The 113,730-nt window shown below is 70.4% G+C and carries 102 protein-coding genes (2 of these 102 running past the window's edge); 42 read left to right on the forward strand and 60 right to left on the reverse strand.

Features of this window, described 5'->3' with window-relative positions; all coding sequences use genetic code 11:
• The 3 genes from uraD to DAERI_RS11885 form a co-directional block, all read right to left on the reverse strand.
• Positions 1–28 carry the start of a 2-oxo-4-hydroxy-4-carboxy-5-ureidoimidazoline decarboxylase gene (gene uraD, locus DAERI_RS11875; RefSeq protein ID WP_103129642.1) on the reverse strand. It extends 512 nt beyond the left edge of the window, so the window shows 28 of its 540 coding nt (coding positions 1–28); its start codon is at positions 26–28; its stop codon lies beyond the left edge, outside the window.
• On the reverse strand, positions 25–1,401 hold the full coding sequence (locus DAERI_RS11880) for a nucleobase:cation symporter-2 family protein (RefSeq protein WP_103129643.1): 1,377 nt from the start codon (positions 1,399–1,401) through the stop codon (positions 25–27). The genes uraD and DAERI_RS11880 overlap by 4 nt, the downstream gene beginning before the upstream one ends.
• A gap of 256 nt (positions 1,402–1,657) precedes the next feature.
• The gene (locus DAERI_RS11885; RefSeq protein ID WP_103129644.1) at positions 1,658–2,260 is read right to left on the reverse strand and encodes a TMEM175 family protein; all 603 of its coding nucleotides are present in this window, start codon (positions 2,258–2,260) and stop codon (positions 1,658–1,660) included.
• A 163-nt stretch (positions 2,261–2,423) separates the two neighbouring features.
• Here DAERI_RS11885 and DAERI_RS11890 point away from each other — a divergent pair, with 163 nt between their 5' ends.
• A complete protein-coding gene (locus DAERI_RS11890; RefSeq protein ID WP_103129645.1) occupies positions 2,424–2,963 on the forward strand; it encodes a MarR family winged helix-turn-helix transcriptional regulator in 540 nt (179 codons plus the stop codon).
• Here DAERI_RS11890 and DAERI_RS11895 read toward each other — a convergent pair.
• The 7 genes from DAERI_RS11895 to gcl all read right to left on the reverse strand — a co-directional run bounded on the left by DAERI_RS11895 (position 2,949) and on the right by gcl (position 11,836).
• On the reverse strand, positions 2,949–4,154 hold the full coding sequence (locus DAERI_RS11895; RefSeq protein ID WP_235610357.1) for a CynX/NimT family MFS transporter: 1,206 nt from the start codon (positions 4,152–4,154) through the stop codon (positions 2,949–2,951). The two genes, DAERI_RS11890 and DAERI_RS11895, sit on opposite strands and share 15 nt — an antisense overlap.
• A 76-nt stretch (positions 4,155–4,230) precedes the next feature.
• On the reverse strand, positions 4,231–5,031 hold the full coding sequence (locus tag DAERI_RS11900) for an IclR family transcriptional regulator (protein WP_103129646.1): 801 nt from the start codon (positions 5,029–5,031) through the stop codon (positions 4,231–4,233).
• A gap of 187 nt (positions 5,032–5,218) precedes the next feature.
• Positions 5,219–6,778: a malate synthase A gene (gene aceB / locus DAERI_RS11905; RefSeq protein ID WP_235610370.1), complete on the reverse strand. Its 1,560-nt coding sequence runs from the start codon at positions 6,776–6,778 to the stop codon at positions 5,219–5,221.
• A gap of 133 nt (positions 6,779–6,911) precedes the next feature.
• Positions 6,912–8,189 carry a glycerate kinase type-2 family protein gene (locus DAERI_RS11910; protein ID WP_201262750.1) on the reverse strand — a complete coding sequence of 426 codons (1,278 nt, stop codon included), beginning with the start codon at positions 8,187–8,189 and terminating at the stop codon, positions 6,912–6,914.
• 2 nt (positions 8,190–8,191) lie between these two features.
• Positions 8,192–9,082, reverse strand: a complete 891-nt coding sequence (locus DAERI_RS11915) for a 2-hydroxy-3-oxopropionate reductase (RefSeq protein WP_103129648.1) — start codon at positions 9,080–9,082, stop codon at positions 8,192–8,194.
• Positions 9,079–9,882 (reverse strand): hydroxypyruvate isomerase, encoded by an 804-nt coding sequence (gene hyi / locus DAERI_RS11920; RefSeq protein WP_103129649.1) that lies wholly within the window; start codon positions 9,880–9,882, stop codon positions 9,079–9,081. The genes DAERI_RS11915 and hyi overlap by 4 nt, the downstream gene beginning before the upstream one ends.
• Positions 9,883–10,057: 175 nt before the next feature.
• A complete protein-coding gene (gene gcl / locus DAERI_RS11925; protein WP_103129784.1) occupies positions 10,058–11,836 on the reverse strand; it encodes a glyoxylate carboligase in 1,779 nt (592 codons plus the stop codon).
• 279 nt (positions 11,837–12,115) lie between these two features.
• Here gcl and DAERI_RS11930 point away from each other — a divergent pair, with 279 nt between their 5' ends.
• The 6 genes from DAERI_RS11930 (at position 12,116) to DAERI_RS11955 (ending at position 19,473) form a co-directional block, all read left to right on the forward strand.
• A complete protein-coding gene (locus tag DAERI_RS11930) occupies positions 12,116–13,507 on the forward strand; it encodes an aldolase/citrate lyase/malate synthase family protein (protein ID WP_103129650.1) in 1,392 nt (463 codons plus the stop codon).
• Positions 13,504–14,748 (forward strand): allantoate amidohydrolase, encoded by a 1,245-nt coding sequence (locus DAERI_RS11935; protein ID WP_103129651.1) that lies wholly within the window; start codon positions 13,504–13,506, stop codon positions 14,746–14,748. The genes DAERI_RS11930 and DAERI_RS11935 overlap by 4 nt, the downstream gene beginning before the upstream one ends.
• Positions 14,748–16,130, forward strand: coding sequence for an allantoinase (locus DAERI_RS11940; protein ID WP_103129652.1), 1,383 nt, complete (start codon positions 14,748–14,750; stop codon positions 16,128–16,130). Before DAERI_RS11935 ends, DAERI_RS11940 begins: the two co-directional genes overlap by 1 nt.
• Positions 16,127–16,888, forward strand: a complete 762-nt coding sequence (gene allE / locus DAERI_RS11945; protein WP_103129653.1) for a (S)-ureidoglycine aminohydrolase — start codon at positions 16,127–16,129, stop codon at positions 16,886–16,888. Before DAERI_RS11940 ends, allE begins: the two co-directional genes overlap by 4 nt.
• 144 nt (positions 16,889–17,032) lie before the next feature.
• Positions 17,033–18,793, forward strand: a complete 1,761-nt coding sequence (locus DAERI_RS11950) for an NAD-dependent malic enzyme (RefSeq protein ID WP_201262751.1) — start codon at positions 17,033–17,035, stop codon at positions 18,791–18,793.
• The gene (locus DAERI_RS11955) at positions 18,790–19,473 is read left to right on the forward strand and encodes an MIP/aquaporin family protein (protein WP_201262752.1); all 684 of its coding nucleotides are present in this window, start codon (positions 18,790–18,792) and stop codon (positions 19,471–19,473) included. The genes DAERI_RS11950 and DAERI_RS11955 overlap by 4 nt, the downstream gene beginning before the upstream one ends.
• 88 nt (positions 19,474–19,561) lie before the next feature.
• On the opposite strand, the gene uraH is transcribed toward DAERI_RS11955, so the two are convergent.
• From uraH to DAERI_RS11995, 8 genes are all read right to left on the reverse strand, one after another.
• Positions 19,562–19,951 (reverse strand): hydroxyisourate hydrolase, encoded by a 390-nt coding sequence (uraH, locus tag DAERI_RS11960; RefSeq protein ID WP_103129654.1) that lies wholly within the window; start codon positions 19,949–19,951, stop codon positions 19,562–19,564.
• A gap of 85 nt (positions 19,952–20,036) precedes the next feature.
• On the reverse strand, positions 20,037–21,461 hold the full coding sequence (locus tag DAERI_RS11965; protein WP_103129655.1) for an alkaline phosphatase family protein: 1,425 nt from the start codon (positions 21,459–21,461) through the stop codon (positions 20,037–20,039).
• 1 nt (position 21,462) lies between these two features.
• Complete coding sequence (locus DAERI_RS11970) at positions 21,463–22,332, reverse strand: UbiA family prenyltransferase (protein WP_103129656.1); 870 nt, start codon at positions 22,330–22,332, stop codon at positions 21,463–21,465.
• On the reverse strand, positions 22,322–23,515 hold the full coding sequence (gene eboE, locus DAERI_RS11975) for a metabolite traffic protein EboE (protein WP_103129657.1): 1,194 nt from the start codon (positions 23,513–23,515) through the stop codon (positions 22,322–22,324). The genes DAERI_RS11970 and eboE overlap by 11 nt, the downstream gene beginning before the upstream one ends.
• Positions 23,515–24,348, reverse strand: coding sequence for a TatD family hydrolase (locus tag DAERI_RS11980; RefSeq protein WP_103129658.1), 834 nt, complete (start codon positions 24,346–24,348; stop codon positions 23,515–23,517). Before DAERI_RS11980 ends, eboE begins: the two co-directional genes overlap by 1 nt.
• 133 nt (positions 24,349–24,481) lie before the next feature.
• Entirely contained in the window at positions 24,482–24,811 is a 330-nt protein-coding gene (locus tag DAERI_RS11985) for a hypothetical protein (protein WP_103129659.1), read from the reverse strand.
• A complete protein-coding gene (locus DAERI_RS11990; RefSeq protein WP_103129660.1) occupies positions 24,781–25,995 on the reverse strand; it encodes a 3-dehydroquinate synthase in 1,215 nt (404 codons plus the stop codon). Before DAERI_RS11990 ends, DAERI_RS11985 begins: the two co-directional genes overlap by 31 nt.
• A gap of 149 nt (positions 25,996–26,144) precedes the next feature.
• Positions 26,145–26,675 (reverse strand): DinB family protein, encoded by a 531-nt coding sequence (locus DAERI_RS11995; protein ID WP_103129661.1) that lies wholly within the window; start codon positions 26,673–26,675, stop codon positions 26,145–26,147.
• A 58-nt stretch (positions 26,676–26,733) separates the two neighbouring features.
• On the opposite strand from DAERI_RS11995, the gene DAERI_RS12000 reads away from it, so the two are divergent.
• Positions 26,734–28,308 (forward strand): bifunctional metallophosphatase/5'-nucleotidase, encoded by a 1,575-nt coding sequence (locus DAERI_RS12000; RefSeq protein WP_103129787.1) that lies wholly within the window; start codon positions 26,734–26,736, stop codon positions 28,306–28,308.
• A gap of 296 nt (positions 28,309–28,604) precedes the next feature.
• Here DAERI_RS12000 and DAERI_RS12005 read toward each other — a convergent pair whose 3' ends face one another.
• Complete coding sequence (locus DAERI_RS12005) at positions 28,605–29,138, reverse strand: hypothetical protein (RefSeq protein ID WP_133162025.1); 534 nt, start codon at positions 29,136–29,138, stop codon at positions 28,605–28,607.
• A 10-nt stretch (positions 29,139–29,148) separates the two neighbouring features.
• Positions 29,149–29,634, reverse strand: coding sequence for a hypothetical protein (locus tag DAERI_RS12010; RefSeq protein WP_103129663.1), 486 nt, complete (start codon positions 29,632–29,634; stop codon positions 29,149–29,151).
• 309 nt (positions 29,635–29,943) lie between these two features.
• On the opposite strand from DAERI_RS12010, the gene DAERI_RS12015 reads away from it, so the two are divergent.
• Positions 29,944–30,552 carry a cupin domain-containing protein gene (locus DAERI_RS12015; RefSeq protein WP_165794185.1) on the forward strand — a complete coding sequence of 203 codons (609 nt, stop codon included), beginning with the start codon at positions 29,944–29,946 and terminating at the stop codon, positions 30,550–30,552.
• A gap of 149 nt (positions 30,553–30,701) precedes the next feature.
• Here the strand turns inward: DAERI_RS12015 and DAERI_RS12020 are convergent, their stop codons facing one another.
• Both DAERI_RS12020 and DAERI_RS12025 read right to left on the reverse strand, forming a co-directional pair.
• Positions 30,702–32,711, reverse strand: coding sequence for an ATP-binding protein (locus DAERI_RS12020; protein WP_165794186.1), 2,010 nt, complete (start codon positions 32,709–32,711; stop codon positions 30,702–30,704).
• A gap of 71 nt (positions 32,712–32,782) precedes the next feature.
• Positions 32,783–34,870 (reverse strand): ATP-binding protein, encoded by a 2,088-nt coding sequence (locus tag DAERI_RS12025; protein ID WP_103129666.1) that lies wholly within the window; start codon positions 34,868–34,870, stop codon positions 32,783–32,785.
• A gap of 108 nt (positions 34,871–34,978) precedes the next feature.
• Here DAERI_RS12025 and DAERI_RS12030 point away from each other — a divergent pair, with 108 nt between their 5' ends.
• Positions 34,979–35,188 carry a hypothetical protein gene (locus DAERI_RS12030; RefSeq protein WP_103129667.1) on the forward strand — a complete coding sequence of 70 codons (210 nt, stop codon included), beginning with the start codon at positions 34,979–34,981 and terminating at the stop codon, positions 35,186–35,188.
• Positions 35,189–35,590: 402 nt separating this feature from the next.
• Here the strand turns inward: DAERI_RS12030 and DAERI_RS12035 are convergent, their stop codons facing one another.
• The 6 genes from DAERI_RS12035 to DAERI_RS22020 all read right to left on the reverse strand — a co-directional run bounded on the left by DAERI_RS12035 (position 35,591) and on the right by DAERI_RS22020 (position 42,324).
• The gene (locus DAERI_RS12035) at positions 35,591–36,466 is read right to left on the reverse strand and encodes a hypothetical protein (protein ID WP_103129668.1); all 876 of its coding nucleotides are present in this window, start codon (positions 36,464–36,466) and stop codon (positions 35,591–35,593) included.
• 170 nt (positions 36,467–36,636) lie between these two features.
• Positions 36,637–37,959, reverse strand: a complete 1,323-nt coding sequence (locus DAERI_RS12040; RefSeq protein WP_103129669.1) for a multicopper oxidase family protein — start codon at positions 37,957–37,959, stop codon at positions 36,637–36,639.
• A gap of 397 nt (positions 37,960–38,356) precedes the next feature.
• Positions 38,357–38,866: a hypothetical protein gene (locus DAERI_RS12045; RefSeq protein WP_103129670.1), complete on the reverse strand. Its 510-nt coding sequence runs from the start codon at positions 38,864–38,866 to the stop codon at positions 38,357–38,359.
• A gap of 52 nt (positions 38,867–38,918) precedes the next feature.
• Positions 38,919–39,347, reverse strand: a complete 429-nt coding sequence (locus DAERI_RS12050) for a cupin domain-containing protein (protein ID WP_103129671.1) — start codon at positions 39,345–39,347, stop codon at positions 38,919–38,921.
• Positions 39,348–39,459: 112 nt separating this feature from the next.
• Positions 39,460–41,751 (reverse strand): ATP-binding protein, encoded by a 2,292-nt coding sequence (locus DAERI_RS12055; RefSeq protein WP_103129672.1) that lies wholly within the window; start codon positions 41,749–41,751, stop codon positions 39,460–39,462.
• A gap of 351 nt (positions 41,752–42,102) precedes the next feature.
• Entirely contained in the window at positions 42,103–42,324 is a 222-nt protein-coding gene (locus DAERI_RS22020; RefSeq protein WP_133162026.1) for a hypothetical protein, read from the reverse strand.
• A 136-nt stretch (positions 42,325–42,460) separates the two neighbouring features.
• Here DAERI_RS22020 and DAERI_RS23100 point away from each other — a divergent pair, with 136 nt between their 5' ends.
• Positions 42,461–45,844 (forward strand): ATP-binding protein, encoded by a 3,384-nt coding sequence (locus DAERI_RS23100; protein WP_103129673.1) that lies wholly within the window; start codon positions 42,461–42,463, stop codon positions 45,842–45,844.
• 122 nt (positions 45,845–45,966) lie between these two features.
• Here the strand turns inward: DAERI_RS23100 and DAERI_RS12065 are convergent, their stop codons facing one another.
• From DAERI_RS12065 to DAERI_RS22430, 6 genes are all read right to left on the reverse strand, one after another.
• On the reverse strand, positions 45,967–46,167 hold the full coding sequence (locus DAERI_RS12065) for a hypothetical protein (RefSeq protein ID WP_103129674.1): 201 nt from the start codon (positions 46,165–46,167) through the stop codon (positions 45,967–45,969).
• 489 nt (positions 46,168–46,656) lie between these two features.
• Positions 46,657–47,544, reverse strand: a complete 888-nt coding sequence (locus DAERI_RS22425; protein WP_165794187.1) for a GNAT family N-acetyltransferase — start codon at positions 47,542–47,544, stop codon at positions 46,657–46,659.
• Positions 47,541–48,344 carry a GNAT family N-acetyltransferase gene (locus tag DAERI_RS12080; RefSeq protein ID WP_103129676.1) on the reverse strand — a complete coding sequence of 268 codons (804 nt, stop codon included), beginning with the start codon at positions 48,342–48,344 and terminating at the stop codon, positions 47,541–47,543. Before DAERI_RS12080 ends, DAERI_RS22425 begins: the two co-directional genes overlap by 4 nt.
• 101 nt (positions 48,345–48,445) lie before the next feature.
• Positions 48,446–49,129 carry a TMEM175 family protein gene (locus tag DAERI_RS12085; RefSeq protein ID WP_103129677.1) on the reverse strand — a complete coding sequence of 228 codons (684 nt, stop codon included), beginning with the start codon at positions 49,127–49,129 and terminating at the stop codon, positions 48,446–48,448.
• On the reverse strand, positions 49,126–50,328 hold the full coding sequence (locus DAERI_RS12090; RefSeq protein ID WP_235610358.1) for an oxygenase MpaB family protein: 1,203 nt from the start codon (positions 50,326–50,328) through the stop codon (positions 49,126–49,128). The genes DAERI_RS12085 and DAERI_RS12090 overlap by 4 nt, the downstream gene beginning before the upstream one ends.
• 405 nt (positions 50,329–50,733) lie before the next feature.
• Positions 50,734–50,925, reverse strand: a complete 192-nt coding sequence (locus tag DAERI_RS22430; protein WP_103129679.1) for a hypothetical protein — start codon at positions 50,923–50,925, stop codon at positions 50,734–50,736.
• 106 nt (positions 50,926–51,031) lie between these two features.
• Here DAERI_RS22430 and DAERI_RS23105 point away from each other — a divergent pair, with 106 nt between their 5' ends.
• From DAERI_RS23105 to DAERI_RS12110, 3 genes are all read left to right on the forward strand, one after another.
• Positions 51,032–54,022: an ATP-binding protein gene (locus tag DAERI_RS23105; protein ID WP_165794188.1), complete on the forward strand. Its 2,991-nt coding sequence runs from the start codon at positions 51,032–51,034 to the stop codon at positions 54,020–54,022.
• 128 nt (positions 54,023–54,150) lie between these two features.
• Positions 54,151–55,209 carry a methyltransferase gene (locus tag DAERI_RS12105; protein WP_165794189.1) on the forward strand — a complete coding sequence of 353 codons (1,059 nt, stop codon included), beginning with the start codon at positions 54,151–54,153 and terminating at the stop codon, positions 55,207–55,209.
• A 178-nt stretch (positions 55,210–55,387) separates the two neighbouring features.
• Positions 55,388–56,293 carry a GGDEF domain-containing protein gene (locus tag DAERI_RS12110; protein WP_103129682.1) on the forward strand — a complete coding sequence of 302 codons (906 nt, stop codon included), beginning with the start codon at positions 55,388–55,390 and terminating at the stop codon, positions 56,291–56,293.
• A gap of 132 nt (positions 56,294–56,425) precedes the next feature.
• Here the strand turns inward: DAERI_RS12110 and DAERI_RS12115 are convergent, their stop codons facing one another.
• Together DAERI_RS12115 and DAERI_RS12120 are read right to left on the reverse strand one after the other, a co-directional pair.
• Positions 56,426–56,848 (reverse strand): HU family DNA-binding protein, encoded by a 423-nt coding sequence (locus DAERI_RS12115; RefSeq protein ID WP_103129683.1) that lies wholly within the window; start codon positions 56,846–56,848, stop codon positions 56,426–56,428.
• Between the two features lie 344 nt (positions 56,849–57,192).
• Complete coding sequence (locus tag DAERI_RS12120) at positions 57,193–57,642, reverse strand: ester cyclase (protein ID WP_103129684.1); 450 nt, start codon at positions 57,640–57,642, stop codon at positions 57,193–57,195.
• A 56-nt stretch (positions 57,643–57,698) separates the two neighbouring features.
• Between DAERI_RS12120 and DAERI_RS12125 the strand changes: the two genes are divergently transcribed.
• Together DAERI_RS12125 and DAERI_RS12130 are read left to right on the forward strand one after the other, a co-directional pair.
• Positions 57,699–58,376, forward strand: coding sequence for a TetR/AcrR family transcriptional regulator (locus DAERI_RS12125; protein WP_103129685.1), 678 nt, complete (start codon positions 57,699–57,701; stop codon positions 58,374–58,376).
• Positions 58,377–58,745: 369 nt separating this feature from the next.
• Positions 58,746–59,381 carry a DsbA family protein gene (locus DAERI_RS12130; protein WP_103129686.1) on the forward strand — a complete coding sequence of 212 codons (636 nt, stop codon included), beginning with the start codon at positions 58,746–58,748 and terminating at the stop codon, positions 59,379–59,381.
• Positions 59,382–59,389: 8 nt separating this feature from the next.
• On the opposite strand, the gene DAERI_RS12135 is transcribed toward DAERI_RS12130, so the two are convergent.
• Complete coding sequence (locus DAERI_RS12135; RefSeq protein WP_103129788.1) at positions 59,390–60,799, reverse strand: replication initiator protein A; 1,410 nt, start codon at positions 60,797–60,799, stop codon at positions 59,390–59,392.
• Positions 60,800–61,541: 742 nt separating this feature from the next.
• On the opposite strand from DAERI_RS12135, the gene DAERI_RS12140 reads away from it, so the two are divergent.
• Positions 61,542–62,318 (forward strand): ParA family protein, encoded by a 777-nt coding sequence (locus tag DAERI_RS12140; protein ID WP_103129687.1) that lies wholly within the window; start codon positions 61,542–61,544, stop codon positions 62,316–62,318.
• Entirely contained in the window at positions 62,315–63,190 is an 876-nt protein-coding gene (locus tag DAERI_RS12145) for a ParB/RepB/Spo0J family partition protein (RefSeq protein ID WP_103129688.1), read from the forward strand. Before DAERI_RS12140 ends, DAERI_RS12145 begins: the two co-directional genes overlap by 4 nt.
• Before the next feature lie 2 nt (positions 63,191–63,192).
• On the opposite strand, the gene DAERI_RS12150 is transcribed toward DAERI_RS12145, so the two are convergent.
• The 5 genes from DAERI_RS12150 to DAERI_RS12170 are packed head-to-tail and all read right to left on the reverse strand — an operon-like array spanning position 63,193 to position 68,163.
• Positions 63,193–63,825: an MBL fold metallo-hydrolase gene (locus DAERI_RS12150; RefSeq protein ID WP_235610359.1), complete on the reverse strand. Its 633-nt coding sequence runs from the start codon at positions 63,823–63,825 to the stop codon at positions 63,193–63,195.
• A gap of 44 nt (positions 63,826–63,869) precedes the next feature.
• Positions 63,870–64,577 (reverse strand): HAD family hydrolase, encoded by a 708-nt coding sequence (locus tag DAERI_RS12155; RefSeq protein ID WP_103129690.1) that lies wholly within the window; start codon positions 64,575–64,577, stop codon positions 63,870–63,872.
• A gap of 51 nt (positions 64,578–64,628) precedes the next feature.
• On the reverse strand, positions 64,629–65,345 hold the full coding sequence (locus DAERI_RS12160; RefSeq protein WP_103129691.1) for an ABC transporter ATP-binding protein: 717 nt from the start codon (positions 65,343–65,345) through the stop codon (positions 64,629–64,631).
• On the reverse strand, positions 65,342–67,117 hold the full coding sequence (locus tag DAERI_RS12165) for a branched-chain amino acid ABC transporter ATP-binding protein/permease (protein WP_103129692.1): 1,776 nt from the start codon (positions 67,115–67,117) through the stop codon (positions 65,342–65,344). Before DAERI_RS12165 ends, DAERI_RS12160 begins: the two co-directional genes overlap by 4 nt.
• Positions 67,114–68,163: a branched-chain amino acid ABC transporter permease gene (locus DAERI_RS12170; protein ID WP_103129693.1), complete on the reverse strand. Its 1,050-nt coding sequence runs from the start codon at positions 68,161–68,163 to the stop codon at positions 67,114–67,116. The genes DAERI_RS12165 and DAERI_RS12170 overlap by 4 nt, the downstream gene beginning before the upstream one ends.
• A 213-nt stretch (positions 68,164–68,376) precedes the next feature.
• On the opposite strand from DAERI_RS12170, the gene DAERI_RS12175 reads away from it, so the two are divergent.
• From DAERI_RS12175 to DAERI_RS12195, 5 genes are all read left to right on the forward strand, one after another.
• Positions 68,377–69,291 (forward strand): SPFH domain-containing protein, encoded by a 915-nt coding sequence (locus DAERI_RS12175; RefSeq protein WP_103129694.1) that lies wholly within the window; start codon positions 68,377–68,379, stop codon positions 69,289–69,291.
• Between the two features lie 41 nt (positions 69,292–69,332).
• Positions 69,333–69,530: a type II toxin-antitoxin system antitoxin gene (locus DAERI_RS12180; protein WP_103129695.1), complete on the forward strand. Its 198-nt coding sequence runs from the start codon at positions 69,333–69,335 to the stop codon at positions 69,528–69,530.
• 245 nt (positions 69,531–69,775) lie between these two features.
• Positions 69,776–71,299, forward strand: a complete 1,524-nt coding sequence (locus DAERI_RS12185; protein ID WP_235610360.1) for a DEAD/DEAH box helicase — start codon at positions 69,776–69,778, stop codon at positions 71,297–71,299.
• Between the two features lie 342 nt (positions 71,300–71,641).
• Positions 71,642–73,678, forward strand: coding sequence for an HD domain-containing phosphohydrolase (locus tag DAERI_RS12190; RefSeq protein WP_165794190.1), 2,037 nt, complete (start codon positions 71,642–71,644; stop codon positions 73,676–73,678).
• Positions 73,675–74,499: an alpha/beta fold hydrolase gene (locus DAERI_RS12195; protein WP_133162027.1), complete on the forward strand. Its 825-nt coding sequence runs from the start codon at positions 73,675–73,677 to the stop codon at positions 74,497–74,499. Before DAERI_RS12190 ends, DAERI_RS12195 begins: the two co-directional genes overlap by 4 nt.
• Before the next feature lie 304 nt (positions 74,500–74,803).
• Here DAERI_RS12195 and hpaI read toward each other — a convergent pair whose 3' ends face one another.
• From hpaI to DAERI_RS12230, 7 genes are all read right to left on the reverse strand, one after another.
• On the reverse strand, positions 74,804–75,565 hold the full coding sequence (hpaI, locus tag DAERI_RS12200) for a 4-hydroxy-2-oxoheptanedioate aldolase (protein WP_103129699.1): 762 nt from the start codon (positions 75,563–75,565) through the stop codon (positions 74,804–74,806).
• Positions 75,558–76,400 carry a 2-oxo-hept-4-ene-1,7-dioate hydratase gene (gene hpaH / locus DAERI_RS12205; RefSeq protein WP_103129700.1) on the reverse strand — a complete coding sequence of 281 codons (843 nt, stop codon included), beginning with the start codon at positions 76,398–76,400 and terminating at the stop codon, positions 75,558–75,560. The genes hpaI and hpaH overlap by 8 nt, the downstream gene beginning before the upstream one ends.
• Positions 76,397–77,500, reverse strand: a complete 1,104-nt coding sequence (locus tag DAERI_RS12210) for a sulfite oxidase (RefSeq protein ID WP_103129701.1) — start codon at positions 77,498–77,500, stop codon at positions 76,397–76,399. The genes hpaH and DAERI_RS12210 overlap by 4 nt, the downstream gene beginning before the upstream one ends.
• Before the next feature lie 63 nt (positions 77,501–77,563).
• Entirely contained in the window at positions 77,564–78,538 is a 975-nt protein-coding gene (gene hpaD, locus DAERI_RS12215; protein ID WP_103129702.1) for a 3,4-dihydroxyphenylacetate 2,3-dioxygenase, read from the reverse strand.
• Positions 78,531–80,024 carry a 4-hydroxyphenylacetate 3-monooxygenase, oxygenase component gene (gene hpaB / locus DAERI_RS12220; RefSeq protein WP_103129703.1) on the reverse strand — a complete coding sequence of 498 codons (1,494 nt, stop codon included), beginning with the start codon at positions 80,022–80,024 and terminating at the stop codon, positions 78,531–78,533. Before hpaB ends, hpaD begins: the two co-directional genes overlap by 8 nt.
• Before the next feature lie 13 nt (positions 80,025–80,037).
• Entirely contained in the window at positions 80,038–80,415 is a 378-nt protein-coding gene (locus DAERI_RS12225) for a VOC family protein (protein WP_103129704.1), read from the reverse strand.
• Position 80,416: 1 nt separating this feature from the next.
• Positions 80,417–81,232: an NAD-dependent epimerase/dehydratase family protein gene (locus DAERI_RS12230; RefSeq protein ID WP_103129705.1), complete on the reverse strand. Its 816-nt coding sequence runs from the start codon at positions 81,230–81,232 to the stop codon at positions 80,417–80,419.
• Positions 81,233–81,318: 86 nt separating this feature from the next.
• On the opposite strand from DAERI_RS12230, the gene DAERI_RS12235 reads away from it, so the two are divergent.
• Positions 81,319–81,657 carry an endonuclease domain-containing protein gene (locus tag DAERI_RS12235; RefSeq protein WP_268806487.1) on the forward strand — a complete coding sequence of 113 codons (339 nt, stop codon included), beginning with the start codon at positions 81,319–81,321 and terminating at the stop codon, positions 81,655–81,657.
• Positions 81,658–81,713: 56 nt separating this feature from the next.
• Here DAERI_RS12235 and DAERI_RS22025 read toward each other — a convergent pair whose 3' ends face one another.
• The 5 genes from DAERI_RS22025 to DAERI_RS12255 are packed head-to-tail and all read right to left on the reverse strand — an operon-like array spanning position 81,714 to position 85,948.
• The gene (locus DAERI_RS22025; protein WP_133162028.1) at positions 81,714–82,163 is read right to left on the reverse strand and encodes a hypothetical protein; all 450 of its coding nucleotides are present in this window, start codon (positions 82,161–82,163) and stop codon (positions 81,714–81,716) included.
• Positions 82,160–83,713: a 5-carboxymethyl-2-hydroxymuconate semialdehyde dehydrogenase gene (gene hpaE / locus DAERI_RS12240; RefSeq protein WP_103129707.1), complete on the reverse strand. Its 1,554-nt coding sequence runs from the start codon at positions 83,711–83,713 to the stop codon at positions 82,160–82,162. The genes DAERI_RS22025 and hpaE overlap by 4 nt, the downstream gene beginning before the upstream one ends.
• Positions 83,710–84,357, reverse strand: coding sequence for a VOC family protein (locus tag DAERI_RS12245; RefSeq protein ID WP_235610361.1), 648 nt, complete (start codon positions 84,355–84,357; stop codon positions 83,710–83,712). The genes hpaE and DAERI_RS12245 overlap by 4 nt, the downstream gene beginning before the upstream one ends.
• Entirely contained in the window at positions 84,354–85,094 is a 741-nt protein-coding gene (locus DAERI_RS12250) for a hypothetical protein (RefSeq protein ID WP_103129708.1), read from the reverse strand. Before DAERI_RS12250 ends, DAERI_RS12245 begins: the two co-directional genes overlap by 4 nt.
• A gap of 53 nt (positions 85,095–85,147) precedes the next feature.
• Positions 85,148–85,948 (reverse strand): fumarylacetoacetate hydrolase family protein, encoded by an 801-nt coding sequence (locus DAERI_RS12255; protein ID WP_103129709.1) that lies wholly within the window; start codon positions 85,946–85,948, stop codon positions 85,148–85,150.
• Between the two features lie 135 nt (positions 85,949–86,083).
• Here DAERI_RS12255 and DAERI_RS12260 point away from each other — a divergent pair, with 135 nt between their 5' ends.
• Positions 86,084–87,217, forward strand: coding sequence for a PucR family transcriptional regulator (locus DAERI_RS12260; protein WP_103129710.1), 1,134 nt, complete (start codon positions 86,084–86,086; stop codon positions 87,215–87,217).
• A gap of 255 nt (positions 87,218–87,472) precedes the next feature.
• Here the strand turns inward: DAERI_RS12260 and DAERI_RS12265 are convergent, their stop codons facing one another.
• Genes DAERI_RS12265 through araB form a run of 5 tightly spaced genes read right to left on the reverse strand, consistent with a single transcriptional unit; the run spans position 87,473 to position 93,381 of the window.
• The gene (locus tag DAERI_RS12265) at positions 87,473–88,501 is read right to left on the reverse strand and encodes a zinc-dependent alcohol dehydrogenase (protein ID WP_103129711.1); all 1,029 of its coding nucleotides are present in this window, start codon (positions 88,499–88,501) and stop codon (positions 87,473–87,475) included.
• Positions 88,498–89,505, reverse strand: coding sequence for an arabinan endo-1,5-alpha-L-arabinosidase (locus DAERI_RS12270; protein WP_103129712.1), 1,008 nt, complete (start codon positions 89,503–89,505; stop codon positions 88,498–88,500). The genes DAERI_RS12265 and DAERI_RS12270 overlap by 4 nt, the downstream gene beginning before the upstream one ends.
• 14 nt (positions 89,506–89,519) lie before the next feature.
• A complete protein-coding gene (gene araA, locus DAERI_RS12275; RefSeq protein WP_103129713.1) occupies positions 89,520–91,067 on the reverse strand; it encodes an L-arabinose isomerase in 1,548 nt (515 codons plus the stop codon).
• Complete coding sequence (locus DAERI_RS12280) at positions 91,064–91,735, reverse strand: L-ribulose-5-phosphate 4-epimerase (RefSeq protein ID WP_103129714.1); 672 nt, start codon at positions 91,733–91,735, stop codon at positions 91,064–91,066. The genes araA and DAERI_RS12280 overlap by 4 nt, the downstream gene beginning before the upstream one ends.
• Positions 91,735–93,381: a ribulokinase gene (araB, locus tag DAERI_RS12285; protein ID WP_103129715.1), complete on the reverse strand. Its 1,647-nt coding sequence runs from the start codon at positions 93,379–93,381 to the stop codon at positions 91,735–91,737. The genes DAERI_RS12280 and araB overlap by 1 nt, the downstream gene beginning before the upstream one ends.
• A gap of 249 nt (positions 93,382–93,630) precedes the next feature.
• Between araB and DAERI_RS12290 the strand changes: the two genes are divergently transcribed.
• The 13 genes from DAERI_RS12290 to DAERI_RS12350 all read left to right on the forward strand — a co-directional run bounded on the left by DAERI_RS12290 (position 93,631) and on the right by DAERI_RS12350 (position 108,330).
• Positions 93,631–95,166, forward strand: a complete 1,536-nt coding sequence (locus tag DAERI_RS12290; RefSeq protein ID WP_103129716.1) for an alpha-N-arabinofuranosidase — start codon at positions 93,631–93,633, stop codon at positions 95,164–95,166.
• A gap of 197 nt (positions 95,167–95,363) precedes the next feature.
• A complete protein-coding gene (locus DAERI_RS12295) occupies positions 95,364–96,668 on the forward strand; it encodes a type 2 periplasmic-binding domain-containing protein (protein ID WP_165794191.1) in 1,305 nt (434 codons plus the stop codon).
• A gap of 76 nt (positions 96,669–96,744) precedes the next feature.
• The gene (locus tag DAERI_RS12300; RefSeq protein WP_201262753.1) at positions 96,745–97,653 is read left to right on the forward strand and encodes a carbohydrate ABC transporter permease; all 909 of its coding nucleotides are present in this window, start codon (positions 96,745–96,747) and stop codon (positions 97,651–97,653) included.
• A complete protein-coding gene (locus DAERI_RS12305) occupies positions 97,650–98,522 on the forward strand; it encodes a carbohydrate ABC transporter permease (protein ID WP_103129718.1) in 873 nt (290 codons plus the stop codon). The genes DAERI_RS12300 and DAERI_RS12305 overlap by 4 nt, the downstream gene beginning before the upstream one ends.
• A 170-nt stretch (positions 98,523–98,692) precedes the next feature.
• Positions 98,693–99,715, forward strand: a complete 1,023-nt coding sequence (locus DAERI_RS12310) for a LacI family DNA-binding transcriptional regulator (RefSeq protein ID WP_103129719.1) — start codon at positions 98,693–98,695, stop codon at positions 99,713–99,715.
• A 62-nt stretch (positions 99,716–99,777) separates the two neighbouring features.
• The gene (locus DAERI_RS12315) at positions 99,778–100,737 is read left to right on the forward strand and encodes an NAD-dependent epimerase/dehydratase family protein (protein ID WP_103129720.1); all 960 of its coding nucleotides are present in this window, start codon (positions 99,778–99,780) and stop codon (positions 100,735–100,737) included.
• Complete coding sequence (locus DAERI_RS12320) at positions 100,734–101,585, forward strand: MBL fold metallo-hydrolase (RefSeq protein WP_103129721.1); 852 nt, start codon at positions 100,734–100,736, stop codon at positions 101,583–101,585. Before DAERI_RS12315 ends, DAERI_RS12320 begins: the two co-directional genes overlap by 4 nt.
• On the forward strand, positions 101,578–102,885 hold the full coding sequence (locus tag DAERI_RS12325) for a F390 synthetase-related protein (protein WP_103129722.1): 1,308 nt from the start codon (positions 101,578–101,580) through the stop codon (positions 102,883–102,885). Before DAERI_RS12320 ends, DAERI_RS12325 begins: the two co-directional genes overlap by 8 nt.
• Positions 102,886–102,897: 12 nt before the next feature.
• Positions 102,898–103,887: a 3-oxoacyl-ACP synthase III family protein gene (locus tag DAERI_RS12330; protein WP_103129723.1), complete on the forward strand. Its 990-nt coding sequence runs from the start codon at positions 102,898–102,900 to the stop codon at positions 103,885–103,887.
• A complete protein-coding gene (locus tag DAERI_RS12335) occupies positions 103,884–104,990 on the forward strand; it encodes a glycosyltransferase family 2 protein (protein ID WP_103129724.1) in 1,107 nt (368 codons plus the stop codon). Before DAERI_RS12330 ends, DAERI_RS12335 begins: the two co-directional genes overlap by 4 nt.
• Before the next feature lie 121 nt (positions 104,991–105,111).
• A complete protein-coding gene (locus tag DAERI_RS12340) occupies positions 105,112–106,257 on the forward strand; it encodes an ABC transporter substrate-binding protein (RefSeq protein ID WP_103129725.1) in 1,146 nt (381 codons plus the stop codon).
• A gap of 65 nt (positions 106,258–106,322) precedes the next feature.
• Complete coding sequence (locus tag DAERI_RS12345) at positions 106,323–107,729, forward strand: FAD-binding oxidoreductase (RefSeq protein WP_103129726.1); 1,407 nt, start codon at positions 106,323–106,325, stop codon at positions 107,727–107,729.
• A gap of 28 nt (positions 107,730–107,757) precedes the next feature.
• Positions 107,758–108,330, forward strand: coding sequence for a hypothetical protein (locus tag DAERI_RS12350; RefSeq protein ID WP_103129727.1), 573 nt, complete (start codon positions 107,758–107,760; stop codon positions 108,328–108,330).
• Between the two features lie 163 nt (positions 108,331–108,493).
• Here the strand turns inward: DAERI_RS12350 and DAERI_RS12355 are convergent, their stop codons facing one another.
• Entirely contained in the window at positions 108,494–109,456 is a 963-nt protein-coding gene (locus tag DAERI_RS12355) for an ArsR/SmtB family transcription factor (RefSeq protein ID WP_103129728.1), read from the reverse strand.
• 384 nt (positions 109,457–109,840) lie between these two features.
• On the opposite strand from DAERI_RS12355, the gene DAERI_RS12360 reads away from it, so the two are divergent.
• The 4 genes from DAERI_RS12360 to DAERI_RS12375 all read left to right on the forward strand — a co-directional run.
• Positions 109,841–111,127 (forward strand): extracellular solute-binding protein, encoded by a 1,287-nt coding sequence (locus DAERI_RS12360; protein ID WP_103129729.1) that lies wholly within the window; start codon positions 109,841–109,843, stop codon positions 111,125–111,127.
• Between the two features lie 73 nt (positions 111,128–111,200).
• Positions 111,201–112,109 (forward strand): carbohydrate ABC transporter permease, encoded by a 909-nt coding sequence (locus DAERI_RS12365; protein WP_103129730.1) that lies wholly within the window; start codon positions 111,201–111,203, stop codon positions 112,107–112,109.
• Positions 112,106–112,939: a carbohydrate ABC transporter permease gene (locus tag DAERI_RS12370; protein WP_103129731.1), complete on the forward strand. Its 834-nt coding sequence runs from the start codon at positions 112,106–112,108 to the stop codon at positions 112,937–112,939. Before DAERI_RS12365 ends, DAERI_RS12370 begins: the two co-directional genes overlap by 4 nt.
• 98 nt (positions 112,940–113,037) lie before the next feature.
• Positions 113,038–113,730, forward strand: the start of a protein-coding gene (locus tag DAERI_RS12375) for a glycoside hydrolase family 2 protein (protein ID WP_103129732.1). It continues 1,209 nt past the right edge of the window; only the first 693 of its 1,902 coding nucleotides appear in the window; its start codon is at positions 113,038–113,040; its stop codon lies beyond the right edge, outside the window.

Here is a 113,730-nt window from a genome sequence, read left to right on the forward strand (position 1 = left end):
CGGCGGACAGGGGCAGGGGGGCGTTCAATGCAGACCTCCGGGCTCGGGCGCGTGTTCGGTCACGTCCGCAGTGTAGGAGCGTTGCTCGCGGCCCGTGCCGACGATGTTAAAGAGGATGTTGAGCAGGATGGCCGTCAGCGCCCCGGCGGTGATGCCGCTCTCCAGGAACAGGCTCGCCCAGCCGGGCAGCTTGTCGTACAGGGTGGGGACAGTGGCGGGAATCACGCCCATCGCCACGCTCACCGCGACGATGGTGAGGTTGCGGGTGTCGGCCATGTTGACCCGGCTCAGGGTCTGGATGCCCGCCGCCGCCACCGTGCCGAACAGCACCAGCCCGGCCCCGCCCAGCACGGGCAGGGGGATGGAGGCCACGAGCGCCCCCAGCTTGGGGAAGAAGCCCAACAGCATCAGGATCACGCCCGCCGCCGCGACCACGAAGCGGCTCTTGATGCCGGTGAAACGCACCAGCCCCACGTTCTGGGCGAAGGCCGTGAAGGGGAACACATTGAACACCCCGGCGAGCGCGGTGGAGAGGCCGTCGGCGCGCAGGCCGTTCGCCACCACCCGGCCATCGACCGGTTTTTCGGTGATCTCCCCGATGGCGAGCAGGTCGGCGGTGGTCTCGACCATCACGACGAGCATCACCAGGATCATGGACAGGATGGGCACCAGGGCGAAGGTGGGCGCCCCGAAGAAGAAGGGCGGCGTGAAGCCGAACGCGGCGGCGGTGCCCACCGTGGCGAAGGACGCCTTGCCGAAGAGCGCGGCGACCACCGTGCCGAACACCAGCCCCAGCAGCACCCCGATGCGGCTGAAAAAGCCCCGGGCAAAGCGGGTCACGAGCAGCACGAACACCAGCGTCAGCGCGGCGAGGCCGAGGTTGGCGGGCGAGCCGAAGTCGGGGGCCGCCGGGTTGCCGCCGCCCGCCCAACGGATGGAGACGGGCAGCAGCGCGACCCCGATGATGGTGATGACCGTCCCCGCGACGACGGGCGGGAAGAAGCGCAGCAGCCGCGAGAAGAACGGCGCCACCAGCACGGTGAAGAGCCCCGCCACGATGACTGCGCCGTAGATGCCCGGCAGCCCGAACTCCTTGCCGATCAGGATCATGCTGGCGACCGAGGCGAAGGTGGTCCCCTGGACGATGGGCAGCCGCGCGCCGAAGCCGGGGAAGCCCAGCGTCTGGATCAGCGTGGCGATCCCGCACATGAAGAAGCTGGCGTTCACGATCCGCACGACCTGATCCTGGGGAAGACCAAGTGCGCTCGCCAGCACCAGCGGCACCGCGATGATCCCGGCGTACATGCTCAGCACGTGTTGCAGCCCGAAGGCGACCGTGCGCCCGGGGGGCGGCACTTCGTCCACAGGGTGGACGGACCGGATGGGCGGGGCCTGCGTCATGCGAAACCTCCCTGGGTACGGCGCGCCTCAGACACGCGCCAGAAGAGACGACCGGGCCGGAGCCGCCGGTGAGCCGAACTACTTAGACACCTATGTATCGAGTCACCTTATGGTAAGGGTCACCCCCCACCATGTCAACAGACGGAAGAGTTTTTCAATTTATGGAAAACATTCGGCCGTCGAGTCTCGGAACTCTGCCCTCCAGAGGGTGGGCGAGGACGCCCGGCCGTTTGGGCGTCCTCGCCTCATCCCCAGCTCAGCGCGCCGTCTGCTCCCCTTCCAGCACGCGCTCGATCCGGCGATCCGGCACCAGCCACATCAGGGCGACGCCCAGGAGCATGACGCCGGAGACGATCACCCCCGTTGGCCCGAAAAAGGGCGCGACGATGGCGACGAGGTACGCGGCGACAGACAGTTTTTCCTTCGTGCCGGTTCCCGTCGCGTCGGCCAGGAGGTGGTTGCTGGGATCGGCCCGCATGATCAGGACCGAGAGCAGGGTAAACGCGAGGGCGCACATCAGGGCAACGGCGGCGTAGCAGGTCATCGGAACCGGCGCGTAGTGACTCTCGCCCGCCCAGCCGGTGACGTAGGGAAACAGGGACAGCCAGAACAGCAGGTGCAGGTTGGCCCACAGGATGCTGCCGCTGATCCGGCGGACGGTCAGCAGCAGGTGGTGATGGTTGTTCCAGTAGATGCCCACGTAGACGAAGCTGAGGATGTACCCGAACAGGGTGGGCCAGATGCGCGCAAGTTCCGCCCACTCGTGGCCCTGGGGCCGGGGCAGTTCCAGCACCATGATGGTGATGATGATGGCGATGACGCCGTCCGAGAAGGCTTCCAGGCGAGATTTGGTCATCATGGGCGGCCTCCCCGGTGGGCGTGACTCTCTATGCAGGCATCTTAAAGGGCCGTCAGCTCGACGGTACAGGGGCGCTGCATCTCCCATGCTCCTCCCGGCGAGCGACGCCAGAGAGCAGCTTCGGCCCCGTGCTACGCTCAGGCGGCTTCACCGCCGCGCCACGATGACCTCCTCCCTGACTCCCGACTTCCTCAACCGGCTGCAAGAGGACTGGGCCCGGGTCCGCCCCGGCCTCGACCCCGCGCCGATGCTGACGGTCGTGCTGCTCGGCCGCCTGAACGCCGCGCTGGGCCGCCAGTTGGAGCGCACCTACCTGCCCAGCGGGATCAACGCCGCCGGGTGGGACCTCCTGCTGACGCTGTACCGCTCGGCGCCCCCGGAGGGCCTAACCCCCACCCAACTCAGCGAGTTGGCCGCCATCACCGGCCCCTCCATGACGAACCGGGTGGGGCGCCTGGTTGAGCGGGGGCTGGCCGAGCGCCGGGGCGGCGGGGGGGACCGCCGCTCGGTGCGGATTCGGCTCACCCCGGAGGGCCGCGCCCTGGTGGAACGCCTGCTGCCCCAGCACCTCGCCAACACTGCGCGGATTCTCTCGGCCCTGGGCCCCGGGGAGACCGAGACGCTCCGGCAGCTCGCAGGCCAGTTGCTCGGGGCCCTGGAAGTCCAGGCCGGAGGAGAGCAGGACGAGTCAGCGGCGGGTTGAGGGTTCGGCGCGCGTGGCCCACAATCCGGCCAGGAGCACCAGCCCCGTGCAGCCCACCAGGAACCACAGCGGCGTGGTCCAGGCCGCCGTCCGGTCGTGCAGGGCGCCGAAGAGGAAGGGACCGCTTGCCGCCAGGAGGTAGCCCACCCCCTGCGCCAGCGCGGACAGCCGGGGCACCTGGGCCGGGTTGCTGGCCCGCAGGGCGATGAAGACCAGCGCCAGCGGAAAGGTGCTGCCGGAACCCATCCCGAGGAGCAGGACCCAGGGCAGGGGCGGCGCGGCGGGCAGGAGCAGAAGTCCCAGCAACCCCGCCGCGATCAGACCCGAGATGGCGACGACGAGGGGGCGCGCGCCCCGCAGCCTCGCTGCCAGGACGGGCACGCCCAGGCTGAAGGGGAGCTGGACCAGATTCCCCAGCGCGAGCAGCAGCCCGCTCGCCTCCGGGCTCAGGCCCCGGTCCTGAAGCACCCGGGGCAACCAGGTCAGCCAGGTGAAGAACACCAGCGCCTGAAAGCCCATGAAGAGCGTCACCGGCGGGGCGTAGGGGTTGCGCCAGACGGACGTTCCGGCAGGGGCTCCCCACCCCCCGCGGGTCTGCCGCCCGAACAGCACCGGGAGCCAGGCCAGCATGCCCAGCAGGGCCAGCCCGGCCCAGACCCCCAGCGACGCGCGCCACTCCCCACCGAACGCCCGGCGCAGCGGCACCGCCAGCCCGGAGGCCATCGCCGCCCCGCCGACGACCGCCAGGGTGTACACGCCCGTCATCAGCCCCACCTGGCGCGGGAAGTCGCGCCGCACCAGGCTGGGCAGCAGCACGTTGTTCAGGGCGATCCCCGCCCCGACCAGAACGGTGCCGGGGAGAATCCAGCCCAGGGTCGGGCCCACCCGCAGCAGGGCGCCCACCCCGATCAGGCCGGTGCTCAGCAGCACCACCGTCTCGCTGCTGCGCCATCGGGTCAGGAGGGGAGCGAGGGGGGCCAGCAGCCCCCAGCACAGCAGCGGAATGGTGGTCAGCAGGCTTACCGTCGCCGCGCTCACCCCCAGCTCCGCCTGAATCTGCCCGAGCAGGGGCCCGAACCCCGCGAGGCTGGGGCGCAGGTTCAGCGCCACGAGCACCAGGCCCAGGACCAGAAGAGCGGTCCTGCGACCGGCGAGCGCCGGGGTGGATTCCGTCAGGCCCTCTCCCGACACGGCGACCTCCTCCACCCGGGGTGAACCCGGAGGGGGAGGAGGCGCGGGGGCGTTCACGATTCGGGCCGCCGGGGACTCAGCCCCAGCCCAGCCGGGTGGAGACCTGGGCGGCGGCGAGGGTCATCCGCTCGGCCACCTGCCCGATCTGCTCCCGGGCGAAGCGCGAGGTGGGGGCGGAGACGCTGAGGCCCGCGACGACCTGCCCCGTGGCGTCCCGCACCGGAACGGCCACGCAGCGCACGCCCAGCTCGCGCTCCTCGTCGTCGAGGGCGTAGCCCTGCTCGCGCACCCGGGCGAGTTCCGCGAGGAGCGCCGCCTGGGTGGTGATGGAGTGCGGCGTGTAGGCGGGGTAGGGTCCGTCGCCCAGCTTCTGCCGGACATCCCCCTCGGGGCGCCAGGCGAGGAGCACCTTGCCCACCCCCGAGGCGTGCAGCGGCGCGCTGTCCCCCAGGTGCGCGAACATCCGCACGAGCTGGCGGCCCTCGACCTGATGGACGTACACCGCCTCCGAGCCGTACAGCACGGCGAGGTTCACCGTCTCGTTCAGGTCGCTCACCACGGCCTCCATCGCGGGCTGGGCGGAGCTGATCAGGTTGCTGCGCTCGGTGAAGGCGAGCCCGACCTGATAGGCGCGCAGTCCCACGCTGAAGAGGCCCGTCTGCTCCTCCCACTCGACAAAGCCCTGTTGACGCAGGGTTTCGAGCAGGCGGTAGGTCGTGCTCGCGGAGAGGCCGACGTGCCGGGCGAGCACGCTGAGGGACGCCCGGCGCAGGTCCTTGAGGGCGAGCAGCACGGTCAGCCCCCGCTCCAGGGTGCGGACGCTGCTCGTTTCGCCGCTGCGGGTGCGGCCGGGTTTCTGCCGTGTGGTCGTCGTCATAGGAGTCCTGCCCGAGGGTAGCCCCTGGGCTGCGGCGGGACTGTCATAGGGTTTCCGTACCGTCCGCGGTCGGATGGGGCAAGCGCCAATTCGGTCCCTCCTCTCCGGGCCACGGCCTCTTTCCTTCTCGCGCTGCTCGGGTGGAACCGTCGGTAGACCTGTTCCACCGAAATCCATGCCATGCCCATCAGGCGAGCTGCCCGTAGGCGGGCAGGGTCAGGAACTCCACGAGCGGCGAGCGCGTCGCCACGTCCTTGAAAAGCCGCCCCGCCTGGGCGAAGTTCGGGCCGAGCTTGCCCAGTTCGTCCTCAAAGAGGGTGCCCAGCAGGTCCTGTGTCAGGGTGCGCCCGTCGTCCAGCCGGACCCCGTGGTGCAGCCACTGCCACAGTTGCGCGCGGCTGATCTCGGCGGTGGCGGCGTCCTCCATCAGGTTGTGGATGGGCACGGCGCCCCGGCCCTGGAGCCACGCCGCGAGGTACTGGATGCCCACGCTGATGTTCGTCCGCACGCCGCCCTCGGTGATCGTGCCCCCCGGCGGGGTGAGGAGGTCGCTCGCGGTCACGTTGAGGTCCGCCTGCTTGCCGGAGTCGATCTGGTTGGGGCCAGGCATCAGGCGGTCGAAGACCTCGGTGGCGAGCCCCACCATGCCGGGGTGGGCGACCCAGGTGCCGTCGTGGCCGTTCGTCGCCTCGCGCTCCTTGTCGGCGCGGACCTGCTCGAAGGCGCGCTCGTTGGCCGCCGGGTCATTCTTGACCGGGATAAAGGCGCTCATGCCGCCGATGGCCGGGGCGCCGCGCCTGTGGCAGGTCTGGATGGCGAGCTTGGAGTAGTTCGCCATCATGGGGACCGCCATCGTCACCTGGGCGCGGTCGGGGAGAATCCGGTCGTCCCGGTTCCTGAACTTCTTGATGTAGGAGAAGATGTAGTCCCAGCGCCCCGCGTTCAGCCCCGCCGAGTGCTCGCGCAGTTCGTACAGGATCTCGTCCATCTCGAAGGCGGCGAGGATCGTCTCGATCAGGACGGTGGCCCGGATGGTGCCGCGCGGGGCGCCGAGGGTGTCCTCCGCGAGGGTGAACACGTCGTTCCACCAGCGGGCTTCGAGGTGCGACTCCAGCTTAGGGATGTAGAAGTAGGTGCCGGTGCCCCGGCTGAGCCGCTCGTGCAGGTTGTGGAAGGCGTACAGGCCGAAGTCGAAGAGAGAGCCGCTCATCGTCTCGCCGTCCACCGTGACGTGCTTTTCGGGGAGGTGCAGGCCGCGCGGGCGGACGAGCAGCATCGCCACCTTGTCGTTCAGGCGGTAGCTCTTGCCGCCCTGCTCCAGGCTGATGGTGCCGCGTACCGCGTCGCGCAGGTTGAGCTGGCCCTCGACCATGTTCTCCCAGGTCGGGCTGCTCGCGTCCTCGAAGTCGGCCATGAACATCCGGGCGCCGCTGTTCAGGGCGTTGATGATCATCTTGCGGTCCACCGGCCCGGTGATCTCCACCCGGCGGTCCTGGAGGTCCCGCGGCAGGGGCGCGATCTTCCAGTCCCCGGCCCGGATGTGGGCCGTTTCCGGCAGGAAGTCGGGCAATTCGCCCGCGTCCAGCCGGGCCTGCCGCGCCTCGCGGGCCGCCAGCAACTCGCGGCGCCGGGCGTCGAAGCGGCGGTGCAACTCGGCCACAAAGGAGAGCGCCTCGGGCGTCAGCACCTCGGCGTACCCTTCCTGAAGGGGAGCGGTGATGGACAGGCCAGCGGGCGTCTGCGGGATCGTGGTCACGGGAACCTCCTGGAGGGAACGGGAAACGTGCAAAGAATTTTATCTGGTGAAGATCGTTTCCATTCTATCCATCCAGAAGGCGGGGGCAAGCTCAGTGGGCGTCTCCGAGCCGGTAACGCCGCTTTTATCCCACCCAGATCGCCCGGTAATCGTTGAGGTTATGCCCGCTGGGTCCTGTAATGAGAGCGTCTCCTACTGAGGCGAAGAAGGTGCCGGAGTCGTTGCGGGCGAGGAAGTCTCGGGGGTCCAGGCCCAGCGCACGAGCACGCGCGAGCGAGTCGGGCGTGAGGAAAGCCCCCGCCGCGTCGCTGTTCCCGTCGATGCCGTCCGAACCGGCGGAGAGGGCATACACGCCGCGTTCTCCCAGTTCCTGAAGCAGCCACAGGGCGAATTCCTGGTTGCGCCCGCCGCGCCCGTTGCCCCGCACCGTGACCGTCGCCTCCCCGCCGGAGAGCAGGACCAGCGGCCCCTGGAAAGGCGTGCCGTAGCTGCGAATGCTCCCCACTAAAGAGGCGTGAAATCCGGCCAGGTCACGGGCCTCCCCGGCGAAGGTGTCCCCGAGGATGACCGCGCGGACGCCCTGTCCTTCCAGAAACGCCTGCGCCGCCTCCAGCAGCACACGGTTGGAGCCGATGACGGTGTTCTCGACCTGCGGCAACTCACCGGGCTTCGGGGTCTCGGGGAGGTCGCGCCGGACACCCGCCTCGAAATGGGCGCGGGCTTCGCGCGCCGTAATGCCGTAACGGTCGAGCACGGCCAGTGCGTCCACGAAGGTCGTGGGGTCCGGCACGGTGGGACCACTGGCGATCACGGAGGGGTCATCGCCAATCACGTCCGAGATCAGGAGGGTCCGCACCTGGGCGCGCGTGGCCTGCGCGAGTCGCCCGCCCTTCACGTGCGAGAGGTGCTTGCGAACGGCGTTGATCTCCTCGATGGTGGCCCCGGCGCGCAGCAGGTCACGGGTGAGGGCCTGTTTCTGCTCCAGGGTGACGCCCCAGGGAGCACTCAGCAGCGCACTCCCCCCACCCGAGACGAGGACGAGGAGCCGCGCCCCTTCCGGTAACTCGCGGACCCGGGCCAGGGCCTGTTCGGCGGCCCGCGTGCTGTACTCGTCGGGGACCGGGTGGCTGCCGGGCAGCACCTCCGCCCCTTCCGGTGCGCTGAGGTCGGGGGTTCCCCGGGGCGGCACGGCCAGGCCCGGCACGCCTGGGTAGGCCTCCAGCGCCGCGCGCAGCATGGGCAGCGCCGCCTTGCCGAAGGCGAGCACGAAGTCGGGGCACGGCCCATTCAGGTGCGGGGCGAGCAGGCGGGCCGGGGCGACGGCCTCCAGCGCGGCCCGGTAGCTGGCCTCCAGCAGCGCCCGCAGGTCCGTCCGGGGCACCGTCCGCTCAGGCGCCGTCATGCTCAGTCCAGCCCGGAGAGTTGCGCGTACAGCGCCGCGAGGCCCGAGTGGTCGAGGTCGCCCATCCCCTGCGCGATCATGGCGTTCATCAGCTCGGCGACGCCCGCCGTGGCGGGGAGAGGCACGGCCTGCTCGCGGCCCGCCTCCAGCGCGAGGCGCAGATCCTTGCGGTGCAGATTGATGCGGAAGCCGGGCTTGAAGTTCCCGTCCAGAATCCGCTGCCCGTGCAGGTCGAGAATGCGGCTCTGCGCGAAGCCGCCCAGCAGCGCCTCGCGGACCCGGGCGGCGTCCACCCCGCTCTTGCGGGCGAGGGTCATCGCCTCCGCGACGGCCTGGATGGTCAGGGCCACGACGATCTGGTTGCAGATTTTCGTGACCTGCCCGGCGCCGGGGCCGCCGATGTACACGATGTTCTTTCCGACCGCCTGGAACACCGGGCGGGCCCGCTCGAAGCCCTCCTCGCTGCCGCCCACCATGATGCTCAGGGTCGCCTGCTCGGCGCCGACCTGACCACCGGAGACGGGCGCGTCGAGGGCGTCGGCCCCCTTTACCTTCAGCGCCCCCGCGACCTTGCGGGCGGTGCTGGGGGCCACGCTGCTCATGTCGATATAGAGGCCACCTGACCGGATGCCTTCCGCAACCCCGTTCTCGCCCAGCACGACCTCCTCCACCTGCGGGCTGTCGGGGAGCATAGTGATGACGATGTCGCTCGCCTCGGCGACTTCTCGGGCGGTGCGGGCCACCCGCGCCCCCTCGGCGGCGAGGGCCTGCTCGGCCTCGGGGCCGCGGTTGTTCACGGTGAGGGAGTAGCCCGCCCTGATCAGGTTGCGGGCCATCGGGAGGCCCATGATGCCCAGGCCGATAAAGCCGATGCGTTCCTTACCGTTCGTCATACGCCCACTCCTTCCCTCAGGCCCTGCATCCAGGCCAGCGAACTCACGGTGTCGCCTTCCGGGACGTACTCCAGGCCCACGTACCCACCGTACCCCGCCTCGTCGAGCGCCCGCAGCACGAAGGGATAGTTGATCTCCCCGGTGCCCGGCTGGTGGCGGCCCGGCACGTCCGCGAGCTGGACATGCCCAATCTGCTCTTGCAGGCGGCGGAAGGTGTCGAGCAGTTGCCCCTCGGTCCGCTGCTGATGGTAGAGGTCGTACTGGATGCGGAGGTTGTCCGCCCCCACGTCAGCGATCAATGCGGCGGCTTGATCCGGCGTGCGGAGGAAGAAACCGGGAATGTCGTGGGGATTGATGGGCTCGATCAGGAGGGTGACGCCGACCTGGGCGAGTTCCGAGGCGGCGTACCGCAGGTTCTCGACCAGCACGCGGCGGGCTTCATCGGGGGCCGCCCCTTCCGGCAGCTTGCCGACGAGGCAGTTCACGAGGGGCGGGGCCTCCGCGCTCCGCAGCGCCTCCACGTAGGTCATCGCGCGGGTCACGCCCTGGCGGAACTCCTCCTGGCGATCCGGCAGCACGGCGATTCCCCGCTCCCCGGCCTCCCAGTTCCCGGCGGGCAGGTTGAAGAGGACCTGCTTCAGCCCGTGCTCCTGGAGTTGCGCCCGCAGGTCCTCGGGGGCGTAAGGGTAGGGGAACATGTACTCGACGGCATCGAAGCCCGCCTGGCGGGCGGCGGCGAACCGTTCCAGGAAGGGCCGTTCCTGGAAGAGCATCGTGAGGTTGGCGGCGAATCGGGTCATGGGTGGAGTCCTCCCAGTGGGGGAAGGGGCGGAGCGGTGGGCCGGGCGACTTTTCTCGGATGCCTGGCCCGTTCACCCCCTCCCGGCCTCCCCCCTCAAGGGGGAGGAGTAAAAAAGACGGTCGCAAGTGACTTCCTGGAGGTCAGGAGAAACATGGTCTCCAACCCCTCATCCCTCAGTCCAGCAGTGCCACCGCGGTCGGCGCGTCCTGCCGGGCGTCCTCGGCCAGTTCCTCGAACTCGGTGACGGCGTTGATCTCGGTGCCCATGCTGATGTTCGTCACCCGCTCCAGGATCACCTCGACGACCACGGGGACGCGGTGCTCGCGCATCAGGTCGCGGGCCTTTTCGAGGGCGGGCAGAATCTCGTCGGGTGTGAAGACCCGCAGCGCCTTGCAGCCCAGGCCCTCCACCACTTTGAGGTGGTCCACCCCGTAGCCGTTCACCTCGGGCGAGTTGATGTTCTCGAAGGAGAGCTGCACCTGATAGTCCATGTCGAAGCCGCGCTGCGACTGGCGGATCAGGCCGAGGTAGGAGTTGTTCACGAGCACCTGGAGGAAGGGCAGGTTGAACTGGGCGCCCACCGCCAGTTCCTCGATCATGAACTGGAAGTCGTAGTCGCCGGAGAGGGCGACGACCTCCGCGTCGGGGCGGGCGGCGGCCACCCCCAGCGCGGCGGGCACCGTCCAGCCCAGCGGCCCGGCCTGCCCGGCATTGATCCAGTGGCGCGGCTTATAGACGTGCAGGAACTGCCCACCCGCAATCTGCGAGAGGCCGATGGTCGTGACGTACACACTGTCGCGCCCGAACGCCTTGTTCATCTCCTCGTACACCCGCTGGGGCTTGACCGGCACGTTGTCGTAGTGCGTCTTGCGGAGCATGGTCCGCTTGCGCTCGCGGCAGGACTCGGCCCACTCGCCGCGGTCCTTCAGCTTCCCGGATGCGCGCCACTCGCGGGCGACCTGCACAAACAGTTCCAGCGCGGCCTTCGCGTCACTGACGATGCCGTAGTCGGGGCCGAAGACGCGCCCGATCTGGGTGGGCTCGATGTCCACGTGGACGAACTGGCGGCCCTGGGTGTACACGTCCACCGAGCCGGTGTGCCGGTTCGCCCAGCGGTTCCCGATACCCAGCACGAAGTCCGACGCCAGCATCGTCGCGTTGCCGTACCGCTGCGAGGTCTGGAGGCCCACCATCCCGGCCATCAGCGGGTGGTCGTCGGGGATGCTGCCCCAGCCCATCAGGGTGGGGATGACGGGCACGCCGGTCAGTTCCGCGAAGGTCTGGAGCAGGTCGGAGGCGTCCGCATTGATCACGCCGCCACCCGAGACAATCAGCGGGCGCTCGGAGGCGTTCAGCATCTCCATCGCCTTTTCGACCTGCGCGTGGGTCGCGGCGGTCTTGTACACGGGCAGCGGCGAGTACGTCTCCGGGTCGAACTCGATCTCGGCCATCTGCACGTCGAAGGGGAGGTCGATCAGCACCGGGCCGGGCCGCCCCGAGCGCATCAGGTGGAAGGCCTGCTGGAAGACGCGGGGCACGAGGGCGGGCTCGCGCACCGTGACGGCCATCTTCGTCACCGGCCCCGCGATGCTCTCGATGTCCACCGCCTGGAAGTCCTCCTTGTACAGCCGGGCGCGGGGGGCCTGCCCAGTGATGCAGAGGATGGGTACCGAGTCGGCGCTCGCCGCGTACAGGCCGGTGATCATGTCCGTCCCGGCGGGACCGCTGGTGCCGATGCAGACGCCGATGTTCCCGGCCCGGGCGCGCGTGTAGCCGTCCGCCATGTGCGAGGCGCCCTCGACGTGGCGGGCGAGGATGTGGGTGATTCCGCCGAGCTTCCGCAGCGCGGCGTACAGGGGATTGATGGCGGCCCCCGGCACCCCGAAGGCGGTCTCCACACCCTCCAGGCGCAACACGTGAACAGCCGCCTCGACTGCGGGCATCTTCGGCATCTTCATTTCCTCCTTGGGGGCAGCGTAAGGGGTGGACCGTGTTTTGTCAATCTATAGAAGAGTTTTTCATACAGTGAAAGTAGGCGGATTGGGATGAAGAGGTGTTAGGAGTCGGCAACCTCGGAGTCTAGCTACCATCACAGCTCCGCTCGCCGGGTTGCTGAATTTTGCTCGGTAAAAAATCTATCCAATCTTTGACAATTCTGGGCTTGGCGTGTTACACCGTGCGTACAGAACAGCCTTCTCTCCACCGCCTTCCTCAGCCCCCTGGAGACTTCCGTGACCACATCCGAAACTGCCGTTCAGCGCACCCTTCAGGGCCTGTTCGCGGCGCGTTGGCAGGCGCTGCTCTCGCCCACGCCCTGGACTCCCGGCTTCGACCCGCGCGGCGCGGCGATCCGGCAGGGGGAATGGCAGGTGGCGCCCCCACCCGACGAGCTGCGCGCGCGGCAGGTCGAGCAACTCGTGGAGGCGAGCGACGCCGCGGCCCTCGACCAGGCGCTGGTGGCCGGACCCGACGCCCTGATCTTCGATTTCGACGACACCTTCTCGCCCACTCCGGCGAACGTGCGGGCGGGCTACGCCAACCTGACCACGCTTCAGGGACGGGCAGGCCCCCTCACGATGCTGCGGCCCCGCCCGCTGTACATGGCCGACCCCAGCCCGTCTGCCCCGGGAACGGACAGCGCCACCATCAACGACGTGGCCGCGTTCGTTCAGGCGTTCCCCGAGCGGGAGTTCCTGTACGTGTACATCCCCAAGCTGGAATTTCCCGCCCAGGCCGAGTTCTGGCACGACCTGCTCACCGAGGTCGAGCGGCAGAGCGGGCGGGCGCCGAACAGCATCCGTGTCTGCCTCCAGATCGAGACGCTGCCGGGCGCCTTCCACGCCGAGGAACTGCTGTACGCCCTGCGCGAGCGGGCCTTCGGGCTGAACGCGGGGCGCTGGGATTATGTGTTCAGCGCGGTGAAGTGGCTGGGCGGGGACGAGCAGTTCTGCCTCCCCGAACGGGCGGAGCTGCATATGGGCCAGCCCTCCATGCAGGCTTACGAGGCGCACCTCGCCCGCGTGTGTGCCCGCCGGGGAGCCCAGGCCGTCGGGGGGACCGCGGCCCTGGCCCCGGACCCCGCCGACCCCGAACCGGCCCTCGCAGTCGTCCGCGCCGACAAGGAACGGGAAGCCGCGCAGGGCTACGTCGCGGCCTGGGCCGGGCTGCCTGGCCTGATCCCCACGGTGCGGGCCGTGTTCCGGTCTCCCCCGCCCGTCTCCCCACCCGCCCCGCTGTCCGAGGAGCAGGTGAAAACTGCGCTGCTGGGCTTTCCCCGGGCCGAGCAGGTCCCTCTCGCCGCCGTGCGCGAGGCCATCGGCGTGGCGTGCGACTACTTCCGGGCTTGGCTCGCCGGGCGGGGCGTGATCGTGCGGGCGGGGCGGGTGGAGGACACGGCGACCGCCGAACTCGCCCGGGCACAACTCTGGCAGTGGGTGCAGCACCGTCTTCCGTTGGATAGTGGAGAAGTGCTCACCCCTGACCTCTTCGGACGGCTCCTCGCCGTTCAAACGGACCCGCAGGAACCCGCCGCGCGGCTGCTCCGGTCGCTCGTCCTCGCCGACGCCTGCCCCGCCTACTTCCCGCTGGTGGTGCGGGCTTTCGATGAGGTGAATTTCCGATGACGGTTCTTCCGGCCTGGACCGAATTGGTGCGGCGCACGCTGGACTGCTGCGCCGACCTCGCCGCCTGCACGGAAAAGCCCGGCGAGATCACCCGGACCTTCCTCTGCGCCCCGATGCACGACGCGCACGCCCGGCTGGACGCCTGGGCCGCCTCGCTGGGCCTGGAAACCCACGTGGACGCCGTGGGGAACTGGCACGCCCTGCGCCGCAGCCCCAACCCCGAGGCCCGTAACCTGGTGATCGGGTCGCACCTCGACAGCGTGCCGAACGCCGGGCCCTACGACGGGGTGCTGGGCGTGGTGCTGGGGCTGTCCCTGCTGGAGGCCCTGGGCGACACGCCCCTCCCCTACCACCTCCACGTGGTCGGCTTCAGCGAGGAGGAGGGGGTGCGCTTCGGCGTGCCCTTCATCGGCAGCCGGGCGCTGATCGGGACGGCGGACGAACTGCTGAACCTGACGGACGCGGGGGGCGTCACCGTCGCGCAGGCCATCCGCGAGTACGGGCTGGACGTGAGGGAACTGGAGGGGGCGCGGCTGCGGGACGACGTGCTGGGCTACTTCGAGCTGCACATCGAGCAGGGTCCGGTGCTGGAGGCCGAGGGCCGCTCGCTGGGGGCCGTGAACGCCATCGCCGGGCAGGCGCGCTTCAACCTGACCCTGACGGGCAAGGCCAACCACGCGGGCACCACGCCCATGCATCTGCGCCGCGACGCGCTGACGGGCGCGAGTGCCTTCGTCCTCGCCGCCGAGGAGGTGGCCCGGAACACCCCCGGCCTCGTCGCCACCGTCGGTTCTCTGCGGCCCCTGCCGGGCGCGAGCAACGTGATTCCCGGTGAGGTGCAGTTCACCCTCGACATCCGCCACGCGCGGGACGAGGTGCGGCACCGCGCGCAGGAGGAACTGCTGGCCGAAGGCGAGCGGATCGCGCGGGAACGCGGTCTCACCTTCACCCACGAGCTTCGCATGGAGGAGCCTGCCACCCCGATGGACCCCAGCCTCACCGCCCTGCTGGGCGAGGCCCTGAGCGCCGAGGGGCACGTGCCCACCCCGATGGTGAGCGGGGCCGGGCACGACGCGATGGCGGTCGGCCACGTCTGGCCCGCGACCATGCTGTTCCTGCGCAGCCCCGGCGGGCTCAGTCATCACCCCGACGAGACGGTGCTCCCGGAGGACGTGGAGGCCGCCCTGCGCGTGGGCACCCAGTTCCTGCGGATGCTCGCCGAACGGGAGGGGGTGCGCTGATGTACGACCTGCTGATTCGCGGCGGGAGCCTGGTCCGTGAGGACGGGATCGAGACGGCGGACCTGGGGATCGCGGAGGGCCGCATCGTGGACCTGGCCCCGGAACTGGACGGCCCGGCCCGCGAGGAACTCGACGCGCGGGGCCTGCACGTCTTTCCCGGCGCGGTGGACATCCACGTGCACTTCAACGAACCTGGACGGACGGAATGGGAGGGCCTCTCCACCGGCAGCCGCGCGCTGATCGCCGGGGGAGGCACGACCTTCGCCGACATGCCCCTCAACAGCACCCCGCCCGTCCTCGACCGCGCTACCTTCGAGGCCAAGCGGCAGGCGGCGGAGCGGGGGTCCCATGCCGATTTCGCCCTCTGGGGCGGACTGACCCCCCGCAACATGGACCGGCTGCCCGAGCTCGCGGGGGCGGGCGCGGTGGGCTTCAAGGCCTTCATGAGCCACAGCGGCCTGGAGGAATTCGAGTCGCCCGACGACTACACCCTGTACGAGGGGATGCGCCTGGCGCGCGAGCTGGGCCTGATCGTCGCCCTACACGCCGAGAGCAATTCCATCACCCAGGGCCTCTCGGCGCGGATTCGCTCGGAGGGGGGCCGCTCCGTGCGCGACTACCTCCGCAGCCGCCCCGCCATCGCGGAGGTCGAGGCGGTCAGCCGCGCCCTGCTGCTCGCCGAGGAGACGGGGGCGCGGCTCCACCTCGTCCACCTGAGCACCGGGCGGGCGGTGACGCTGGCCGCCGAGGCCAAGGCACGGGGCGTGGACGTGAGCCTGGAGACCTGCCCGCACTACCTCTGCTTCACCGGCGAGGACATGGAGCGGCTGGGCGCGGTGCTGAAGTGCGCGCCGCCGCTGCGGGACGCGGGCGAGGTAGAGGCGCTGTGGACTGCGATTCGAGAAGGCCGCATCGACACCATCGGCTCCGACCACTCGCCCAGCACCCTGGACCTCAAGGAGCGCGCCGACTTTTTCGAGGTCTGGGGCGGCATCGGCGGCGTGCAGTCCACCCTGGGCGTCCTGCTGACGGAAGGCCGGGCGCGCGGCCTGACCCTCCCGCACATCGCCCGCCTGCTCGCCCGCACGCCCGCCGAGCGGTTCGGCCTGACCGGGAAGGGCCGCGTCGAGCCGGGCTTCGACGCCGACCTCGTGCTCGTGGACCTGGACGCGGAATGGGTCCACACCGCCGAAGACCTCCACACCCGCTGGAAGTACAGCCCCTACCTGGGCCGCACCTTCCGGGGCCGGGTGCGCCGCACGCTGCTGCGCGGCCAGACCGTGTACGCGGACGGCCCCCACAGCGGCGGCACCTTCCCGACTCCCCCCCAGGGCCGCTTCCTGCGCCCCGCCGCCCCCACTCCCCAGGAGGTCACCCCTTGACCCTCAAACAGCTAGGTCAGACCCGCAGCGTCGTCGCCCCCGAGTTCGCGCTCCTGACGCCCGAGACCTTTATCCGCACGACGGTCGCCGAGTGGAAGAACACCGCCTGCATGGTCCACATCGCCCCCGTGATCGGGCAGGGCGCCCGCTTCACCCAGTTCACGGCGGAGATGGGGCCGGGCGCCGAGGCGAGTGCGCCCCCAGCGGGCATCCAACGCTTCGTCTTCGTGCTGGAGGGCGAGGTGGAGTTGCGCGTGAACGGCGAGACGCACCGGCTGGCTGAGTACGACTACGCCTACCTGCCCGCCGGAACGGATCACACCCTGCGCGCCGAGCAGGCCGCCCGCATCGAAGTCTTTGAGAAGCGGTTTCACCCCCAGGCGGAGAGCCTGCGCGCCCCCCAGGTCTTCCTCGGTAACGAGCGCAAGGTGCCCGGCACCGAGTTCGAGGGCGATCCCGGCCTGATCGCCCGCAAACTCCTCCCCGACGAGCCGCAGTTCGACTTCATCGTGACCACCATGAGCTACGCGCCGGGCGCCACCCTGCCCTACGTCGAGATTCACTACATGGAACACGGCCTGCTGATGCTGGAGGGCGAAGGCATCTACCGCCTGGGCGAACGCTTCCTGCCCGTGACCAAGGGTGACGTGATCTGGATGGGCGCCCACTGCCCGCAGTGGTACGGCGCCTTGGGCAAGACGTGGAGCAAGTATCTGCTGTACAAGGACATGAACCGCCACCCGCTGGAGATTCGGTAGGTGTCCGGGCCTTCCCGTCCCTGAACGGGGAGGCTCCGGGCAAGGCGAGCAGGAAGACTGACAGTCCAGAACGTTCTGCTTATGCCTTGAAATCTTTTTTCACTCCTCGAAACCAGCCAGTTCCTTCCCCCCACAGGAGCCGACATGACCACCACCGAGGACCGCCTGCCGCTCACCACCCACTACGACGTGCGCCGTGACGCCGCCGGGCACCGCTACCTGGAACCCCTGGTGCGGGGCTTCGACCTCACCCGCATTCCGCTGCTCAACAAGGGCACCGCCTTCACCGAGGAGGAACGGGAGGCGCTGGGTCTGGATGGGCTGATCGCCCCGCAGGTGGATTCGCTGGAGACGCTGGTGGGCCGCCTCTACCGCGACTACGTGAGGATCACCGACCCGCTGGAGAAGCACGTCTTCCTGCGCAACCTGCAAGACCGCAACGAGGTGCTGTTCTACGCCCTGCTCGCCGCGCACGTGGAGGAGATGCTGCCAGTCGTGTACACGCCGACGGTGGGCCTGGCCGTGCAGCGGTTCAGCCAGATTTACCGGGTGCCGCGCGGCCTGATGCTCTCCACCCGCACCATCGAGCGGGCGGAGGGGGCGCTCGCCAACGTGCCCCTCAACGATGTGCGGATCATCGTGGCGACCGATTCCAGCGCGATCCTCGGTATCGGGGACCAGGGCTTCGGCGGCATGGGCATCTCCATCGGGAAGCTCAGCCTGTACGTCGTGGCGGGCGGCGTGGGACCGGACAAGACACTCCCGGTCGAACTCGACGTGGGCACGAACCGGCAGGATTTGATCGACGACCCCGACTACCTGGGCGTGCACCACCGCCGCCTCACCGGGGACGAGTACCTCGCCTTCGTGGACCGCTTCGTGGAGGCGACCCGGAGGCGGTATCCCAAGGCGATCATCCAGTGGGAGGACTTCTCGCGCGACGCGGCCTTCACCGTGCTGGAGCGCTACCGCCGGGTGGTGCCCAGCTTCAACGACGACATCCAGGGCACGGGCGCGGTGGTCCTCGCCGGGGTGCTGAACGCCTGCCGCCTGAAGGGCGAGAGATTGCGCGACCAACGGATCGTCATTCACGGCGCCGGAGCAGGCGGCATCGGCGTGACCGACGCCCTGCGCCGCGGCCTGATGCGGGACGGCCTGGGCGACGGGGAGGCCCGCGCCCGCCTGTTCGTCCTCGACCAGACCGGGCTGCTGCTCAGCGACCGCGAGCTGGACGGCTACAAGCGGCCCTACGCGCACGACCCGGCGGGCCTCGGCTTCACCTACGAGGGCCGGGCACCGGGGCTGCTGGAGACCGTGCGGGGGGCGAAAGCGACGGTCCTGGTCGGCCTCTCGGGCGTGGCGGGCGCCTTCAGCGAGGAGGTCGTGCGGGCGGTGCGGGCCAACACGCCCTGGCCCGTCGTGTTCCCGCTCTCCAACCCCACCGCCCACTGTGAGGCGCTGCCGGAGGACGTGCTGCGCTGGACGGACGGGGCGGCGCTCGTCGCCACGGGCAGCCCCTTCGCCCCGGTGGAACTGGGGGGCCGCACCCATCCCATCGGGCAGGGGAACAACGCCTTCATCTTCCCGGGGCTGGGCTTCGGCGCGGTCCTCGCCGGGGCGCGCGAGATCACCGACGAGATGGTGCTGGAGGCCGCCTACGCCCTGGCCGACTACACCGGGCGCGAGCACCCCGAGCGCCTCTACCCGCCCGTCGCCGAGCTGCCCGCCGCCAGCGTGGAGGTCGCCGCGCGGGTGATCCGGCAGGCGCTCCGCGACGGGGTGGCGCAGGAGACGGGGCTGGACGACCTGGACGAGGCGGCGCTGACCGAACGGGTGCGGGCCAAGTTCTGGGTGCCGAAGTACCTGCCGTTCCGCGCCCCGGGCCGCGAAGGGGGCCGGGCGTGACCGGCGGGAAGATGCTGGCCGAGGGGATCGGCACCTTCGCCCTGGTCTTCGCGGGGATGCTCGCCATCGTCAACCACGCTGGCCTGCTGGGAGTCGCCTTTGCCCACGGCCTCGCCATCACCGTCATGGCGACCGCCCTGGGGACCATCAGCGGCGGCCAGTTCAATCCCGCCGTCAGCGTGGGCCTGAGTCTGGTTGGCCGCCAGAGCTGGGCCGATACCCTGCGCTTCGCCGCCGCCCAACTCGTCGGCGGGGCGCTGGGGGCCTTCGCCGTCCTGGCGATCCGCGGCCAGGGCGCCCTGAGCGGGGCGGGCTTCGGCCAGCCCAACCCCGGCCCGGGCTTCGGGGCCGGGGCCGCGCTGGGGATGGAAACGGTCCTGACCTTCTTCCTGGTGCTGGTGGTGCTGAAGGTGGCGGTGCGGCAGGGGCACGCCCTGGCCGGGTTGATCGTGGGGCTGACGGTCGTGCTCGACATCCTGGCGGGGGGGCCGGTCTCTGGCGCGGCGATGAATCCGGCCAGGGTGTTCGGCCCCGCCCTGGTGTCGGGGGACTGGACGTTCCAGTGGGTGTACTGGGTGGGGCCACTGCTCGGCGCCGGGCTGGCGGCGCTGACCGCGCGCTTCCTCTGGCGCCTCCCCACCCAGCCACAACCCGTGGTGCCTGAAGCCCGCGCCGTTTGAGGGGCAGATGGAGCGGTGGGGAGCCCGACGTTGAAGGCTCCCCACCGCTCCATATCCCCCGGCCTACCCGGGAGTCGTCCGGCGCCGGTCAGCCTCCCCGGTAAGTGCTGTACGACCAGGGGGTGATGAGCAGCGGCACGTGGCAGTGCCCGGAGGGATCACTCAGCGTGAAGCGCAGCGTGACGAGGTCGAGGAAGGGTACGGCCGGCGCCCCCTCGAAGCCCGCGAAGTACGGGGCGATGTGGAAGGTCAGCGCGTAGGTGCCGGGGTGCAGGCCGCCGTGCCCGGTCAGGGGAGCATCCGTGCGGCCATCCGCGTTCGTCACCGCCTCGGCGAGCTTGCGGCGATCCCCACCCTCGACCCGGAAGAGTTCGACCCGGACCCCGCTGGCCGGGCGGCCCCGCGCGATGTCGAGAACGTGCGTTGTCAGCCCCGAAGGGGACGGGGCCGGGCGGGGGCGAGCCGCAGGAGCCGTCATCACGCGCGCCCCACCCGCGCTTTCTCCCCGGGGAGCGGCAGGGTTTTTACGGCTGGCAGGGGAAATGTCATGTTCAAGGCTATCCTCAACCTTCCCGGGTCACCGGCTGAGTCTCCGGCGACCAGTCCCACGCCTCCTGAGCCAGCCCCAGGTGGGCCAGGATCACCCCGAACACGTCGGTCGGCGCGAGGTGGTCCTGCGGCAACAACTCCGGCTGCGCGGTGATGAGGAGCGGCCCCGCCCCCGGCCCCACCCCCGCCCGGCCATGCGAGCCGCGCACGAGCGTCCCGTCGAAGCCGATCACGTCGAGCAGGTAGCGGAAGCCCAGCTTCTTCTTCGCCAGGGCGACCCCCGCCTTCACCTTCGCGGGCGAGTGCGGGTCCATGAAGAGTTCCACCGGGTCGTAACCGGGCTTGCGGTGGATGTCCACGGTGCGGGCGAAGTCGGGGGCGCGGGCGTCGTCCAGCCAGTAGTAGTAGGTGAACCACGCGCCGGGCTCGGCCACAACGACGAACTCCCCGGCCCTCGGGTGGTCGAGGTGATGACGGTGCTTGCCCTCCTCGTCCAGCACCTCGGCCACGCCGGGCAGGCGCTCCAACAAGGCGCGAACTTCGTCCATGCGGGCCGGGTCGTTCACGTACACGTGGGCGACCTGGTGATCCGCGACGGCGAAGGCGGCACTGACCCCCGCGTCGAGGAGTTCCCGGCCCAGCTCCTCGCGCACGGCGATCAATCCCGCTTCCCGCAGGGCGCGGTTGAGGTGGACCGGACGCCACGCCCGCTCGATCCCGTACTCGGAGACGACGATGACGCTCACCCCGCGCCGCTCGTAAAAATCGATCAGGTCCCCGGCCACCTCGTCGATGGCGGCGAGGTCGTCCTTCATCGCGTCCTGGTCCGGCCCGTACTTCTGAAGCCCGTAGTCGAGGTGGGGCAGGTACACCAGGTTCAGGGTGGGCGAGTGCTTCTCCTCGACGTACTTCGCCGCCTCCGCGATCCAGCGGCTGGAGCTGATATTCGCGTTCGGCCCCCAGTACGAGAAGAGCGGGAAGGTCCCGAGCTTCGCCTGTAGCTCGCCCCGCAACTCGGTGGGCTGGGTGTAGCAGTCGGGGAGTTTGCGCCCATCGGCGGGGTACATCGGGCGGGGCGTCACCGCGTAGTCGGCGCTGGAGTACATGTTGTACCACCAGCAGATGTTGGCGACGGTGAAGCTGGGGTCCCGTTCGCGCGCCACGTCCCAGATCTTGGGCGCCTCGATCAACCGGTTGGACTGCCGCCAGAACTTGACCTCGCACTCGTCGCGGAAGTACCAGCCGTTGCCGACGATGCCGTGTTCGCCCGGCCACCGCCCGGTCAGGTAGGTCGCCTGCACGGAGCAGGTGACGGCGGGGAGCAGGCTCTCGACGGGGACCTGTTTTCCCCTCCCTGCGAAGGCGGTCAGGCGCGGCAGGTGCGGTCCCAGCAGGTCCGGGCTCAGGCCCACGATGTTGATGACGGCGGTTCGTTGCATATCAGGTTCCTTTGATGTGGCGCTGCCACCACAGGGTCAGCGCGAAGGCGGCGAGCGCCCAGGGCAGCCAGGCCCACGCCCCCGCCACGCCCAGCACGACGGCGTCGAGCAGGCAGACTCCAGCGATCAACCGCCCCACCGCCCCGCCGATGTTGCGCGTCTTCCCGTACACGAAGGTCAGGCAGTGGGCCACCCACGCCGCGAGGAGCAGGGCGAGGAGGGCCACGCCGGGGCCGAAGCCGCCGACCAGGCCATACACGGCGGGCGCGGCCACCAGCGCGACCGGCCAGAAGCGCGCGGTGCCCCGCCGACTCTCGGTCTTGGCCACGTAGGTCAGGCCCGCGATGTACGCGGCGAGGAGGGCGGCCCAGACGATCAGCGGCGGCGTCAGTTGCGGCAGAAAGGCCAGCCCCGCCGTCACGTACACCATCGCGCGGGTCGCGGCCATGACGACCGGGCTGAGGGGATTGGTCTTGTGCCAGGCGTCGTAGAAGACGATCAGGCCGACGAGCCCCAGGCCGCTGAGGAAGGCTTTTCCTCCAGCAGGCACGAGGAGCAGCAGCCCGGCCCCAAACAGCGCGGCAGTCACCGCCCACGCCTCGCCCACCGGGATCAGGCCCGAGGGCAGCGGGCGGGTGGGCCGTTCCCGGCGGTCAATGCCGAGGTCGAGGAGGTCATTCAGGTACATCCCACCCGTGTAGAACAGCACCATTGCGGCAGCCACGAGGACGAGCGTTACGCCGCCCCCACCGGCCAACGCCGCCCCAGCCAGGGCGTTCGTCACGACGGTCGGGCTGTTGGAGATGCGGGCCAGCGACAGGTGGCCGTACAGGCGCCGCGACAGGTCGGGCCGGAGGGTGCTAGAGGACATCCCGCACCCACCTGTATTCCCGCTCGATGGAGTCCAGGAGGGGCAACTTCAACTCATCCGGCAGCACGTCCCAGGTGTACGTCTCGATTTCGAGGTGCCGGGTGAAGGGCCGCCCGCGCAGCAGGGCCAGCGTCTCGACGATCTCGGCCTGCGTGGAGCCGAACAAGCCTGCCCGTTCCAGAAAGACGGGCACGTGGAAGTGGACTCTCCATTCCGTCATCGCCGGATCGTTCAACCCGGCGAGCGCGGGCGGCAGGTCGGGGTACTGCACGATTTCCCCGTCCTGACGCCGGGCGATCACCTGATGGAGATAGGTTCCCTCCGCAAAGGGCGAGAGGGCCTGGGCCACCTCCAGCCGCGCCTCGGGGGCGGGGGGCAACGGAAGCCGAAGGGCCGAGCTGATCTGGATTTTTCCGATGCGGAGGCCCGCCTGCTCGTAGGTTTGCAAAGCCCGCGCCGGGTCCTCGTACATCACGGCGACGTGGCAGGTGTCGAAGCAGACCTGGACGTGGTTTCTCAGGTGTTCGCGCGCCTGCTCCTGGCGGACTCCAAGGCGAGCCGCCAGGTCCCGCGCGCCCCCCTCCAACAAATGCTCGGTGAAAAACCGTGCCAGGTCGTCGCTGCATTGCAAGAGCCCGTCCGGCTCGGGCTCGATGTCCAGGTGGATGAAGCAGTTCCGCGTCTGACGCAGGTGGACGAGCGCCTCCACCACCCGGACCACGTTGCCCGTCAGCCTCTCCCAGTCCCCCTCCCCTACCCATTCCCGGTAGGACAGCGGGCTGGTCGAGATACCGCCCTCCTCCCCCTCCGGCAGCAACGCGGCCAGAATCTCGGCGAGGCGCAGGGTGTAGGCGACCCGCTCCTCGTCCCGCCAGTCAGGGGCGTGGACCTGCGCCTTCACGGGCTGACCATGGAAGGGGCCGTAGGGAAAGCCGTTCATGGTGAAGACGTAGAGGCCGCGCTCGTCGAGAAACGCTTTGAAGTCAGCGAGTGCCGAACCCTCTACCAGTTCCGCGCTCTCCTGCCCGGACAGGCGCAAACCGATCCCAAAGGGAGCGTCCGGCGACAGGCGTTCCCTGAGCGGCACCGCGTACCGCTCCAGATTCGCCCGCACCTCCCCCATTCCTGACGAGGGGTGAATGTTCGTGCAGTAGGTGAGCTGCACTCCGCCCGCCAGCCGCATCAGTCCGCCGCGACCTTCGCTCGTCCGGGCTTCACCGGGATGAACTTGGAGGACTGCCCCAGGAACTGCGCTGGGTTGTCCAGCACAATCCGTTCAATCAACGCGTCGTCATGTCCCCGCCGCCGCGCCTCCAGCACGAACTCGGGCACCGCGAGGGCATCGCTGGGGCCCCAATCGCAGGCCGAGGCGACCACGATGCGCCCAGGCCCGTGCATCTCGATCATGTCGATGGCGCGGGCGGGGGAGGCCTTCGTCCTCGGATAGAGGGTGAGCCCGGTCCAGAAGCCGTGGTCGAGGATCATCTCGACGGTGTGCTCCTCGGCGTGGTCGATCATCACGCGGCCCGGGTCGATGCGGGGGTCGCTGGCGAGCGCCTCCACCATCACGCGGGTCCCCTTGTACTTGTCCTCCAGGTGCGGCGTGTGGATGTGGATCAGTTGGCCGTGCTCCAGCGCGAGTTCCACATGGTCGTGGAAGGTGGCGAGTTCGTTGCGCGTGACGCGGTTCAGGCCGATCTCGCCGATGCCGAGCACGTTGGGCCTCTCCAGAAAGTCGGGAATCAGCGCGAGGACCTGCCGGGCCAGCTCGCGGTCCTCGCCCTCCTTGGGGTTGAGACAGAGCCAGGTGTAGTGCGCGATGCCGTACTGCGCCGCCCGCGCGGGCTCGAAGGTCGTGAGGTGGTCGAAGTAGTCCGCGAACGCCTGCGGCCCCAGCCGGTCGCGCCCCGACCAGAAGGCGGGCTCGGTGACGGCCAGGCAGCCCGTCAGCGCCATCCGGTGATAGTCGTCGGTGGTGCGCGAGATCATGTGCGCGTGCATGTCGATGTAGTTCATGCGACCTCCGGAACGTTCCGGCGCTGTTTCAGGAGCGTTCCCGACCGAAGGGAGAAGGAGAAAAGACGGGTTTCGCGGAACGCAGGACTTTCCGGCGCCCTCCCGGGAGGTCCGGAGTGGAGCGGAATCCGTCTCACTGTTCCACCTCGGCGTTCGGTTCCACAGCGGACCGTCTGGACGCCCCGAAGGCACTCTGCGAGTCGCGCAGGTCCAGCAGTTCGAGGTTCTGATCGCTCAGCAGCATCTGCGCCCGCTTGACGCGGCCCGGCTCGTCGGAGGTCAGCACCTCCAGAGCCTCGCGGAAGGCGCGCAGCCGGAAGTCCTCCTCCGCACTGGCTCCCTTCGCCCGGTCCAGCCGGTCGAGAAAGGCCGCCACCGCGAGCAGTTGCGCCCGGTGTTCCATGAAGGAGAGGTCGAGCAGTTCGGTCTGGGTCAGCAGGCAGGTGCCTGGATGGAAAGCCATGGGGTTCCTCGCTTCTCGTGCAGGTTTTGGAGAATGCCAACGCTGCGCCGGAGCAACCCGAAGTCCATCTCGTGAACCTCGGTCGCCTGGCCGATGGCGGTCAGCAGCGGAATGGTGAGGCGCCCGCCCAGGTGCTCGCGGAACTCGTTCAGGCCGCTCAGCACGCTCTTGGGGTCGGCGGGGTCCTGGGCCGACGTGCCCAGTTCGGGCACGTAGACGGGCAGCCGCAGGCCGAGCAGCAGGTCGAGGACGCGCCGCCAGTCACTCTCGGAGAGCATCCCCTTCAGCGCCGCGTAGGTGCAGTCGAGCGCCAGCCCGACCGCCACCGCCTCGCCGTGGCGCAGCGCGTAGTTCGTCAGGCTTTCGAGCTTGTGCGCCGCCCAGTGCCCGAAGTCGAGGGGCCGCGAGGACCCCATCTCGAAGGGGTCACCGCTCCCGGCGATGTGGGCGAGGTGCAGCTCGGCGCAGCGGTAGACGGCGTGTTCCATCGCGCTCAGGTCGCGGGCGACGAGGGCCGGGGCGTGCTCCTCCAGCCAGGCGAAGAAGGCCGCGTCCTTGAGGAGCGCCACCTTGACCGCCTCGGCCAGCCCGCCCCGCCAGTCGCGGTCCCCCAGCGCGGCCAGGAAGTCGAGGTCGTTGAGGACCGCGTGGGGCGGCGCGAAGGTGCCCAGCCAGTTCTTCTTGCCGTAGGCGTTCACGCTGTTCTTGACGCCCACGCCCGAGTCGTTCTGCGCGAGGACGGTGGTGGGCACCCGCACCAGCCGCACGCCCCGGTGAGCGGTGCCCGCCGCGAAGCCCACCATGTCGATCACGGCGCCGCCGCCGACCACGACCACATAGGAGTGCCGGTCAATGCCGTGGGCGTGAATGGCGTCCTGCACCCGCTGAACGTGGCCGCCTTCCTGTTTCACCCGTTCTCCCCCCGGCACGACGAGGGGCGGGGCGACCAGCCGCAGCGCGCCCGCGTGCCGGGCGAAGTAGGCTCCGATCTGCGATTCCAGGCTGGGAAACGCCTGGAGAACGCCCGCGTCGAGGACGCACAGCACCTTGACGGGCTCGCCCGCCGTGCCCGCCAGGGCGTCGCGAAAGACGGGATTGTGCGGCGCAAACAGCCCGTGGGTGAAATGGACGGCGTAGCGGAACGTGACCGGAACGGTCTGCTCGATCACGCGGGTCAGCGGCATGGCTCCCCCGCGTCCGGGCACTCGCGGGCGGACGCGCCCCCGGCCCGCCCTGTGTGCTGCTTTCTCATGGGCGGCAATCTGCCGCAGCGGACATAAACGGATCGCTAAAAAGAGGGGGGCGTCCCACCTTCCGGGACCGCCCCCCGCGGTCAGCCCGGAGTGCTGGCTGCCCGAAGCTGCTGGCGGTGGTGCCGCACGTGGTAGGCCGCCATCCGCAGCCAGTCGAGCGCCGTGAGTTCCCCCATGAAGGGGTGGAAGAAGCGCCGCCCGGGGTCGTCGGTGGCGCGGGGGGCCTGACCGAGCAGGGCCTCGCGGACGGTGGCGTGACGCTCCCGCAACGCCTCCCAGGGCTGGTCGGGGCCGGGGCGGGTGGCGTCGGGGGCCTGGCGCTTGCCCTCCACGACCTCGCCGGGAACCTGGGGCACCGGGCGCAGCGGGCGGTCCGAGAGCAGCAGGGCGACGATGCGCGCGGTGCCCTCGTTGACCAGGATCACGTGTTCGGCCTCCTGGGCGGCGGTCCATGTCCGGCCCGGCAGCGGCTCGTGCCAGCGCCCCTGCGCGGCGAGGACGGCGGCCTCGAAGGCGTCCAGTTCCCGGGCGAGGCGGTCCCGCACCTCCTCGGGGGAGGTTCCCAGGGCGCGCAGCGCGGCCGCGTTCGCGGCGAGGTCGAGTGGGGTCATGCCCGAGTCTACCCGGGGCCGGGAAGGGCGCACCCACAGCGCGCCCCGACCCTCTATGATGGTCGCGCTTATGAAACTGTGGTTCCTGTCCGCCGCCCTCCTGGGCTCCGCCGCCTCTGCCGCGCCCCTCACCGTGACCATCCTGCACACGGACGACCTGCACGGGCACCTCGACCCCGTGAAGGTCGGCGAGGGGACGTACGGGGGCTATGCCCGCCAGACCGCCCTCTTCCGCAAGTACGCCGCCGAGGACACCAACCCCCTGGTGCTCTCGGGCGGGGACACCTTCCAGGGAACGCTGTTCTACAACGTCTACCAGGGCCTGGCCGACGTGCTGTTCATGAACCTCCAGGGCTACCAGGCGATGGCGGTGGGCAACCACGAGTTCGACAACGGCCCCGAGGCGCTCGCCCGCTTCGCCCAGAAGGCGCAGTTCCCGCTGCTGGCCGCCAACCTCGACGTGAGTACCGAGCCGCTCCTCAAGGACCTGATCAAGCCCTACGCCGTGCTGAACGTGGCCGGGCAGAAGGTCGGCGTGATCGGGGCCGTGACGCCCGACCTCCCGCTCATCAGCTCGCCCGGTGACAACGTGAAGATGCTGGAGCTGACGCAGAGCCTGAAGGGCAGCGTGAAGGCGCTTCAGGACCAGGGGATCGACAAGATCATCCTCGTGTCGCACCTGGGCTACACGCTGGAGCAGGAGGTGGCGAAGACCGTGCCCGGCCTCGACGTGATCGTGGGCGGGCACTCGCACACCCTGCTGGGAACCTTTGACAACAAGGACTTCCCGCCGAGCGAGGGGCCCTACCCCACCGTGGTCCAGAACCCCGACGGCAACCGCACGCTGCTCGTGGCCGCCTGGGAGTGGGGCAAGGTGCTGGGCCGCATCAAGGTGACCTTTAACGACGCGGGCGCCGTCGAGAGCTATGAGGGCCAGCCCATCGTCGTGTCCGCCGACCTGCCCGAGGACCCCACGGCCAAGCGGATGATCGAGACGCTGAGTGTTCCGATTGCCAACCTCCGCAAGCAGGTCATCGGCAACACCACCCAGGGCCTGAACGGCAGCCGCGAGATCGTCCGCAAGCGCGAGAGCGGCATGGCGAACGTGCTGGCCGACGCCGCACTGGAGGCCGGGCAGAAGGGCGGCGCCGTCATGGCCTTCGTGAACGGCGGCGGCGTGCGCTCCTCCATCGACGCGGGGCCGATCACCTTCGAGGAGGCGATCACCGTGCAGCCCTTCGGCAACACGCTGACGCTGCTGGACCTGACCGGGGCCGAGATCAAGCAGGCGCTCGAACACGGCGTCGCCACCTGGAGCGAGAGCAAGGGTCAGTTCTTGCACGTCTCCAAGGGCATGAGCTACACCTTCGACCTCTCCAGGCCCGCCGGGAGCCGCGTCACCGCCGTCACCCTGAACGGCCAGCCGCTGGACGACACCAAGACGTACACGGTCGCCATGAACACCTTCACGGCCAAGGGCGGCGACGGCTTCGATGTGTTCAAGAACACCAAGGGGCGCCGCATCGACACGGGCACCCTGGACATCGACATCCTGGTGAACTACCTCAAGGCCCACCCCACCGTCGATGCCCAGCCCGAGGGCCGCATCGTGATCGTGAACGAGCCGAAGTAAGCGGGAGGGAAAGGAAAAGGGCGCGTTCCACACGCGCCCTTTTTTTGGGCGCAGTTCCCCCACGCCCGGCCTCCCGCCACGGCTCCTCCCCGTTTCCGGCGTTCCGGGGCAACTTGACGGCCTGCTCCTCGGTGGGCTTTTTGCCCTTTACGCCTTCAAGGACCCCCGAATGGGCCAGCTCCCCCATGCTCGTCCGGGGCGGCGCTGCGGGAGCGGACCAGCCGGGCCTCCTGGCGTCCGCCCGGGACGCGGGAGTTCCCTGGCCAAAGGGCGGCCCTAACCCGCGGCGGCCGTCCTCACCGGTTGACCGCCTTCCAGTCGTTCACGAGCTGGCCCAGGGAGGCCCGGGTGTCCGCCAGCAGCTCTGCCCTGACCCCGGCCTCGGTGGGGTTGACCTTGCCGTAGCCCACCGCCGACCAGCGGAGTTCGCCGCCCAGCCAGGAGCCCGCCCCCGGTCCGGTCTCGTCCCGAATGTAGGTCGAGACCTGCGTTTCCAGGGCCGAGCCGCCACGGGTGGGCCGCACCCTCAGGGACAGGGCGAGGCTCGCGTTCGCGCGGCTGCACACGTGTTCCTCCCGGTACCTCACCCCCCCGGCGCCCAGGCGCGCCTTGACCTCGTCATAGACCTGGGCGTCCAGCCCCGTGAGCCTGAGGGGGAGGCCGGACTCGACCGTGACCGACACCGTGATCAGGGGGCTCAGGCACAGGGTGGCGCCCTTCAGGTCGGGGGCCGGAGCCGCCAGGGCGGTGGACAGCGCGCCCAGCACCAGGGCGGGCAGGCGCCGGAAGGGCACCCCCCGGCGCGAGCTTAGGCGCGGGGGGCGGGGCACCGCGCCCACCTCAACGCTGGTAACGCCCATAGTGAAGTTCACTCTCCTTGCCCCTCATCACCAGCACGTCCTGCCCGTTCGAGTTGCGCTCGAAGCGGAAGGTCCAGGTTTCGGGGTTGACCCGGGCCGTACTCCAACTGTTCGAAGGCGTGCAGGTGTACCCCTTGTTCACGCCCTCCTGCGGCTGGTAGGTGAGCTGGTTCCCCGCGATCTTCACCGTGCCCTTCTCGTAGATGAAGAGCTTGGACGTGCAGCTATAGGTCGTCAGCGAGAGGAGCCGGGTGCGCTCGTAGTGGCCGTCGGCGGTGAAGGTGACGATCTCCGAGGCGCCGCTGGCGTCCATCCAGTTGTTCGTCGTGCGGTCGTAATACTGGATGGACGACAGCGTGCCGTACAGCCAACTGCCGAGCAGGGGGGGCTTCACGGGCGCGGCCCAGGCCGCCGGGGGGAGGACGAGCGCGAGGGCGAGGCTGAGGCTGCGGTGGTGCCGTTTCATGGTGGGTTCTCCTGTCTGGGGCGGGGGGTTAGCGGACTGGGAACTTCCGGGGGAAGTGAACAGACCGTAGAACTCCTCCCCTGATTCCCGCGTGATCGGTCCACGGGCCCCCTCCGGCCGGAACAGGACGCCCGGCGCATCGCCCACCCGGGCGGACCGGGGCGGCGAACCCACGCCGCCCCGATCACGGCCCAATCAGACCGCCCGCGTCACAGTGTCCCCATCACACGGCCAGGAGGACCCCGGCGGACGATGCTGCTGCTGGCCCGATGGGGTCCGGGGGCAGACACCCCCGGAGGAGGAACGCACATGATTCACGTTGAACCCGGCGACACCCTGGAAAATCCCGTGACCGGCGAGGTCGTCACCGTCATCGAGGCGCCGAGCGGCGCAAACGGGCGGCGGATGATCTGCGAGGCCACCGTGCGCCCCGGCGGCGCGGTGGCGGGCGCGCACATTCACCCCCATATCGACGAGGCCTTCACCGTGCTGCGGGGCCGGGTCGGGCTGCGGCTCGGGAAGCGGACGCTGATCGCGCCCCTCGGCGAGCGGGTGGCGTGCCCGGCGGGCACCGTCCACGACTGGTGGAACGCGGGGACAGAGGACGCTGTCCTGCGCGTGGAGATCACGCCCGCCGACCGCTTCATCGAGATGGCCGTCAACCTGTTCGGGCTCGCGCGGGACGGCAAGACGAACGCCAGGGGCATGCCGAACTTCCTGCAACTCGTGGTGTTCGCCCAGGAGTTCGCCGATGTCGTGACCTTCGTGGAGGGCCCGCCCCCGCCCGTCATGAAGGCGGTCGTGGCGGTCGTGGCCCCCCTGGCCCGGCTGCTGGGCTACCGGGGCAGCTCCCCGGAGTACCTCGCGCGGCCCCCCGTGCGTGCCCCCGCCACCCCGCCCCGGGCCGCCCGGGGTTGAGGCCCCGCGCCCCTCCACCTGAGCGGTGCCGGGCAGAGTCGGTCTGGTACGTCGGGAGGCTTGGCGGCACCATCCCCGCCTGTCGAAAGTCAGTAGCGCGTGTTTTTCGGCTGAGGGGCGGCTTCACGCCGGGGCCGGAGCGGGGCGCCCTACGCGGGCGGAACCGGCGGCGGCTCCGCACCCGGCACGGGCACCCGCGCGAGCGCCGACCTCGCCTCGGCGGCGCCCCGCGGGTCACCCTGGCCCTCCAGCAACTCGGCGGCCAGGGCGTAGAAGCGGGCCGCGTCGGCGAGCAGGTACTGGTCGTGCGCCTCGCGCGCCGCGCGCAGGTAGGCCCTGGCGGCGAGGTCGGGTTTTCCCCCCTCCTGCCAGTGGCGGGCCACCCGCGCCGCCCCGCCCGACTCCGCCTCGAGCGTGCGCGCGGCGGCCCGGTGCAGCAGGCCGCGCACCGAGCCGGGGATGCCCGCCAGCACCGCCTCGTACACCAGGTCGTGCGTGAAGCGGTGGCCGTGCAGGACCTGGGCGGCCTCCAGCTCCTCCCAGGCCTGGGCGAGGTCCAGCAGTGGGGCGCCCAACATCTGGGCCACCTGCTCCACGTCGAAGTCGCTCTGCAGCACCGCCGCCGCCCGCGCCGCCTGGAGGGCCGGGGGTGACAGCCGCTCCAGGCGCCGCCCGATCAGCGCCCAGACCTTGCCGGGCAGGGGCAGGTGGTCGGGGAGGGGGCCGTCCAGGCCGCCCGCCTCCAGCAGCAGCTTGACCGTCTCGAGCAGGAAGTGCGGATTGCCCGCCGAGTGCCGCCACAGCCGCCGCCGCAGGGTGGGGTCGTCCGGCACGCCGATGTCGGTCATGAGTTCGTTCGCCGCCCGCTCGTCCATGGACTCCAGGTCGATCAGGACCGCGATGCCCTGCTCCACGGTCTGCCGCACGAGGTCGGCGCTCTCCCGCGGCAACTCGCCCCGGCGGAAGGTGGCGATCAGGCGCGGCATGCCCCCCGGTTGCCCCAGGGGAAACGAGGTGCCGAACATGTACATGCCCATCTGGTTGGTGTGGTCGTCGTAGAACTGCCAGTCGTCGCAGATGTTGGAGAGCAGGCCCTCGTGGACGGCGATGGTCCAGACCATGTGCGCCTCGCGGAAGCGCAGCAGCTCCTCGTCGCTGGTGATGGGCGGGGGCCGCTGCTCCGGCGGCAGCAGTTCCGGCACGAGGCGCGACATCTCGCGGCGCACCCACGGCTCCAGCCGCAGGTCAGGAAAGCGCGCGGTGTTGATGCGGCTCATGCGCGTCAGGGTGGCCCAGGGCTGCACCCGGTCGCCGGGCCGCCCGGAATAGACGATGTACCCGCCCTTGCTCCCGGCGAAGTCCAGCGCCAGCCGCGTCTTGCCCGACCCCGGCTCGCCGGAGATGAAGATCCACTGCCCCGCCTCCCAGGCGGCCTCCAGCCGCGCCCACTCGCGCTCGCGCCCCACGAGGTGCGGGGGGCGCAACACCGCCAGGGGCAGCTCGGTGCGTGCCGCGGGCGCCAGGACCGGCACGGTGCCCCGGTCGATCTCGCGGGCCAGTTGCTTCGTTTCGGGCAGGGGCTCGGTCTGAAACTCACGCCACAGGGCCTCATTGCACCGCTGGTACGCCCGCAGCGCCGCCGGACGGTCACCCAGGAGGTAGTGCAGCCGCATCACCCGACGATGGGCGTCCTCGGACACCGGGTCGAGGTCCAGCAGCGCCCGGGCGAGACCCAGCGCCCCCTCGTAGTGCCCCTCGCGCTCCAGCCGGGCCGCCTCCTGGCGCCGGGCCTGTATCCGCGCCTCGGCGTGGCGGTCACGCTCGGCGCTCACCCAGTCGTCGAGGTCGGGGCAGTCGTCGTAGCGCAACCCGGCGAGGAGTTCACCGCCCCCCTCCAGGAGTTCGGCGCTGTGGCCCTGGGTGTACGCCGCCCGGACCCGCGCCGCGTCCACCTCCAGGTCCGGGCCCAATGTCAGCAGGTCGCCCCCGGTCACGAGGTCCGTGCCTGCAAAGAGGCGCAGCTTGCGCAGCATCTGCGAGAGATTGTTCCGGGCCGTGTGTTCGGGCGAGTCGGGCCACAGCAGCCCGACGAGCCGACCGCGCCCGGTGGCTCCCTCCAGCGCCAGGTACGCCAGACACGCGGCAAGCTTGCGTTCCACCGGGGCCATCCGGAGGCCGCGCCCCTCCAGGGCGGGCGGGCCCAGCACGCGGAGGTGCCACCCGGGCGCGCTCACTGGACCCCCGCGACGAGCAGTTGGTCCTGCACGCGCGCCGCCTCCGAGCGGGCGGCGGCGGCCTCTTCCTTGCGGCCCAGCGCCTCGAAGGCGGCCCCGGCCTGGGCATAGAACCCCGCGGCCTCGGTGAGCTGGTAGTGGTCCTGCGCCTCCCGGGCGGCGCGCAGGAAGGCGGGCGCGGCCTGGTCGGGTTTGCCGCCCTCCTGCCAGTGGCGGGCCACCCGCGCCACGTGGCCTCCGGCACGCTCCAGGGTGCGGGCCGCCGCGCGGTGCAGCAGGGTCCGCACGCTGGCGGGGATGCCCGCGCTCACCGCCTCGTACACCAGGTCATGCCAGAAGCCGTGGCCGCGCACCACCCCGGCGGCCTCCAGCTCCTCCCATGCGGCGGCAGTGTCCAGCAGGGGCGCGCCCAGCATCTCGGCGACGAGTTCCACGTCGAAGTCGCTCTGCAAGACCGCCGCCGCCCGCGCCGCCTGGAGCGCGGGGGCCGAGAGGCGGGAGAGTCGGCGCGAGATCACCTCGCCGACCCGGGCGGTGATGGGCAGCTCCACTCCGGAGAGGTCGCCGCGCGCGAAGGTGCCGCTCTCGATGAGGTGCTTGACGATCTCCAGCAGGAAGAGGGGGTTGCCGCCGGAGTACCCCGCGAGCCGCTGGCGCAACGCCGGATTGCCCGGCACCCCCAGGTCGTCCATCAGGGCGTTCAGCAGGTCTTCTCCCAGCGGCCGGAGCCGGATGTGGATGGCGACGCCCTGCCGCACGAGGTCCTCCGTATCGCGCGCCACCTCGGGCCTGAGCTCCCCGGTGCGGTAGGCGCCGATCACGCGCGGAAAGGGGTTCTCGGGGTCGCGCCCGGCGGCGAACATGTTGGCGAAGAAGTACAGGCCGTCGCGGGTCGAGGGGTGGTCGTAGAAGTGCAGGTCATCGGCCACGACGGTCGCGATGCCCGCGTATGCCTGGAGGCACAGCCTCATCATGGCCTGGCGGTAGCGCAGCACGTCGGCCCCGGAACCCAGCGGTTCGGGCGGCGGCCCAGGGGGCGCGTACTCGGGCAGCACCCGGCCCAGCTCCTGCCGGACCCAGGGCTCGATCTGGAGGCCCGGCAGGCGTTCCACGAGCATCCGGTAGTTGCGCGCCGAGCTGGTGAACGGCTGGTGGATGTCTCCGGGCCGCCCCCGGAACTCGATGAACGCCCCCTTGCTCGCCGCGAAGTCGGTGATGAGCCGCGTCTTGCCCACGCCGGGGTCGCCCTCCACGTAGATCATCTGGCCGCGCTCCCAGGCCTCGTCGAGCCGCGCCCACTCCTCTTCGCGTCCGATCAGGTGCGGCGGGCGCAGCACGGCCAGTGGCAGGGCCGCCACGCGGGCCGGGGCCAGGGCGGGCACGGTGCCCCGGTCGATCTCGCGGGCGAGCTGCGCGGTCTCCGGCAGCGGCTCGGCCTGGAACTCGCGCCACAGCACGTCCTTGCACCGCTGATACGCCCGCAGCGCCGCCGGGCGGTCCCCGGCGAGGTAGTGCAGCCGCATGACGTGGCGCCACGCCTCCTCCGACACCGGGTCGAGGTCCAGCAGCGCCCGGGCCTGCACGAGGGCCGCCGCGTACTCCCCGGTCCCCTCCAGCCGGGTGATCTCGGCCCGCAGCGCGAGGCCGCGCCACTCGGTCAGGCGCTCGCGCTCAGTGCTCACCCAGTCGTCGAGGTCGGGGCAGTCGTCGTAGCGCAACCCGGCGAGCAGTTCGCCCCCCGTTGCCAGGAGTTCGGCCGTTCGCCCCCGGGCGAAATGGTCGCGCACCCGGGCCGCGTCCACCTCCACCCCCCGGGACAGCTCCAGCAGGTCACCACCCGTGATGAGGTCGGTGCCCGCGAAGAGGCGCAGCTTGCGCAGCATCTGCGAGAGGTTGTTCCGGGCCGTGTGTTCGGGTGAGTCGGGCCACAGCAGGCCCACGAGGCGCCCGCGCCCGGTGGCTCCCTCCAGCGCCAGGTACGCCAGGCACGCCGCGAGCTTGCGTTCGGGCCGCTGCTCCAGGCCACCTGGCCCCCGGAGGTGAACCGGGCCGAGCAATTGAATATGCCAGGAGTCGGAATTCATGGGGATCAAGAACAGTTTAAGGCAAATGAGGACACGCTGAGCCACCTGTGGCAATCAGACCTCAATCATCCCCCGTTGCCTACCCTGCCCCTGGAAAGGAGGTGGACCTTGACCGACCAAGACCACGCCGCGCCCCTCCGGCAGGGCGAGCACGCCCTGTACCTGCTGCGCGTCTGGCACGAATACGACGGCGACCGTCCGGTGTGGCGGGCGTCCGTGAAACCGCCGCACGGGGAGCAGCGCCACGGCTTCACGTCCCCCGGCGCGCTGCTCCGCTACCTGGCCGAGTGCCTGGGTCCGGTGGGACCTCCCGGTTGACTCTCCCGCAGCACAGGGAACGCCGCCACGCGCACCGCGACAGGGTGGGCGGAGGCGGCTGTGTCCCGGGGCAATGGTGGCAGCCCTGCCGGGTGGGCTCGGCCAGGCAGGCCCGCGGCGTGAGGTCTCTGCCCGCGCGGGTGGCCGGGCCTGCTGCTGCCTGACTGGTGGAAGGACCGCCCCCGGGTCCCCGCCCACCGGAGAGCGTCTGGCCCGAATGGTTCGGGATCAGGGCGAGTGAGGAGGGCGCCACGCCCCCGGCACGCCGGTTTGGGTGGAGGTTCCCTCCTCGGACGGTGGGGCCATGCCCGCGGTCGGGGCTGGGCCTCACTCGCCCACCCGCGGGAAGAGGGGGCCAGCTGCACACGGACTCGCGTTCTGGCCCCCCTCCTCCCGCCGGTCCTACCGCGCCGCCGTCTTCGCCACGACCTTGAAGGGCCGGATCATCCCCAGGGCGGCGTGCGGCGCTCCCTGGTGGGTGGGGCTGGGGACGGCGCACAGCAGGAGGTAGTCGCCGGGCGTGAGGTTCAGGTGCGCGTAGGAGGTGTGGCCCTTCGTCACGGCCTGCGCCCCGCCCATCGGGATCACGGGCATGGGACCCCCGGGCTTCTGGAGGTAGGCCGCCACGTCGTCCATCGTCTTGCCGGGCGCGAGCCGGAAGATCAGCATCTCGTGGCCCTCGGGACCGTTGTTGAGGACCTCCCAGACCTGGGGTCCCTCGGTGATCGTGACGCCCCCGGGCAACTCGAAGCCGTAGTCCACCAGCTTGACCTGGAGGTCCGCCTTGGGGGGCTGGGCCTGGGCGGTGCCCGCCGCCCGCGTCACCTGGAAGGTCTGCGCCATGCCGAGCGCGAGGTGGGGCACGCCCGCCGCGTCGGGCACGAAGCACAGGGCGATATACGTGCCCGGCTCGGCGAGGTTGACCGTGATCCGCTGCGACTGGCCGGGCAGCAGCATCCCGACCCCGCCGACCATCTCCACCCGGGCGAGGGTGGCCCCCTCGTTCTCCTTGAGCCCGGCGAGAAAGCTCGCCTGGGTCATGCCGCTGGGCAGGCGCACGAGCTGCATGTGGTGGGCTTCCTTGCCGGTGTTCCCGAACTCGAAGGTCGTCCAGCCGGTCGACACGCTCGCCGGGGTGACGAACTTGTAGTCCTGGCCCTGAATCTGCACGGTGGCGGTCCCCCCGTGGCTGTGGCCCTGGTGGGCCAGGGCAGGTGCGGCGAGAGCGGCCAGCAGGGCGAGGGTCAGCAGGCGGCGGGCGGTGGTTCTCTTCGTCATGGTCTTGCCTCCTTCGTCGGGGCCTCCCGGACCTGTCTCTGTCCGGGAGCCGCTCCGATCTGGGAAGACGGTAGGGGGGGTGGCCTGATTGGAGCGTGATCGGGCCGCTTCCCGTCAGGGGTGGTGTGGACGCGGCGGGGCGGCGTCCACCTCTCCCCTACTCCGCCCGGCTACTCCACCTCGACCACGCCCTTCATGAAGGGGTGCGGCGAGCAGTGGTACGCGAAGGTTCCCCGCCCGGGAAAGGTGACGGTCACGTGGCCGTGGGGCGGCAACTCGTGGTGGACCGCCTGCCCGTTTACGGTCAGGACGACGTGGTGGGGCACGCTGTCGTGGTTTTCCCAGGTGACGCGGCCCCCCGCCCTGATCCTGACCGCCTCCGGCGCGAACTCGAAGTTCGAGATGGTGACGACCGCGGAGGTGGCCGCCGCGCCCGTGGGCACCGGGGGGATGTGGCCGTGGTCATGCGCCTCCTGCGGCGCGGGGGTGCCGTCGGCCCGCAGGGGTGGGCTCCCCACCACGTCGAAGTGCATCCCGCCCGGGTACTCGCCCCCGGTCGTGTTGGCGTTGCTGTTGTGGTCGTGCCAGGGAAAGGTGCCGTCGCGCCCCTTGACCAGCACGTCGTACCGCTCGCCGGGCAGGATCGGCAGGGTGTCGGCCAGGTACGGCAGCGGCAGGTCGTGCCCGTCCTTGGCGATCACCAGGAACGAGGTGCCGTGCAGGTGCAGGCTGTGCGGCTGCGCGCCCAGGTTGATCCAGCGGACGAGGTGCGTCTCGCCCGCGGGGATGCTCAGGTCGGGGATGAGGGGGTGTGCCCGGCCATTCACCAGGAACTCGTCGTAGTGGGGCGTGTAGGGCAGCCTGTTCGGGTCGTGGTGGCTGTCCCACTCGTCGAGGATCAGGGTGTGTTCCTTCGACCACACCGGCTTCACGTCCGGGTCCTCCACGATGAGCGCCCCGTACATCCCCATGTCGAGGTGGACGTTGGTTTGAACGTGGCAGTGGTAGGCGTGGGTGCCCGCCTCGGTGGCGACGAACTCGTAGGTGAAGCTGCCCCCGGGCTTGACCTCGTGGCTGAGGTGGGGCACGCCGTCCATCTCCTGCGCCAGGGAGGTGATGCCGTGCAGGTGCAGGACGTGCGGCTGGTCGTGCGTGTTCACCAGGGTGATGCGGACCCGCTCGCCGACCTTCACCCGCAGCTCGGGGCCGGGGACGCTGGCGGGCTGGCCGGGAAAGCCGAAGGCCCACTGCTCGACGCGCACCCCGGGCGCAATTTCGGTCTGGATGCGGTGGACTTCCAGGGTGAACTCGCGCACGCCGCGCGTGGCCCGGCCCAGGGGCACCGTGCCTTCCGGGCGGGCGAGGAACTGTTGCAGCGTGGCCGCGCGGGCCGGCTGCGCGGGCACCTCGCCGTGCGCGAGGGCCATGCCCAGCGACAGCACCGCCACCATGCAGGTGCGAAGGGAAGAACAGGCCGGACGACGCTGGAACATGGGACCCTCCTCGGCGCGGCCCGGGCACGGGGGCCGCTCGGGGGGCAGCGTAGGAAGGGCGGCGTGACTGAAGCCTGATCGCCCCACCTCCCGCCGGGGGCCTCGGCGAAGGGCGGGGGCCGGGGCGTGTCGGCACCGCATCCCAACCGTCCCGGCGATCGTGCCGAGGCCAGTCCTGTCGCCGCCGGGGACCGGCCTGACCGGGGACGGGGAGGCGCCCCGCACGCTGACTTCACATGCCGCGACTTCCCCGGCGAGCGGGCTCGGGATGCCCAAGGGGTGAGGGATTGGCCGCCCCACGCGGTCGCAGGAGCGGGACAGGTCGGCAGCCTCCCTCCAGCCGCCGACCTCCCGGTGGTGCGTGTCTCGCCCTCCCCCCTCCGCTCACCCGGCGAAGTCAGGGCCGCCACGCCAGGCGCCGGGCGGGATGGCTGCGCCACCAGTCCTGAACGAACTCGGCCATCTGCACGTCGACCCGGTTCAACCAGAACTGCCGGGTGAGCTGATCCGCCGGGCCGAACCCGATGGCGCCGGACTCCCACACCACGGTTCCCTGAAACAGCATGTGCGCCGCGTCGACCCGGACATCCGGGCGCGTCACGATGCCCTGCGACGCGAGGTAGTAGGCGAAGTTCTGCCGGTCCAGCGCCACCTGAAGACCGATCAGCAGGGTGATGGTCGTTCCGCTGTTCCGAGTACAGTCCGTGCTCGTGACGGGCAGGTTCGCCCGCCCTGCAAAGCGCCTCATCTCCGTCAGCACCTCCGCCCCGGTCACCTGCCGGATGTCGTCCGCGACGAAGGCATACAGGCAGACATTCTGGAAAGGCGCGAGGTTGTCCGGGTAACGGTCCGCCGCCGCGATGCCGGTGAGGGCCAGCAGCGACGCCAGGAACAGCCGGGGGATCATCCTGCCTCCTCTCTCGGGATGGGGGAACGGGAGCGCGGGACCACACGGGTCCTCAGGGCAGCAGCGACGCCGGGGGCTGGTCCGCGGGCACGAGCACGGCCACCACCACGGACGCCTCGGCCTCCGTCCGGTTCGCCAGCTCGCACCACGACCCCGGCCGGACCACGTACCGCTCCCCGGCCCGCAGCACGCTCGGCGGCGCCCCACCCGGCGAGAACACGTCGACCTCGCCGCGCGTCACCAGCAGCACCTCCGCCTGGCCGCCCGTGTGCCGGGCCGTCCGACTCGCGGCGGGCAACGTCAGCGCCGACACGTGCAGGTCGAACGCCGCCGGGAACGTGAGGTGACCCAGCGTCGCCTCCTGCACCGAGGGCCGCGGAACCCGCCAGGTCCATCCCGGTTCCTCGTCGGCGGGGGGGCGAGCCGAGGCGAACGAGGCGAACATCAGCACCACACTTCCTACCACCTGGTAGCCGCGCATTCCGGGCCTCCCTTCGTGTCCGGCGGACGTGCGCCGCCGACTGGGTTCACGGTAGGCCCGGCGTGCCGCCCCGCGCATCGCCAGGATTGAGTAGACGGCCCCCCCACCAGGATTAAGGAGAGTCCTCCCCGCCGTGCGTCATGGCCCAGCGGGTGAGTTCCACGCGGTTATGCAGGGCGAGTTTGCCCAGCATGTTCGCCACATGCTTGCTGACCGTCACGGGGCTGATCCCCAGCAGCCGGGCGACCCGGCGGTCCGGGTGGCCCTGGGCCACCAGCCGCAGCACCTCCCACTCCCGCGGGGTCAACCCCGGGCGGGGCGTGCCGTCCGGCGGGGGGGCTCGCAGGCGCCGGGCGAGCCGGTCCGCCTGTTCCACCGCCTCCGCGGGGCCCAGGTCGGAGCCCGACGCCCAGGCGTCTCGGAAATCGGCCTCGCCCATCACCGCCCGCGCCCGGTCGAGGTTCCCGAGGTGCCGCCGGTCCAGGTACCCCCGCGAGGCCTCCCCGGGGACGAAGCCGCCCGCCGCCAGCAGCCGCACCGCCGCCGCGGGGTCGCCCACCTCGGCGGCGAGGAGGCTCAGGCCACGCAGCGCCTCGTCCACCACCGCCCGGAAGGGTTTCCCCGCCGCCTCGTGCAGGGCGCCGAGCAGCCGCGCCCCGGCCTCCTCGCGGCGGCCCAGGTGCAGCAGCACGACCCCGACCATCACCCGGGCGACGAGCCGGAACACCGCATTGCCCGCCGCCTCGTACTCCTCCAGGGCACGGGTCGCGTACGCCAGGGCCAGGTCGGGTTGCCCCAGGTCGAGCAGGGTCGGCGCCGCGTACAGCAGGAGGTTGGCGTACTGGGACTGCTCGACGCGGTCGGCCCCCCGCTCCCCCCGGCGCGCCTCCTGCGCGCGCAGCACCTCCTGCTGCATGGGCCACGCCAGGTCGCTGCGCCCGGAGGCGTGGTGCAGCAGCGCGAGGTCGGCGGTGGTCCAGCCCGCGCTCACCTCGTCCCCCAGCTCGCGGCACAACTCGAGGATCTCGCGCAGGCGGGCCTCGTGGGCCCCCGTCTGCCCGGTGGCGGCGAGGCACTGGGCACTGACCTCCAGGGCCTGCAGCAGCACCTGATCCCGCCCCGGGGAGGGCAGGCCCAGGACCCGTTCCGCGAGGGGCGCCTCCTGGGCGTACAGGCCCAGGGGCAGCCACACCGCGCCGAGCTGGGCGAGGTAGCGGTACGCGAGGTCCGCCCGCCCCTCCCCCACCGCCCACACCAGCCCCGCGCGCATGTTGGGGTAGTCCGGCAGGAGGTCCTCGCGGCGGTCGGGCTGGCCCTGCTCGAAACGCCGCCGCCCCTCCTCCAGCTCCTCCAGGAAGTGCCGGGCGTGCCGTTCCCGCCAGGTGGGGGCCTCCGGGCGCCCGCTGAGACGCTCCAGGGCGAGTTCCCGCAGGGGTTGCAGCAGCTTCCAGCGGGTGCCCGGGGTGCCCAGGCGTTGGAGGAAGCTCTGCTCGATCAGCGCGTCCACGTGGTCCAGCACCTCCTCGCCGCCGTGTACGGCGGCGAGCGCCCCCGGGGTGAAGCTGCCCCCGAACACCGCGCAGCACTCGAACACCGCGCGGTCGCCCTGATCCAGCAACTCGTAGCTCCACTCCACGGCGGCCCTCAGGGAGCGCAGCCGTTCGGGCCGGTCGCGGAAGTCCTCGCGCAGGAAGCGCAGCGGGTGTTCGAGCCCCGCCAGCACGTCCGGGAGGGCATACGTCCGCAGCCGGGCGGCGGCGAGTTCCAGCGCGAGGGGCACGCCCTCCAGCAGCGCGCACAGCCGCACCACCTGGGGGGTAGTGGCGGGGGTGAGCTCGAAGCCGGGCAGGAGGGCGCGGGCGCGGGTGACGAAGAGTTGCACCGCCGGGCTGCTCGCCGCCTCCGGGACGCGCTCGGGAACGGGGAGGGGCGGGACCGGGTACTCGCGCTCGTCGTGCAGGTGCAGCGCGGCGCGGCTCGTCACGACGAGTTGCAGCGTGGGGGCCCGGGCGAGCAGCTCGCCCAGCGTCCGGGCGGCGGGCAGGAGCTGCTCGAAGTTGTCGAGGACCAGCAGCAGCCGGTGCCGGGCAGCGAACTCGCGGACGAGCGCGGGGGGGTCCCGCGAGGCCGCCTCGACGCCGGGGAGCGCGGCGGCGATGGCCGGGAGGACTTCCCCCGGGGCGCGCAGCGCGGAGAGGTCGACGAACAGCACGTGGTCGTAGTTCCCGCGCACGGCGTGGGCGAGGCGCAGGGCGAGCGCCGTCTTGCCGATGCCGCCGGGGCCGCGCAGGGTGAGGAGCCGCGTCCCCTCGCCGAGCAGGCGGGTGAGTTCGCCCAGGTCGCGCTCGCGTCCGAGCAGCGGGCTGAGTTCTGCCGGGAGCGGGTTCGCCGCCTGGCCGTTCATGCCCCAGTGTAGGTGGACCGGCGGGGAGGGGTGGCAGGACCACGTCCCTGTTCCCGACGGCGCGAGACTCCCTGGGGACGCTCCCCCCGGGAGGGTCACGGTGCCTGGACCCCCCGGCGGGAGAGCGTGCCCCCTCTTCCGTCCGGGCCACCGCCCGCCCCGAGCAGGGGCGTGGTCGTGATGCCCTCCGGGATCCCCGCAGAGGAGGGGCACCGTGAGGAGCGGCACCCCATGCCCGGGGAAAAGACCGGGGCGACCCGGAACGGAATCAGGACCGAGGTGGTGAGCACCCCTTCCCCCGGGGGAAGGGGCGACAGACCCGTATCCGGCCAGCAGGGCTGCACGCGGTATTCAGCCGGAAGAAGCTCCCCCGGTTCTCCACCCGCGGCACGCGGCGATGGTAGCCCCCAGCCGGGCCTGGAGGAGCGAGACCTCCGCGGCCAGAAGGAAGGTGGCCGCGCGGCCGACGTAACGCAGCGTGTGGCCGCCGGGTTGATGGACTGCGGCTGGCGCGACGCGCGGCCCCGGGCTGGGTTGTCTCGGCAGGTCGTGTTCGTTCGGGATGGGGCGCATGGTTCCTCCTGGCGGGCGTGGGGCGAGTGGTGGGGATCAGCGGAGACACCCCAAGCCTAGAAAGGCACCGCAAGAGCAGCGCAAGGGGAAGGGCGTCACGTCGGTGAGCCCGCCGGGGTAGAGTGAAGGGCACGGGATGCGCGAGTTGGCCCTCCGGCTGCTGGGCCCGCCTGAACTTCAGGTGGGGGGCCAGCGACGCCCCTTCAGGACCAAAAAGGCGCTGGCCCTGGTCGCCTATCTCGCCCTGGAGCCCGGCCCGCAGTCCCGGGAGAAACTGGCGGCCCTGCTGTGGCCGGATGCCGACCCGGAGGCGGGCCGGGCCAGCCTGCGGGGCACCCTCGTCTACGCCCGGGAAGCCCTGGGCCCCCTCCGTGATCGCCTGGAGGCCGACCGGGCCACCGTCTGCCTGGTGACCGGGCCGGACGAGTGCGACGTGACGGCCCTGGAGCGTGTGGCGGGGGCGGCGCGTTCCCTGCCCCCTGCCGGGGCCTTGCCGGAGCTGGAGCGGGCGGCCTCCCTGTGGCGCGGCGAGCTGCTCGACGGGTTCGCCCTGGGGGAGGGCAGCGGCTTCGACGACTGGCTGGGGGAACGCCGGGAGGCGACGCGCTCGGCGGTGAACCTCGTGTTCGACCGCCTCTCCGCCGAGCAACTGGAGCAGGACCCGGGCCGCGCGGCAGAGACGGCGCGGCGCTGGTTGGCCCTCGACCGCCTGAACGAGGCGGCCTGGCGACGCCTCGCGCAGGCGCGGCTGGCTTCAGGACAGCGGGCACTCGCGCGGGAGGTGCTCGACTCTTGCCGACGGGTGTTGCGGGACGAGGTGGGCTGTGCGCCCGCCCCCGAGACGCTGGCCCTCGAAGCGCAAGTTCTGGAGCCCATCTCCCCCAGCCGCCCCGGGGTCCGGTTAGACCTGCCCACGCTGCTGCGCGAGGGGCCCTTCGTCGGCCGCCGGGCGGAACTCGCGCGGCTGGCCGAGGTCTATCAGCGGGCCGGGAGTGGGCACCCGGGGGCGGCCCTGATCGTCGGAGAGCCCGGCATCGGCAAGACCCGGCTGGCGGGGGCGTTCCTGACCTGGGCCGGGGAACGTGGCGCCGGGGTGCTGCGGGGCCGGGGCTTCGAGGTGGGCGGCACGCTGTATGGCCCCCTGGCGGACGCCGCACGCCGCGTGCTGGACGCGGAACCCGGGCCGCAGGCGCTGCTCTCCCGGCAGGACCTCGCCGAGCTCGCCCGGCTGCTGCCGGAGCTGGGAGAGCGGCTGCCGGAGCCCGCGCCGCCCATGCCGGGGGAGGGCCAGCGGGGCCAGGTGCTGGCGGCGCTGACGCGGCTCGTCCTCGCGCTCGCCCGGCGCTCGCCGCTCGTCCTGCTCGTGGACGATGTCCAGTGGGCCGACGCGAGCACCCTGGAGGCGCTGCGGCACCTCGCGGGCCGGGTTGCGGAGGAACGCGCGCCCGTCCTGCTCCTCCTCACCGCCCGGGCGGAGGCGCTGACCCCCGGCTCGGAGTTGGCGGGGTGGGCGGCGAATCTCGGCCGGGAGGTGCCGGTGACGCGGCTCGACCTCGGGCCGCTGGGCCAGCCGGAGACGCTGGGGCTGCTGGGGGCGCTGGCGGGCACGCCCGCCGCCGGTTCGCTGGAGCCCCTGGCCGAGCGGCTCTTCGCGGAGACGGGTGGGCAGCCGCTCTACATCTCGGAGACGCTGCGCGGTCTGGCGGAGCAGGGGGCGCTCACGCTGGGTCCCGGGGGGATCACGGTGAATGAGGCGCGGCTCTCCGCCGGGCTGGAGCGGGGCGGCGAGGGGGTGCGGGCCGTCATCGGCGAGCGGCTCTCGCGGCTCTCGGCGCCCGCCCTCGCGCTCGCGCAGGCGGGGGCGGTGCTCGGCCAGGAGTTCGGATTCGGCACCCTCCGGGCCGTGGCCGACCTCGGCGAGGACACCGCGCTGCAAGGCTACGAGGAACTGCTGCGAACCGGGCTGCTGCGGGAGGCGGCGGGCGAGGGCGGAACCGCGTCCCTCTCGCACGACCGGGTGCGGGAGACGCTGCGGGACGCGCTGAGTGGCCCCCGCCGGGGGCTGCTGCACCGCCGCGCGCTGGGGGCGCTGGGGGAGGTGGGCGCGTCCCCCGAGGTGCTGGCGCATCACGCCCTAGGGGCCGGGCTGACGGGTGAAGCCGCGCGGCATTTCCACCAGGCGGGGCGGCAGTCCCTGAGGCTCGGCGCGTACCACGCCGCAGTGATCGCGCTCGAGCAGGCCCTCGACCTCACCCCCGCCCGTCCCGAGTACGCCGCCGAGCGCCGCGAGCGGCTCCACCTGATCGAGTACGCGCTCTACTACCGTGACAGCCACAACCTCGCTGTTATTCAGCGCCGCTGGCGGTTGGCCGCCGACGCCTCGCAGGCAGCCGGACTGGGCGCGGAGGCCGCCTTCGCCCTGGGAGAACTCGCGGCCTCACTGGCCCGGCAGGGGCGGCACGGCGAGGCCGGAGAGGTCGCGGGCCAGGCCCTCGATACAGCCCGCGCCGCAGGCGACCGTGGAATGGCGGCCCGCAGTCTCAACATCCTCGGTGTCCTCGCGGTGGAGCGGCGCGACTGGGCGGCGGCGGAGCGCCTGCTGGAGGACGCCCAGGCCGAGGCCATCCGGGCGGGGGACGAGCCGCTCGCCCTGGAGGCCCGCGCCCACCTTGCCACGGTGCTGACCTTCGGGCACGACGACCTGGAGGGCGGACGGCAACTGGAAGAGGAAGTTCTCCGGCGGCGCATAGACCTGGGTGAGCCTGGAGCGGTTCTCGCTTCACTCTCAAGTCTGACCTACGCCTGCATGAGGATGGCGGACTATGAGGCCGCCCGCCGTCATATCGACGAGTGGGCCGTGTGGGCCGAGCGCAGCGGTGCGGGACGCGTCGCCGCGAACGTCCTGGGAATGCATGGGTACATCGCGGCGGAGCAGGGCGACGTGCTCGGGGCCCTGAAGGCGGGCGAGGCGGCCCTGGCCGCCTTCGAGCAGGCGAACGCCGTCCTGGCGTTCTCCTGGGGCGGCCTGGCGTGGTGCTACGCCCGCCTGGGCCGAACCCAGGAAGCCCGGCAGGCCCTGGACAACGGCCAGGCCCTGAACGAGAGGGACGAGGACCTCTACCACCAGGCGGGGGCGGCGTGGGTGCTGGGGGACGCGGCGCTCGCCCTGGGGGACCTGGAACGCGCCGAGCGGTTCTACCGTCAGTCGCTGGGCGGGAACTCGGCCGCCTGGATTCTGGTGGGTCTGCGCGGCCTGGGCGAGGTGAGGGCCCAAACCGGCCAGTGGGAAGAGGCCGCGCGGCTGCTCGGCGCGGTGCTGGGCCGCCGCTCGGCTGGTGTCTGGCAGCATCGCCAGGCGACCCGGGCCCTCGACGCGCTGCGCCCACTCGTCCCCCCCGACGTGCTGGAGGCGGCCCTGAACGAGGGGCGGGTTACGCCCCTGGAACCCCTGCTCGCCGAATTGCGGCGGCAGAGTGACCCGTCCCAGGGGTCCCAAGCGTCGGGTTCCGCCGCCGTGTAGAGAGGCCGCTCCAATCCAGCCCCGGCTTTTCCCGTGGGTGCTCGTCCTCTGCGGCGGCGCTCCCTCAGCCTCAGAAGCCCGGCCAGTGGGCCACGCGTCGTGGCCTGGCGGTGAACTGAACGTCAGCCGGACGGCGCGAGGAAGCGGCGCAGGCCCTGCTGGACCAGATGGGTCAGGACGGCTGTGGGCGAGGGCACCTGGGCTGCCGAGTCCCTGCTCACCTGCCGGGCCTGTCGCGCCGTGTCCGCTGCCCTCGCCTCACGGTAGAGCTGGTCGAGCTTCTCGGAAACGCCGTTGTATCTCGGGTCGAATTGGGCTCTCATGGGTGCCTCCCCTGGAGAACGGTGAACCGGTTGCAGAACGCCGCGCTGTGCGGGGATCACGGCCCCGTGTTGAGATGTCTCACCCTAGAACCGGGGCGCAAGAGCAGCGCAAGACGCTTGGCAAGATGGGGCGGGCACGGATGGCGGGACGGGAGGAGCGGCCAGGGAACATGAGGTGCCCCTCTCCCAGGAGGGTGTCAGCCGCAGCCCGGGCAGGTGAAGGGGTCCTCTTCAGGTCTGGAGAGGGGGCGCAAAAGTGCTGTCATGCCGAGTGCCAGCGAAGTAGGCCGCGGCTTCGGGACCCAACGCTGGCGCTCCGGGTGACAAGGTTGCCGAGCCCCGACCCAGATAGAGTGCAGCGGGAGCCCAACATTCGGGGCGCCGCTGCTTGCTGCCAGGAGCCCGGTCTGACCTGGGGGGCAATCATGGCGGAGGCATCGCCCCCCTCTTCGCCCGGCGCTGCCTCCGTCACGAGGAGGGGGAGGCACCTCAGGCGTCCGGTTCCACCCCCGTATAGACCGGCACCTCGAACACGGGCCGGAAGCCCAGGCGCTCCAGGTTGCGGCGACTGGCGTTGTCCGGGCCCGCCTCCACGTCCACGAAGAAGTGCTCGCAGCCCCGGGCCAGGCCGTCCCGCAGGCGCCGCAGGATCAGGGCCGTCTGACCGCCCTGGCCCCGGCGATCCGGGCGGGTGACGCTGGAGTTGAGCAGGGCCGCCGGTCCCCCCACCATCAGGAGTCCGGCGCTGGTGGGGCCGTCCCCTCCCGGCACGAGGTAGCCCAGCCAGCCCATCCGGGAGAGGCCGAAGTGCACCAACTCCGTCATTTCAGGCGGCATCCCGAAATGCTGGGAGATGAAGGACGCGACTTCCCCAGCCTGGTTGGGGCCAGCCTGGACAACCTCGGGGAGAGGGCGGGTGGGTGTTTCCAGCGCCTGCCGGGCCACGGACGCCGGGGCGTACAGCGCCACTTCCCGGAACACCTCGCGCAGGCCGCGTGCTTCCAGCCTTGCCCCCAGGTCCGCCGGGCGGGTGCGGGGGTCGAGGGGCAGCCCCCAGGCGGACGGTCTGGCCCGTTCCACCGCCGCCAGCAGCGCGTCCAAGTCCGCCTCCGTGGCAGGGTCAGCCGTGCCAAAGCCCCGCACGAGGTTGAACGCGGGGTGAGGGAGGGAGCGCACCAGTTCCAACACCCCCGCCCCGAAGTTCACCTGCTCGATGCCCAGGCGCGCCCGCACCTCGGTCGGCAGGGAAACGTACCCCTCTCCAAGCCGGGCATAGAGGTCTGCCCGCATTCTGGCGAGTGTTTCCAGCGAGGGCGCTTCCGGCGGCACCCGCATGTCCCTGTCTTCCCGCACCTCGCCCCCGGTCGGCCCGTTCATTCCGGGCCTCCCAGGTGAACCGGGCAGGTGTAGCGGACTTCCCAGCCCAGGCGCGAGTACACGGGAAAGCCCAGCTCGGTCGCGCCCAGCATCGCCGAGACGTATCCTGCATCCCGCGCGGCAAGGAGCGGCCCAGTGGTCATGGCCGCCCCGATCCCGCGCCGTCGCGCCCGCTCCAGGGTGCCGATGCACCACACGCCCACGGTCTCCTCGCCGTGGATGTTCAGGGCCGTGCTCACCGGCTCGCCGTCCAGCAGGCCCAGGTAGAGGTGGGCGCGCGAGTCGGGGTCGAGGACGGGGCCCCGGCCCAGCGCGATCAACTTCTGCGCCGACTCCTCGTTGAAATGAAACGCCTCGGCAGACACGGTCACCCAGGCGCTCAGGTCCTCCTCGGTCGTCACCCGCCGGAGGGTGAGGCCCTCCACCCGCGCGTCTGCCGGGTCCAGCCGGGCGAAGTCGAGCGTCATGAGGGGAAGGTCGGCGACCTTGGGCAGACCGTGGGCCGCGAGCGTCTCGCTCAGGTCCGCCGCCGCCGGGGGGACCAGCCACAGGAAGGGCACGTTCCAACCCCGCAGCCGGGCGAGGGTGTCCGCCAGCCGCTCTCCGGCGTTCTCGCCCGCAAAGCCGCCGTACACGAGGTTGAGGTCCGGGGCCGGGGCGAAGCTCAGGGCGAGCAGGAGGTCGTCGTCCTGCTCCACGACCACGCCGGGGTCGCGGAACAGGTGTTCGGGGAACTCGCGGAAGGCCTGCTCAATGGTGGAAAGGTCGGGCCGGGGCGAGCGAACGCGGGTGCTGGTCATAGGGCGCCTCCTGTCGGGGTGGGGCAAAGTGGGGTTGGAATAGGCTGGGGCTGCGCTCCGGGCCGTCTGCCTGGCGCTCTCAGAGGGCTGGTGAAGGGGACTCAGGCCCCGGGGCTGGGCTGCCTTGACGGCGCTGCGTCCTCCCCGAGGGCTGCCCGGTGCCCCGCCGCCGCGAAGACGTGGGGTTGCAGCATGGCGAGGATGGCGAACCCGACGACCAGCCACACGCCCAGGAGCGACATCGCCAGGGTGGGTGACCGCAGGGCCAGGCCGACCTCGGAAAAGGCGTACACGCAGTAGAGGATGGCGATGAGCGTCATGTTCCGCAGCAGCCGGTCGCTCGCCCGGGGCACCACCAGCCGGGCGCGAAGGCAGTGGCCCCAGTTGGCGGTCAGGGACAGGCCGACGAGGGCGAAGTTGAGAAAGCCGACCGCCGTGCCCCACGTCGAGTCGGGATGCGCACCCATCACGCTCGCCGAGAAGGGCAGCAGGGAGACGAACAGCAGCGTCACCAGGTTCAGGGTGATGTGCCAGAAGTCGGTTCCCCGGATCAGGCTGGCGTAGTAGTAGTGGGTGGCCCAGAGCAGCGCGGTGGTGATGAAGGTGGCCGCGTACACGACCAGACGCGGCAGCAGGGCGAGCAGCGCGTGCGGGACTTCGGCGGTCCCGACCTCGGGGGGCAGCCTGACCTCCAGCACCAGCAGGGTGAGCGCGATGGCGAACACCCCGTCAATTAAAGTGTCGAGCCGGTCCTTTTCCAGGGACGCCGGGGCGGGTGGTCTCATGCCTTAACCGCCGACCTAGACGGGGTTGGCGTCGGCTCCACCGTCCGGGGCAGGCCCGCCTCGGGGACGTGTTCGGCGCTGCGCTGATAGGTCGTCTCACCTTGCAGGCCCGCGAGTTGCCCCCGGAAGGTCCGAACGGTGTGGTCTATCGTGCGTTGCCGCGCTCCCGGCTGAACCCGCTCCCGCCAGCGCCGCAACCGGTTGCCCAGCATGATGGGCACCAGCGCGTGCCGCACCCAGGGTTTGCGAATGCCCAACTGGTCCGCCAACGGGTCCCCGTGCAGTCTGCGCGCCACCGCGTGAACCAGGTCCAGCGTGACGGGCGGCGGCGTGGGCAGGCTGCTCTGAAGCAGGTCCGCGACGGCGACGAGCATGGCCTGTGTCAGCTCGCGGGCGTCGCCGCTGGCGGGTTCCTCGGTCTGGGTGATAAGGGCGAGGAGGTCCGCCGCCCGCGCCTGATCCGTGACGGTTAGGTACAGGTCCGGGTGAACGCCCAGCAGGTGCGCGACGTACTGCCAGAAGTGGTAGAGGTCGTCCAGTTCCCCCGCCGTGAAGGTGATGCCGAAGGTCTGGAGGGCGTGGAACGGGACATAGGTGAAGTCGAGCCAGGTGCGCGCCATCTCCAGTTGGTTGATGGGCGCGCCCGTTTCCGCCGCGTTCCAGCCCCGCTGCCACAGGGCCGCCCGCACCCGCGCGTGCAGCAGCCGCACCTGCACGTTCTGGACGTAGCCCTCGCCGCCCCGCGCCAGGCCGCCGGGCAGGACCGAGACGATGTTCCACACCCCCGTCTCGACGATGCGCCGCCGGGCCATCCGGGTCAGGTTGCCCGTCCGCACCAGGACCCGGGCGATGGAGGGCGAGCTGTAGGTGTGGGTCAGGGAGCCGGGGCCGAGCGACAGCGTGATCCAGACGTTGCCGATCGCCAGGTAGGCCTGTGACCCGCGTTCCAGGCGGCGAGGCTCGACCCAGGCGGGCACACACTCCGTCTCGGCGAGCAGGGCGCGCACGGCGGGCAGGTCCTCCCCCACGAACTGGCGGCCGTGCAGCAGCCCCGCCCGGAGTTGGCGCCGGGCCACCTCCCCGTGGAGGCGCAGCTCCGCGTCCGCCGCGTCCGCCAGGGGGTCGCCGAGCTGGACCATGCGCGCGAGCCGCCCCACCGCGTCGTCCCCGAACCGCTGCCGGGCGGCGTCCAAATTCACCAGGCTTCCTGGCAGCCCACCCTCGACGCTTCGCATCAGCCGCACCGGAGGCTGTGGTCCCGATCGGTCGGGGGAGGGGCGGTCAGGCACAGGGGCGTCATGGAACCTCCGCTGGAAGTGGGGGAGTGTGGACTGAAGGAAGTTTAAGCATACCGGATCAGCATGCCGATTTTCCTTCCCCGTCCGCACCGGCCCCAAAGATAGGCACCGTGAACCCCGGCACACCCACGGGGTTGAGGAGCGGCACCTCCCGGTGGGGGGAGGGGGGGTGCCCCAGTAGGCGGGTGGCCCCGGCCATCAACTCCCGCGCAGAGGACAAGGACACTCAGGAAGGGCAGGAGCGGCTTCATCCACAATCTCCTCTCCATACCTGCGAGGCGACGGGCGGGCGGACTTCCCGAGGGGTCAGACCTTCAGCTCTTCCTGCACCTCTGGCGGGGGCGTGGGAACGGCCAGACCCGAGAAGAGGGCCCCGGCCATCCGCCCCAGCAGGCGGGTCCAACCCGTCGTCCGGGGAGAGCCGTCGTCCGTGATGCGGCGCTCGGGCGTGGGCTGTGCGGGGTGGAACGGTTCGTGCTGGGGGGCGATCCGGGTCATGGTTCCTCCTGGGGGCTCAAGGTCTGAGGGCAGCGTAGGAGGGCCGCGCAACAACAGCGCAAGAGGAACCGCAAGACGGGGCGGGCGCGGTGTACCGTGGGCAGACATGTCGGCGCTGGAGCTTCGGGTGTTGGGACCGCCGGAGGTGCGGGTGGACGGGGAAGCTCGCCCCGTGCGGACCCGCAAGGCGCTCGCCCTGCTCGGCTACCTCGCGCTGGAGCCCGGCCCCCACGCCCGGGAGACGCTCGCCGCCCTGTTCTGGCCCGACTCCGCGCCGGAGGTCGCCCGCTCCTCGCTGCGCAATTCCCTGACGTACCTGCGTCAGGCGCTGGGGAACGCCTCTGGCCGCGTCGTCACGGACCGGGATACCGTTCGGCTGCGCCTCGACCCCGGCGATACCCTCGACCTTCAGGCGCTGGAACAGGGGCAACTCGCCGTGTTCCGGGGTGACGTTCTCCCGGGCCTGGGGCTGGAGGACGGGGAGGCGTTGGGCGCGTGGCTGGACACGCAGCGGGGACGGGTGCGCGCCCTGGCGGAGCGGGTCTATGCCGCGCACACCCGCGCCCTGGTGGACACGTCCCCCACCGAGGCGGCGGAGTTGGCCCGGCGCTGGCTGGCCCTGGACAACCTGAACGAGGAGGCATGGCGCCGCTTAATTCAGGCGCTGCTCGCCGCTGGGCAGCGGAGCGCGGCGCGGGAAGCCCTCGCGGCCTGCCACGCCGTGCTGCGGCAGGAACTCGGCGTCGCCCCCGCCCCGGAGACGCTGGCGCTCGCCGCGCATCTGGAGGGGAGGCCGGAGCGGGAAAGGGAAGTTCAGCCCACGCCCTCCCTCCCGGGCTTCGTGGGCCGGGCGTCCGAACTGGGACGGCTCGGGGCCGTATTTCAGGCTGCCGGGCGCGGCGGCGTGCGGGGGGCCGTCCTGACGGGGGAGCCGGGCATCGGCAAGACCAGCCTCGCCGCCGCCTTTGCCCACGGGGCGACTGGGGCCGGGGCGCGGGTGCTGCGGGGCTGGGCCGCCGAGGCACAGACCGTCACGCTGGGCGTCTGGACCGACCTGCTGCGCTCGGCGCTGGACGGGGTGGACCCCCTCACCCTGCCGCTCCTGCCCGTGTGGAGAACGGAACTGGCGCGGCTGCTCCCGGAGTGGCGGACCGGGGAGGCTCCTCCCCCAGCGGGGCAGGCTGACCTGGCTCCCCTCCTCGAGGCGTTGACACAGGCCCTCGTGGCCCTGGCGGGCGGGTCGGTCCTGGTGCTGCTGCTCGACGACGCGCAGTGGATGGACGCCACCTCACGGGACGCCCTGCTGTACGTGGCCCGGCGGCTGGGGCAGGCCGGGACGCGGGCGATGCTGCTGCTCACGGCGCGGGCCGAGGCTCTTCAGCCCGGGGAGGAGCCCGCCGCCTGGATCGCCCGCCTGGGCCGGGACGTGCCCCTCGAACGCCTGGCCCTGGGGCCGCTCACCGAGGCCGAGACGCGGGCCTGGGTGGCGGAAGCGGCGCGGGGGCAGGACGCGCGCGATGTGGCGGGGTGGCTGCACGGGTACAGCGGGGGGCAGCCCCTGTACCTCACCGAGGCGTTCCGGGACCTGCTGGAGCGGGGGGCCATCGACACGTCGGGGAGCCGCTGGCAGGTGCGCCCGGACCGGGCGGTGACCCTGCCCCCCGGCGTGCGCGCGGTCATCGAGGAGCGCTCTTCCCGCCTGCCCCCGGCGGGGCTGGCCGCCGCCCAGGCCTGCGCCGTGCTGGGGGAAGGGGCGACCTTCGACCGGCTGCGGGGGGTGGCCGACCTCACCGCGGAGGACGCGCTCGGGGGGGTGGAGGCTCTCCTGGGCTCGGGGCTGCTGCACGAGGTGGCCGAGCCCGGGGACGTGACGTACCGCCTGTCCCACGACCGGGTGGGTGAGACGCTGCGGGAGAACCTGAGTCTCCTGCGGCGGCGTCTCCTCCACCGCCGGGCACTGGCGGCGTTCGGGGAGCAGGCCCCGCCCGCCGTGCTCGCCCGGCACGCCGTGGGCGCGGGGATGCTCCCCGAGGCCCGTCTGTACCTGCGCCGGAGTGCCGCCGAGGCCGACCGGCTGGGCTTTTTCCGGGCCTCCCGCGCGGCCCTGGAAGAGGCGCTGGCGCTGGGTCCTGCGGGCACCGAGCGGGCCGAGCTGCTGCTGCTGCACGCCGAGGCCTGCGAGCGCCTGGGCGACGCGGGGGGTCAGCTTCAGGCGGGCCGGGAGGCGTTGAGTCTGGCGCGCGAGCTGGACGCCCCTCACCTCGTGGTGCAGGCCCTCAACCGCCTCGCCTGGGTCCAGCAGGAGGAGATCAGCGTGGCCCGGCCCCTGAGCGAGGAGGCGCTCGCCGTCGCGCGCAGGCTGGGCGACCCCTTCCTGCTCGTGAGCAGCTTGCAGGGCGTGGCGCGCAGCTACCGCGGGGAGGACCCCCACCTGGCCCTGCGGCTCCAGCGCGAGGCGATGGACCTGCTGCACGCCGCCGGGGACGCGAAGCGGCTGGGGCACGGGCACATGAACATGGCGTACACGGAGGAGGCTCTGGGCAATCACGCCGCGGCCCCGGCCCACCTGCGCCTCGCCGTGGCGGCCTTCCGAGCGGCGCGGCACGACGCCCTGGTGGCCATGTCACTCGCCGATCTGGGCGTGCGCCTGATCTCCCTGGGGGAGGCGGCAGAGGCGGGGGCGGTGCTCTCCGAGGCCGTGGAGCTGCGCGAACGGGCCCGCCCCCGCGCCCCGGCCATACGTGCGGCGTGGGCCTGTGCCCTGGCCCTCACGGGGGACGAGCTGACCGGCTGGGAGGTGCTGCGGCGCGGGCTGGAAGAGGAGGCGAACGCCCCCGCCTGGGTCCTCACGCTCGTCTGGGCCGCCCGCTTTCTTGCCGCGTGTGGCCGTCTTCCCGAGGCCCTCACCCTGGTGGGCACGGCGCGGAACGCGGCGCCCCGAACCCAGGCCGACTCTGTCAGGGAGCACACCGCGCCCGTACTCGACCTCGCGCGTTCGGAGTTGGAGGAGGCCGGAGCAGAATCAGCCCTCGCCCGCGGCGCGGCCCTCACGCTGGGGGAGGGCGTGGCGTTCCTGCGCGGGCAGGCGCCCAGGTAGGAAGGCGCCGCGGCCCGCGCGGGCGCTTCCAGGAGCGCATGCTGGGGACAGCCGCGGTGGCCCGGGAAGAGCCCCGAACGCAGGAGGACGCCGCGCCCCCACGGCCAGCGGCCAGGAGGTCACCCACCATGCCGGAACCTCACTTTCAGCCGTCAGAGGGCGACGTGGCCGCACTCCGCACCCTGATCCTGGGCTTTCGCGTGACCCAACTGCTGCATGTGGCCGCCAAGCTCGGGGTCATGGCCGCCCTGGGGGATGGGCCGCTGCCCCCCGGTGCCCTGGCCGCGCGGGTTCACGCCCACCCCGGGGCCATCGCCCGCGTCCTGCGCGCCCTGACAAGCCTGGGCCTTCTGCGCTCCACCCCGGAGGGGGCCTACGAACTCACGCCCCGCGGGCACCTCCTGCGCCCGGGGGTGCCCGGCTCCCTGCACGGGTTCGCCCGGCTCTACGGGGAGGAGTGGCTGTGGCACGCCTACGGGAGGATGGATCACAGCGTCCGCACCGGCACACCCGCCTTCGATGTGGTCCACGGCTGTTCCCTGTACGCCTACCTGGAGCGCGAGGAGGACGCCCGCACGGTCTTTCAGGACGCCATGACCAGCTTCTCGGCCCGGGAGGGCACGGCCATCCTGGAGGCCTACGACTTCACGGGGATCCGCGTGGTCGCGGATGTGGGGGGCGGGCATGGCGCCTTGCTGGCCGCGTTGCTGGGGGCGTACCCGGGGATGACGGGCGTGCTGCTCGAGGCCGAGCACGTCGTACACGAGGCCGTGCCCCTGCTGGAGGCGAGCGGCGTGGCCGGGCGCTGCACCCTGCTCCCGGGCGACTTCTTCGTCTCCGTCCCGGCGGGGGCCGACGCCTACGTCCTCAAGAGTGTGCTCCACAACTGGAAGGATGCGCGGGCCCTGGAGATCCTGGGGCGTTGCCGCGCGGCCATGGCCGACCACACGCGGCTCCTGGTGATCGAGCGGGTTGTGCCGACCGGCGACGGGGCGACTGGCAGCGAGGCGATGGGGGCGGCACTGTTCGACCTGGGCATGCTGGTGGTGCAGGGCGGCCTGGAGCGGACGGAGGCGGAGTACCGCGCCCTGCTGGAACGGGCGGGATTCGCGCTGAGGACGGTCCTCCCGACCCGCTCGCCCCTCACCCTGCTGGAAGCCGTCCCGCAGAGTGGACCCTCCACCTGAGCAGGCGGCGAGGATCAGCCGGGGGGCGGCGGTGCCCACAGGGTCCGCCGGGAAGGGCCGGTCGCCTCCCGGGCTCCCCTCCCCGACCCCGCTGGATACCCCCACACCCACCCTTCCTCAAGCCTCGCTAAGCGCTGTCCTCAGGGCGCGGGCGGGGCTTTCGTAGCATTCTGGGCCGATGCCCGCGAGTCCCCGACGCCCCGCCCCCTCTTCCGTGTGGACTCGCCTGGGCTGGCATCTTCGCACCCTGCTCGTGGTCGCCGGTCTGGTCTCGCTGGCCCGGCTGTGCGGGCAGGCCCTGGGGGCCGACTTCAGCGCCCAGTTCCCCTATCTCCCGTTCTTCTCCTTCATTGCCCTGTGCGCGTACCTGCGCCGGGGGTGGGGCGGCCTGTACGCCACCGCCCTGAGCGCCCTGCTGATCCGCGTGGCCGACACGTCTTCCCCGGTCCCCGTGCTGTCCCTGACGGTCTTCGCGCTTCAGGGGCTGGTGATCACCGGCGTCATCGCCTCCCTGCACCTTCTCAACCGTCGCCTGGGGCAGAGTCTGGCCGAGCTGCGACAGGTCAACGCGGAGCTGGCCGAGGTTCAGGCGGAACTCAACGTCGCGGCGTTCAGCGACACGCTCACCCATCTGGGCAACCGCCGCGCCTTCGAGGGCGACCTGGAAAGCTGCTACGCCGCCGTGCAGGCGGGGAACTTCGGGTTCTGCCTGGCCCTGCTGGACCTGGACGGGCTGAAACAGGTCAACGACACCCAGGGCCACCTGCGGGGCGACGCGCTGCTGCGGGCCTTTGCCTCCTCCCTGCAAAGCGCCCTCCCGTCCCAGGTGCGCCTCTACCGCTTCGGCGGCGACGAGTTCGCCGTGATCTGGCCCGAGCTGCCCGCCAGCGAGGTTCACCGGATCGTGCAGGCCGTGCGCAACGCCGAGCATTTCACCCGGGACCTGGGATTTCCCCTGGTCGGCGCGAGCCTGGGCGTCGTCTGCGTGCCCGACGAGACCCGGACGGTCCTGGAAGCCCTGGAACTCGGGGACCGCCGCCTGTACGAGCAGAAGAATCTGCGCGGGCGAAGCCGGGTGGCCTGACGCGCCCCCAGCCGCCCATCACGGCGGGACCGGGAGGGCGCCCACCGGGAACCGGCACCCGTGGTGGTTGAGGAACTCGCGGCCAAGAAAAAGGCACCCCGGGTGGGGTGCGCGGGTCTGCTCGGTGCGGGCTTACTCGGCGGCGGCCGTGTCCTCGGTGATGCCCAGGGAGGACTTGAGGGTGCTGGCCACCTTGAAGGCGACCTTCTTGCCCGCCGGAATCTGGATGCGCTCGCTGGTGCCGGGGCGCACGCCGGTGCGGGCAGCCGTGTTCTTCACGCTGAGGGTCCCCAGGCCGGGCAGGCCCACGCTCTGGCCGCTCCTGATCGCGTCCACCACGACGCCCAGCATGGCGCTGACGGCCTCCTCGCTCTGCTTCTTGGTCAGGCCGGTCTTGTCCGCGACCCGCTCCACGAGCTGGGTCTTGGCGACCTTGCCGCTGCCCTCATTGCCGGAAGCGCGGCTGGTCTTGGCCTCCTCCTGGGCGGGGGCGGCCTTGGCGGAGGACTTCTTGGCGGGCGCCTTCGTTGATTTCTTCGTCATGGTGAGCAGCATGACATACGTTCACCCGCTCGTGAAGGGGGGCGAGGGCCAACGGACCCCCACCAGCACGCACTCTGGGCAACGACTGTTGACTTTTTCCGCTCCAGAACGTGATTTGCTCAAACGTTCATCAAGTTACTTTACCTACGGAGAGCGTGCCTGAGCGGGCCGAACAGGTCCTCGGGGAGCAGGCCCCAGCCCCACACCCGGGCGTTGAGGGAGATCAGCTTCCCCGACAAGAGGGGAACTGCCGCAGGCCAAAGGCACTACTCCTGACCTGGGCGAGACCGCCAGCCCATGAGAGGGGGCGGCGAGCCACTGGATTCGGCAGCGCGGGTGATGGTGCTGGGGCGGGATCAGGAGTTCACCGGCGGCGCCGCCGATTCGGGGGCGGTCAATTGCCGCATCAGGCTGGCCGTGTCCATGAGGTGCCACAGGTCGGTGTTCTTGCCGTCCTGCCAGCGCAGGAAGTGCATGTGGCGCATTTTGATCCTCCTGCCGGTGGGCGGCAGGTTCCGGAAAGGTCCAATGTCATACACGCCGAGGTGGGTGCCGGTCATGGTGGAGTGGAAGGCGACGATGTCGCCCTCTGCAAGCACGTGATGCACCTCGAAATGCAGGTCGGGAAAGGCCCGGCGCATCATGGGGACGACTTCCTTGAGGTGGCTCAGCATGTCGGTGCCGGGAGCCTCCTGATGGTCGACCCCCCGCGCGGGCATCACCTCGTCGAAGACGGAGACGTCACCCTGGTTAAAGGCGCGTTCAAGGGTCTGCAACGCCAGCTTCCGGTTAAGCTCTGCCGACATACCTTCCCTCCATTCGATGTAGTGAAACTACATCCAACACTGTTATACTCTTGTGCATGAGCAGCGTCAAGGCCGAACCCCAGCTCACCCACCGCCAGCGCCAGGCACTCGCCACCCAGGGGCTCATCGTCGATGCGGCCCGCGCCCTGTTTCTGCAACGTGGTTATGCGGCCACCACCATCGACGACATCGCGCGTGGGGCCGGAGTGGCGGTCAGCACGGTCTACAGCGTCTTCGGAAACAAGCGGGGCATCTTCCGCGCCATCCGGGAAGCGTGGCACCAGACCTCACGGCAACGCGACCTGACGCAGGAAGCGCTGATGCAGGAGGAGCCCGCGCGGCGCCTGGAACTCATGGCCCACCTCACCCGGCGGCAGTGGGAAACGGGGGCCGAGATGGTGCAGATCTACCAGAGCGCTGCCAAAAGCGACCCCGAGGCAAACGCCGAACTGCAACGGGCCCTCGCGGGACGCCGTTCGGGCCAGCGGCACTTCATCGAGAAAAGTGCCCACATGCTTCGCCCGGGGCTGGGCGTGGAGCGCGCCTCGGCGGTATTGCAGGCCCTGACGCTCTTCGAGGTGTACCGGGAACTCGTCGGTGAGGCGGGCTGGACCCCTGACGAGTACGAGGTCTGGCTGGCACGTACCCTCCAGCAGCAACTGCTTCCCCAGCCCTCTGACGCAGCCGCCGCACGCCCAGGTCGGGGGCGAACTCGGACTCCGCCCTCTCGTTGATGCCCGCATGGCAAAGATCGGCGGGGGTCCCGGCGGGCAGCACCGGGGTTTGCTCGTCACGTGACGAGCAGGCGGAGATCCCTGGCAGGGTTCCCCCGAGGTCGCTCTCCGTAAGGAGCCTCCCAGAACGTTACGGTGAGGTGAATAGGGACGGGGGCGGCGTGAGCGCCCTCGCCACCCGGAGGGCTCTACGAAGCACCCCTCACAGCAGGAGTAAGACAGGGATGCCCTTAACACCAAGGGAGAACTTTCACAAGTAGGCTTCGTCCTACCTGGACTCACAAGATCAACCCTACACTGCTCCCCGCACTAGCTCTGCCGCCAGTGCAGACGCCTGGAAAGACGCTGCGAGCGTGTTAGCGTCCGGGGATGGCGGCTTCGCGGACCACGTCTACCGACCTTTATTTCGATTTTCTGTGCCCTTTCGCGTGGCGCGGGGTGGAACTCGCCCACGTGCTGCGGCGGGAGCAGGGGCTTTCCTTCCACCTGCGGCACTTCTCGCTCGTGCAGGGCAACCACCCCACGAACCCGGATCGCCGGGCCCCGACGCGGTGGTCGCATGAGCAGGGGGCCGGGGAGGGCAGCCCGTCCCAGCAGGCCAGCCTGCGCGCCTTCCTCGCCGCTCAGGCGGCGGCGCGCCAGGGGGAGGAGACCGCCTGGGCCTTCACACCGGTCCTCCTGCGGGCGAGACACGAGCGCGGGGGGGAACTGGACGGGGAGACTATTCGCGCTTCGGGTGGGGAGGCCGGGCTGGACCTGACCCGCTTCGAGGCGGACCTCGCCGACGACGCGGCGCTGAGGACGGCCCTCGCCGACGACCTGCGTGAGGCGGCGGCCCTGAAGGTGTTCGGCACCCCCACCTTCGTGTTGCCGCATGGCCGCGCGGCCTACCTGCGCTTCTCGCGGCTGATCCGGGAGGGCGCCGAGGCCCAGGCCCTCTGGGGGGTGTACGGCGAGGTGCTGCACTCAGGGGCGGGCATCGAGACGATCAAGCGGCCCCGCTGAGCCGTCCCTCACTTCGCGGCGGGGACCAGGCTCAGGCGGGCGCGCAGGTCGCGGATCATCGCGGTCCTCTGCCCGCTCGTCACGGCGCGCAGCACCCAGGCCTTCACGTCGAGGGGGTCTTCCAGGCCCTCGTCCAGGGCCAGCCTCAGGGTGTCGAGTTCCGGCAGCTTCAGGTCGTTGCGCAGCAGGAACGTCAGCGTCCGCATGACCTCCTCAACCTGGGCCTCCCGGGAGAGGGCACGCAGGGCGAGGTCCGCGTCCGGTTCCTCTTCCTCCTGTAAGGGCCGAGAAGGGGCTTCCAAATCGTCAGACGGGCTCTCTCCCCTCCCCCTGCCTCGCCGGGCCTTCTTGGCCCCTTCTGGGGCCGTTACGGCCTCTTCGGGAGTCTGATACTTGTCGGGATTTTTGAGCAGATCCACGAAAAAGGCGGGGCGACTGCGGGGCCGGTAGCCCCCGGTCACGATGGTCTGGTAGCGAATCAGGGTGTCCTCCACGTTCGCCTCGCCGTGTTCGCGCACGAGTTGCAGGGCGCGGGTGTGGGTGATCCCGATGTCGGCGAGGCTCTGCACGAGCAGCGGGTCGGGCGGGATGAACGCCTCCCCGAAGGTGTAGTGCAGCATTTTTTTCTTGCCCCGGCCCAGGTACTCGACGCTCTTCAGGAATCCCTTCTCCAGCAGCTCCTCGTGGGCGGCGTCCAGGGTGCGCTGCGCCATGCTGGGCCGGTCCGTCACGATCTTGCAGGCCTCGGCCCACTCCATCAGGCCCACCTGGTACGACATCGCCACCTGCTCGGGGTTCTCGGGGTCGCGGCGCTGCGAGTCGAGCAGGCGGTACAGGGCGCGGGTGGGCGGCCGCTTGAGGGTCTGCATGAAGCTCAGGTCGAGCGGCTTGATGTACCCCGACCGAACACTGCGGGCGATCTCCTGCGGCAGGGTGATTTTCAGGATGCTGGTGGCGTCGAGCCGCTCGGCCTCGCCCGACGAGAACTCCAGGCGGTCGATGTAGCGGAAGTTCACGTTCGTCCAGCGTTTGCGCGGGTGATCCCGCCAGCCCTCGGCGATGAAGTAGTTCGTGGTGAGCAGCCGCTTGAGGCTCTCGTCGAGCGCGGCGTAGTAGCGCCCGCTGGTGTCCAGCCCCGCCATCTGGAGAAGCTGGTAGGGCGTGCAGGTCACGCTGCCGTCGGCGGGTGCCCCCTGGTCGATGTACAGGTTCACGAGCGCGGCGCTGATGTCGGTGTCGATGCCGTGCGGGACGCCGTACTCGGGCATGGCCTGGCAGGTCACCTTGTAGCGCCGGTCCCCATCCTCCAGTTCCACGCTCCAGTCGCGGTAGTCCGGGGGGATCCGCTCCTGAACGCTGATGAGGCTCAACCGGGCGATGTTGAGCTCGTCGAAGCGTTTGATTCCTTTTTCGGACACGATCACCCCTTGTTTGTTGTTTTTTAGATCTTTTTATCTTTTAAAAGAATATATGTTGTCAACAACAAGCGCCGGGGCGCCGCGCGTGCTGGACGATGTTTTACCCCCCAAACGGCGCAAGTTGTCCGATAGTTTGGCGCAAGTTGTCCGATAGTTTCGGGGGTCAAACGGCGCAAGTTGTCCGATGCCTCCCCCCCGAACGGCGCAAGTTGTCCGATACTTCCGGCGCAAGTCGTCCGATAGGTAGAGTTTGAAAACGGCGCAAGTTGTCCGATACCTCTCCCCCCAAACGGCGCAAGTTGTCCGATAGTTTCCAGCAAAACGGCGCAAGTTGTCCGATACCTCCTTGTTGCGGAAAAAGAGGACGAAAAAGTGCGTGTGAGACGGCACCACCAAAAAAACGGCGCAAGTTGTCCGATACCCCCTCCCCCGAAAACGGCGCAAGTTGTCCGATACCCCTTTTTGCTGTCTCCAGCAGAAACTTTAGCGCTGCTTCTGTGAATAACCCGCATAATCATTGCTGCTTCTGGTCCTCTCGCGAGCGGGGAGGGCTGGAAGTAGTGTTGCCCCCTCCATCTCCCCAGCCTTGACGCTTCCGCCCACCGCTTGAGTCCTGGTTTGGCAGCGGCGGCTCGGCCCGTCTGTTCAAAATGGCGCAAGTTGTCCGACACCGCACACTCCTGCTTCCCCCTGCTCGTCACGTGACGAGCAAAGGGAGCCTCTTGCATGTAGGCTGGGAGAAATGCGGACGCTGACGTTCTTCAATCACGCGGGAGGGGTCATGAAGTCCAGCCTGACCCGCGACGTGGGCCACACGTTCTCGCAGGCCGGACTGCGCGTGCTGCTCGTGGACCTCGACCCGCAGGCCAACCTGACCGATTGGCTGGGAGTGTCGGGCGTCACGCGTGAGCAGACGGTGTACGACACGGCGACGCGCGGCGAGCCTCTCCCCTCCCCCACCCCGGCGCACGGCCTGGACCTGATCCCGAGCGACGTGTCCCTGGCCCTGGCGGAGGGGCAGATGATGGGCGTGGTCGGCGCGCACCTGCACCTGCGGCAGGCGCTGCAACTCGTGACGAGCCAGTACGACGTGGTGTTGATCGACAGCCCGCCCAGCCTGGGGCAACTCTCGATCCTGGGGGCGCTGGCGGCGGACCATCTGGTGGTCCCCGTCCCCACCCGGCAGAAGGGGATGAATGCGCTGGCAGGCCTCTCGGAGGCGATGGCGACCTACCGCAAGCTGCGGCCCGACCTGACGGTGGCGCTGTATGTGCCCACCCTGTACGACGCGCGGCGCTCGCACGACCGCGAGGCGCTGGCCGCTCTTCAGGGAATGCTGCGGCCCCTTTCCAGCCCGATTCCCGATCGGGGGGCGGTGTGGAACGACAGCGCGAGCGCCGGTCAACCCGTGGGCGTGTACGCGCCGGGCTCCCCGGTGCATCAGGACGTGCTGCGGGTGGCGGCGGAGATCGCGCGGGCGGCGCACCTGAACGTGCAGATTCCCGGGGTGAAGGCATGAGCCGCAAGGCGCGCCCCGCCATCGGTGCCCGGCTCACCGGGCTGGTCGAGGGTGTGGAGGCGCTCGGCCAGCCTGCCGCGACCACCCTGCCCGTGGCGGACCTCCAGCCGGGGGCCTTTCAGCCGCGCGTCCACTTCTCCCCCGAGGGGCTGGAGGAACTGGCCCGCAGCGTGCGCGAGCAGGGCATCCTCCAGCCTCTCCTGGTGCGGCCACTGGGGAACGGTCGGTACGAGATCGTGGCGGGGGAACGGCGCTGGCGGGCCGCGCGGATTGCCGGGCTGACCGAGGTGCCCGTGCTGCTGCGCGACCTCACCGACGCGCAGGCGCAGCTTGCCGCCGCCGTGGAGAACCTGCAACGCGAGGACCTGAACGTGCTGGAGGAGGTGCGCGCCCGCCTTCAGGTTGCGGCCTCGACCCTGGGCGTCCCCGCGAGTGAGGCCGTCGCGCGGCTCTTCGCCCTCGACCGCAGGCCCGAGGAGGACCCCGAGGCCGTCGCCCGGCTCGACGCCATGTTCAGCGCCCTGGGGCGGGAAACCTGGCGCAGCTTCGTGAAGAACCGCGCCGCCGTCCTTAACCTCCCTGGGGACGTGCAGGAGGCCGTGCGCGAGGGGCTGGACTACCGCAAGGCACTCGTGGTCGGGCGGGTGACGGACCCGGAGCGGCGGGCCGAGCTGCTGCGGGCGGCGAGTGAGGGTGCAACGGTCCAGGCGCTGCGCGAACAGGTCTCCCCTCCCCCACAGGACGCCGACCCCGTACAACTGGTCGCGCGCCGCCTCGTCGACCGCCGGACGCTGGCCAGGCTCGACGCCGCCCGTCGCCGCAAGGTCGAAAAGCTCCTCCAGCAGATCAGCGAGCTTCTGGACTCGGCCTGAACCTATCTGCTCGTCACGTGACGAGCAACCTGCTCATGGCGCCCCGCCCGTCGCCTGACCTGCCCGGGAGTGACCGGACTTCCGTGGCCGGGCAGGATGACGGTCAGGTCCAGTCGCCCAATCAGGCGCAGGGTGTCCACCGCCACCCCGTGGTCCTCGTTGTAGGCAGCCCGGGGAAGGTGCGCTCCGTGTCGCCCACCGATCGCGGCGTCCCCGGCGAGCAGCACGCCGTCCCGCAGCAGGCCGATCTGCCCGGAGGTGTGGCCGGGGAGGTGAATAACCTCCCAGCCCATGAGCTGCTCGCCGGGGTGGGCGGACTGGAGGGCGGAGGCGGGAGCCTTGGGGTGCAGCCGCGAAAGGAAACCACCCAGGTCCGGGCGACCCGCCGGGTAGGACAGGCGGTGTTCCTCCCCGGTCAGCAGACCATGCTCGTCCGGGTGGGCCAGGACAGGAATGCCGAGGCGCGCGGCGAGGAACGCCCCGCCCGTGTGGTCGACGTGGTGATGGGTGAGCAGCAGCGCGTCGGGCCGAAAGGCCCGCAACAGACGGGCAAAGCGGGGCGCGTGGGGGAGGGCTCCGGCGTCCACGACGAGCCGCCCTTCCGTCGTTTCGAGCAGGTAGACGTTCGCGTACAACCTGGAAACCCCGACATTGACCCTGCTCCCGGGAGGGGCCGGGCTCACTCGTCCTCGTCGATGGAGGATTCGAGGCGGGCCAGGGCGGCGCCGACGACCGGGCCTTCCCCCGGAGTCACTGCGTAGTCGCACAGGGCGAGGAAGGCGGCGTCCGAGGCCCAGGCGCTCACGCCCAGGGTCAGGTCCGCGTCCTCAAGCTGAGACAGGACGTAGTTCACGGCGCTCTCGGGGTTCACCTCGCGGGGGAGCAGGGTGAGGGTTCCCCCCTCCCCGATCAGGCGCAGCTCTCCCCGGAAAGGCCCCTCGTCCAGCCAGGTGCGCCACTCGCGCTCGGCGGCGCTCAAGGCATGTTCCACGCCGTGGGGATGGCGCACGGTCACCATCAGCGGGAGGCCCTGGCGCTCGTGCAGTTCGGCCTCGGTGCCCAGTTGTCCCAGCCAGCCGATATGCTGAGCAGCCTGGAAGGCGAGCCGCAACGCCCCCTCACGCTCGCGCAGCGTCTCCAGGGTCAGGCGGCGCCAGGCGGGGTCCTCCTCGCCGTCGGGGGTCAGGACGACGGCGCCGTGCCGCAGCACCTGCCAGGAGGTGAAGGCCGCCGGAATGTCGAGCACTCCCTCCTCGTCCAGGGCGGTCACGGGGATGAGTTCGGCACCGGACAGCAGGGCCGCGAGGGCAGCCTGGGCGGGCCGCACCTCCTCCGACGGGTCGTTCGGGACCAGCACGCCCGCCGGGTTCACGAAGGCAACGATCATGCCCGCACTCTAGAGCGCGGGCACGGCGGGAAAAGGGTGGGGGAGACGGCGCTATCCCCCCAGGTAGCTCGCCCCCAGTTCGGGGTTCCGGGCGAGTTCGGCGGCGGGGCCGTGCAGCCGCACCTGGCCGGTCTCCAGCACGTACGCCTCGTCGCTGATGGCGAGGCTGGCCCGGGCGTTCTGCTCGACGAGGAGCACCGTGACGCCCTCGGCCCGCAGGCCCCGCACGATGCCCAGGATGTCGCGCACGATGAGGGGGGCCAGCCCCAGCGAGGGCTCGTCGAGCAGGAGCAGCCTGGGCTTACCCATCAGCGCCCGGCCGATGGCGAGCATCTGCTGCTCCCCGCCGGATAAGGTGCCCGCGAGCTGGCGGCGGCGCTCGGCCAGGCGGGGAAAGCGGGTGTAGACCTCCTCCAGCTCCCGGCGCCAGTTCTCCCGGCGGCGGCTGTACGCCCCGAGCTGGAGGTTGTCCGCCACCGTCATGGAGGCAAAGAGGTCCCGGCGCTCGGGCACCAGGCTGATTCCGCGCGCCACCCGGCCCTCCAGCGGCACCCCGCGCAGGGACTCGCCCCCGTAGGTGATCTCCCCGCTGGACGGCAGCACGCCCATGATGGAATTCATCAGCGTGGTCTTGCCCGCCCCGTTCGCGCCGATCACGCTGACGATGTGCCCGGCGGGCACCCGGACGCTCACGCCCGACAGGGCCTCCACCCGCCCGTACCGGGTGTGCAGGTCGCGCACGTCGAGCAGGAGGGGGGAGGCCGTCACGCGACCTCTCCCGGCACGTCCACACCCAGGTACGCCTCACGCACGGCGGGGTTGCGGCGAATCTCGGCGGGCGTTCCCTCTGCCAACTTCTCGCCGTAGTTCATGACGACGAGGCGGTCCACCAGGTTCATCACGAGGTCCATGTCGTGCTCCACGAGCAGGATGGTCACGCCCTCGTCGCGCAGGCGGCGCAGCAGGGCCACGAGTTCCATCTTCTCGCCGTAGCGCAGCCCGGCGGCGGGCTCGTCGAGGAGCAGCAGGGTGGGGTCGGCGACGAGGGCGCGGGCGACCTCCAGGATGCGCTGCTGCCCCAGGGCGAGGTTCCCGGCGAGGGCAAACGCCTGATCTTCCAGCCCGACCCGGCGCAGTTGGCGCAAGGCCTCGTGTTGCAGGGCCGCCTCCTCCGCCCGCTCCAGGTGCAGCAGGCTGGCGATCAGCCCGGCGCGGCCCCGGGCGTACCCGCCCATCATGGTGTTGGCGAGCAGGGTGAGGTCCGGCAGCAGGTGGACATGCTGGAAGGTTCGGGCCACGCCCAGGCGGTGAATCTGCCCCGCGTTCAGGCGGGTGATGTCCCGCCCCGCGAAGACGACGCGCCCGCTCGTGGCCGGGTTCACCCCCGTGACGAGGTTGAAGACCGTGCTCTTCCCCGCCCCGTTTGGCCCGATCAACCCCAGGATTTCCCCGGCGCGCAGCTCGAAGGACACGTCGTTGACCGCGCGCAGGCCCCCGAACTGCTTGACGGCGTGCTCGACCTTCAGAAGAGGCGTTCCCGGCGCCGGTCGGCTCCTCTCCGGCAGCCGCGCCCGTTCGGGCAGCAGGCGCGCGCCCTCCTGCGGCAGCACCCGCTCGGCGAGCGGCCACAGGCCCCGCCGCGCGAATTGCAGGGTCAGGATGACGAGGACGCCGAAGACGATGACCTCGAAGTTGCCCTGCGCGCCGATCAGGACGGGCAGCAGGTCGCGCAGCCACTCGCGCAGCAGGGTGATCAGCCCGGCGCCCAGCACGCCGCCCCACACGTGCCCCGAGCCGCCGACCACCGCCATGAAGAGGTACTCGATGCCCGCCTGCAAGCTGAAGGGCGTGGGGTTCACGAAGCGCTGGCTGTGGGCGTACAGCCACCCGGCCAGCGAGGCCATCAGCGCGGCGAGGACGAAGACCTCCACCCGCAGGCGGAAGGTATTCACGCCAAACGCCTCGGCGACGAGGGGGCCGCCGCGCAGGGCCCGCATCGCCCGCCCCACCCGGCTGGAGAGCAGGAACTGGGCGCCGATGGCGGTCAGGCCAAGGCAGACCAGCGCGAGGTACGCGAAGGTCCGCGGTGAGGTGAGGGTCAGGCCGAAGACGCTGATCGGCGGGATGTTCGTCAGGCCAGTAAAGCCCCCCAGCGCCGGGGTATTGCCGAACACGTAGTACAGGCTCATGCCCCAGGCGATGGTCGCCAGCGGCAGGTAGTGGCCCTGCATCCGCAGCGTCATCAGGCCCAGCAGCCAGGCGATCAGGGCCGTGACGCCGAAACCCGCGAGGAGGCCAAGCCAGGGGTTCCAGCCCGCCCCGGTGGTGAGGACCGCCGTGGTGTACGCCCCCAGCCCCATAAAGGCCGCCTGCCCGAAGGAGGTGAGCCCGACGATACCCGTCAGCAGCACCAACCCGGTGACCACGATGGCGAAGATCAGGATGTTCACGAGCAGCGTGACCTGAAAGAGCGGCAGCACGAGGGGCAAGGCGAGCGCGACCAGCCCGGCGAGGAGGGCGAGCAGGAAACGCAGCCTCATTCCTCGTCCTCGGGGATATGGCGGGTGGTCAGCGAGCGCCACAGCAGCACGGGCAGGATCAGGGTAAAGACGATCACTTCCTTCCAGGCCGAGAGGCTGAAGGAGGCGAAACTCTCGATCAGGCCGACGAGCACCGCCCCCGCCGCCGCGAGGGGATAGCTCACCAGCCCGCCGATAATGGCCCCGATAAAGCCCTTGAGGCCGATCAGGAAGCCCGAGTCGTAGGTCATGGCGACGCTGGGGCCGATCAGCATGCCACCGAGTGCGCCGATCAGGGCGGCCAGCGTGAAGGTCAGTCGGCCCGCCGACGCGGGGCTGATCCCGACGAGCCGGGCGCCCAGACGGTTGACGGCGGTGGCGCGCAGGGCCTTGCCCGCCATCGTCCGCTCGAAGAAGAGGTACAGCCCCAGCATCAGCAGCGCCGAAACCAGGATCACCAGCAGGCTCTGCCACGTCAGCGTCACCTGCCCCAGGGTGACGTTCCCCGCCGCGAAGGGCGGCGTGCGCGCCCCCTCCGGCCCGAAGAACACCAGCGCGAGCCCGGTCAGGGCGAGGTGCAGGGCGACGGAGGCGATCAGCAGGACGAGGACCGTGGCGTTCTGGAGGGGCTGGTACACCGTGCGGTAGACGAGCGGCCCCAGCGGCGCGACCAGGGCGAGCGTGAGCAGCACCTGACTCCAGAGTGGCAACTTGAGGGGCGCGGCCCAGGATGTGAGCGCCCAGAGGACGGCGCCGATCACCGCCGCCCCCAGGAGGGTGAACAGTCCCCTGCCTGCCTGCCCACGCCTCGCCTGACTGAACGCCTCCATCACGGCGACCACGCCCAGCAGCACGAGCAGCAGGGACAGCGTGCCCGGCACCCGCCCCAGTTGCAGCGAGGCGAGCGTCAGGGTGCCGAAGACGACGAACTCGCCCATCGGAATGAAGATCACCCGGGTGACGGCGAAGACGAGGACCAGGGCCAGGGCCAGCAGCGCGTAGACCGCGCCGTTCGTCAGGCCGTCCGCCGCGAGAATCGGAAAGATGGTGGGGTCGAAAATCTGCATGGGGGCTCCAGCGGCTCGGGGAAGGGCAGGGGCGGGAGGTGGGCCGCACCACCCCGCGCCCCGATACGGATTGTGTTTGCCGCACCATACGTGCTTTTCGGGAGGGAGACAACCGCCAGACTGGGGTGCCAGGCTTCTCACAACGCGGTGACCAAACCATCCATCTCTTCCCGAGACAGAGTCAAAGTGATATCATCCTGATAGGAGGTTGGTATGAACGAACTGGAGAAGGCGCCCCTCACCGTTGGCCCGCAAGGTGGCGTCTCGCCCGCCACCGGGGTGGCGAGTGTCGAGCGCCGCGCCTTCGGGCTGCCCGGCGTGCCCGCCGTGCTGCTGTGGCTGGTGCTGGCGGTCGCCGCGCTCGGGCTGCTCGTCGCCGGGCAGGTCGTCTGGGGCATTCTGGCGGGCATCCTGGCCCTGTTCGCGCTGGGCGGCTTTTTCATCGTGCAGCCCAACCAGGCCAAGGTGCTGACCCTCTTCGGGCGGTACGTGGGCACCGAGCGGCGCAACGGCTTTTACTGGACCAACCCCTTCACGGTGCGGCGCAACGTGTCCCTGCGAATCCGCAACTTCAACTCCGAGCGGCTGAAGGTGAACGACCAGATGGGCAACCCCATCGAGATCGCCGCCGTGATCGTGTGGCGCGTGGTGGACACCGCCCGCGCCGTCTTCGACGTGGAGGACTACGAGGAGTTCGTCGAGATTCAGTCCGAGACGGCCCTGCGCCACCTCGCCGCCCAGTATCCCTACGACGAGTACGAGGGGCGCGGCTTCTCGCTGCGGGGCAACCCCGACGAGGTCGCCGAGGCGCTGGGCCGCGAACTCGCCACCCGGCTGCGGCACGCGGGGGTGGAGGTGCTCGAAGCCCGGCTCTCGCACCTGGCCTACTCGCCCGAGATCGCCGGGGCGATGCTCCAGCGCCAGCAGGCGAGCGCGATCATCGCCGCCCGCCAGCAGATCGTGCAGGGCGCGGTCGGCATGGTCGAGATGGCGCTGCGCGAGCTGTCCGAGCAGGGCATCGTGCAGCTCGACGAGGAGCGCAAGGCGCAGATGGTGAGCAACCTCCTCGTCGTGCTGACGAGCGAGCGCGGCACCCAGCCCGTGGTGAATGCCGGGAGCCTGTATTGAGCGCAGGCCCGTGGGCGGGCGACCGGAAGGCGAGGTGAGGCGTGGCCCGCAAGAACTACCCGCTCCGCATCAGCCCCGAGCTGTACGCCGCGCTCGAACGCTGGGCTGCCGACGACCTGCGGAGCGTCAACGCCCAGATCGAGTACCTCCTGACCCAGAGCGTGCGTCAGGCCGGGCGGTGGAAGGGGAAGGCCGAGCCTGAGCCGGACCCTTCCCCAACCCCCAAAGAACCCTCCTGACTTCCCACCCCCGGCCCCCACAGTCGGGGGCGCAGTTTTGCGGCATACTGTGTTCGTTTGTCTGTGAAGTCGAACCTCCGGCAGAACAGACCTCCCCAGCAGGCAGACGACCCAGCAGCGCGGAGAGCCAGGCGAGACCCGCCTGAGGCGTTCCTTTCCTTCCCCAGCGCCCTCTCCAGCGCTGCGCCTCCACCGGGAGTGGCCCCTCAGCCCTCCCGCGGTGTGTTCTGCCGACAGGACCTGCCATGACTCCCACCCGAACCAAAGACCAACCTGAACGCACTTCGGCTCAGGCCACCGACAACGCCGCGCGTCCCCGCCGTCCCCGGGAGGGCCAGGACCAGGCCCGTTCCGGGCAGCCTGCTCCCGTCTCTTCCCCGGCCACCGACTGGCAGAGGTTCCTCGGGAACCGCACCCCCACCCCGGTGCAGGCCGGAGCCATCCCCGCCCTCCTCGCCGGGCGCGACGTGATCACGACCGCCCGCACGGGCAGCGGCAAGACGCTCGCCTTCCTGATTCCCGCCGCCGCGCGCGGCATCGGCATGAGTACGCCGCGCGGCATGCGGCCCGAGGTGCTGGTCGTCACGCCGACCCGCGAGCTGGCCGTGCAGATCCGCGACGTGGCCCGCGAACTCGGGATGCCCGCCGGGCGCATCACGGGCGGCATCACGCCGAACCAGACGCGCAGTGAGGCGAGCGGCAAGGGCGTGATCGCCGGAACCCCGGGGCGGCTCAAGGACCTGATCACGCGGGGCGAACTCTCTCTCGCCGGGCTGCGCTACGTCGTGCTGGACGAGGCCGACGAGCTGCTGAGCCTGGGCTTTCTCAAGGACGTGGGCGACATCCTGCGGGCAGCCCAGTCCGCCGCCGGGCGGAATCTCCAGATCGCCATGGCCTCCGCCACCTTCCCCGCCGCCATCCGCGAGGTGGCCGAGCGCTTCATGCACGCCCCCGAGCGCATCGACATCGCGCCGGAACGCTCCGCCGAGGCGGCGCAGAGTGACGACATCCTGGGCGGGGCGACGGGTGCCACCCACCTCCTCGTCCACACCACCCGCGAGGCGGTGCTGGAGGTGGCCGCCGAACACGCGCGTGAGGCCCTGCGCGCCCCGGGCGGCTGCGTGGTGATCTTCTGCCGCACCAAGGCCCTCGTCAAACGCCGCGCCGAGCGGCTGGCCGTCCTGCTCCCCGGCGAGGAGGTCAGCGCCCTCCAGGGCAACATGGACCAGAAGAAGCGCGAGCGGACCATGGACCTGTTGCGGGAGGGCCAGTCGCGCGTCCTCGTGGCGACGGACATCGCCGGGCGCGGCATCGATCTGCCGGAGGTGCGGCTCGTCATCCACATGGACGTGGCCTCCACCGCCGAGGACCACGTCCACCGCTCCGGGCGCACCGCCCGCGCGGGTCGCCCCGGCGTGAACCTCGTCCTCCTGATTCCCGAGCAGCGCGAGCTGTGGCGCAACGTGCGCCGCGGCCTGCCCGCCGCCGTGCAGCCGCCCCTCACCCGCGAGGAGGGCCAGATCGACAAGGCCATCCAGGAGAAGCAGGGCCAGGGCCGGGGGGGTGGAGGTGGGCGCCCGGGGAACCCCGGCTCACCCCAGCCCGGGCCGGGACGCCCCCCACGCGACACGGGGACAGCCAGTCATAGTCGCGCCCAGCAGGGCCAGAAACGAGCCGCCAAACCGCATCCCCACAACGCCCAGGGGCTCGACACGGGCACGGGAGCAGGCCGGGTTGGGCCGCAAAAGGCGCGGGGCCGCAGGCGCTGAGTGACCAGGCCGGGGGGGGAGAGTCGGAAGCGGCTTTCCCCCCCGGCCTTTGCTCGTCACGTGACGAGCAGGGGGCGCCATCGCCCCTCATCGCCCCTCGCCCCCGGATTTGCTCCCGGCGGGGCGACGCACCGGGAGGAGTTCGGCCCGCGTGGCTGTCACCGCGGGGGCACAGGGTCAGACTCTTGTTATTCATCTCCTCTTAATCTGTCCGGGCGGAGGAGAATTCGAATGCTGGACCCATTTGTGCCTGAAAGCAACAGTTATTTCACAGCGATGGTTGGTGGCCCCTTTTCGGCCACTGGACGCCGCGTCGCCGGCGGGTTGGGCTGAGGGGTGCCCGTGACGACAGACATACCCGGCCAGACCCACCCCGAGACATTGATCCTCGCCCAGCAGATCGTGACGCGGACGCTGGTGGCGACCCGGGCGTCGCAGGAGGTCATCGACCTGATCCTCCAGCAGGTCGCCCGGACCCTGGGCGCCCACTCTTCGAGTGTCAGCGTCCTTGACCCGGCCGCGAACACCCTCTGTCCGGCGGGGGCCAGCGGGTACACGCCGGAGGCGCTCGAACGCTGGCAGGCCCTGCCGGTGACCCCCGGCACCCCGGTCACGGACGCCGTCCTCACCCGCCAGCCCGTGTTCCTGAGCGGGGCCGAGTGGGACGAGCAGTATCCACATCTGGCGGCAGTCCGGCTGCCGGTCATGCGGGCCGTCGCCGCCCTCCCGCTGATCTCCGGCGGTTCCGTCCTGGGTGCGGTCACCCTCAGTTGGGATGGGGAGCGCGCCCTGTCCGGGGTCGAGTGGGCCTTTCTGGAGGGCGTCGCCAGCCAGTGCGCGCAGACCCTCGACCGCATCCGGCTCCACGGCGAGCGCCAGAGCCGCGCGGCGCGCGACCGCAAGCTCCTGGAGTACAGCAGTGACATCCTGATCGTTCTTGACCGGGACGCGGCGGTCACCTCTCTCAGTTCCAGCGTGGGCCTCACCCTCGGGTACACGGAGGCCGACCTCCGGGAGACGCGGCTGCGCGACGTTCTGCACCCGGAGGACCTCCCGGAGCTTCGGGCACAGTTCGCCCGGGCCATCGCGGCGCCGAATCAGCCCCTGCGCTCGACCCTCCGCGTGCGGCATCAGCAGGGCGGGTGGGTGTGGCTGGAGGTGGTCGGGCGCAATCTCCTCGCGGACCCGGCCGTCCGGGGCTTTGTCTGCAACGCGCGCGACGTGACGCAGAACATGCGGGCCATGCAGGCCCTGCGCGAGAGCGAGCGGGAGCAGCACGCGCACGCCCAGCGCTACCAGCGCCTGCTGGACCTCATGACGGCCCTGCACTCGGAGGAGAACCCCGGCGAGCTGATCCGCGCCGCGCTCGACCACGGCCTCGCGGTCACGGAATACGACCAGGCGTACTACTACGACGTGGAGGACGGCGCCGTCTCGCTCCGCTTCGCGCGGGGTGAGGGCGCGGCGGAGGCGCTCGCGCTGCTCCCGCCCTTTCGCCACCTGCGCGATCTGGGCAAGGCGGGCGCCGCCGTTTTGCGCCACGACCTGTTCTTCGCGGAGGTGGGGGTGCCCGTCATGACCCCGCCCGAGCCGCTTCCGCGCCGGGCGTGGCGATCGTTTTGCGCCATCCCCGTCGTCATTGCCGGTGAACTCCGGGGGGTGTTCGTGTTCGTCAGCTCGGGTGAGGCCCTGGCCGAGGTGAATACGAGGCGCCTGATGCGGCGGCTGGCCGACCAGGTGAACGTGCTGCTGGAGCGGAGCTGGCACGTCCAGCGGCTGGACGCCTCGCGCGAGGAGACGCTCAGGGCCGTCGGCCTGGCGCTGGAATACCGCGATCACGAGACGAAGGGCCACACCGACCGCGTCGTGGAGCTGACGGAGCGGCTGGCCCGGGCGCTGGGCTGCGAGGAGCGCGACCGCGACGCCCTGCGCTGGGGCGCGTACCTGCACGACGCCGGAAAGGTGGCGACGCCCGACGCGATCCTGCTCAAGGCCGGGAGGCTGGACCCGGACGAGTGGGAGGTCATGAAGCGCCACGCCCAGGTCGGGTACGAGATGTTGCGCCAGATTCCCTCGCTCCCCCCCGAGACGCTCGCCGTGGTCCTGCACCACCACGAGCGCTGGAATGGCAGCGGCTACCCCCACGGCCTGAGCGGGACCGACATCCCCCTCCCGGCACGGATCTTCGCCGTCGTGGACGTGTACGACGCGCTGACGAGCGAGCGGCCCTACAAGCAGGCCTGGACGCACGAGGAGGCCGCCGCCCAGCTGGAGCGGGAGGCCGGAGTGCTCCTCGACCCGTCCATCGTCCGGGTCTTTCTGAGGGTCGTGAACGGCCCGCGCCGTGACGGGCCGTGGCCCGCCGAGGTCACCGCATGACCCATCTCCCCACCGCCTCCCTCGCCTCCCGCTCGAACGCCCGCGTTTTCGGGACCGGGCCGCGGACCCTGCTGCTCGCGCACGGCTTTTGCTCCAACAAGCAGGTCTACGCGCGGCAGGTCACGCATTTCTCGCGCTCGCACCGCACCGTCACCTACGATCTCGCCGGCTTTGGGGACGCCGACCCTGACCTGTGGGACCCCCGGCGCTACGCGACGCTGGAGGGGTACGCCCACGACATCGTGGGGCTCATTGACGAACTCGACCTGCGCCGGGTCACGTTTGTCGGCGGGTCTCTCAGCGCCATGACTGGCCTCATGGCCTCGCTCGCCCGGCCCGAGCGGTTTGACGCCCTAGTCTTTGTGGGTGGGTCGCCGCGGTACCTGAACGCCCGGCACTACCGGGGCGGGTTCGAGCGGGAGGCCGTCGAGCGCTTCTACGCCCTGCTGGATAGCAACGAGGGATGGACGGACGCGGTGACGGGCCTGCTGCTGAACGGGCCGCTGCCCCTGGCCCTGCTCGACATCGCCCAGGCCGTGCGCGGCGTGCGCCCCGAGGTGGCCCGCACCGTGGCCCGCGCGGTCTTCGGCTCGGATTACCGTCATCTCCTCGAACGCGCCCTGCATCCGGTGTTGATCGTGCAGACGGCCTCGGATGCCGCCGTGCCCGAGGCCGTGGGAAAATACATGGCGGCCCTCCTGCCCGACGCGGAGCTGACCGTGTTGCCGGGCGTCGGCCACCTGCCCATGCGGACCCAGCCCGAGCTGTTCAACCGGGCCGTCGAGGACTTCTTGCGGCACAGGGGAGGCTGGCCGGGGTAATCCCTCCCGGCGGGTTTTGCGCCCCGTGGGCGTGGATCAGGTGTGGGGACCGGTGCCCCTCCCCGCACAGGGGCGGGTCCGCGGTGCGGAAATTGCGATGCGGATGGCGGCCACTCCGCCGTCCTCCGGGCGAGCGCCGAGGGCCGGGTCCTGTCTGGAATCCTCACGAGGTCCTGCTCCGGTCAGGGGCCACCGCTTTCGCCGAACGGTTCAAGCGGAACTCGTGTGGAAGGGCGTGGAACCGGGTCCAGAAGCCTTCAGGTCCACGCGCCTCCCTTTGCTCGTCATGTGACGAGCAAACCGCCTAGCTCCTGAACCTCGCCGCCAGCTCGCCCGTCATGCGGGCCAGCAGCAGCACGTCCACGCCCACCGCGACGAAGGTGTAGCCCCACTCCAGGTAGGTCCGGGCCACCGCCTCGTCGGTCGCCAGGATGCCCGCCGCCCTGCCCGCCGCGCGAACCCGCGCCGCCGCGTCCCGGATGGCCGATTGCACGTCCGGGTGCCCCGGGTTCCCCAGATGCCCCATGCTCGCGGCGAGGTCGGCGGGGCCGACGAACACGCCGTCCACCCCGTCTGTCCGCGCGATGTCGTCCAATGCTTTCAGGGCCGTGGCGGTTTCTACCTGAAGCAGCAGGCACACCCCGTCATTCGCGTGGCGCAGATAGTCCGCGTCCCGCGAGAAGTTGCTTGCCCGCACGAGGGCGCTCGCCACGCCGCGAATGCCCTGCGGCGGGTAGCGGGTGGCCGCGACCATCTCCCGTGCCTGCTCCGCCGACTCGACCATCGGGATGAGCAGGTTCCTGGCCCCGATGTCGAGGAGTTGCTTGATCAGCACGGGGTCGCCCACGGGCGGGCGGACGACGGGGGCGGATGGATAGGGCGCGACCGCCTGAAGCTGCCTCAGGACGCTGGGCACGTCGTTGGGGGCGTGTTCGCCGTCGATCACCAGCCAGTCGAACCCCGCCCCGGCGCAGACCTCGGCGCTGTAGGCGTCGGCCAGGGCCAGCCAGAAGCCGAAGAGGCGGTCGCCGCGGGTCAGGGCCGTTTTGAAGGGGTTCTCAGCCACGGCGCGATTCTCCCGCGAAGCGGCACGAGAAGGTGCCCAGCGGCCCGTAGTCGAAGGTGAACACGTCCCCGGAGGCGATGTCCACCGGGCGGGTGAAGGACCCGGCCAGCACGACCTCGCCCGCCCGCAGGCCCTCGCCATGGGGGGCGAGGCGGTTGGCGAGCCAGGCGATGCCGGTCGCCGGGTGGCCCAGCACGCCCGCCGCCACGCCGGTTTCCTCGATCACGCCGTTGCGGATGCAGAGGGCGGCGGCCCAGCGCAGGTCGAGGTCGTCCGGGCGAACCGCCCGCCCCCCCAGAATCACCCCCGCATTGGCCGCATTGTCGCTGATGGTGTCCGTCACCCGGCGGGGCTTGCCGGTCGCCGCGCTCACCCGCTGAATCCGCGCGTCGATGATCTCGGCGGCGGGCGTGACGTACTCGGTGGCGCGCAGCACGTCGAAGAGGGTCACGCCGGGCCCGCGCAGGTCCGCCCTGAGCAGGAAGGCGAGTTCCACCTCCACCTTCGGCGCCACGAAGCGCGACAGGGGAATGTCCCCGCCCGGCTCGAAGAACATGTCGTCCAGCAGCGCCCCGTAGTCCGGCTCGTCGATCCGCGAGGCCACCTGCATCGCGCGGGAGGTGAGGCCGATCTTGTGCCCCAGAATCCGGCGCCCGCCCGCCAGTTTGCGCGCCACCCAGGCTCTCTGGACCGCGTAGGCGTCCGGGATCGTCATCCCCGGGAACCGCTCGGAGAAGGGGGCGAGTTGAACGCCGCTCGCCTCGGCCCCGTCCAGCTCGGCGGCCAGGTCGGGAAGCTCGGTGTCCGGAAGGATGCGCTCGGTACTCTCGGTCATGGGGAACTTTCTCGCACGTCCACCTCGATGGGCAGGGGGTGGGTGATCATGTAGCTGCCGCGCGCCGGGTCGTGGCAGGTCGGCTGAGTCCGGCCGCGGGTATCCGTCGCGCGGGCGAGGAGCGTGCGGGAGCCGGGTCCCTCCGGCGTCTGCCACCGGAAACGCCAGCGTCGCCAGACGTGAGGCATGGGCGGATCGAGGAACTCGGCGTCTGCCCAGGTGCAGCCACCGTCCACGCTGACCTCGACCCGCGCCACATCGGCCTCACCGGACCAGGCCGCGCCCGTGACCTCGTATGTCACTCCACAGGGCACCACCTCGCGCGGGGCGGGGCGGGCGATGGCGGCCTTGAGTTGCAAGGGTCCGATGGGCCGGAGCTGGGGCGGCAGGCCGTCTTTCTCCTCCCAGTAGGCGTAGTCCACCGTCTGGAAGTACCCCAGAAACGGCCCGGGGACGACCCTCACTGCCGTGAGCCACTTGACCGACGCCATGCCGTACCACCCCGGCACGACCGCGCGCACCGGGAACCCGTGATCGGGCGTCAGCGCCTCGCCGTTCATCTCGTGGGCGAGCAGCACGTCGTCCAGGGCCTTGGCGAGCGGCACGGAACGCGCGTAGCTGATCTCGCCGGGTGACGGCACCGGCTCGGTCATGACCCCGCGGTCGGCCCCCTCCAGCACGACCTCCCACGCGGCCACCACCTCGGGCAGCCCGGCGCGTTCGAGGACCGCCGAGAGCGGCACGCCGGTCCAGCGGGCGGTGCCCACCGCGCCCAGCTCCCAGGGCACCCCGCGAGGTCGGGGGGACAGGAAGGTGCGCCCGTTGCCCGCGCATTCCATCGTCGCCGTGACCGTGCGGCTGGGCAGGGACCGCAGCTCCTCCAGCCCCAGCCGCAGGGGATGCAGGACGGCCCCGCCCACCGTCAGGCTCCAGCCCCCGGCGGTCAGGGCCGGGGTGGGAAAGTGGTTGCGGACGTAGAAGCATTCGGTCGGCGTGACCCGGGAGTTCAGGTCACGAAAGGGGAATTCCAGGTTGGGCAGGAGCGAGTCGCGGGGGATCAGGCCGGGCGCGGGAGCTGGGTCCCCGGGGGCTGGGGTCATGAGGCCTCCCCGCCGAGCGGAAGGGGCGAAAAGCGCGCGGTTCTCCGCCCCCGCGTCTTCACCTCAAATAACATGCGCCGGAATCCCCTTCAGCTCCCCCTCGACCGGCTCGACCCAGCCGCCCCCGAAGGCTTCCACCAGCGAACCCTCCTCGAACCAACTGCGCGGCGTCCGGGCGCCCCACAGGGTCTGGCGCCGGGGGTCGTCCCTCATCCAGCGGATGGGCTGGAAGTCGGGGTCCACCGTGAGGTAGTCGCTGGTGTACAGCTCGATGCGGTGGCCGTCCGGGTCGCGCACGTACAGGAAAAAGGCGTTGGAGATGCCGTGCCGCCCCGGCCCCCGCTCAATCCGCTCGGGCTGCCGCGCCCCCGCCAGGATGTCGCAGGCCCGGATGATACTCATGGCGTCGGGCATCCAGTAGGCCCAGTGGTGCAGCCGCGGCCCGGCCCCGTTCGTCATGGCGAGGTCGTGGACACCGCCCCGGCGCTGCATCCACGCGGCCCAGACCCGCGCGTTCTCGTCCTCGGTGTACTCCGAGAGGCGGAAGCCCAGCCGCTCGCCGTACCAGGTCATCATGCCTTCCACGTCGGGCGTCAGCACGTTCACGTGGTCCACCCGTTGCAACCCCGGCCCCCGGTGCAGATGGTAGTCCTGCAATAACCAGCGGTGGGTGCGGCTCTCGCGGAAAAAGGCGACGGGCACGCCGAAGGGGTCCTGCATCCGCAGCATCCGGGGCCGGTCGAGGTCTTCCTCCCAGCGGTAGGGGAGACCCTCACGCTCGGCGAGGGCGACCAGGGCGTCGAGGTCCGCGTCCCCCCGCACCCGGTAGGCGAGGTGGCGCACCCCCGCCTGCGGGGCCTGCTCCAGCTTGAGCGTCCACTCGCGGTCCTCCACCCCGCGCAGGTAGAGGGCGTTCCCCTCCTCGTGCAGGACATTCAGGCCGAGGAGTCCCACGTAAAAGTCGCGCGAGGCTTCCAGGTCGGTGACGGTGAAGACCGAGTGCGCGATGCGGATCACGTCGGGCCGGGGCTCAGTCATCGGCGGCCACCCCCTCCGGCTTCTCGGCCCGCTTCAGGAACGCGCTGATCCGCTCCAGATACGGCCCCTTGTTGTAGACCTCGTACAGCGCCGAGTGCATCCGCACCGGGTCGCCGAAGAAGAACTTCTCGTAGAGGCTCTGGCGCCCGCCGAAACTGCTCATCGACATGTCCCAGGCGAGACGGAAGAGCTTCAGGCGCTCCTCGGCGCTGGCGTTCCCAGCCTGGAGGTACTTGCTGATCTGCGGCCCCAGCGGCCCCTCGCGGTCGGCCTTGCCCGGCATCATGATGATGCCCGAGGCGCCCAGGAGTTGCAGCAGTTCGGGGAGCCGGGCGTACTCGGCGGGATAGTAGTTGCGCGCGGCGTCCAGCGGTCCCCGCGCCGGGGTCATCACGCCGTACTCGTTCACGGTCGCCCCCTCGCGTGCGGCCACCTCCAGCGCCCGCATGATCTCCAGCATGATGATGATCTCGGCGACCTTGCTCTGCACGTGCTGGAACCCCCCGCTCCCGATGGCGTTCACGATGCTCTGCGCGGTGCCCAGGAAGGCCTCCGTCTTGGCGATCTTGAGGTTCACGACCTGATAGGCCATGTGCAGCACGGCGTCCGTCGCGGCATACGCCTTGTTCGCCAGCTCCACGTCGTACAGCAGGAACACGCGCTCCCAGGGCACGAGCACGTCGTCGAAGATCACGAAGGCGTCCTGCTCGTCGAAGCGGCTGCCCAGGGGATGGTCCTCCGGGTCGCGGCCCACGTCGAAGGGCTCGCGGCACTGGAAGCTCAGGCCGGGCGTGTTCGTGGGCACGGCGAAGCCCATCGCGTAGCGGCTCTTGTCGGCGTTCTCCTTGAGGACGGTGGAGGGGAAGATCAGAATCTCGTCCGCGATGGGCAGCGTCGCCATCATCCGGGCGCCGCGCACGATGATGCCCTCCTCCCGCTCCTCCACCACGCCAAGGGCAATGTAGGGATCGGGCAGCTCGGAGGCCATCTTCGCCCGGTTGACCTGCGGGTTGGTCAGCGCGTGCGTCAGGCAGAGGTCGTGGTCGCGCACGAACTCGGAGTAGCGGCGCATGTTGGCGGCAAAGTCGCGCCTCGGGTCACCCGGTCGGCTCGCCTCGCAGCGGTTGAAGTAGTTGGCGCCCGCCCCCGCCGCCATCACATTGGCGTTCATGTAGTCGGGCGCGCGGCCCAGGAAGCCCAGCGAGTAGTCGGCCCGGATGCGGTGCGCCTCGCCGATGCGGGCCAGGTCCTCCCTCGTGCGCGGCACGAGCAGGCTCATGGGATACCGCTGGCCGTTCTCCTCGAAGGTGAGCTTGTCGCGCAGGTCGGGCCGGTTCTGGAGGTCGTACAGCCCCGCGAGCGAGTGCGCCATGTTGCGCGTCGCGGGATGCGTGGTGGGGTCCTCCACGCGCGCCCCGTCAATGTAGAGGGTGGGCGGGTTCTTCCGCAGGCGGTTGAGGAACTGCTGTCCGGTGATGGCTGCCATAGGGGGTGCCTCCTTAAACCTGCTCGGCGGTGTGGTACCTGAAGACCTTGAGGACGTAGCCATCGGGGTCGGCCACGAGGAAGCCGTAGGGACCGGTGGCGTGGCGGTAGTGCTCGCGCATGTCGCGCCGGATGGGGCCGAGTTCGGAAAGCCGGGCGAACAGGGCGTCCACCTCGCCGAACGACTCCAGTTCGAGCCCCAGGTACGTCAGGGCGCTCACGTCCGGGGGAGAGGTCGTGTGGTCGAAGATCAGGCGCGTTCCGCTCCCGAAGGTGGCGAAGAGCCGCTTACCACCGGCGTGTCGAGAGGTCTCCGCGCCCAGCGTCTTGTAAAACGCCTGCGTGCGGTCAAGGTCGAGCGCCTTGAAGGCGACGTGTTCGAGGAGGGCCACCTCACGCCTCCTTTCCCGCCAGGCCCGTATAGCCCGAATCCACAAAAATGCCGCCCTGCCGCTGCTCGGTGATGTCCGAGGGGTCGCCGTGGATGTGCTCGACCTCGGCGGCGTAGGCTTCCGCGTCGTCCTGCGGCGCGTAGCCCAACACGTCCCAGCCCTCCTCCGTCATCCAGCGCCGGGTGTTGCCGCTGATGCCCGCGACGATCAGAAAGCCCACGTCGGGCGCAGTCACGGCCCGCTCGAACAGTTGTGCGGCGTCCCGGGGGCTGAGCCAGGTGCTGAGGTGGCGGGCGTCCTTCGGCCTGGGCTGAAAAGAGCAGATGCGGACGGCGACGAACTCGATCCCGTACCGCTCCCAGTACATGCGGCCCAGCGCCTCGCCGAAGACCTTGCTCACGCCGTAGTACGTGTCCGGGCGCACGGGCATGTCCGGCCCGACCTTCTCCGAGCGGGGGTAGAAGCCGACCGCGTGGATGGAGGAGGCGAAGGCGACCCGGCGCACGCCTGCCTCCCGCGCGGCCTCCAACACGTGATACGTGCCGTCCATGTTCACGTCGCGGATACGCTCGTAGGTGTGTTCGTCCGGGATGCCGCCCAGGTGGATGACCGCGTCCACGCCCTCCATCGCGGCGCGGACCTCGTCGAACTTGGTCAGGTCGGCGGAGACGATTTCCTCGCCTTCCCTGGCCTCTCCCAGGTCGCGGTTGTCGGTCAGGCGCAGGATAGGGAAGTGGCCGCGCAGGCCCTCGCGGAGGGCGGAGCCGACTTGCCCGGCGGCCCCGGTGAGGAGGACGGTGTGGGGGGAGAGGGTCATGGGCGTCTCCCTTTGGAGGGCAAGCTGCGCTTGCCACCCCCCTCCCAACCCTCCCCCGCAAGGGGGGAGGGCTTTAGGCTGCTTGTATAGAACGGTTTTCTCGAACGGAGCAGAATCGGCGGGCGCGGGAGTTGCGGCGCGGCATGACGTCCGAAGAGCAGTTGTTGTGGAGTCGCTTGCGGGCTGGTCAGTTGGGTGTGGCGTTTCGCAAGCAGCAACCGTTGGGCTTTTACCTTGCCGACTTTGTGTGCTTCGAGAAGAAGCTGGTGATTGAACTGGACGGTGGCCACCACGCCGGAAGTGAGTACGACATTGTGCGAGACGCTGAACTCACCGCCCGGAGCTTTCGTGTCCTCCGCTTCTGGAACAACGAGGTCCGCGACAACCTGGACGGGGTGCTGGCGCGTATAGCTGAGGCGTTGTAACTCCTCCCCCCCTGCGGGGGAGGCTGGGAGGGGGGTGGCAAGCGCAGCTTGCCCTCTCATGGCTTCTCCTGCCACCGATCCAAAATCTGCTCTCCGGCAGTCTTTCGGCGATTTCTCTCGATAAATGCCGGTACATCCTTGAGGCGAGTTGGATGCGGCCCCGTAGGGGAACCTTTGGCCCATCCAGCACCATAACCGAAGCCAGCTTGCACAAGTTGTCGCGCGATTGCCCAGCCCTTCAGGTCCCCCTGCTTGGGAGCACGGAAATTCTTCCCGATCAATTGCAGTTCCTGACCGCATTGCGGGCAAGGGTAGGAGAATCCCTCGGCATCAACGCCCTGGAATTTTGAAATCTCTCTTTCGGAGAGATCAACCTTAGAGATGGTTGCGAAAGGTTTTCTAAACTGTTTTCTACAGTTGAAGCAAACGTAATGACTGCTGCGTGCCGTCTCTGTGTTTCTACGAATTACAACTCGTGCTTTCGGTTGTTGCTGCGTTCCGTTCACCCCTCCGCCACCTCCTTCCCCACCACGGGCGCCTGCCCCACCCCCAGCTTCGCCGCCCTGTGCGTTCCCAGCGAGATGGCGATGTTCTTCGTCTCCATGTAGAAGTCGAAGGAGTAGTCACCGCCATCCCGCCCGATACCGCTGTTCTTGACTCCGCCGAAGGGGGTGGGCAGGTGGCGGACGTTCTCGGAGTTCACCCAGATCATCCCGGCTTCCAGGCCATGCGCGAAGCGGTGGGCGCGGGTGAGGTCGTTCGTCCACAGGTACCCGGCCAGCCCGTACTTCACGTCGTTGGCGAGGCTCAACGCTTCCGCCTCGTCGGTGAAGGGGATGGCGGTCAGGACGGGGCCGAAGATTTCCTCCTGGCTGATCCGCATGTCGTTGCGCGCCCCGGTGAAGAGGGTAGGGGAGACGTAGTTGCCCTCCCCGCCCACGCGCTCCCCGCCCGCCGCGATGGTGGCGCCCTCCTCCCGCGCCCGGTCGAAGTACCCCATGACCTTCTCGAAGTGGCGGGGGTGGACCAGGGGGCCGACCTCGGTGGCGGGGTCGAGGGGATCGCCGACCCGGATATTGCGGGCCCGCTCGGCAATCCGGGCGGTGAACTCGTCATAGATGCCTTCCTGGATCAGCACCCGGCTGGAGGAGGTGCAGCGTTCGCCGTTCAGGCTGTAGATCATGAACACGACCGCGTCGAGGGCCCGGTCGAGGTCCGCGTCGTCGAAGACCACGACCGGATTTTTGCCGCCCAGCTCGAAATGCACGCGCTTGAGCGTGTCCGCCCCCTGCCGCATGATGTGGCTGCCCGTGGTCGTCTCGCCCACGAAGGCGATGGCCTTGATGAGGGGATGCTCGGTGAGCGCCTTGCCCGCGCTCTCCCCGAAGCCGTGGACGAGGTTATGCACGCCCTTCGGCAGCCCCGCCTCATCCATGATCTCGGCGAGGAGGGTCGCCGTCACCGGGCTCCACTCGGCGGGCTTGTGGACGACCGTGCAGCCCGCCGCGAGGGCCGGGGCGATCTTCCAGGTGGACAGCATGAAAGGGGTGTTCCAGGGCGTGATGACCCCGACCGGGCCGATGGGCTGCCGGATGGTGTAGTTCAGGAAGCCGGGGGCGGGCAGGCTCTCCCCGTCCGCCGCGCCGGGGGCCCGGTCCGCGTAGAAGCGGAAGTTCTCCGCCCCGCGCGCCGCCGCCGACTTCATGAAGCGGGTGGCCTGCCCGGTGTCCACGCTCTCCAATACGGCGATCTCCTGCGCCCGCGCCTCGATCAGGTCGGCGATGCGGTGCAGGATTTTGCGGCGCTCGGCCCCGCTCACCTCGCGCCACTGCCCAAAGGCGTCGTGGGCGGCGCGGGCGGCGCGGTCGATGTCCGCCGCATTGCCGCTCGCCACCGTCGCCAGGGGGGAATTGTCGGTGGGCGTGTGCGTCTGGAAGGTCTCGCCGCCCAGGGAATCCACCCATTCGCCGCCGATGAAGTGGCGCAGGCCGCCCGCAAGCTTGCTCTCGCGCAGCCGGGCGGCGAGGTCGTGGTTGGGATGCAGAGTCTGGGTCATGGGTGCTCCTTGAGGTCGAAAGAGTGGTCTCCGTTGCGACCCTGAAGGTGAAAGGAGAGGGGCCGGGCAGGGTCCCCCACCGGGAACCAGCCGCGACCGACCTGAACCACGATCAGCAGCCCTTCCTCATCTCCCAGCGGGGTGAAGGTGGGGGACCCCTCGCGGTAGACGGGGAGCCCGAGATGGTGTTGCAGCTCGCGTACGGCCCGGGGCACATCGGGAACGACCAGGCCCAGCTCACTCACGCACAGGAGATCGGCCACGCCGAAACCGGTGCCCGGGGGAGTGGGCAGGGTGTGCCGGGCGATGAGTTCGAGGATGTTCCCGTCCGCGTCGCGGAAATAGACCATGTCGGCGTTCCAGGACTCCGAGTGGAAGCTCGTCTCGCCCGCCGGGTCCGCCAGCAGGGGGGCCCGTTCCTCCAACCATGCCCGCGCCCCGGCGAAGCGGTCCTGCGGCACATTGAAGGCGAAGTGGCAGGGGCCGCCCGGTTCTCCCGCGAGGAAGCGCAGGAGCGTCGAACCTGCCCGCAGGCTCAGGGCGTCCACCTCGTCTGTCTCGACGGGCAGGCCCAGCACGTCGCCGTAAAACGTTCTCTGCGCGGCCAGGTCGCGGGCGGGCAACGTGAGGGCCTCTATCCTCACGGCTGCCCTCTTGCCGGGCGGCTGACCGAGTAGGCGAGGAAGCCCTCCCGCCGCAGCGTCTGTCCGTTCCGCGACACGGTGAGGGTGGCGCCGGGGCCGCCGCTGGGACTGCCGACCTCCAGCCCGTAGGTGTAGCCGTCCGGTGTAGTCCAGGCGTACTCCTCCTGGCCGCCGGGGGTGTGCTGGCCCCCCGTCACCGTCACCCCCCCTTGCCCGCCGAAGTCACGGCTGGTGTACGTCACCCGGTCCCCATGCGCGCGGACGATCACCGTGCGCCTGCCCGTCACCCCCAGGAAGACCACGCCGCTCGCCCACCGGCAGGTCACGCGCCCGTCGAGCGGCGTATTCAGGCTCACCCGGTCCATCGTCTCGCCGCTCGCGGTGCCCTGCACGTCGCTGGTGCGGAAGAAGTAAGTGTACTTGCTCGTGTCCACCCCGTCCCGCAGCGGGTAGAGGGGCCGGTAGATGCTCCCCGCCGCGCCGTCGGGGGCGCCCACGCTGTACATCGTCCGCGTGACGCGCGCCGGGTTCGCCTTGAAAAACCGGCGATACACGGCGATGCTGGCCGCGCCGCTGTTGGAGAGGGTGATCACCCGGTCGGGGGCGTCGCACAGGACGGCGGCGGGCTGCCAGCCCTGCCCGTCGAGGACGAAGGTGGACTGTGTGAAGTGTTGGGGGGCGGCGGCGGCCAGCGCGGACAGGGCGAGGCCGAGCGTCAGGGCGAGGTTCCGGGCCATGCCGACAGCATGAGCTCGGCGGGTGAGCCCCGCTTCCGGCGCCCCCATCCCCCTCACCGCCCGTCCCACTCCCCTTCCCTCGCCTCCTGGCCGGTGATGGGCTCGGCGAGGTCGTCCTCCTCCTGAATGTCGTTTTCCAGCACCCCCAGGCCCTCGACCTCCAGCCGCATCACGTCGCCGGGGTGGACGTGGGAGATGCCCTTCGGGGTGCCCGTCAGGATCACGTCGTCCTTCTGAAGCGTCATGAAGCGCGAGATGTGCTCGATCAGCTCGGGGATGGAGAAGATCATGTCGCGCGTGGAGCCTTCCTGCCGCAGCTCGCCGTTCACGTGCGCGGTGAGCCGGAGGTCGTGCGGGTCCGTGATCTCGTCGGCGGTGACGTAGTACGGCCCCAGCGGCCCGAAGGTGTCCCAGCCCTTGCCGCGCAGGGGCGGGCGGAAGGTGTTCGTCACGTAGTCGCGCACCACGAGGTCGTTGCCGATGGTGTAGCCGCCGACGTACTCCAGCGCTTCACCCGCCTTCACCCGCCGGGCGTCGCGCCCGATGATGACGCCGAGTTCGACCTCGTAGTGCATGAACTGGGCGCCGCGCGGGTAGATCACGGTGCCCCGGTGCGGCAGCAGCGTGGTGTTCGGCTTCCAGAAGAGGGCGGGTTCCCTGGGCTGCGTCAGGCCCAGCTCGCCCGCGTGGTCGTGGTAATTCAGGGCGAGGGCGATGACCTTGGGGGGATCGACAGGCAGGCGGAACTGGACTGCCCCCGGATCGTGGGCAACTCCGGCGGGGTCGATCAATTGGCCGTCTTGCAGGTGACCGTTCAGGAGGCGGCCCCCGGCGATAAAGCGGGCGAGTTTCAAGGGTGAACTCCGTTCATGGGACCTCCGGGGTGGAGGGGAAAGTTGGACTGTCGGTTGTTCAGCATAGGCCGCCCCGGTGGCGCGGGGAATGGTGAAAAGCTGAATCCGGGGACCATCCCCTGTATTTTTGGACAAATGCCCGCCCCGTCTGCCCCCGAGCTTCCCGACGCCGCCCTGCTGGCGCTGCCAGGTGTCGCCGCGCTGCTCTCCGCCCTGCGGGGGGCGGTGGCGAGCGCGCAGCCCGAGCGTGAATTGACGGCGTTGCTCGCCCGGCTGACCGGGGGCTTCGCCGAGATTCGCGCGAGCTGGGGCGATGTGGTCGCCTCGGCGGGGCGGGCGGCGGGACCCCCCGTCACGCTGCGGCTCTCGCACGGGGACGCAAGTGGGGAGCGGCACGTGGGGACGCTGACGCTGGCGGTGCCGGGGGCGTGGGCGGCCCTGGCGCCCGTGGCGGCGGAATACGCCCTGCTCGCCCGGCTCCAGTCGGCGGCGGCGGGGGCGGCGCGGCGCCGGGTGGGGGAGCGCACCCTGGACGCGCTGCTCTCGGGCACGGCGCCCGAGGACCGCCTGGAGGACCCCGAGCCGGTGGCGGTGGCGGTGGCGGCTCTCGCCCGTCCGCCCGCACCGGGAGCCGTGGCCCGGCACGCCCAGGCCCACGCGCTCGACGTGCTGGCCGCCGTGGGCGAGGGGTACTTCCTGGAACGCGGCCTCGCGGCCCACTCGACCGTGCGCGGGGAGCGGGCGGTGTGGCTGTGGCACCCCGCCGACCTGGAGCGCGAGGCGCAGGGTCTGCACGCGGCCCTGACCGCCAGCACCGCCCGGGACGTGCGGCTGGGGGTCAGCGGAAAACACCCGGGCATCCGGCACACGCGCACCGCCGAGCGCGAGGCCCGCCACGCCCTCGCCGCGACCCGGCAGGAGCGGGCCTTCACGACCTACCACGCGATGGACCCGCTGTACGCCTTGCTGGCGGGCGGCGCCCTCTCGACCCTGCGCGATCAGGTGCGTGCCCGCCTCGCCCTTCTTGGCGACGGGGGCCGGGTGGAGGCGACCCTGCGGGCCTACCTGGGCTTTCCCGGTCCCCTGCCCGACCTCGCCCGGCGGCTGAACATCCACGTCAACACGCTGCGCTACCGCCTGCGCCGCGCCGAGGAGGCCCTGGGCGGGAGCCTGCACGACCCGGCGCTGCTGGCCCGCCTGTACCTCGCCTTCGAGGCCGAGGGGCGGCGAGAGGAGGAGGCGGGGGCACCCGGCGGCGTGGTGGAGTGATACGAAATTGCGGTGAGTCGCAGACGAACCCGGGCGGACTTGCAAAGCTGCGAAGCAGGGCGAGAGGCAAAAAATACCGGCTGGCGGAAGAACATCCGGGAAAGTGCCGGATGTTCTGGAATCAGGGCAAGTCGGGATGAGAGGCCCCTTCCCCTGAGCCCCCACTCGCGGTTCAGCCAGCTCGGGGGGTGGCAGCGGTGGTGGACTGCCGGGAGGTCTTCACCGCACCCGTTCCCGGAAACCTGGCGGCGTAAGCTACCCCACCTGCACGATCACCTTGATCACGCCGTCCTCGTAGCGTGAGTGGCGCTCGAAGGCGCGCTGGACCTGCGAGAGCGGGAACACGTCGCTGACGAGAGCGTCCACATCCACCATGCCGCGCTCGACGAGGGCAATCGCTTCCGGGTAGGTGTGTGCCATCCGCCGGGAAAAGATCAGCGAGAGGCCCTTGCGCCGGGCGAGCGAGTGTTGCACCGTACAGCGGTCGTCCCCCGGAATCCCGACGAGGACGACCCTCGCGCCCGGACGGGCCAGCAGCGCCGAAGTCTGCACGGAGTCGTCCGCCCAGCCCGCCTCGAACACCACGTCGGAGCGGGAGTCCTCGGCGGGGTCGTAGGTGGCGGCCACCGAGGTCGCGCCGCTGCGGGCGGCGAAGTCCCGGCGCCAGGCCAGCGGCTCGATGACGTGCAGGGCGGTGACCCCCGCGAGTTTCAGCAGTTGAACGAGCAGTAATCCGATGGGTCCCGCCCCCACGACGGCGGCCCGGTCCCCCACGTTCACGTGCCCCAGCCGCAGCGCGTGGAGGGCCACCCCCAGCGGTTCGAGCATCGCGCCGCCGTTGTCCGTCACGCCCCCCGGCAGGACGAAGCAGTTGTGGGCGGGCACGGTGAGGTACTGCTGGAGCGCCCCGTCGCGCGGGTACACGCCCATAAAGGTGTGGCGGGTGCAGAGGTTGGGGTTCCCCTCGCGGCACTCCCGGCAATGTCCGCAGGCCACGTGCGGCTCGACGGCCACCCGGTTCCCTACCTTCAAAGGCCGGTCATCCCCGTCCAGGGTCCCCTCCGGCGCCTGCACCACCACGCCCATGAATTCATGACCGAGGACGAGGGGCCGCTCGATCTCGATGTTGCCAATGCGCCCGTCCGCGAACATGTGGATGTCCGAGCCGCACACGCCGACGGTGCGAACCTCGACCACGACCTCACCGGGAGCGGCGGCGGGCAGCTCGCGTTCGGTCAGGGCGATCTGGCCCGGGCCGGTCAGGACGGCGGCGGCGTGACTCATGGCTGGCCTCCCTGGGGCAGGGGATCGAGCGTGGGCCAGCCGCCCTCGCCCCAGCGCAACGGCGAAACCTGAAGCTGCGGCGTGCCCCCCTGGTCCCCGTCGTAGTAGTGGTACACGAGCAGGTCGCGCGAGCCGTCGTGGATGGCTTCCTGCCCGCCCGGCCCGATGAAGCGCCCAGAGGTGGCCTGAAGCTGGCTCCCCCCGCCTTGCAGCATGGGCACACCTTCCTGATCGACGTACGGCCCGGTCACGTTCTTCGCCCGGCCCACCATGATGCGGTAGGTGCTGTCCAGCCCGGCGCAGCAGCGGTCGAAGGACACGAACAGGTAGTAATAGCCGCCGTGTCGCAGGACCGAGGCCGCCTCGATGGCGTCGCCCGCGCGCGAGGCGAGGCTGTAGAGCTTCGGATTGCCCGCCCTCAGCTTGCCGCTCACCGGGTCGAGTTCGCGCAGCTTGATCCCGTCCCAGTAGGACCCGAAGGCCAGCCACGCCCGCCCGTCCGGCGTGTCGATACGGGCCGGATCGATGGCGTTGAAGGTGTCGCCCGCCTTGCTGGTCATCACCACGCCCTGATCCACCCAGCCTTTCGCCGGATTGTTCGGGTCGAGGTGCGCGTTGGTCATCAGGCCGATGGCGCTGGTGTTCTTCCCGAAGAGGGACGCGGCGAAGTACAGGTAGGTCGTGCCCCCCCGCGCGAAGAGGTGCGGCGCCCACAGGTTGGGCGGCGTGGTCCCGAGCTGCTTTTCCACCCAGGCGGGTTGCGTGTCCCCCAGCGTGCCCGCGTCCGTCCAGGTGATGCCGTCGCGCGAGGTCTTGATCCGCAGGGTGCCGCCGTCCACGTTCTCGTAGCCCGTGCCCATCGCCACGTAGGCGTGGCCGACGCGCAGCAGGGTGGGATCGTGGATTTGCAGGTCGCCCTTCAGGATGGGCTGGGTGGGCCGGTCACCCCCGCCTAATGCGGCGGAGCCCAGCGTGAGCAGGAGAAGAGGGGCGGTCCGTCTCATCCCCGGCTTCCCCCTCATGCCCGTAGCCCCTGGGCGAGAACGTAGTACAGGTCGTTCAGCCGCAGGTTCTGCCGGAACTCGCGCAGCCGGGTGTGGGCGTCGATCACCACCAGCTCGACCCCGGCGATGGCCGCGAAGTCCTCGATCATCTCCGTCGTCACCGCGGAGCTGTACCCGGTGTGATGCGCCCCGCCCGCATAAATCCACGCCGCGCAGGCCGTCTTGAAGTCCGGCTGGCATTCCCAGACCGCGCGGGCCACCGGCAGTTTCGGCAGTTCCGGGTGGTCCACCGCCTCCACCTCGTTCACGAGGAAGCGGAAGCGATTGCCCAGGTCCATCAGGGAGACGTTGATCGCCCGCCCAACTGAAGCGTCGAACACCAGCCGCACCGGGTCCTCCTTCCCGCCGATACCGAGGGGATGGACTTCCAGGCGGGGTTTCGAGGCCGCGATGGTGGGGCAGACCTCCAGCATGTGGGCGCCCAGCACCTGATGGTTGCCCGGTTCCAGGTGGTAGGTGTAGTCCTCCATGAAGGAGGTGCCGCCCTCTAACCCCTGCGCCATCACCTTCATCGCGCGGACCAGGGCCGCCGTCTTCCAGTCGCCCTCGCCGCCGAAGCCGTAACCATCGGCCATCAGCCTTTGCGTGGCGAGGCCGGGAAGCTGCTTCAGGCCGTGCAGGTCTTGAAAGTTGTCGGTAAAGCCCTTGAAGCCGCCCTCCTCTAAAAAGGCGCGCAGGCCGAGTTCGATGCGGGCCCCGTCGCGCAGTGACGAGTGGCGCTCGCCGCCAGGTTGCAACTCGGTCGCCACCTCGTACTCGCTGAGGTAAGTCTGGATCAGGGCGTCCACCTCTCCTTCGGTCGCCGCGTTCACCCGCTCGGCCAGGTCGCCCACGGGAAAGGCGTTCACCGCGAAGCCGAAGCGCATTTCGGCGCTCACCTTGTCCCCTTCCGTCACGGCCACGTCGCGCATGTTGTCGCCGAAGCGGGCGAACTTGGCGCCCTGGAGGTCATGCCAGGCCCAGGCGGCCCTTGCCCAGCTTCCCAGCCGCGCGTGAACCTCGGGGTCCGACCAGTGGCCCACGACCACCTTGCGTTCCAGCCGCAGCCGGGTGTGCAGGAAGCCCGCCTCCCGGTCGCCGTGCGCGGACTGGTTGAGGTTCATGTAGTCCATGTCCAGGCTGTCCCAGGGGAGTTCCCGGTCGAACTGGGTGTGCAGGTGGGCGAAGGGCTTTTTCAGCGTACTCAGCCCGCCGATCCACATCTTCGACGGCGAGAAGGTGTGCATCCAGAGGACCAGCCCGGCGCACTTGGGGTCGCTGTCCGCCTCCCGGCACAGGCGGCGGATGTCCTCCGGGGTAGTCAGCACGCCCTTGGTGACGACTTCGAGCGGGATGGAGGGGCTTTCGTTCAGCGCCTGGCCGATGATGGCGGCGTGTTCGGCGACCTGCTCAAGAGCCTCCGGGCCGTACAGGTGCTGCGAGCCGCAGACGAACCACACCTCGGCGGGGGCGAGGTGGACGGGGGCCTGGGCCTGGGGGACGGTCTGGGCGAGGGTCGTCATGCGGGTCCTTTCGCGGGTGTGCCGGACCTCTGCCCGTACACGTTGGTGTAGCGGTCGTAGAGCCTGTCGATATGCTCCTGCGCGATGAGTTGGACGGCCCCGAGCTGGAAGGCGAGGAAGACGGTCCGCGCCACGTCCTCGCACATCACGGCGGCCTTGAGGGCGGCTTTCGGGGTGGGGCCGACCGTGAAGACCCCGTGGTTTTGCAGGATGATCGCGGGCGAGCGGTGGCCGCGCAGCACCCGCACCACCTCCGCACCGATCTCCTCCCCGCCGATGAGGGCGAAGCCGCCGCAGGGGATCGGCCCGCCGAACTCGTCGGCCATCGCGGTCAGGACGCAGGGAATCTCGCGGGCATTGGCGGCCCAGGCCGTCGCGTAGGGGCTGTGGGTGTGGACGATGCCGCCGACCTCCGGCAGATGGCGGTAGATGTAGGCGTGCGTGGCGGTGTCGGAGGAGGGGCTGAACTTGCCCTCCACTACGTTCGCCTCCAGATCGGTGACGACCATGCTCTCCGGCGTCAGGTCCTCAAAGGTGACGCCGCTGGGCTTGATGACCATGTGCTCCCTGGCACGGGCGCTGATGTTGCCACTGGTCCAGGTGACCAGGCCGTTTTTCGGCAGTTCCAGGTGCAGCCGGGTGAGGTCCGCTCGCAGGTCCTCGTACATCAGTCGGCCCTCCTCATCGCCTTCAGTCGGTGCATGACCTCATTCGCGCCGCGCCCGAAGTAGTCGTGCAGGGTGACGTATTCGCCGTAGAGCTTGTCGTAGGTCCGCTGATTTTTTGCGTCGGGCACGAAGGCGTCCCGCCGCGCCTTCCCCATGCATTTGGCGGCGGCGAAGATGTCGGGGTATTCGCCCGCTGCGACAGCGGCGTGCATCGCGCTCCCCACCGCTGGACCCTGCTCCACGTCGAGGACACTCAGCGGGCGGCCCGTCACGTCCGCGTAAATCTGCATCAGCATCCGGTTGCGCTTGAGCCCGCCGGAGATGACGATCTCGTTGACGGGCACGCCGCTTTGCTCGAAGTTCTCGACGATGACCCGCGTGCCGTAAGCCGTCGCCTCGATCAGGGCGCGGTAGATGTCCGGCGCCCGTGTCCCCAGCGTCAGGCCCAGGATCATGCCGCTGAGGTTGGCGTCCACCAGCACGCTGCGGTTGCCGTTGATCCAGTCGAGGGCGACCAGGCCGTGTTCGCCGGGGGCCTGGGTGGACGCCTCCCGCTCCAACAGGGCGTGCAGGCTGATCCCCTCCCGCCGCGCCTGCTCGTGATACTCGGGCGGAACGCCGTTCTTCACGAACCAGGCGAAGATGTCGCCCACGCCGCTCTGCCCCGCCTCGTAGCCGTACAGGCCGGGCACGACGCCCCCCGGCACCACCCCGCACATGCCGGGCACCTCGCGCAACTCGTCCCCGAGGAGGACGTGACACGTGCTCGTGCCCATGATCGCCACCAGCCGCCCCGGCTCGGTCACCCCGGCAGCGGGCAGCGTCACGTGCGCGTCCACGTTGGCGACGGCGACGGCGGTGCCCGGCTTGAGTCCGGTCCAGGAAGCCGCTTGAGGCGTCAACTCCCCGGCCTTGCCTCCGAGAGGCGCCAGGTCCTCCTTCATTCGCGTCTGCACCACGTCCGCGAAGTCCGGGTGCAATGCCGCGAAGTAGCCCTGATCCGGGAAATGCCCGTCCTGGTGAATGGCCTTGTACCCCGCCGTGCAGGCGTTGCGGGTCTCCACGCCCGTCAGTTGCCACACCACCCAGTCGGCGGCCTCGATCAGGCGCTCGCTCGCCCCGTAAAGCTCCGGGTCCTCCTCCAGAATCTGGTGTGCCTTGGCGAAGAACCACTCCGAGGACTGCTTGCCGCCGTAGCGGGGCAGCCAGAACTCGCCCCGCCCCTCGGCCAGCGCGTTGATGCGGTCCGCCTGCGGCTGCGAGGCGTGGTGCTTCCAGAGCTTCACCCAGGCATGTGGGCGGCGCGCGTACTCCGGGAGGAAGCACAGCGGCGTGCCGTCCGCCGTGGTCGGCAGCATCGTGCAGGCGGTGAAGTCGATGCCGAGGCCGATCACGTCGTCGGGGGAGACGCCGGAAATCTTCAGGGCAGCCGGGACGGCCTGCTGGAACACGTCCAGGTAGTCCTGGGGGTGCTGCAAGGCCCATTCTTTGCCCAATTTCTCTCCGGTGGGCAGGGTGCGGTCCATCACGGCGTGGGCGTAGGGGGTCACGCCCTCGCCCAGCACCGCGCCGTCGGAGACGCGGACGACCACGGCGCGGCCGGACTCGCTGCCGAAGTCCACCCCGACCGCGTAGCGTTCAGGCATGGGGGGCCTCTGGGAGGGAAAAAGCAGATGACAAGGAATGCCTCCGTGGCGTCCGGGCGGGGGCGCCACCTCGGGGACGCCGGGGAGGAGGTGGCGGGGAAGGAAGCGGGGAACGGGCTTGACTGTGAACGATCACATCGTATGCTGGGGGGGTCAGCCTGTCAACGCTCGCCCCGGCGAAGAGTTCCGCCGCACGCTCCTGTGCGACCCCGCGGAGTTTACGCCCTCCCCCGCCCGAAAGGACGCCCGATGGACCAGAACCGTGCGACCGTCTCCCTCAACACCCAGCGCACCGTCGCGGAGATCTCCCCGCTGATCTTCGGGGGCTTTGCCGAGCATATGGGCCGCTGCATCTACGAGGGCATCTACGACCCGGGCTCGCCGCTGGCCGACGAGAACGGCATCCGGCAGGACGTGGTGGCCGCGCTGAAGGAGATCAATTTCCGCATCATGCGCTACCCCGGCGGGAACTTCGTCTCCGGCTACCGCTGGACCGACGGCATCGGCCCGAAGGAGCAGCGCCCCCGCCGCCGCGCCCTGGCCTGGCGCTCCATCGAGACCAACCAGTTCGGCCCGCACGAGTTCATGGAGTTCGCCCGGGAGATCAAGACCGAGCCCATGTGGGCGGTCAACCTGGGGACGGGCACCATCCAGGAGGCCGCCGACCTGGTGGAGTATATGAACCTTCCCACCGGGACGCTCTACAGCGACCTGCGCGCGAAGAACGGCCACCCCGAGCCCTACGGGGTCAAATACTGGTGCCTGGGCAACGAGATGGACGGTCCCTGGCAGATCGGCCAGATGGACGCGGCGACCTACGCCGAAAAGGCCGTGCAGGCGGCCAAGCTGATGCGCTGGATGGACCCCACGATCCAGACCATCGCCTGCGGCTCGTCGGCGACCGCCATGCCCGGCTACCCCGACTGGGACCTGACGGTGCTGGGCCACGCCTACGACCACATCGACTACTTCTCCATGCACCACTACGCGGCCAACCCCTACCCGACGATCTCCAACACCGAGCGGCTGCCGATTGACACCGACTCCTACCTGGCGAGCAGCGTCCACTTCGAGGAACACGCCGACACGCTGGCCGCCGCCATCCGCGTGTCGAAGGCGAAGCGGCGCTCAAAGAAGGACGTGCACCTCTGCTGGGACGAGTGGAACGTCTGGTACCGCGCCAAGGGCGGCGACGGCGAGTGGAGCGAGGCGCCGCACATCCTGGAGGAGGAGTACAACCTGGAGGACGCGCTGGTCGTGGCGACCTGGCTGAACACCTTCCTCCGCAAGGCCGACATCGTGAAGATCGCCTGCCTCGCGCAGATCGTGAACGTGATCGCGCCGATCATGACCCGCAAAGACGGGCTGTTCAAGCAGACCATCTTCTACCCGCTGACGCTCTTCAGCAACCACGCGAGCGGGTATGCGCTGGACGCGCTGGTGAGGGCGCCGCTGCGCGAGACCAACCGCCACGGCCCCGTGCCGCAGCTCGACGCCTCCGCGAGCTTCGACCCGGCGACGGGCAAGGGGGCCGTGTTCCTGGTGAATCGGTCACAGACCCAGCCGCTCGTCACGCACCTCTGCTGGGAGGATGAGGCGCCGCAGAGCGTGACGCGGGCCTGGCAGATGTCCGGCGAGGACCCCTTCGCGGGCAATTCCTTCGAGCAGCCGGACAACGTGGTGCCCTACGAGTTCACGCCGCCTCGCCTGGAGGGCCGCGCGGTCACGCTGGAGCTGCCGCCCCTGTCCTTCACCGCCCTGCTGACCCAGCACGCTCAGGGCTGACGGTTCCCCCGGTGGCTTGACAGAACTTCATGGGCTGCTTAAGCTGTGATCGTTCACATCAACAACCCAGCCCCGACGGTTCATCCCGCGTTCCGCCCCTGTCTGCCGCGTTTTTCGGCCGCGTTTGCTGCTTCCCGCGCTCCACGCCGCCCTGCTCTGCCCGGCCCCCTTGCACGTCGCTTCCCCTGGAGGAATGTATGCGTCACAGGATCATTGCCCTCGGCCTCACGGTGTCCGCCGCCCTCGCAAGCGCTGCCCACGCGCAGACCAAGATCGTGTTCTGGGACTTTTTCGGTGGCGGTGACGGCATCCGCATGAAGCAGATCGTGGACACCTTCAACAGCTCGCAGAAGGACATCGTGGTGCAGCGGACCACTCAGACATGGGGCAACCCCTTCTACACGAAGGTCCACACCGGCGTGGTCTCGGGCCAGGTGCCCGACGTAATGACCTACCACCTCTCGCACCTGCCCGCCGGACTTCAGGGCAAGGATTTGCGGCCCCTCACCCCCGCGGAACTGGCCCAGGCGGGCCTGAAGCCGACTGACTTCCAGGCCAACCTGGTGAATACCATGACCGGGGACGCCAAGGCGCAGACCGGGCAGGCGAGCTGGTACGCCGTTCCGCTCGACACCCACACCTTCGTGCTGTACCTCAACAAGGACCTGCTGAAGAAGGCGGGCGTGCTGGGCGCGAACGGCCAGCTCACCGGCGCGAACAGCATCGCGGGCATGACGAGCGTGCTGCGCCAGATCAAGGCCAAGACCGGCGTGACGCCCCTGGGCCTGAGCACCAACCAGGACCCCGCCTCCCTCTGGCGGCTGTGGTACACCCTGTTCCTGCAACAGGGCGGGACGATGGTGAAGGGCGGCAAGCTCGACCTGACCGACCTCGACACCAAGGGCAAGGCCGCGCTGCAAACCATCGCCGACTGGACCAAGGAGGGCCTGGTCACCAAGAACACGGCGTACCCCGCGAACGTCGCCCTGTTCACCGCCGGGCGCACCGCCATCATGGCGAACGGCAACTGGGAGGTGCCCACGATGGTGGACGCCAAGACCAAGGGGACGCTGAAGTTCGACTACGGCGTGGCGAGCTTTCCCAAGCTGTACGCCAACAACAGGACCTGGGCCGACTCGCACATGCTGGCGATCCCCGCCAACGCCAAGGGCCAGCTCAGCCCGGAAAAGCTGAGGGCCGTGATGACCTTTATCGGCTACGTGCAGAAGCAGGGCGGCCTGACCTGGGCGGGCGGCGGCCACATCCCCGCCTACCTGCCCACCCAGCGCAGCGCGGCCTTCAAGGCGCTGCAACCCAACGTGCAGTACAGCGCGACCTCGGCCCGGGACGCCACCCTGGAACCCACCCTGCCCATCTTCGGCGTCGGCGGCCCGGTGTACGACGCGGTGGGCAACAACTTCACGCCGGTGGTGCTGGGGCAACTGACGGTGGACCAGGGCATGGGCAAGTTCAAGACGGCTCTCCAGAACTTCAACAAGTAAGGGGGGGAGGGGGAAGGCGGACAAGGCCTTCCCCTTTTGCCGTTTCCCCGGGCCCGAGAAAGGAGAACCCGGCGTCATGCTCGAAACCGTTTCCAAACCGGGGCGTCTGGTCAGCCAGGAAAAGCAGATGCAGCTTCGCAGGCGGGGAATCACGGCCCTCTTGATGGTCGCGCCCTTCCTGCTGATCTACCTGGTGTTCCTGATCTACCCCTCGCTGCGGGTGCTGCAACTGAGCCTCACCAATGCCGACCTCACCGGGCAGGGGCAGTACGTCGGGCTGAGCAACTACGCTCGGCTGCTGCGCGAGCCCACCTTCTGGACCGCGCTGCTGAACACGCTGTACTTCATCCTGCTGACGGTCATCCCCAACACCCTGGTCGGGCTGGGGCTGGCGCTGCTGGTGGTGCGGCTTAAGCGGCTCAAGGGGCTGGTGCTCGCCTGCTTCTTCCTGCCCTACGTCCTGCCGGTCAGCGTGGTCACCAACATCTGGAACTGGGTGCTGGACTCGAACTTCGGCATCGTGAACACCCTGACCCACAGCACCCTCGCGTGGTTCCAGGACCCCGTGTGGGCGATGCCCGCCGTCGCGTTCGTGACGGTGTGGTGGACGGTGGGCTTCAACATCCTGCTGTTCATCGCGGGCCTCCAGAACATTCCCCCGGAAATCTACGAGGCCGCCGCGCTCGACGGGGCGTCGGGCTTCCGGCTGTTCCGCTCGATCACTTGGCCCAACCTCTGGCCAGTGACCAGCCTGATCCTGCTGCTGCAACTGATCGCCCAGTTCAAGATCTTCGACCAGGTCTACCTGCTCACGAGCGGCGGCCCCTTCGACAAGACGCTCGTGCTGCTGCTCTACTCCTACCGCGAGGGCTTTCAGCAGCAGCACGGCGGCTACGCCTCGACCATCGGCGTGGTGCTGATGGTGGTGATCCTGGCCGCCTCGCTGCTCCAGGTGAGGGTGCTGAACCGGGGGGAACGCGCATGACCACGATCTCGACCGCCCGTCCTGCCCGCACCGTTTCCCCCTCGGTCCGGCTCGCCCGGCTGTGGGGCGGGGTCGTGACCGCGCTGACCGTCCTGCTGGCCGCGGTGTGGGTCTTCCCGCTGTACTGGGCCGCCGTCACGTCCCTGAAGGCCGACAACGACACCATCGCCAACCCGCCCACCTTCTGGCCGCGCCCCCTCGACTTCAGCAGCTACACCTACATCCTCCAGAACAGCCCGCTGGTGCGCTGGTATCTCAACTCCATCTTCACGTCGCTGGCGGTCACGGTGTTCGTGCTGCTGCTCTCGATGCTGTGCGCCTACGCCCTCTCGCAGATCGACTTCCGGGGCCGGAGGTGGCTGTACTGGCTGCTCCTGGTGGGCTTCATGATCCCCTTCCAGGCGAGCCTGATTCCCCTGTTCATCCTGATCAACAAGATGGGGCTGGTGAACAACTTCGCCGGGCTGATCCTGCCGCAGCTCGCCGCGCCCCTGGCGGTCGTGATCTACAAACAGTTCTTCGACCAGATCCCCCCCGAGCTGGGCGACGCCGCGCGCATCGACGGGGCGGGGGAGTGGCGGGTGCTGTTCAGCATCTTCCTGCCGCTGAACTGGAGCATCACCGTGGCGCTCGCCATCGTGACCTTTATCGCGGCCTGGAACAACTTCCTGTGGCCCTTCATCGTGCTGAACGACCCGCCCAAGTTGACCATCCCGGTGGGCATCACCCAGGTGCAGTCGGCGTACGGGGTGGCCTACGCCAAGACGATGGCGACGGCCGTGACGGCGGCCCTGCCCACCGCGCTCGCCTACCTGATCTTCCAGCGGCGGGTGACCGAGGGGGTCATGGCGACGGCCGGACTGAAGTGAGGCTGGGGGTGGGGGGGACGGGGCCAGGGTGTGTCCCGTCCCCCCCACCTTCATCCCGGCGGGCAGCGAAGGTTTTCCTCCCGGGCGGAGACGTTTGAACGGTAAACTGCGCGGCGCGAGACGGCTTTGACGGGAAACAGACGGATCAGCCGGACGTGGGAAAGGAAGGTATGCCGAAGGTCGCGGCGCGGGGCGCCACCATTCACGATGTTGCTCGGCGGGCGGGCGTTTCCTACCAGACGGTCTCCCGGGTCATCAACAACCATGTCAACGTGGCGCCCGCCACCCGCGAGCGGGTCCTGCACGCGATTGGGGAGCTGAACTACAAGCCCAGCCTGATCGCCAAGGGGCTGGTCACGCGCCGCTCGCAACTGATCGGCATCGTCGCCTACGCCACCGACCAGTACGGCCCGGCGCAGATCGTGCAGCAGGTCGAGCAGTCGGCCCGCCGCTCGGGGTACGAGAGCCTGCTCACCACCCTGCGCCGCTTCGAGGCGGCGGAGATCGTGCAGGCCGTCGCCCGATTGCAGCAGTTCGGGGTGGACGGCGTGGTGCTGCTGACCCCCTACGACGCCCACGAGATCGTGCCCGTGATCGGCGCGAGCGTCCCCTTCATCCTGATCGACGCCACGACTGAGGTGGACGGCCCCAGCGTGAGCGTGGACCAGTTCGAGGGCGGCCGGATGGCGACCGAACACCTGGTTGCCCTGGGCCACCGCCGGATTCTCCACGTCGGGGGTCCGCCCGAGTGGAGCGACGCCGACCTGCGTTACCGCGGGTACCGTGACGTTCTGGCCGCCCACGGCCTGCCCGAACTGCCCCGGCTGAACGGGGACTGGAGCGCGCAGAGTGGCTCCCAGGCCCTGGAAGCGGCGCTCTCGGGCGGGCTGGACTTCACGGCGGTCTTCGCCGGGAACGACCAGATGGCGCTGGGCGTGATGTCCGCCCTGGTGCGGGCGGGGCGGCGGGTGCCCGGGGAGGTCTCGGTCGTCGGCTTCGACGGCACGCCCGAGTCGGCCTTCTACCAGCCGCCGCTCACCACCGTTCAGCAGAATTTCGCGCAGCTCGGGCGCAAGAGCCTGGAGGAACTGATCCGCCGGATTCAGGGGCAGCGGCTGGGCGCGTCGCACCATGTCTTTCAGCCGCAGCTCCTCGTGCGGGACACGACGGCGCCCCCGGCCCCGGGGGTGTAGGGGAGGCCCGGACGTGGGGCGATCCCTTGGGCATCCGCTGACTCGCACCCTATCCTGCCCCCATGCGCGTGCTTGTCACCGGGGCGACCGGCTTTCTCGGGGGGGTGGTCGCGCGGGACCTGGTGCGGGATGGGCATGAGGTCACGGGTGTGGGGCGCAACCTTGAAAGGGGCGCGGCGCTGGAGGAGGCGGGCGTGCGCTTTATCCCCCTCGACCTGCGCTCGCCTGAACCCCGGGAGCGGTTGCTGGACGGGATGGACGGGGTGATCCACGCCGCCGCCCGTTCCAGCCTGTGGGGCCGCTGGGAGGACTTCGTGGCCGACAACGTGACCGTGAGCGCCCGGCTGGCCCACGCCTGCGCCGAGCGGGGGGTGCGGCTCGTCCACATCAGCACGCCCAGCGTGTACAACGCCACCGGGCGGCGCGTGAGGGTGCCCGAGACCACGCCCGTCGGCCCCCGCTTCGACAGCCTGTATGCCCGCAGCAAGTTCCTGGCGGAGGAGGCCGTGCGCCTCGCCCACCCGGAGGCGGCAATTTTGCGCCCGCGCGGTGTCTACGGCCCCGGCGACACCAGCATCCTGCCCCGGCTCGTCCGGGCGCTGCGCTCGCGGCGCCTGCCCCGATTGACCCGCACGGAGGTCCACACCGAACTCACCCATGTCCGCAACGCCGCCCACGCGGCGAGACTCGCCCTGGAACAGCCCGCGCCCGGGGTCTTCAACGTGACGGACGGGGAGACGGTCCCGATCTGGGCACTGCTCGACCGCCTGGCCGATCGGCTGGGGGTGCCCCGCCCCCACCCCTATGTCCCCGCGCCGCTGGTGGAGGGGGCCGCCGCGCTGCTCGAAGGGCTCGCGCAGCTGCATCCGGCGAAGCCCGAGCCGGTCCTCACCGCGAGCGGCGTGCGGTTACTCACCCGGGCCATGACGCTCGACCTGACCCGCGTCCGCGAGCGGCTGGGGTATGCCCCGGTCGTTCACCCCGACGAGGGGCTGGACGAAGTGCTGCGGGCGGTGCCGTGACAGACGTGGCCGTGCGGGTCGTGCCGCTCGTCGCGGGCGAGTGCCTGAACATCGCGGCGCTGACGGAACGGGGGGCCTCCTGGCGGGTCCGGGCCTACCCGGCGGGCTTCGCCCTGCTGCGGCATCCCGAACGCGGCCCCATGTTGTTCGACACTGGCTACGGTCCTGGGGTGCTGCGGGCGATGCGGCGCTGGCCTGGCGTGCTGTACGGGCTGGTCACGCCGGTAAGGTTGTCCGCCGAGGAAACGGTGCCCGCCCACCTCGCCCGGCACGGCCTCACGCCGGGGGACATCCGGGACGTGATCGTGTCGCACCTGCACGCCGATCACGTTGGGGCGCTGCGGGACCTGCCCCAGGCCCGCTTTCACCTCGACCCGGGCGCCTATGCACCGTTGAGGCGCTTGCAAGGAGTCCGGGCCGTGCGGCGGGCCTTCCTGCCGGACCTCCTTCCGCCCGACTTTGGGGCGAGAATCCAACCGCTGGACTTCCGACCGGCGCCCCCCGGCCTCGCCCCCTTCGAGCGGGCCGCCGACGTGTTCGGGGACGGCAGCGTGTATGCCCTCCCGGTGCCCGGCCACGCCCCCGGCATGGTCGCCCTGGTTGTCCGCACGCGGGCGGGTGCCCGAATGGAGGGGGACGGCAGCGGCCTCACCCTGCTCGCCAGCGACGCGGCCTACAGCGTCCGCGGGCTGCGGGAGGGGCGGGAGGTCCACCCCCTGACGCGCCTCGTCTTCTTCGACCCCGCGCGGGAACGCCTCAGCCGCAGGAGGTTGGGTGAGTGGTTGCGGACTCACCCACGGGCGCGGGTGATTGTCAGCCACGACGAGCCGGAGCCGGAGGATGGATAGCCTCATCGTCCTGCGGCACGCGCTGGGGGAGGGGCGGCTGATGTTTCGTGACCGCGCGGCGCTGGAAACCCACGCGGAGCGGCTGGCGGCCCGGCACCTGCGCTGGGTCGTCGCCCACAGCCCCTATACCGCCGAGCGGTTCCGGCGGGCGGGACTCTCCCCGAACGACTGGCGGCACCTCCCCGTCACGACGAAGGCCGACATGATGACCCACTTCGACGCGCTGAACACGGCGGAGGTGCGGCTGGAGGACGTTCTCCGCGTGGCCCGCCACGCCGAGGACAGCCGCGACTTCACGCCCACGCTGCGCGGCAGGCACGGGGAGGTCACAGTGGGCCTTTCCACGGGCACGAGCGGGCACCAGGGGGCCTTTATCGTGAGCCGGGCCGAGCGGCTGCACTGGGCGGGGGTGGTGCTGCGTCACCTCCTGCCGGACTGGCCGCGCGGGCTGCTCGCCCGGCACCGGGTCGCCTTCCTGCTGCGGGCCGAGGGGCACCTGTACCGCAGCGTGGGGGGGCGGCGGCTGGACTTCCATTTTCTCGACCTGCTGCGCCCACTGGACGAGTTGGCCGCCGACCTCACCATGTATAGGCCGACGCTTTCGGTCGGGCCGCCCAGCGTCCTTCGCGCGTTGCTGGAGGCGGGAGCGGTGGCACGGCCCGAACGCGTCGTCAGCGTGGCCGAGGTGCTGGAGGACGACGACCGCGAGGCCCTAGCACGGGGCTTTGGGCCGGTCGTGCAGGTATATCAGGCGACTGAGGGTCTGCTGGGGCTGCCCTGCCCGCACGGCGAACTGCACCTGAACGAGGCGCACGTGCATTTCGACCTCGAACCGCTGGGGGACGGCCACCTGCGGCCCGTGGTGACCGACCTGCGCCGCCGGGCGCAGCCCATCATCCGCCACCGCCTGGACGACCTGCTCGTGCTGGGGGAGGGTTGCGCGTGCGGCCTGGCGTCCCGCCGGGTGGTGCGCGTGGCGGGGAGGCAGGACGACGCCCTCGACCTGCCCGGGGGAACGGGACGGGTGACCGTCTGGCCCGACTTCCTGCGGGGCGCCCTGGTCCGGGTGCCGGGCCTGCGGGAATACCGGGTCGAACAGGTGGGGCCGGGCGAGCTTGACCTGCGGCTGGAGCCGTTGGGCGCGGAGATTCAGGCAGGAGCCGTGCGGGAGGTCCGGCTGGCCCTGGAACGCGGCGGCGTGGACCCGGAGGCCGTGCGGCTGGCCTGCCTCCCCCTGCCGCCCCCCCCGGCGGGGGTCAAACGCAGGCGCGTCACCCGGCTCTGGAAGGGCGCATCATAAGGGGGAACGCCCATGACCGGCCCCCTGAACATCCGCATCCTGGCGACCGCCCAGGCCCTTCCCCGGCGCGTGGTGAGTACCGCCGAGGCTGCCGCGTGGTGCGGGATCGACCCCCACATCGCCGAGCGCCGGACGGGCGTGCGGGAACGGCGCTGGCTGTCGGAGGGGGAGACGGCGCTGACGCTGGGGGCACGGGCAGCGAGGGAAGCTCTTCAGGTGGCCGGGCTCGCCCCGAACGATGTGGACGTGCTCCTCAACGCCAGCGGCAGCCAGCTCCAGCCCATCCCGGACGGGGCGGCGCTGCTCGCCTGCGAACTCGGCCTGCGCGGGGCGGCGACCTACAGCCTGCACGGCACCTGCCTGAGTTTCCTGCTCGCCCTGCACCACGCGGCGCTGCTCGTCCACACGGGTCAGGCCCGGCGCGTCCTGATCGTGAGCAGCGAGGCCGGGAGCGTGGGCCTCAACCCGGCCCAGGCGGAAAGCGCCCTGCTGATCGGGGACGGGGCGGCGGCGGTCCTCGTCGGTGAGGCCGAGCGGCCTGACCAGGGCGTGGAGGCCATGCGGCTCGAAACCTATCCCGAGGGGGCGGACTACACCCGGATTCGCGGGGGCGGCAGCCTGCTTCCCCCCGGCCACCCCGACGTGACGCCGCTGGACTTCACCTTCGACATGCGGGGGCTGCGCGTCCTGAAACTCGCCTCGCAGGTCGTGCCGGGCTTTCTGGAACGGCTGCGGCCCGGGCTGAGTGTCGGTCTTCCCGGCATCGACCGCGTCATTCCCCACCAGGCGAGCCAGGCGGGCCTCGACCTGATGCGCCGCTACGGCTGGCCCGCAGAGCGGGTGGAGGTGACCCTCCCCACCCTGGGCAACGTGATCGCCGCCAGCCTGCCGCTGACGCTGCACCAGGCGATGACGGAAGGGCGGGCGCGAGTGGGGGAGACGCTGCTCCTCGTCGGCACGGGGGCGGGGCTGAGTGTCGGCGGGCTGATCCTGAGGTTATGAGGAACAGGCGGGGCCGCAGCTCCTCTCTGGCCGACGTGTACCTCGGCGCCGCCCTGGGCTTCCTGGCCCTCAAGGGCGCCACGCTGCTGCTCAACGCCGGGGTCTTTCCCCGCCTGCGACCCCAAGCCGTCCCCCCGCACTCTCCCCGCGTCTCGATCCTGATTCCCGCCCGCGACGAGGCGCACAACCTCCCCCTCACCCTCCCCGGCGTTCTCGCGCAGGGGGCCGACGAGGTCCTGGTCCTCGACGACGGGAGCTGTGATGGCACGGGGGAAGTTGCGCGGAATCTGGGCGCGCGGGTGCTGATGGGGCGGCCCCTCCCCCCCGGCTGGTTCGGCAAACCCTGGGCCTGCCAGCAACTCGGCGAGGCGGCGAACGGTGACGTGCTGATCTTTACCGACGCGGATGTGCGCTGGTACCCGGGTGCGCTTGGGGCCGTCCTTCACGAGTTGGCTGCAAGAGAGGCCGACCTGCTCACCGTCCTTCCCCGGCCTGAAGACCTCACGCCTGGCGCCCGCCTCCTCACCCCGCTGGTGGACGCCGTGGTGCTGTGCCTCCTGCCCTACCCGCTCCTCCAGACCCGGTGGCCCCTCGCCACGACGGCGAACGGGCAAGTGATGGCGTTCAGAAGGGAGGCTTACGCGGCGCGGGGCGGCCATGCCTGTGTCCGCGCCGAGATGCTGGAGGACACCGTATTCGCCCGTCGGCTGAAGGCCCGGGGAGGCCGGGTGACGCAGGCGCTGGGGCAGGCGTGCGTCGGGGTCCGCATGTACGGCGGCTACCGCGAGTCGGTGGCGGGTTTCGGCAAGAATGCAGTCGGAGTCCACCTGAATTCGCGCGCCCTGATGGTCACCCTGGGTCTGTGGCACGGGGCGGTGTACACCCTGCCGTGGCTGATTCCGGCCCGCTCGTCCGCCTGGCAGGTTCTCCGGCTCGCCGGGCTCCTCGAACGTGCCCTCGTCAACCTGGTAACGGGGCGCCGCACGCCCGCCGACCTCGCCGAGGGGCTGCTGGGACCGCTGACCCCCCTGTTCGCCCTGCCCGCCTACCGGCTCGCCCTGCGCCGCCGGGTGGCCTGGAAGGGCCGGGAGTACACGCAGTGAGCGTCCAGCACCAAACGTCCGTTTGCCCCCCGGCCTGATCTGCTACCATCCCCGCAAGCACAAGCTGAATTCGCCCGCCGTCCGCGCGTTGCCGGTGCGGCTCTCCCGTGGAGGTTCACCTATGAAGCGACCCGCCCGACTGCTCCTGACCGCCGTGCTCGCCTCCTCCTCGCTCGCCCTGGCCGACGTGCGGGTGGGCGTGGTCGTCTCCTCGACCGGCCCGGCGGCCAGCCTGGGCATTCCTGAGAAGAACACCGTGGCGCTGCTGCCCCAGACCCTCGGCGGGCAGAAGGTCGTGTACATGATCCTCGACGACGCCTCGGACACGACCGCCGCCGTCACCGCCGCGCGCAAGCTCATTCAGGACAACAAAGTGGACCTGATCATCGGGACGACGACCACGCCCGCCTCGCTGGCGATGATCGACGTGGTGTCGGAGGCGAAGGTCCCCATGATCAGCCTCGCCGCGTCCGAGGCGATCATCAAGCCGGTGGACACCCGCCGCGCCTGGGTCTTCAAGACGCCGCAGACGGACGCGATCATGGCCGCCGCCATCGCGCAGAACATGCAGCAGAACAAGATCAAGACGGTGGGCTACATCGGCTTCAACGACGCCTACGGCGAGGGCTGGCTGAACGAACTCCAGAAGAACGCGGCGGCACGCGGGATCAAGGTCGTCGCCACCGAGCGCTACGGGCGCAGCGACACGAGCGTGACCGGCCAGATTCTGAAGATCCTGGCCGCCCGGCCCGACGCCGTGCTCATCGGCGCGTCGGGGGTGCCCGCCGTGCTGCCGCAGAAGACGCTGAAGGACCGGGGCTATACCGGCAAGATTTACCAGACGCACGGGGTCGCCAACGCCGACTTCCTGCGGGTGGGCGGCAAGGACGTGGAGGGCGCCATCCTGCCCGCCGGGCCGGTGCTCGTGGCCGATCAGCTCCCCACTACCAACCCCATGCGCGCGATGGGGCTGAGGTACACCCAGGCGTACGAGAGCAAGTACGGCCAGAACTCGGTCTCCACCTTCGGCGCGCACATGTGGGACGCGGGCCTGCTGATGCAGAAGGCGATTCCGGTCGCCCTGAAAAGGGCCAAGCCCGGCACCCCCGAGTTCCGCTCCGCGCTGCGCGACGCCCTGGAAGGCACCAAGAACGTCATCGGCGCCCACGGCATCTTCAACCTGAGCGCGCAGGACCACCTGGGCCTCGACGCCCGCAGCCGCGTGATGGTGCAGGTCGTGAACGGCACCTGGCAACTGCTGAAGTAGGGCAGGGGAGGGGAGAGGGGCCGGGTGAGCATGACCCGGCCTCCTCCCGTGAAAGGGGTGGGGCGTTGACGGAAGTGGCGAGCGGCTGGCTGGACCGCCTGCGGGAGCGGCTGGGCGAGCGGGTCAGCGTGTCCCCGGGCGACCTGAACGCCCACGCGCACGATGAGGGCACGCCGTACACGTTCACGCCGGGCGCGGTGGTCTTCGCCGGGTCGGAGGCGGACGTGCTGGCAACACTGGCCGTCGCGCGGGAGGAACGGGTGCCCGTCACGCCCTGGGGTGCGGGGACCAGCCTGGAGGGGGCCGCACTTCCCATGCCGGGGGGCCTCTCACTCGACCTGAGCGGCCTGGACACGGTCGGGGAGGCGGACGCGGTGGGCCTCACCGTCACGGCCGGGCCGGGGGTGCGGCGCGTGGCGCTGAACCGCCGCCTGCGCCCGCACGGCCTCTTCTTCCCGGTGGACCCCGGCGCGGATGCCAGTCTGGGCGGGATGGCCGCCACGAACGCGAGCGGCACGACCACCGTTCGTTACGGCGGGATGCGGGAGAACGTCGCCGTCTTGCGCGTGGCGCTGATGGACGGCCGCGTCCTCACCCTGGGGAGCGGGGCCCGCAAGAGCAGCAGCGGGTACGCCCTCAAACAACTCTTCATCGGATCGGAGGGCACCCTGGGCGTGATCACCTCGCTCACCCTGCGGCTGCATCCCCTGCCGCCCGCCACGGCCAGCGTGCAGCTCGCCTTCCCGGACGTGGCTGACGCCGTGCTGGCCAGCGTGACCGCGCGGGGGCTGGGGGTCACCCCCGAGCGGCTGGAATTCGTGGACGCGGCGACGGTGCGGGCGGTGAACCGGCACCGGAGCCGCCGCGACCCCGAGGCGCCGACCCTCTGGGCCGAGGTGGCGGGGCGGGACGCGGCGGACGTGGCCTCGGGCCTGGCGGGGCTGCGGGAGGCGGCGGAACTCCACGGCGGCGTGGTCGTGGGCGAGGCCCGCACCCCTGAGGCGCAGGGGGAACTGTGGGCCGCCCGCCACGGGGTCTACGATGCCCTGCGCGCCGCCTGGCCGGGCCATGCCACCCGCATCGGGGACGTGTGCGTGCCGCTCTCCGCCCTGGCGGGCACGGCGGCCCTCGCCCTGCGGCTGCTGGAGGAACAGGGCCTGACCGCCCCCCTCGTCGGCCATATCGGGGACGGGAACCTGCACCTGCTCATGCACGCCCCGCCCGGGGATGCGGACGCCTGGGCTCGCATCGACCACGTGCTGCACGAGCTGGCCGCCCACGCCATCGCCGTCGGCGGCACCTGCACGGGCGAGCACGGCGTCGGCCTGCGCAAGCGCGCGTACCTGCGCGCCGAGCACGGGGACGCGCTGGACATGATGCGGGACCTCAAGGCCCTCTTCGACCCGCACGGCCTCCTCAACCCCGGCAAGGTGGTGGGCGACCCGGACGGGTTCCCGGGGAGACTGTCCTGATCCCCGTTTCCTGCCATAGTTGGGGGACATGAACGCCCGCTTCGCCGCCCGCCCCCTCGCCCTGACGGCGGGGCTGCTCGGCTCCTGTGCCCTGGCGCACGGGGAAAGCCCGGTCGTCAATCTGAAGGGGGCGGTGCTGTGCCTCGACCCCACCTCGGTGCGGCTGAGTTTCGAGGACACGCCCGCCGCGCGGCTCGGCCCCATCCGGGGCATCGGGCAGACCGTCAGCCGGGTGATGGTGAATACGCTCAAGGCCGCAGGCGTGCCGTATCAGGTCCAGTCCTCCTGCCGGAAGAGCCCGGCCTTCACGCTCATCCTGGTCAACGTGCGCTACCTGAACCCCCGGAACTACGTGGGCTTCGGCGACCCCGCCTACTCGTACACCCTCAGCCTCCAGGTCGGCCCCGCCGAGGGGAGCCCGGCGGCAGCGACGGCGAAGAACACCGCCATCCAGTTCGCGTCCTCATGGAGCGACATCCACTCCGAGGCGCGCACGGGAAAGCCGGTGGCGAAGATGCTCGCGGTGCTGGGGCAGACCCAGGCGCAGGACCTCGTTCGGGCGTGGAAAAAGGACAATCCCAAACCCGGCAGCGGGTCGTGAAGTCGGGGGAGACGTATCTCCCACCTTCGTCCTCAAAGCGCGAAGGCTGCTCTTCCACGCCCTCGGCGTCCCGACCCTGCGGGTGGACACGGCGAGCGGGCTGAATCCGGGCTTTGGGAGCATCCTGGCTTTCGTGCGCGCCCAGGCTTGAGAGGCCCCGGCCTCAGCGCAGGCGGTACGGTTTCTCGTTGGCGCCAAAGGCGTAGCGCGTCCGCATCACGAGGTCCTGGGGGTGGTTGCCGCAGTGGCGCCCGAACAGGTTGAGGCCGCCGACATGCCGGGCGTCCTCCTTCACGCCCAGCCGCACGGCGATGTGGTTGTTGTCCTCCAGCCGCAGGTCGGAAAGCCGCACGTCCGACAGCCGCTCGCCGTCGATAAAGGTGCCCTCCGGCGTGACCCGCCAGTGTTTGAGCAGCCCGTACATGCTCTGGTCGTCCGACCACCACGCGGGGGTGAGGCGGCCCCGCTCGCCGCCGAAGTCGCCCGGCGAGGTCCAGTTGCCGACCTCCACGTCGTTGACCCACAGGGTGATGTCCGAAGGCCAGTCGGGGTTGTACTGCGGCGCCTCCGAGCACAGCTCCACCGAGAGTTCGAGTTCGGTCGCGTGGGCGCCGAAGGGCAGGTTGTTGGGAAAGGCGTAGTCCACGAACCCGCAGCGAAACCACAGCACCTGCGCGAACACGTGGTCGGGCTCGAAAAAGGAGCGCGGGTCGTCCACCCGCCCGATCATGCGGGTGTCGGACATCAGGCCGCAGTTGGGCCGGGCGTCCACCTGCCGGTACGCCCCGACCGGCATGCTGACCTCCACCACGTCCTCGCCCGCCTCGACCTTGACGCCGGGCAGCTTGAAGAGCAGCTCGTCGTACCGCTTGGACACCAGCTTCTGCGAGCCGCGCGTGCCGGGCGTGTACTCGACGTGCAGCAGCCCGGCGCTCTCCAGCTTCTTGAGGTGGAAAAACACCGTCGCGTAGGGCAGACCCAGGGTGCTCGTGAGTTCGGAGACGTTCATCACGTTGTGCGAGAGCAGGCTCAGGATCAGCAGCCGCGTGTCGTTGGCGAGGGCAACCAGGACGGGCAGGGCCGCCTCGCTGTCGATGGTCAGGGTGCGCGTGCCGGAAATAGGCATGGAATCTCCTTTCTCTCAACTTTAATGCAAAGGTTGATAGATATTCGAAAAGACGACTAGATCAGCCTTTCTTGCGAAATGGGTTCCTGAAACACCTCGGGTGATGGGAGAACTGAGTTTATTCTATCGACTGAACTTGACAAAAAGAAAGGGGGGAGCGTACCATCCCTCCAACAAAACAACCTGTCAGACGCTGATTCTGGAACTCCGCCCCGCGTGCCGCCCTTCACTCGGCTTGAACCTCGCCGTTTCGCTGTCCCCTGCCGTGCGTTGTTCCGAGGCCACGGTTCCCTGTGCCGCACGCCGCCCCTTCGCCCCAGAGAGGAGCCCCGCAGTCCGCTGATCGCCGTCCAAAGCCTCCCGACCTTCCGCCTAAGGAGCCCCATGACCCGGATCACCCGACTTCTGACCCTCGGCGCCCTGCTCACGGGCAGCGCCCTCGCCCAGCAGCCCACCAAGATCACCTTCTGGAACTTCCTGGGGGGCGGCGACGGCGCGCGCATGAAGACCCTCATCGACGGTTACAACGCCAGCCAGAAGAAGTACCAGGTGCAGCAGACGGTCCTCCAGTGGGGCATTCCCTTCTACACCAAGGTCCGCACCTCCACCTCGGTCGGGCAGGCGCCGGACCTGATCTCCTTCCACCTCTCGCGCATCAGCGGCTGGGCACCCGCCAACCTGCTGCGGCCCATCACCACGCAGGAACTGAGCAGCGTCGGGCTGAAGCAGGCGGATTTCTTCCCCCGGCTGTGGAATGCCGCGTCCTACCAGGGCAAGACCTACGCCGTGCCGCTCGACACTCACCCGCTGGTGCTGTACTACAACAAGGACGTTGCGCGCAAGGCGGGGCTGCTCGACGCCAACGGCAACCTCAAGCCCATGAATTCGGTGGCCCAGTTCACCGCCGCCCTCAAGGCCGTCAAGGACAAGACCGGCCTCGCGGGCCTGGCCATGGAGAACCACTCGACGGCCTACATGCCCTGGCGGCTGTGGCTCACGATGGTCGAGCAGCAGGGCGGCAGCATCGTCACGAACAACAAGATCAGCGCGGGTGAGGCGGGCAAGAAGGCGCTGACGATCATGGCCGACTGGATGAAGCAGGGGTACATGCCCAAGAACTCCGATTACCCCAGCTCGGTCGCGCAGTTCACCACGGGCAAGACGGCCTTCATGATCAACGGCGTGTGGGAGGTGCCTACGATGGTGGACGGTCGGAAGACCGGCAAGCTGCCCTTCGACTACGGGGTGGCGCCCCTGCCCAAGTTCTTCGGCAACCAGGACACCTGGGGGGACTCGCACGGCTTCGCCATCCCCAACAACGCCCGCAAGCCCATCCCGGCGGACCGCCTCGCGGGCGTGATGGACTTCATCGCCTACGTGCAGAAGAACGCCCTGACCTGGGCGCAGGGCGGCCACATCCCGGCCTACCTGCCGGTGGTGAACTCGGCCAAGTACACCGCCCTCAAGCCCAACTCGGACTACGCCAAGGTGTCGGCGGCCAACGTCACCTACGACCCGCCCGGCTGGTACAGCGGCGCGGCGGGCCCGCTGGAGGCCGTGTCCATCAAGTACTTCCCGGCGGCGATGGCGGGGCAGCTCAGCGTGGACAAGGCCATGAGCCTGTTCGAGAACGAGGCCAACAGGCTGATGGCCGGCCGGCCCAAGCCCTGAGCCCGGGGCGGCCCCGCGCGCCAGGTGTGCGCGGGGCCGCTTCCCTTGTTTCCCCGCCAGGAGGGCTCTGCCCGTGCGAGACACCATTCCGCCCCAGGCCCGCGCCCAGACCGGCATTCCGCGGGGCACCCGGAGGCGCACCCCGGGGGGCCCCATCGCCCTCCTGATGCTGGCGCCCTTCCTGATCGCCTACCTGCTGTTCTTCGTCTTTCCCATCGGGCGGGCGGTGCAGCTCAGCCTCACCCAGTCCAGCCTGACCGAGACCGGGCCTTTCGTGGGGCTCAGCAATTACGTGCAGCTTGCGGGGGACCCCGACTTCTGGGCGTCGGTGCTGCACACCGGCCAATTCGCCCTGTACACGGTCATTCCCGTCACGCTGCTCGGGATGCTGATGGCGCTGGCGGTCAACCGCCTCGTGCGGGCGCGGAACTTCGCGCAGGCGCTGTTCTTCCTGCCCTTCGTGCTGCCCGTCAGCGTCGTGACGCTGCTGTGGCAATGGATTCTCAACTCGTCGTTCGGGCTGGTCCACAACCTGTTCGGCACCGACATCGCGTGGTTCGGGGAGCCGGCGACCGCCATGCCCATGGTCGCCCTGGTGACGGTGTGGTGGACGGTGGGCTTCAACATGCTGCTCTTTCTGGCCGGGCTTCAGAACATCTCGCGCGAGGTGTACGAGGCGGCCCAGCTCGACGGGGCCCAGGGGTGGACCGCGTTTCGCACCATCACCTGGCCGCTGCTGTGGCCGGTCACGACGCTGGTGTTCACCCTGCAACTGATCGCGTCCCTGAAGATCTTCGCGCAGGTGTACATCCTGACGGGCGGGGGACCCTTCAACTCGACGCAGGTGGTGCTGCAGTACATGTACAACACGGCCTTCCAAAACCTCGACGCGGGCTACGCCTCGGCCATCGCGGTGGCGTTCTTCCTGATCATCCTGCTGGTGTCGCTGGTGCAGGCCGCGCTGCTGAGGGGGCGGTCATGACCGGGCCCGGCAACCGCGCGTGGGCCGCCGTCGCCACCGGCTCGACCCTGCTGCTGGGCGCGCTGTGGGCGTTCCCGCTGCTGTGGGCGGTGCTGACCGCGCTCAAGACCGAGGAGCAGGCCGTCGCCCAGCCCGTCCAGTGGCTCCCCACCACGCCGACCTTCACCGCCTTCCGCGACGTGCTCACCCTCGGGGACCTGCCACGCTGGTTTCTCAACTCCGCGCTGACCTCGCTGGTGATCACCCTCGCCACGGTAGTGCTGGCCGCGCTCGCGGCGTACGCCTTCTCGCAGCTCCAGTTCCGCGGCAAGAACCTCTTGTTCTGGGTGTTCCTGGCGGGCATCATGGTGCCCTTCGAGGCGCTCCTCATCCCCCTCTTCCGCCTGATGAACGACCTGGGCAGCGTGAACACCTACGCGGGGATCATCCTGCCGCAGATCGTCTCGCCGGTCGCGGTGTACGTGTTCAAGGGCTTTTTCGACCAGGTGCCGAAAGAACTGCGCGAGGCCGCCGTGGTGGACGGGGCGAGCGAGTGGCGCATCCTGTGGAACGTGTTCGTGCCCCTGAGCGGCACGGTGCTGTGGGCCATCGGCATCGTGACCTTTATCGCGGCGTGGAACAACTTCCTGTGGCCCTTCATCATCACGACCTCGCCGGAGATGATGACGATTCCGCTGGGTCTCACCCAGGTGCAGGACGCCTACGGCCTGCGCTTCGCCCGCACGATGGCGACCGCCGTGCTGGGCGGCCTGCCGGTCGTTCTCGCCTACCTGATCTTCCAGCGCCGCGTCACCGAGGGCTTCCTGACCGTGACGGGCGTGAAGGGTTGACGGGTTGGAATAACCTCTGCCCTGGACATGTCTCCCGGGCCGTTCCTCCGAATAGGGGAGGATAGACCCGCCGTGCCGCAACCTCTCAAGGAGCGCGAATGAGTGAACTCACTTCCCCGGCCACTGGCACCCGCCTGCACCCCCGCCCGCAACTGACCCGCGAGCGGTGGGACGACCTGTGCGGCGTGTGGGGCTTTGCCCACGACGACGACGACCGCGGCCTGGATGAACGCTGGTTCGAGCGCGAGGACGTGTTCGATCAGAGCATCACCGTGCCGTTCCCGCCCGAGAGCCGGGCGAGCGGGCTGCGGGCGACCGGCTATCACCCCGTCGTGTGGTACCGCCGCACGGTGGAGGTTTCCCCCGAGGACCACACCGGGCGTGTTCTGCTGCACTTCGGCGCCGTGGACTACCGCGCGCAGGTCTGGGTCAATGGCCGCCTCGTCGCCGAGCACGAGGGGGGGCACACGCCGTTCACCGCCGACCTCACTTCGGTCCTGGTGCCGGGCGAGACGCAGGTGATCGTGGTACGCGCCGAGGACGACCCCCACGACCTCGCCCAGCCGCGTGGCAAGCAGGACTGGGAGGAAACGCCGCACGCGATCTGGTATCACCGCACGACCGGCATCTGGCAGCCGGTGTGGCTGGAGATCGTGCCGCGCACCCACATCCAGACCCTGCGCTGGACGCCGGACGTGGACCGGGGACGGCTGAGCCTGGTGGTGCGCCTGAATAAAGCGTCCCGCCAGCCCCTGCGCGTCCGCGTGCGGCTGAGCATTCGCGGCACCCGC

This window comes from Deinococcus aerius (assembly GCF_002897375.1).
GTDB classification, from domain to species: Bacteria; Deinococcota; Deinococci; order Deinococcales; family Deinococcaceae; genus Deinococcus; species Deinococcus aerius.

Coding starts and splice junctions, on each gene's coding strand:
- hpaB (WP_103129703.1), bottom strand. CDS start 80,024: ATGGCAGCCATCACCGGACAGCAGTTCCTCAACCGCCTGCGGAAGAAC.
- DAERI_RS12305 (WP_103129718.1), top strand. CDS start 97,650: ATGACCACGATCTCGACCGCCCGTCCTGCCCGCACCGTTTCCCCCTCG.
- DAERI_RS12310 (WP_103129719.1), top strand. CDS start 98,693: ATGCCGAAGGTCGCGGCGCGGGGCGCCACCATTCACGATGTTGCTCGG.
- DAERI_RS12140 (WP_103129687.1), top strand. CDS start 61,542: ATGCGGACGCTGACGTTCTTCAATCACGCGGGAGGGGTCATGAAGTCC.
- DAERI_RS11880 (WP_103129643.1), bottom strand. CDS start 1,401: ATGACGCAGGCCCCGCCCATCCGGTCCGTCCACCCTGTGGACGAAGTG.
- DAERI_RS12125 (WP_103129685.1), top strand. CDS start 57,699: ATGAGCAGCGTCAAGGCCGAACCCCAGCTCACCCACCGCCAGCGCCAG.
- DAERI_RS12170 (WP_103129693.1), bottom strand. CDS start 68,163: ATGCAGATTTTCGACCCCACCATCTTTCCGATTCTCGCGGCGGACGGC.
- DAERI_RS12250 (WP_103129708.1), bottom strand. CDS start 85,094: ATGGCCCGGAACCTCGCCCTGACGCTCGGCCTCGCCCTGTCCGCGCTG.
- DAERI_RS12130 (WP_103129686.1), top strand. CDS start 58,746: ATGGCGGCTTCGCGGACCACGTCTACCGACCTTTATTTCGATTTTCTG.
- DAERI_RS12035 (WP_103129668.1), bottom strand. CDS start 36,466: ATGACGAAGAGAACCACCGCCCGCCGCCTGCTGACCCTCGCCCTGCTG.
- DAERI_RS12360 (WP_103129729.1), top strand. CDS start 109,841: ATGACCCGGATCACCCGACTTCTGACCCTCGGCGCCCTGCTCACGGGC.
- DAERI_RS12015 (WP_165794185.1), top strand. CDS start 29,944: ATGATTCACGTTGAACCCGGCGACACCCTGGAAAATCCCGTGACCGGC.
- DAERI_RS12175 (WP_103129694.1), top strand. CDS start 68,377: ATGAACGAACTGGAGAAGGCGCCCCTCACCGTTGGCCCGCAAGGTGGC.
- DAERI_RS12155 (WP_103129690.1), bottom strand. CDS start 64,577: ATGATCGTTGCCTTCGTGAACCCGGCGGGCGTGCTGGTCCCGAACGAC.
- DAERI_RS11940 (WP_103129652.1), top strand. CDS start 14,748: ATGTACGACCTGCTGATTCGCGGCGGGAGCCTGGTCCGTGAGGACGGG.
- DAERI_RS12195 (WP_133162027.1), top strand. CDS start 73,675: ATGACCCATCTCCCCACCGCCTCCCTCGCCTCCCGCTCGAACGCCCGC.
- DAERI_RS12055 (WP_103129672.1), bottom strand. CDS start 41,751: ATGAACGGCCAGGCGGCGAACCCGCTCCCGGCAGAACTCAGCCCGCTG.
- DAERI_RS11950 (WP_201262751.1), top strand. CDS start 17,033: ATGACCACCACCGAGGACCGCCTGCCGCTCACCACCCACTACGACGTG.
- hpaH (WP_103129700.1), bottom strand. CDS start 76,400: ATGACCGAGAGTACCGAGCGCATCCTTCCGGACACCGAGCTTCCCGAC.
- DAERI_RS12280 (WP_103129714.1), bottom strand. CDS start 91,735: ATGTACGAGGACCTGCGAGCGGACCTCACCCGGCTGCACCTGGAACTG.
- DAERI_RS12230 (WP_103129705.1), bottom strand. CDS start 81,232: ATGACCCTCTCCCCCCACACCGTCCTCCTCACCGGGGCCGCCGGGCAA.
- DAERI_RS11935 (WP_103129651.1), top strand. CDS start 13,504: ATGACGGTTCTTCCGGCCTGGACCGAATTGGTGCGGCGCACGCTGGAC.
- hpaD (WP_103129702.1), bottom strand. CDS start 78,538: ATGACTGAGCCCCGGCCCGACGTGATCCGCATCGCGCACTCGGTCTTC.
- hpaE (WP_103129707.1), bottom strand. CDS start 83,713: ATGACCCAGACTCTGCATCCCAACCACGACCTCGCCGCCCGGCTGCGC.
- DAERI_RS12355 (WP_103129728.1), bottom strand. CDS start 109,456: ATGCCTATTTCCGGCACGCGCACCCTGACCATCGACAGCGAGGCGGCC.
- DAERI_RS12325 (WP_103129722.1), top strand. CDS start 101,578: ATGGATAGCCTCATCGTCCTGCGGCACGCGCTGGGGGAGGGGCGGCTG.
- DAERI_RS12120 (WP_103129684.1), bottom strand. CDS start 57,642: ATGTCGGCAGAGCTTAACCGGAAGCTGGCGTTGCAGACCCTTGAACGC.
- DAERI_RS12110 (WP_103129682.1), top strand. CDS start 55,388: ATGCCCGCGAGTCCCCGACGCCCCGCCCCCTCTTCCGTGTGGACTCGC.
- DAERI_RS12115 (WP_103129683.1), bottom strand. CDS start 56,848: ATGCTGCTCACCATGACGAAGAAATCAACGAAGGCGCCCGCCAAGAAG.
- DAERI_RS11970 (WP_103129656.1), bottom strand. CDS start 22,332: ATGTCCTCTAGCACCCTCCGGCCCGACCTGTCGCGGCGCCTGTACGGC.
- DAERI_RS12370 (WP_103129731.1), top strand. CDS start 112,106: ATGACCGGGCCCGGCAACCGCGCGTGGGCCGCCGTCGCCACCGGCTCG.
- DAERI_RS12210 (WP_103129701.1), bottom strand. CDS start 77,500: ATGACCCCAGCCCCCGGGGACCCAGCTCCCGCGCCCGGCCTGATCCCC.
- DAERI_RS12330 (WP_103129723.1), top strand. CDS start 102,898: ATGACCGGCCCCCTGAACATCCGCATCCTGGCGACCGCCCAGGCCCTT.
- DAERI_RS22430 (WP_103129679.1), bottom strand. CDS start 50,925: ATGACCCGGATCGCCCCCCAGCACGAACCGTTCCACCCCGCACAGCCC.
- DAERI_RS12045 (WP_103129670.1), bottom strand. CDS start 38,866: ATGATCCCCCGGCTGTTCCTGGCGTCGCTGCTGGCCCTCACCGGCATC.
- DAERI_RS12290 (WP_103129716.1), top strand. CDS start 93,631: ATGGACCAGAACCGTGCGACCGTCTCCCTCAACACCCAGCGCACCGTC.
- DAERI_RS11890 (WP_103129645.1), top strand. CDS start 2,424: ATGACCTCCTCCCTGACTCCCGACTTCCTCAACCGGCTGCAAGAGGAC.
- DAERI_RS12260 (WP_103129710.1), top strand. CDS start 86,084: ATGCCCGCCCCGTCTGCCCCCGAGCTTCCCGACGCCGCCCTGCTGGCG.
- DAERI_RS12185 (WP_235610360.1), top strand. CDS start 69,776: ATGACTCCCACCCGAACCAAAGACCAACCTGAACGCACTTCGGCTCAG.
- araA (WP_103129713.1), bottom strand. CDS start 91,067: ATGACGACCCTCGCCCAGACCGTCCCCCAGGCCCAGGCCCCCGTCCAC.
- DAERI_RS12340 (WP_103129725.1), top strand. CDS start 105,112: ATGAAGCGACCCGCCCGACTGCTCCTGACCGCCGTGCTCGCCTCCTCC.
- DAERI_RS12270 (WP_103129712.1), bottom strand. CDS start 89,505: ATGAGACGGACCGCCCCTCTTCTCCTGCTCACGCTGGGCTCCGCCGCA.
- uraH (WP_103129654.1), bottom strand. CDS start 19,951: ATGACGGCTCCTGCGGCTCGCCCCCGCCCGGCCCCGTCCCCTTCGGGG.
- DAERI_RS12300 (WP_201262753.1), top strand. CDS start 96,745: ATGCTCGAAACCGTTTCCAAACCGGGGCGTCTGGTCAGCCAGGAAAAG.
- gcl (WP_103129784.1), bottom strand. CDS start 11,836: ATGCCGAAGATGCCCGCAGTCGAGGCGGCTGTTCACGTGTTGCGCCTG.
- DAERI_RS12050 (WP_103129671.1), bottom strand. CDS start 39,347: ATGCGCGGCTACCAGGTGGTAGGAAGTGTGGTGCTGATGTTCGCCTCG.
- DAERI_RS12165 (WP_103129692.1), bottom strand. CDS start 67,117: ATGAGGCTGCGTTTCCTGCTCGCCCTCCTCGCCGGGCTGGTCGCGCTC.
- DAERI_RS12025 (WP_103129666.1), bottom strand. CDS start 34,870: ATGAATTCCGACTCCTGGCATATTCAATTGCTCGGCCCGGTTCACCTC.
- DAERI_RS12105 (WP_165794189.1), top strand. CDS start 54,151: ATGCCGGAACCTCACTTTCAGCCGTCAGAGGGCGACGTGGCCGCACTC.
- eboE (WP_103129657.1), bottom strand. CDS start 23,515: ATGCGGCTGGCGGGCGGAGTGCAGCTCACCTACTGCACGAACATTCAC.
- DAERI_RS22020 (WP_133162026.1), bottom strand. CDS start 42,324: ATGCGCCCCATCCCGAACGAACACGACCTGCCGAGACAACCCAGCCCG.
- DAERI_RS11965 (WP_103129655.1), bottom strand. CDS start 21,461: ATGCAACGAACCGCCGTCATCAACATCGTGGGCCTGAGCCCGGACCTG.
- araB (WP_103129715.1), bottom strand. CDS start 93,381: ATGCCTGAACGCTACGCGGTCGGGGTGGACTTCGGCAGCGAGTCCGGC.
- DAERI_RS11995 (WP_103129661.1), bottom strand. CDS start 26,675: ATGACCCCACTCGACCTCGCCGCGAACGCGGCCGCGCTGCGCGCCCTG.
- DAERI_RS12085 (WP_103129677.1), bottom strand. CDS start 49,129: ATGAGACCACCCGCCCCGGCGTCCCTGGAAAAGGACCGGCTCGACACT.
- DAERI_RS12065 (WP_103129674.1), bottom strand. CDS start 46,167: ATGAGAGCCCAATTCGACCCGAGATACAACGGCGTTTCCGAGAAGCTC.
- DAERI_RS12335 (WP_103129724.1), top strand. CDS start 103,884: ATGAGGAACAGGCGGGGCCGCAGCTCCTCTCTGGCCGACGTGTACCTC.
- DAERI_RS12145 (WP_103129688.1), top strand. CDS start 62,315: ATGAGCCGCAAGGCGCGCCCCGCCATCGGTGCCCGGCTCACCGGGCTG.
- DAERI_RS11985 (WP_103129659.1), bottom strand. CDS start 24,811: ATGGCTTTCCATCCAGGCACCTGCCTGCTGACCCAGACCGAACTGCTC.
- DAERI_RS12350 (WP_103129727.1), top strand. CDS start 107,758: ATGAACGCCCGCTTCGCCGCCCGCCCCCTCGCCCTGACGGCGGGGCTG.
- DAERI_RS12040 (WP_103129669.1), bottom strand. CDS start 37,959: ATGTTCCAGCGTCGTCCGGCCTGTTCTTCCCTTCGCACCTGCATGGTG.
- DAERI_RS11990 (WP_103129660.1), bottom strand. CDS start 25,995: ATGCCGCTGACCCGCGTGATCGAGCAGACCGTTCCGGTCACGTTCCGC.
- DAERI_RS11915 (WP_103129648.1), bottom strand. CDS start 9,082: ATGACGAACGGTAAGGAACGCATCGGCTTTATCGGCCTGGGCATCATG.
- DAERI_RS12080 (WP_103129676.1), bottom strand. CDS start 48,344: ATGACCAGCACCCGCGTTCGCTCGCCCCGGCCCGACCTTTCCACCATT.
- DAERI_RS23100 (WP_103129673.1), top strand. CDS start 42,461: ATGCGCGAGTTGGCCCTCCGGCTGCTGGGCCCGCCTGAACTTCAGGTG.
- DAERI_RS22425 (WP_165794187.1), bottom strand. CDS start 47,544: ATGAACGGGCCGACCGGGGGCGAGGTGCGGGAAGACAGGGACATGCGG.
- DAERI_RS23105 (WP_165794188.1), top strand. CDS start 51,032: ATGTCGGCGCTGGAGCTTCGGGTGTTGGGACCGCCGGAGGTGCGGGTG.
- hyi (WP_103129649.1), bottom strand. CDS start 9,882: ATGACCCGATTCGCCGCCAACCTCACGATGCTCTTCCAGGAACGGCCC.
- DAERI_RS12000 (WP_103129787.1), top strand. CDS start 26,734: ATGGTCGCGCTTATGAAACTGTGGTTCCTGTCCGCCGCCCTCCTGGGC.
- DAERI_RS12295 (WP_165794191.1), top strand. CDS start 95,364: ATGCGTCACAGGATCATTGCCCTCGGCCTCACGGTGTCCGCCGCCCTC.
- DAERI_RS11980 (WP_103129658.1), bottom strand. CDS start 24,348: ATGAACTACATCGACATGCACGCGCACATGATCTCGCGCACCACCGAC.
- DAERI_RS12315 (WP_103129720.1), top strand. CDS start 99,778: ATGCGCGTGCTTGTCACCGGGGCGACCGGCTTTCTCGGGGGGGTGGTC.
- DAERI_RS11910 (WP_201262750.1), bottom strand. CDS start 8,189: ATGACGGCGCCTGAGCGGACGGTGCCCCGGACGGACCTGCGGGCGCTG.
- DAERI_RS12265 (WP_103129711.1), bottom strand. CDS start 88,501: ATGAGTCACGCCGCCGCCGTCCTGACCGGCCCGGGCCAGATCGCCCTG.
- DAERI_RS12010 (WP_103129663.1), bottom strand. CDS start 29,634: ATGAAACGGCACCACCGCAGCCTCAGCCTCGCCCTCGCGCTCGTCCTC.
- DAERI_RS11900 (WP_103129646.1), bottom strand. CDS start 5,031: ATGACGACGACCACACGGCAGAAACCCGGCCGCACCCGCAGCGGCGAA.
- DAERI_RS11885 (WP_103129644.1), bottom strand. CDS start 2,260: ATGATGACCAAATCTCGCCTGGAAGCCTTCTCGGACGGCGTCATCGCC.